We start from the raw sequence: 115343 nt of genomic DNA, 5'->3' as shown, positions 1-115343 counted from the left end.
AGCCGCGAAGCCTCCCGACGGGCGCACCTCCCATCAAGGCACCACGACTCCGGGACCAGACCGGAAAAGCCCTCAACCACGAAAAATGGCTCCGGCCGCTTTGGCGGACACCGGTGAAGGCCGCGGTCGTGGAGAAGGCAGGGTCACAAGAGGACAGCCTTGCGCAGCTCCATCGCGGTCCCCTTCCCGATGCTTGTGGCCCAGCAGCACGGTAGCTGCCTCCGCCCGGTCATCGACAAAACCGCAGGTCAACGCCCGTTTTGGGGCTAAGAAAGACCTGATCAACACTTGACTAAATCTTGAGCGAAAGCATCAAAGGATCTTGATTATGGCCCGGCATCGTTATTCCTGTCAGCCAGAGGGGCTGGAAAAAAACTTACGGCCCGCCCGCTGGGGGCGGGTTTCTCCCGCAAAGGACACGAATTCTCATGGGCATCAGCATGAAGACCACTTCCGGTAAGATCCTCGCTTCCGTCGCCCTGGTCGGCACCGCAGCCGCCGTGGCCGGCATGGGCACCTACGGTGCGTTCACCTCCACGACTTCCGCCAGCCAGGTCGCCACCGCCGGGACGGTCGTTATCGCCCTCGGTGCGCCCGGCGCCGCGAACACGCTCAACGTCCCTGTCACGGGCCTGCTGCCCGGGGACAAGGTCGAAAAGCTCGTCACCCTCTCCAACAGCGGCAACCAGGACCTGAACAACGTCACGCTGACCACCTCGGCCGGCGCCACGGGCTCGCTGCTCACCACGGATCTGACCAACGGCCTGCAGCTGACCATCGAGAACTGCTCCACGGCCTGGGCCGGGAGCGCGGCACCGTACACCTGCCCGACCGGGAGCACCAAGACGACCGTCCTGGCATCCACCCCGATCATCGGCGCCAACGCCAACAAGGTCCTGGCGAACCTGACGTCCCTGACCGCGGGAAAGACCGACAACCTCAAGGTCACCACGAGCTTCCCGTCCGCTGCCCCGAACACCTTCCAGGGCGCCAGCAGCACCATCTCCTTCGACTTCACCGGCACCCAGCGCACCGAAACCACCAAGTAACGCCCCGCCCGGGGTAACCCCCGGCCCCTGGAAACTGCGCCTTCGACCCAAGGAACATCGCCCCGCATGAGCAGCACACTGGAACTTGCCGGCACAGCCGTCCCGGACGCGGACGCCGTCCCGGCCCGGCCGGATACCGTCCGCGGCAAAACCAGGACGACAACGACCAGTCCTGCCCGCCGCGTTGCCCGCCATTGCGTCAAGGGCCTTACGACGGCGCTGATGATTCTGGCCGTGGGAGCGTTCCTGCTGCTCGCAATAGGACCCCGGGTCCTGGGATACCAGACCTCGACCATGCTCACCGGATCGATGTCCCCCCTGATCAACCCCGGCGACGTGGTCGTCACGGTCCCCGTCCCGGTCAAGGACGTGAAGGCAGGCGACATCATCACCTACCACATCCCGGTCGAGGACCACCGGGTCGAAACCCACAGGATCACCGAAATCACCACCACGGCCGATGGCCGCACGGCAGTGCAGACCAAGGGTGACGCCAACAACGGCGTCGACCCTTGGGTTGCCACCCTTCAGGATGCCACCGTGGACCGTCACGTGCTCACCATCCCGTTCGCGGGGACCGCGATCCGGGCTCTGCGGGACCCGGTCGTGATGAAAGTTCTGATGTACGGGGCACCTGGGGTCCTGGTCGTGGGCATGCTGGCCTCGATCTGGCGGAAAAACCCTGAACCCGGCACGGCCAATGCCTGAAACCCACGTCCACCCCGGCCTGGACATGAGCTGGGTCCGATCACTGACCGCAGAACTTGGTACCGCCGAGCCCGCGCTGCGTTTCCTGGCCGAATATCTGGAGATGTTGCCGGCAAGGATTGCAAGGATCCAGGCCACCATGGATGACCGTGATGCCGAGGCCTGCGAAGACGCCGTCCTAAGCCTGAGGGTGACCTCGTCCATGGCCGGGGCCGTGGACGTCGAGGCCGAATGCCTGGCCATCGAGTCCTCCATCCGGGAGGGGGACTTCCACTCCGCCCAAGAGGCCGCCGCTGGAATGCACGCGACCGTCCAGCAGCTCCGGGAAGCAGGACCCGGCCTGCTGGCCCACGCACGCACGGCACTGCCCGCTCCCGCATGATCTTGAGCGGATCTTGATCAGAAGCAGCACGGGCTGCTGAGCAACGGCATAGAGACTGGAAGCCAAGCGAAGGCAGCGACTAGGGACAGGAGGAGAAGCGGCGTGGCGTTCCCCAACGGCCTCTGGCGCGTCCTGACCACGCTCACGGTCCTGTCGCTGGCCATGTCCATGATCCCCACCGCGGCCATTGCCGCGTTCAGCAGCACCCGACAGGCCGCCGCCCAACACTCCGCCGCCACGATCACCGCCCCAGCCGCGGCCGGAACCACGGTCACGATGAGCTGCTACTACGGCATCCGGGCCACCGTCACGGTCGAGGCCTACAGCAAAGCACCGAACGCCAATTACCACGAGATCAAGCTCTACAACCGCAACAAGGCCCTGGAATTCACCGGGGACCTCAGTCAGGCTGAAGGCAGGACCTACACCTCGGGCCTGGAACTCATTGGGACCTGGACATATGAAATCCGCGGCTACTACAAGGTCCCGAACTCAACCAACACCTGGGCCGGAGCGGAACCCCTGAAAGGCACCCTGACCTGCTCATAACCTCCCTCCGGGACCCCGCGCTCCGGGCAACGGTCATCAAACAGCTTGTTCGTAACCGTACGCGCACCAAGCGAACCTGATCAGACCATGCTGCGCTGGGCCGTCATGGCAAAAGAAACGGCCTCGAAGGCGAGCGGAAAAGTTTTTCGACCAGAGAGTGTTATCGAAACCACCACTCGTGGGCGAGCTGTTGGATTCCATCGGCCCGTCCTTCGGATCTCCGCGGCGCACCTTGCTGGTGATCGCCGCCATCACGAACGGCCGCGTACGGATCCGCCCACCTTCAAACCACCCCACCACCGGCAAACGCCTGCTTTCACCCCGCGACGTTCTGGCCTTACGTCTCTGGCCGAGCAATTCACTTTCGGTACAGGAGGTCCCGAATGATGCCAGGAAAGACGTCGCAAGCTGTATGAAGCGCGCCACGGTAGTCCTGTTTGCGGCGGTTGGAGACGGCCATTTGCGTCCCTGACGGCATAGGCGTCTCACGGAAGGCTCAAGGCTGCAGTTGTGCCCTGGCCGGGCACAACGCGATCTGTCGAAGGCTGCCCCGAACGGGACGGACCGGCGACCTGAGTACACCCTCAGACCCGTCCCCGGGGCCGTCGCGGACCCCAACCGACCACGGAACCCCCGGCCAGGCGATAGTCGTCCCCAAACTCGGTGCCGGGCTCGACCCCCCAATGTGGCGGCCTCAGGACCCCTTGGCGGGGAGGAAGCCCTAAGTTTTTCCAAGCTGCGGCTGCCACAGTGGCAGCAGTCCCGGACCGAGGCCTGCCGGCACGGATCGGGACGGATGGCTTGGCCGGCAGCAACCCCTATAGCGCCGGGCCCGGCTACCCACCAACCACAAGGAGGGTGTCTCGGGATGATGCCAGATTCGGACCGGGATCTTCCCGTGCTGGACAACATCGTGCTGGACAGCATCGTGCTGCAGGAACTCAGCGATGATGCCGGGGAAGCTGCCGCGCAGGCGTTCATGGAGGAATACCTGCTGCTATTGCTGGCCAGGGCAGTCAGGATTTTCAAAGCGTTCGCCCGCGAAGACGCAGCGGAGAGCCTCGACGCCGTGCTCAGCCTGCGGGCCAGTTCGCAAATGGCTGGCGCGCTCCGGCTCGCATCCTACACGCACAGCCTTGAACCTGCGCTCAAGCGCGGGGAAATCCCCCAACTGGCGGCGGTCAAGGCAGAGCTGTCCGCCCACATCCGGTGGGGGGTCCTTGGCTCGCTCCGCCGGTCGGAGACGCCCTGACTCCGTTGCATCCGCCGAACCTTAAGGACATGCAACAGAAGCCCCCGCCAGCAGAGACAGCCCCCGCCGTCCAAGATCTTTCCCAGGCTGTGGCCGCGTTAGAGAGTTCCTCCTGCTGCGGGTCCTCCACCGCCCGGGTCGGTTTGGCCAGGCAGGCCTGCTCGCGGTTGCGGCCCAGATTCCGCCTCCGGATTTTGTGGCTTATGTCCGCTTCCGCCCGCATTGCTTCCAGGGCGGCTTGGCGATGAGAACCGGCATGCAAGTCGATCATCCAGGTGCAAGCGGTCCCAACGACCCGAATCTTGAGTTTGGAACCATATACTGTCGCCGTAACACGCCCATTGGCACATCAGGCTCACGACGACGGGGGACAGCGGATGAAAAAACTGGCCGCAGCACTTCTTATGACCGGCATTCTGGCCCTAGCAGGGTTCGCTGCTCCTGCCAACGCCGCACCAAAGGCGAAGGACACCACCACGTCCTCCACTTCAAAGACCGAAACCAACCACGCAACCGTCGGCTGGTGGCCCCACTAAATAACTCCAGCACGAGAGGAAAGGCGCCGCGGACCAACAGGTCCGAGGCGCCTTCAGTTGTGAAAAGCAACCCGTTCCAGCGAATTGGACCGCCGAATCGGCTCCAGCGATCACTTCCGCAGCCGTCACGGCCACTGAGCCCATCGGTCACTCTTCCGACCCTCCAGACATCTCCGACCCGTTCCGGTCAAGCAGCCAGCTGCCCTGGATTCTTGCCCGGCTCCGGGCACCGCGTCGTCCCACTCGGCCCAGGTCCTCACCGGAATCGAGTGTTTCAGCAGCGTTCCGGGCTTGGTGTGGGACCGGCGGCGAGGCTCCAGTCTCGCCCGGTCGGCCTTGAGGCGGCGCTCGATGGGCTCCGGTGAGATCGTCAGCAACTCGGCCGCGGTAGCGGCATCAATGCGGAGCTCCTTAAACCTCGCAGCCGCGGTACCGGGTCCGGCAGCGCTGCCGCGAGGAGCCGGCCACACGGCGTTCCCTGCAGCGGCCTGGGCAGCACAGGCTTCAATACCAGCGCCCGCTGGTAGGGTCGCGGTGCCATCCCGTCGTGCGCACAACTCATCGAGAATCTGCTTCTTCCCGGAGCGGTCCGCCCGGGCGTAGCGGGCGGCGATGACCTTCGGGACAGCCCTGCGTTCACTCATCGAAAGCTACATGGCTGACAATGCGGCGCGGCAAACATCACCCCGGCGGACACGCCGCCACTCGCCATCCATTTTCGAGTCAGTCAATGCGGGTTGTGGACTTTTAGGGCAGGCGGTGCCAGATGCTTAGGCTCGAGGCACCCTACCCACCGGGAGGAGACAGCAACGTAGTCGCCACCAATCACGTAGTGAGCAACGTGATCTCCCAGCATGTTGTCCTCGGCGGATCCGCTACCCGCTCCGAGGTGCTCGACAGCGGAGCGAGGTCGACGACACAGCCATCCGCTCCCTGACCATTCGGCATCCGAGGGATCGGGGCCTCGCCCGCAGTGACGGGTCCGCGGACTTCCTTGGTGCCCCTAGGCAGGTAGCCACCATAGCCGCCCGCGACACCAACATGTTCGGTCGGACGACACGGCTCCTCACCCGTGGAGCGGACGGTTTGGCACGATCAGTCCTAGAGCAACTGGGACGAACAGCGACCTCTGCAGCGCAATCACGGTAACCAAGTCCGGGGCCAACATGCGACCATCGACCTTCACGCGTGCTTGAGCAATAGGTAAGCATAGCGATAGGGCACACCCGAACCTGACAAATTGCGACCCGCGCTGAACCTTTGACGCGTCTGTGAGAAAGCTAGTTCTGCATTTTAGGCTGGTGCGAGGGCCTGAAGAGCCGGGCTGGCACGGCTCGCGCGTCCATCCCGCTATGAACTTCAGGGTTTTCGTTTCGGACGATCAGCCTCATGCTTTTCGTGCATGTCATGCACGAAATGTGCACGAGATGTTCCATCTACCGTCCAGGTCTGCACGAAATGGCCTCTGGGCCGTCTTCTCCGGACCTGGTCGGCCGTAGGATTTCCTGCGAGGGCTGATTTTCCGAGCCTTGGAGAGTCAGAAACGGGGAGTCACTGCGCGTAGCCGGGTCATTTCGAGTGCGGCCTAATGGGTGTTCTGAATTCACGTTCCACCTGCAACAACTGCTGGTTCTTGTCGGCCCTGTGCGGGTGGCACGGCCCGGCTGCGGAGAGCCAGCGAAGCTACGCAGAGTTGTTGGAACCTCACGTCGGCCTCCGGATCCAATTGAAAGAGCGGTATGTCCAGGATCCCAAGGCCCACAGAGAGAAGGAACGGCACAGTGATTACGACCACCGAAACCGGGCGTATTTATCGCGTCACGGGAGACACGCCCCGGTTGGTCGCCGATGACCTGAACGCGGCGGTCGAATTAGCCCAACAACACGCCCTGGGGGAGGGCAAACACGGTGTCCTCGTCACGCGGCATGGGCCCTCGTCCTTCACCGTGGCTGTCAGCGGCGATGTTCCCTATGGAATCACCGAGGAACGCGACCACTCCTGACACATCTCTCGACAGCACTGACCTCCTGATTGCAGAGGATAACGATGGTGCGGAAAGCCGACGAGGTCTGATTTGCCGTCTGGATCGCGGTACCCAGTCAGCCCGATCGTGGGCATGTGCTCGCAGGGAAGTCGAGACTGTGAACCCATGATTGCTGAATCTGAACCGATCCCGGAGGGGAGCAGCGTTCGCCTGCCAGTGATGGGCGAGACATGGGGGCGGCGCCTCCCCATGGTGGGCACCTAAGCTAGGTTCCATATAACGCACAATGACACTTTCTGTTGCAGTGATGCGCCACATTGAATCGCGGTTTTCATACAGCCGGAAGGTCCCGACCCCATGCAAGACCCGCCGCACGCCAGCGTGGACGCCGGCGCCCCGGAGGCGTCACTTGACCGGATCCGACGCTACAGTGTTCCCGCCGGGCTGAACCCCGAGGAAAAATTCGAACACTGGCGCACCTGGTACGGCAGCGCCATCGCCACTCCCGTACGGTTGGAAAAAACCGAAAAGCTAATACGCCCCGGTTTCAATCCAACCGCCCTAAGCCTGGACGGTCCCGGGTTCAGCCTGGTTGATGTCACCAACGAACCGGCCACTTGCTACTGGAAGGGGGATACGTCCTCCGGGCACTGGCTGGTGCATTTCAGGAGTTCGTGCGCCAGATTCAGCTTCTCGGGACGCTCCGAAGAAGTTTCTCCTGGCACAGTCAGATTTCTCGATCTTTCCTCCCCCGGCAACTTCCACGCGCCAACCGGCCTAAGCGCTGTGCGGATCCAACTCGACCGGTCATTGCTGGGTTTAAACGACAAGTCCGTGAAACGGTTGGAGGGATTGGGCGACATCAGCGAGCATTCTCTGGTGCGCGGGTTGATTCTTCCTGTCTTGTCCGGCTGGCAGCGGACGGGCATGGACCAAGAGATGCACCGTCTCCAGCCGGTCGTCCGCTCCATGATGACGGCCCTGGCCAGCTCGCTGCTCGAAGCCCCCGCCGAGGACGGCGACCTGCAACCGGCCCGTATCGCGGCGGTCAAGAAGTTCATACGCAAGAACTTCCGGAACCAGGCCCTTGATGTGGACGAGGTGGTGACCTACTCGTTCCTTTCACGCCGTGCCCTTTACTACCTCTTCCAAGACGAAGAGTTTCAAGTCAGCGGATACATCCGCGCGCTGAGGACCCTGGAGGCCCTCGAGCTCCTCACCGACTCAGGCGGCTGGAAACGGTCCCCGGCAGACATAGCGGACGCCAGCGGGTTCACAAGCCTGCGAGCCATGCGGCGTGCTGTCAGGGACGCAACCGGCTCCTCCCTGAGGGACGTGCAGGAGAACCCGGAAGTACCGCGCATTCGGGCCGCTGAACTAAGAAAACGCATAGGGATCTAGAACGGACGCGTAATAGCCGGCACGGCAAAATGTCCACCGCCCGGGTGCTCTGCTAAGCGCTGTCTTCCGTCCCTTTGTGTCCCGCGCCTGGCACGAACGCCCGGCGGCCACTCATTCAGAGGTCCCTCCACCCTGCCCGGTTCTTCGAATCGCCAGGGCGCTGCCGACGGAGCGCCCTTCTGAGTGGCTTACTGCGTCTTCCGGGGGAATTGCTCGACCTGGTCCCGTGCCTTGGATCGCGCGTTGCATTTGACCGGGCGGGGCCCATTCACGCATCCCTTCTAAATTGGGTGACGGGGGAACCTGCCTGGGCCGAGTGTTGGCTGAGCGGTCGTCTCTGTGCACGGAATGGCTCACAGGTCGTCAAAGACTGCACGAAAGGACACCCGTCACCGGTAGGTCACCCTTAGGATTTTCTGTGAAACAAATCTTTGGAGTCACGAAGCTAGAGACCGAAAGAGTACCTGCAGTTACTTCCGGCTTCATCGGGGATCCGGATGATGAGTCGGGATTTGCGGGCTTTGCCTAAAGCCACTGCCTGTTCCCATCGGGCCAATCTGCGGGGAGCACGGCCTCGGATAAGGAGATGCATCCATGACCTCGCCGACACAGCTACTGGATTCCGCCAGCTGGTGACCGGTCCCCTAATGGGTCTTGGCAACGCCTCGCGGGAGTCCAGGAGAGACGAAATGAGAGCACTGAACCCCGGGGAGGCTCGGCAGGCCTCTGCCCGAAGTCTCCACTCCCCCATCTCGGACTATAAAGTGGTCGTCCTCGGCGTGATGTACCCGAACGTCTTCTCACGTCAGCCCTCCAATCCCGCCATCGAGGAAGCAACCTGCCTCCTTCATGACCCAACCTTCGTTAGGCAGCACACAGCCGTCATCTTTTATCACCCGTTCTCCCCGGACGGAAGCGAAAAGCTAAAACAATATCGCCCGTCAGGAGGAAATGGGAGGGACGAACAGGAACAGAGGTGCCGAAAGGCAGCAAAGGGCAGGCAAGGAAATCGCAGGGAAGCCATACAAGCTGTCGTGAGCGACCTGGCCCGTCTTTCGGCGAGAATCCAGGAACCTAAGCCGGGGGTGGATGTGCAGAACAAACTCCGCGATCTCCGCATCGCAACCGGAATGTCGCAAGGGGAATTCGCCGCCGCCCTTGAGGTCTCGCGACAAACGATCCAAAACATAGAGGTTGGCCGCTACCTCCCCTCACTTCCCTTGGCCATCGCCATAGCTCGCTACTTCCGGCGCCCAGTGGAGGAAATATTTATTCCCTGCGGGGTCCCAGCAGACGCAAGCCCGGCGCGGAAAGAGACAGGTCGTTTCGGGTCCCAGGCTGGCAGTGGCAGCGCCGGATGACGCGTGCGAAGGGGATGCCAATATTGTGCATGGCATTGGACGGGCGGCCCACACCTGGATGATTTATGTGCTCTCACTAAGCGCCTGGCCCCCAACGGCCTGCGCGTGGAGTTCATCAATGAGCAGTTAAATCTTCCCCGGTGGGGACTCCTCCCATGCTGGCATTTAGATTCTTGCCTTGAATTAGCGGCCAGGGTTGTCATCCTCGAACATTAGGATCTACACAGTTCTCTTCTTGCCCTTAGCCCAATTCACCAGTCGCAAAGCCAGCCCAGGCTTCCGTGAAAATAGGGCACACCCCAACCTGACGTCAGGCGGGCCCAGGAAAACCCGTCAGGCTAGGGTCCAAAGATTCTTTCTCTGACGGCGGCCCGTGAAACTCTTAGATCCCAGCCTGACAGATTGAGGCGTCATCGTCCCCCCGGGCAAGGCTCTCCCCGCCGCCTTGGGGCCAAGGCTGACTTGCCTCCGAATCAACGGACCGTAGACTCGGCACATGTCTGAACTTGGGGGAACGAAGACAGCGGGGTGGGCTGCACTGATTGTGGGTCTGTTGCTGGGCGCCGGCCTGAGCGCCTGCACCTATGAGGATGACGCCGATTCGCCGCCGACAGTGGCCGGATCCAGTCGGCGGCCGGCACCTTCGCTCCCTACGAAAGACCCTGAAGTGCTGGCCGCGGAAACAAGCAACTTCGCCGAACTGAAGAAGCGACTCGCCGCAGCACCCGGCTCTGTGCTTCTCGACGATTCCGGACCGGCTGACGGGCCGGGGGTCGGCTTCCAAAAATCGGCGACGGTGAAGACTTCCGGCGCCCACGCTGTCACAGCTTCCTGCGTGGGAACGGACGGCGTGCAGATACACATCGGCCAAGATCCAGGAACCGGGTCCGAGCCAATTTCACTAGTCTTCGATTGCTCGGAGACCGTGTCCCAGGTCGTGGACCTGCAGGCCGGATACGTCTGGGTCAGCCTGACGCGGAATGACCCAACAGGTCCCCGGACAGGTGCAGTGGCGGGAGTGAGAATCACGTCCGGATAGGACGCGGACAAGGGGGGCGTGTCAGGTATCCAGGTCGAAGTCCAGGTCGAGGTTTTCGACGTTGCCGAGTTCCCGCCATGTGGAGCCAATCTTGGCGGCGCCGAGGGTTGCGGCGATCGGCATCTGCTGCAGAAGTTCATCCATGGCCGGACAGTACCAGCAGACGCTGAAGGGGTGCTCAGTCGGTTCAGCGGTCATCCGGCCATCGTATTTGCCCAACAGGACCGCGGTGGGCAGGGCTTCACAGAGATACCACGTCGGCGTAGACGAGTCTCGGGACGCGGGCGAATTCATCGCCGGAGTAGGTGGGATCGCTGTTGAGGAGCTCATGCTCCTCGATCAGCAGTCGCCATGATAGCTCCTCGCCGCCGGGGCGGCGCAGTGTCGGGTAACCGGCTGCGTCCCCTGCTGGCGTTCCGGAGGCCTCGGGCAGCGGAACGGAGCCTGTCCAGGTTGCCCGGTAGCCTCCTGTTTCCTCCAGGTAGCCCGCGACAAGTGTCGTTGACGACAGGCTTTGCCATTCAAGGTCGGTGGCGTCTGCCGGCCGGGTTTGGATTGTTGCGCGAACTGTTCTGCTCTGATGCAGTCGGGCGGCTCTCGTGGCGGCCGCTCCCGTTGGGCTGTCGGCGCTTAGCTGCTCGCCGGTGAGGGAGGGCTCGGATTCCGGATCCCATCGCAGCCAGTTAACCACCCCGGTCAACGTGACTTGGACGTGGGCGCGGTCTGGTCGGCTTACCGTGAGTGTACGGGTTGGCAGTGGCTGTACCCAGTTTGTCAGTGCCACGGGTGAGAGTGAGCAGCCCTCAATTGAGTGCGGCTGGTAGCGGGCGACGGCGAGTCGAACGAATGGCCAAAGGGCCGGGGTCTCTTGCAGGGCGACGTCAACGAACCAGCGTCCGGATGCCTGGTCGTATTCCGGCTGGTACCCGAGCACTCGCACCGATGGGTGTCCTCGGACGTCACGCAGCGGGACCGCGTCGGCGACGGTGGCCGGACTGCCGGGGGCGTCCGGCCAGCCGCGGTCGCGTCCGCCGTAGATCTCCCCGCCCAGGGGCGGGGAGATCCCGGCGCTTTGCGCTGCGCTGCTTTCAACGACGTCGAGAACCAGCTGGTCGAAGGTGAGTAGCGGTGGGACGGTAGGGGTTGAGGTTGTGCCTCCGTGTTGAATGATCGGATCGGCGGCCCAGAGGCTGGTGGCCCCATCGGGGGCTTGCTGCCCTTTGAGCTGACGTTTCCATGAGCCGTCTCCGTCTTGCACCCATTCGTACGGGTCGAAGAGAAGCACGCCGAGCAGCTCACCGTCGCCGGAGGAGAACCAGGGACGCGCCAACCAGATCCGGACGCCGGATCGCCGGACCTTTTGCCAGGCAAATGGCTGGTCCGGGTCGGGCTGTTCCTGCCAGCGCAGCAGTGGCACGGTATCGAGCACCACGGGCGCGGCTGGGCGGGCTGAGGACGGGATGTCCAGCAGTACCTGTTCGCCTGCGGCGGCCTCCTCTGCTATCTGGGACGGTTCGAAGAACTCGGTGAATCTGGACGTGCCGCCTGGCGTGTAGGCCACGCGACGGTAATGCGTGTCCTCGAATGTTTGCAGCATTCGGTGGAACCCGAGATTTTCCAGTGACTGGTAGAGCGGGCCTTCCGGGAGGAAGTCGTACAGGAAGAGCACCCCGGTCCGCTCGCGCTCTCCGACGGGCGAGTGGACGACGACGTCCGATTTGCTCACTTCCTGTGGCCCGTCTGCGGCGACGTCGTCGATCTGTTCTGTCCAGCTGGCCCGGATGATGAGCGTGTCCGTGCTGGGGCCGTGGATATCGACCAGTCCGCTGAAAGCAGCGACCGCCCGTCCCGGGGGACGCAGGAAAAGATTCAGGTCGGACAGCACCGGCGGCCGTGCCGGGGCGGGCAGGGCGTGTACGAGGCGGACATCGATCGAGGGTGTCAGCCACCATGTCCATCCGGACGCTGCGGCGCGGGTGAGAGCGACGGAGGCGACGAGTTCATCGGGGGTGTAACCGTCGGAAGGGTCGACGACGCTGGCCAGGTGTGAACGCCACAGGCCGAACTTGTCCAGTTCGGCTTCCTTGAGGGTGCTGGAGACAGCGAGACGCACTTGCTCACCGGGTGGCACTGTCACCCGGATCTCGTGTCCACTGACCCGCGCGTCGAGGGTCTCCCCTGCTTCCAGGACGAACCGCAACGGCTGCAGGGACGGCCACTGTCCCGGGTACGGCACGGTGACGGCCTGGAGTGCCCGCGGCTGAGGGAGCAGGTGCGGCGCCCCGGCCTCGTAGAACACGAGCGAAACACCGGTGGCGTAGGGGTCTGGCAGGTATGGCAGGCGGAGCGCGTCGGTGTCGTGCACGACGTACTGCCCTTCGCCGATTGGCCGGCCCCGGTCGGCGGTGATGTCCGCCAGCGTCGCACGGTGCGGCGACGCTGTGTCGGCGCCGGGACGGTCCACCAGGGCGATGCCGGGCTGTTCCTCGACCGTGCGCGGATCGTTGAGGCTCGGCACGTATTGGTCCAGCAGTGTGCCGCGTTCGGCCAGCGCGACCGCGTACAGGCGCCGGATTTCAGCGGTGTTGCCGGTGCCAATGGCGGCGTCAAAGCGACCGGCGGCTTCAGCTTCCAGCTGTGTCGCCTTGGGCGGTGCGAGGTGCCGTTCGGCAGTGGACGCGGTGCCGGGGCCGGGTGAGCCGGGGCTGCCGCTGCGCACGACGAGGTGCGCTACCTGCTCACCTGTGCCGAGCTTGTGGCGTGGGACAACTGCCGGTGCCGGGACCGGCTCCCACCGAAGATACGGCCGTGGCGTGGTGACGGTAAAGCGGGTTGGCCGTCGCAGCTCCTCGGGAAGCAGGAGGTCATCGTTGCGGGCGAGCTTGGCCAAGACTGCGGCGTCGACCCGAAGCTGCGGGCGGATCCGTGGAATGTCACGTGACTCTGCGAGGATGCGGGAGGCGATCATGGCCTCGTCGAACTGGTGTTGGGCGGCGGACACGGCCGGCTCCTCGCCGATGGCCCGGGTGATGAGGCCTTGAAGCGTCGCGTCGATCCCTGCGTCACCGGACAGCAGTTCATCAGCCAGAGGGAATACGCCAGCACGCCGGTGGCTGCGCAAATATTCGATGACTGCGTGACGGCCAGCTGCTGCCAGGCTCGCCCTGTCGCGCGCCGCGTACCTTTCCCGCAGCCAGTCCAGATGGGTGTGGGCTGCCTGGAGCGCAGCCTCGTCGGGTTCCGCGGGCTGGGGCCGGTCCTCTGGCGGGATTTGGGGAACGGAGTTCCCCGCAAGGTCGACGGCGAGGACCCGGAAGCTGTAGGAGGTCCCGTACCGCAGTCGCGGCAGTGATTTGGGTTCCACCCGGGTGGTGATGTGGGCACCGTCGAGTGGCTGATCACCCGGGGCGTCGACGACCGTCTCGGTGGTCCCGTCCGGCCCTGGGGGCTCAACGTGGACGATGGTCAGCCCGGGCCGCGGCGCCGACAGGCTCCAGCCGTCCCAGCCGGCAACGACTTCGTGCAGGTAGTACCCATTGGTTGTGTCCCCGGGTGCACGGTTGAGGGCGGAGAGCTGGAGGAAACCGACGTCGGGCGCATCATGAAGGATGCTGAGTCCGCCGGGTTCGCCTGTGACGGTGACTCGGCGCTGGTGCAGGCTGTGCCAGTCCTGGGTGACGTCGTCCCACACCTCAACCCTGATGCCGCGTACCAGGTCATCCAACACCAATTCGCGGGTGCTGTCATCGGCCAGCTGCTCGGCTGCCTGTACGCGTTCGCGTACCTGTCCGGCCCGATCACGTCGGGCCAGAGCGAAGCCTGTGGCACGCAGGGTCCCGGGAGCCGATGTGGCGGGGTCCCCGTTTGCTTCGCTGGCATATTGGCGTGCGAGGTTTCGTGCGTGCTGGTCCAGTTTGAGGCCCGAGGCGTCGGGGTCGGTGTCGAGCACGACCCATTCTTCGTCACCGAGCGGGAGCGCTCCGCCGACCCATGCTTCGCTGGATTGGGCAGCGAACACCGCCCCGTCCACGACGACTGACGTGCGGCGTGGCGGGAGCACTTCGAGGTCAACACCCTGTGAGGCGACGGTCACGCTCACCCATGTGGCACCGCTCAGGGTGGTCCTGGCGGCCGCGGCGTCGATGCCGTCGAGCACGACGTCGACGGCAAGGCCGAGCCGGCGCAGCAGCGCGGGCGTGGAGCCGAATGATGCGACTTTGGTGTGGAAGTCGCGCTCGGGGATCGCCGGACGCGGGGTTGGGGGCGCGTCGGGGTCGGGCAGGGGGCTTGGTTCCTGTTGCGGTTGTTCGGGGCGTTCGTAGTATCGCCGCATTGAATGTGCGTCGACGATCATCCGCAGCTGCGGGTCATGTGCGAGGTCCTGGCCGCTGAGCTCATCCAGCTGTGTGGTGACACGCAGGTCGGCGTCGGGGTCGTCCAGCAGTGTTTGGACGGGTGAAGGTTGGTCCTCGATTGTTGACTGGTAGGGAGGCGGTGGTGGCAGCTCGCCTCCGTGCCACTGCCGCGGATCGGTTTCGTCGGGCTCAGTCAGTGGGCCGATGGTTGTCAGTGCATCCCTGAGTCGCTGCCCAGGGACTTGGAAACGGCGGCGGGCCCGTGCCGGGGCATCGTCAAGCAGCCGGCGCAGCGGGCCGTCCTGGTCCAGGTTTGCGAGGGTTTCCAGCAGCCGGTGGGCTACGGGGTCGGCGGACACGGCGGGCCGGAGCGTCGGCGCGGCGGTGATCGCTGCCAGGTGCAGGTCGACGGCGTGATCACTCATGCGGCTTGCCGGGTTGGTTCGCCAGGTCTCGCCGGACAGCGATGGGGCTGGGAAGGGGGCGACCGGGGTTCCTGGCGGCAGTAGGGCGGACCAGGAGGGGCCGTCGGGGGCCGATACGATCCGCAGCGGCAAAGAGAGGTTGGGCTCGAGTGAGGTCGTTAGGGACAGGGTGCAGGCGCCGAGGGTGCTGACCCAGTTGGTTGCTGCGGGGAAGTCAGAAAGATTTGTGCCGGCTCCTGTGAGTTTGTGGGTGAAGAAGATGGTCAGTTGGAACGGGGCATTATCAGCCAGTGAGTGGGGCAGTGCTGTCGCCAGGACGGTGGTGGGCATGGTGCTCTCCTACGTTATGCCGGTGCGAACGCGTCGCAGTATCGTGCCCAGTCGGGGTTCATGCCGTCCTGGTCAGGCGGCATGATTTGGTACATGGTGGGGTCACCGTTGGATCCGGCGAGTTTGCGTTCGACTGAGATCTCCACGGAGGCTGAGAAAAATAGCACCTCGACTTCCACGACCAGCGAGGCGCGGCCAATGAGCTTGCCGGTCTCGAAATGGTAGGTGAGTGAGAGTTCTAACGTGATGGACGCGCTGATCAGGCCAAGCACGTCGACCTCGCCCCGAATGCGGAAGTACGCAGCGAGCAGGCCTTTGTCCGCCTCGAGCCGCAGGTAGACACCAACGGCGATGGAAACCGATCCCGAGGCGACCCCGAGGTCAACGGAGAGGCACGCACACGCTTCCAGTCCCAGTTCCAGCAATACCAGGCCCTTGGGCGAGGCGCGCAGTCCCAGCCATCCGCCGCCGCCGATGCACATCACCGTGAGCCGGAAGGGCGCATCCTTGGAACAGAAGTGGAACCCTATCGTCAGTGCGTCTCCGAGGAACGGGACTCGGGCGTCGGCCCCCAGGGAGATGTTTTCCAGGCTGAACATCCCGACGGACACGTTGGGAAGTGCGAGATCGAAGCCGGCGGTCACGCCGGCAGGTGCGACGTCGACATAGGGCGGGTCGGAGAAACCGTCGAAGGGGATGAGTTCGCGGAGGCGGTCGACGAACGAGAGCGGACCGAGAAATCCGATGCCGCCGAACACTACGTCCACCTCTGATTTTCCGTCCGACCCGGCGTGGAATCCGATGCGCCGGAACATCAGTCTCATCAGGCCTGCGGAGCCATCTCCGATGAGGTTGAGGTCGAAGTCTACGATCTCAGCGAGAACATCCACGGCCGGAGGGGCAGTCGCCGATGCCCGGACCTCAACGTCGATGTGCAGGGCATGCTCGTCCTTGGGCTTGAAGATGTTGGGCACTCCGGGCAGTCCCCAAGGCTGGATCGCCGGTTTCCAGTGCAGCCGGGCTGTGATCTGCCCTCCGGCCGCGCCCTGAAGCATCTGGGCCAGACCGGCGGCGTCGTCGGCAATGTCGGCGAGCGTCTTCAGCGTCCGTGCCGGCTTCTCCAGCGCCGAGCGCACGGCGGCAGGAAGGCCGGGCACGCCGATGGCGGCCAGAAGCGGCTGCAGGTCAGCGGCAACCGTGGCTGCGGCCGAACTTACCGTCTCCGGGTTGGCGGGGAGCCCCCGAATGGCCGCGACGAGCGCATCGAGGTGGGCCTTCAGTACCTCGGCCTGAGCGTCGACCAGGTCCTTGGCGTGGTGTGCGATGGCCTGCGCACCGCTGTGGGCTGCCTCCGCAACCTCGTGGCTGAGGCGTTCCTGTGCCTCGTCGAGCGCTGTCTTCAAGCGCGTGGCTTCCGTCAGCATTTTGCTCACGGCATCGAGCGCGTCCGAGACGAACGCCGGGGCCTCGTCGAACCCGGCTACCTTGAGGAGCTCCATCAAGCTGAACAGTCCGAACAGCTTGGGCATCGCACCGGAGAGGAATGATGCGGGATCAAACGTTCCGGCTTCGAACGGCGACGGATTGTTGCCATTTTCGCCGATAGCCCCAAGTGCACGGGAGATGCCTTGGACGGAGACGTTGGGTGCGACGAACCCGCCCGCCTTGTCCGAGCCATTACTGAAGTCCACAGCCGCGGGTGGGCTTTTGAGGGCGAGGATGAGTTCCCCTGCGTTGGGCGTGCCGGGGACGGGTTTTGCATCGAGGCCCCGGGGAGGCAACCCGTGAGCGAGATAGGGCTTCGCGAATACAAGGTCAACGGCCGGTGCCTGTGGGGCCAGGTGACGCATCGACGGAACAACCGCCCGCGTTTCGGTGAGGTAGGGCCTGCTGGTGACGTTTTCGACGTCGATCTCCCCGTCGAAGACCAAGTGAGTAACCTCGACCGAGGTATCTCCGTCTTTGACGGGTTTCGCGACTGCCAGGTTCTGCCCGCGCCCCTGAATCTGCCGCACCGAGAAGTAACGCGCCGATGCTTTGTCCGGTTCGTACAGGATGACCTGAGGCCCGTCCTTGCCGGCCTGTACGAACACCAGGGGCGCCGGCCACGACTTTACCGTCCCGGCACGATCGACCGTGGTGAGCGTGAAGGCAAACGGGACGCCGTTACGGGTAGGCACAAACGGTTCGTAGCCCTCCGGTGGCGGGTCGATGTCGGGCGTGACGAGGGGGCTGATGGTGACATGCGTGAACGGGTTGTCGCGGTCCTCCTCGGGGTAGGCCCTGTCGGGCTGGCGGATGAGGATGAACCAGCGCTGCCACAGGTAGGCGACGGGAACATCACGGTGCTTGACCTCACGCTCGGTGACTTTGACGAGAAAGCACCGGTGACCGAAGGGGAACAGGAACCCTGGGTACACTACGCGGACGTAAGCGTCACGGCCCATGTACGCCTGATGCCGGTAGTCGACAATGTCAGCCGGGAACTCCCAGGACTGTCTCCAGTCGAACCATGCGCCCAGGCTGGACAACGACAAATGACTGACCAGCAGCGGACTTCCGGCGTTGCCGGGCTCCCCGCCATGGGTTTGGGCAACGAGGGCATTACGGTCGTACGTGGACAGCGGCTGGTCGAAACCCGGTGGGGGCACATCGTTGTCGCGGTTCCACAGTGCACGGACGATCCGCTGGTCGGGATTGCCATCATCGAATGTCCCATCCTCCAGCCGGACAGTCAGGTGGGTCCGCCAGATCTCAGTACGTTCAGGTGGGCCTTGGGGCGCGGCGGAGTGACGGAAAGCACCCCGCGTGCTTGGTGAGACGATGAGGTGGTAGGGGGCCTCAATGGCGGTTTCCAGGTCCGTCGCGTTCTGGACGCCCCCCTGCTGGGATTCCCCGGCCGGCGTCGCATTCGGCGAGACCCGCAGGGCCAGCCCTTGGAGCGCCCGCAAGAGATGCTCAAGCGTGTAGGGGATGCGCAGGCCCTCAGGGATCGCATAGACAAGCCTTGTCGGACCCGCGGCTATGTGGCCCGAGGGCCGGTCAGGCTTGGCTGGAGGGGCGGGCGGCGATCCTGCCTGCCATACTTCCTCGCCCAGATGCTGCGGCGGGAAGTGCAGGACCAGGACAGCATCCGGTCCGGCGACCAGTTCGCTGCCGCCCTCAGCCCCGGCCGGTTCGATGGTGCAGCCCCAGGCCTCCAAACGAAGGTCAACGAGGTCCTGTGTTCGCAGAAGACGGGCATCCACCCTTGGCTGCTCGTCTCGCGGGATGTCATCGGGCTGGCCCATTCGCCACCGTCCCTGATCGTGGAACCCGGGGGAAGGTTCCTTGCCCTTTAGAAAACCCAGATCATGTGAGAGCGCAATTGCAACCGGTGTCAGGCAAATTGCTGACACGTCACTTCGGAAAGAATGCGCCGGCTACAGGTTTATGAAGTTACTATCGCGGGTAAATTCAAAGCTCTCGACTCGGACCTGGGTGGTTTGGATGTGCCTCAATTCAGTTCGCCCTGCTTTTGTTGCCGAATGCAGGTTTGCGTTCGGATATCAGCATGTGCGCATGTCGCAGTTGCTTGCTAAGAACGCGGCGGGCGTCAAACAACATCGAGGTACTCGAGGCACATAACGTATGGAGATTATGGCCCGGCCCGACGGGAAAGTGAAGAGTGTTTATGGGACTGAAATATACTCGCAGGTAGCTGCGAAAGCGCCGTGGAACATGCCGGCTGGCCGGTATGTCTTCTTGGCCACTTCAGCAACAGAACGTTCCTGCTTGTCCGGGCTGCGGGTGATGGCTCGACGGATGCGTCCCGCAGCGATCCATCCCTCTTGACTCGTTTGGTCATCAGCACGGCACGGTAGCCAATTGAATGCGGGTATTGTCAGTGGGGTTGGGGGGGGAGTATGGTGCGAAGGCATTATTGCTTGTTCTAAGGCAGTGATTATTATGCCCCAAAGCAGTTACGACGTTCCTGTGGTTGAGCAGGGGGCCGAGAACCCGATTTGTTGGGTCGCATCAATGGCGATGGTCGAATCCTATTGGACCCAAAGCAGTGTCGGCGTAGGGAAGTATACGGGCGGTTTCGACCCGTCGATGTCCTGTATCGATAACATGGCCACGGATGTCGTGGACTTTCAGAATAGAATGGCATCTTTCGGATTCTACCCCGCGTATCCGGATGAGCCGTTGAGCCTGAACTCACTTTATGAGGCCTCGGACCGGTTGGGGCCCCTGATCTATTTTCACTATGTGAATGGTTTTCCATATCTCAGCGGTCCCGGCACTGGCGGAGGAGCCCATGCGATCGTGATAACCGGGACTGACACAGACCAAGGCGGCTTCTGGTTCAACAACCCCTGGGGTGACAAAGATACTTGGGCGGACGCGACCAGCGGTTTGGCACCGGCCGCTGATCCAAATTCAAGGTCATACTCCCTGTACTTCGGAAACTTCCCCGTCTAGCTCCACAGCCCCGTCAATTGAAGCAGCAGGCAAAGCCGTATGGAGTAAGTCGACGGGTGCATCCGTGGCCATGGGCAACGCCGAGTTTCATTAGTGCAGAGGGGCCACAGTTCGCATCAACTTCCTTCACGTCGTGCTACCGGCGATGCCTGGCGCCGAACTTCAGCCGTGGCCTCGCCTGTGAGTTGAAGTGAGTCCTGTGAGTTTGTCGTGGGCGGATGCGGGGCGCGTTCGCTGGCCGGCTTATTCTTCCAGGGAACCGGCCCAATCCAAGGCTGCCGTCAGGTGGCTTTCGTCCGGGAGAGCCTGTTGTTCTTCGGCCGGGAGTTTGTCGTAGGTGTAGGCCGCGACAGCCATTGGCGATGTCGAGCGTCCGAGGCTGTATCTGACGCTGCGGTCGTTCTTGGTTCCGCAGATGAGAATCCCAATCGTTTCGTTGTGATGGTCACGGCGGAGCACGTCGTCAACGAGGGCGACATAGAAATTCAGTTTGCCGGCGTATTCCGGCTGGAACTTGCCGGTCTTCAGCTCGATGACCACATAGCGGGTTAACCGCACTAGACGTACGAGGTTGCGAGACAGCCTGGAGCGTAACGCCCGACACCCCTCGTATAAGGAGGAGCTGACGACGTGAACGCTGCTGACCGAACCTGGCAGCAGACGAAGTCGCAGCGCTATGGACGGAACGCCCGAGCCGGTTCGTTACGGTTCTCACAGGGTGGATACTTACTCCACCTGTCGGCGGGAGCTCTTTCGAGGCTGCATTGCCGCTGCGCTCGGAGCATGGCTGAATTGCAAGCCAGAATGGTCGTTAAATGAAATAATCCGAACCGGCGACACAGATTATTTGACCGAATTTTGATATTTCCTGAAGTTTTGGTGCTAGGGTGACGGTAACCCTAGGAGGTCCACAGTGACACCAAGTCCTACGCCGGGCAACACCCGGGATTGGCATTCTGCGTTCTCGTTAGCCGAACTAGACGCTCTGCAGGCAGGCATTCCAGCTGGAATCCAGGCAGCGCAGGCACGTACAGGCCGCGCCCATACGGAATACGCCGATCCCGAGGGCGAGCTGGACGTGTATGGAGTTGGGATGTCCAAGGCTGCCCCAAAGGAAATCCGCGCCCTCCTCCGTGAGCTGCCGAGCTACCGCGAGGTGCCGATCCCGAGGACGTCACGGCGACTCATGTTCGTAGGGCGAGGACTCATCTTTCCCATCCGAGCCGGCGACAAGATGCGGCGAAACAAGAAACAGTTATGGCTCCGATCGTTCTCGCAAACCAGACAGCAGTATTTCGCCGCCAACAGCACCCACCGTCGAGAGCCTTCTGATCCGACGCTTTTCGACTTTGAACCGAGCACGACACCAGCAGGCGAGGGCATGCATGTCGAAGATGCCCTTCGGCACGTCGAGCAGGATGGTGGCCGCTCCGAATTGTTTATCCCCTTCTTTAGCAGCACCCCGCTCGCTGTCGGGCAGATCATGTGGGCACCTGCGCGTCTTGATGGCCGCTACCTCCGGTTTATCGAACCGGAGACGCTCACGTACCGACGCATGCCGAGCCTGGCGGCGACTATAGAAAACAGGCCCCAAGCGGTCGATGGTTTCGCCGATTCGCCTCGACCCCGAACCACCGTTAAACGGCGCCGACAGCCAAACAATCCAACCGAGAAAAATCAGTAATGGCCTCAGTAGAACGTTCCATCACGGCCACCGATGTCGCCCGCGCCTTCGACCCTTCACGGCTTGAACAGGCCCGTCGCTTCCGTGCGCTGACGAAGACCGACTTGCACAAAAAAGTGGGTGTTTCGGCTGCCGCCATCGGGCAATACGAGCGAGGTGAAATCACGCCGAGAGGGGAGACAATCTCAGCGTTAGCTACCGCCCTGAATGTTCCAATTGAGTTCTTCACTCTCGGTCGCCCTTCCGTGCGTGTTGAGGTTTCCGAAGCTTCGTTCCGCCGGCTTCGTTCGACGACCGTCGCTCAACAGCAGCAAGCCACTGCCTATGTCGAGCTGATTTGGGAGCTGAGCCGTTACCTCGAGGAGTTCGTCGAGTTCCCTTCAATCGATCTTCCTGATTGGGCACGCACGGAATCGGAAGATGTTCCCGACCCTGTGACTGCGGCTCGCTTGATGCGCGCCCACTGGGGGCTTGGCACCGAGCCTATTCCTCATCTTGTCTACCAGCTTGAACAGCACGGAATCCTTACCGTCTTGTTCTCAATGCGAGAGAGCGAGCTAGATCCCAAACGCAAGATTGATGCGTTTTCTACTGGATCTCTGCCTCGCCCAGTCATCGTCCTCACCCCGGATAAGGCAGATGACGTGTTGCGGCACCGCTTCTCAGGAGCTCACGAACTCGGTCACCTCGTGCTTCACCACGGCCGTCACGGTTCCGACAGCCAGATGGAGCGCGACGCGGATGCCTTCGCGGCAGAGTTCCTCACCCCCAAGGAAAAAATCCAACACGAACTTCCCCGGAGACTTAATCTCACGAAATTGGAAGAGATCAGCCTGCGTTGGGGTGTCTCAATTCATTCACTCCTATACCGATGCAAGGAACTTGATCTAATCTCGGAGTCGACCTATCGGCGCGCATTTATCACGCTGAATACAGTCAAGCCAGCGACGTACTCAATCCGTGATTTCCCAGGCGAGTGTCCCGAGCTACTGAAGAACGCGCTTGCCCTCCTCGAAGAAGACGGCACGACCCTCGCCGATGTAGCCGACGACCTTCGCGTCAGCGTACCGATCGTACGACGTCTCGCGGATATTGAGGAGCCGCCTCCGCCACGACTCAGCCTCGTTCACGCATTGGACGAGGCGCCGGCTCACCAGCAAGTCGACTCTGAGCTCATCCTCGAAGACCAGGAAGGAGGAATCATGCCGAACCGATCGAGCATCTCTGGCCGATACATCTCCAATGCGGCTGCCGCGCGGCACCCGCGAACCAGCGTCACTGAATCAGGATCAAATCGCACAACTGCGACGCAGCACCGCAGTGCCGTAACCGGACTGTACATTACCCCCGCTGCAGCCGCACGCAATCCGAAAACCAGCATCACTGAGAACAAGAAGTAGCACCAAGCCGTGAGGGCTCGACTCACGTAAAGGTCGAGCCCTCATCAGTCGCACCGGACATCGTTCCGATGAGGGACCGGCTAACGGGCAGTTATGACTTTGCGAGGGACCGTTCAGTGCGAAGATGGGCTTAATATGGGGCGCTGATGAAAGTCGTAGCCTCGGCGCCCTAAGCTCTGAAAATGAATGTTGCCTTTGTCATCGTCCTTATTGTTCTCGGGGGCGTGCTTCCACTTTTGGACTGGACGCGTAGCTCTGCGCGCCCGACACAATCTGTCCAAATCAGCTGAAGTTTCAGCGCCTGAGCAAGTCGAGGAAGGGAGACGGACAGGCCTCTTCTCCGTCGAACCGTTTACTCACGCGGCGCACATGGCGGACATCGCACCAGTTCTCGAGCGGAGCAGGGCACGGTGGGATCTCGGCCTTGTTGGCGGTGGGGTTGCCTGCGGCACGATTGGAAGTACTTGGGCCGTCTTCCTCTAATGGAAGACTTGCCCTCCTGGTGTCAGTTGGTCGTAGTAGCTTTACGGCCATGGAAACGTCATCGCTGCCGCCCAGCGTCATCACCATCATCGAGTACCTCGCTCGAATGGCCCGCGGATACGACAACCATCTCAAGTGGAACGAACAGGCCAAGTTCAAGGCGGACCTCATGAATGTCCGTCATCGTTGGACATATGTGGAAACCACCGCGTTTCGGGAACGTTGTCTCGCCGAGGGCATGCGTGGTGAGGACGTTGATGATCTTGCAGATTGGTTGGGAAAGGCAAAAGCGGGCCGACGCCTGGTCCCACAGCGCAGCTACCGCGGCTTCAGTTTTCCTGCACCAGCTGCATCCGCCGCGCCTTCGCAAATTTGGACCAGCCGTGACTGGTGATCAGCTTCATCCACGATGCCACCAAGTGGCGGGCCGGCGAGACCGCCCTCATTTCGCAGCCCCGAACGGCTTGACACGAACTGCAGGTGCAGAGCCGACGTCATGAGAGAGTGAGCACATGGGGACAGATCACCATCAGGCTACGCAGGGGCTATTCATAGTCGGCGGACTCATTAAGTCCAAGGTCACCATCGACGACCGACATATCCTTCAGGAGCATCTCTCAAATCTGTTGCAAGTACACAACCTCGTAGTCCTTGTTGGCTCCGGAGCCTCCTTTCACCTTGGTTCTCCCCAGACGCGTAACCTTAACAACGAGAAGGTCATGGAGTTGATCGTCGACTCCGGTGACATAGTCGATGACGGCGACGCTGCGTTATTGAACCTGCTCAACCCCGGTGACGACGGCGATCTCGAACGGCTCCTCAACGCCCTACAGCTCGCGGCCGCGCTAGCGGTACACACCCAGGGAGACGGAGTAACCCTCGGCGAGGGGGCGGCAGCCAAGGCGTTCGACGTCGACGCGCTCGAATCACTTCGACACAAGATCGGTTCGGCGCTCGTCGAGGCGTGCAAGCTGCCGCGTCGCCGCGGAGCACCGTGAGGACCCACTGCGCGCTCACCGAACCTTCTTCTCGCGCATGGTGCGCTCCCGCCGCTCCAATCTGCCCCGGCCGCGCATCTTTACTACTAACTACGACCTCGTTATTGAACGCGCTCTCGACGAGCTCGGGTATCCCTATATCGACGGCTTCAGTGGGACTGTCGATCGGCGACTCAACCTATCCTTCTACGGCCTCGACTTCCACCGGATCGACACCAGCACTCAAAAGGTCCTCGCCCGTGCTGACAGCGCCTTGTACATCCATAAGATTCACGGCAGCTTGAACTGGCGTGCCAGGACAGAACGGGATCGCGTCACCGGCGTCGAATCGCTGGAGGTGCATCAGGTGGCCGACGACGCACCGGCCGGAAAAGATAGGTCCTAATTTACCCGACCACTGCCAAGGAAGGCGACACGCTCGCTTTCCCCTACTCTGATCTGATGCGGCAGCTCGGCGACGCGGTGCAGCAAGACGACACAGCAATTATCTCCGTCGGATACGGCTTCGCGGACCCTCATATCAACCGGATTCTGCTGCGCAGCCTTGCAGTCAACCCAGCGTTGAATGTCCTTGTTGTGGACCCATACGCAGTCTTGGATAGTTCGGTGATGACCGAGGTGTTAGCGTCCGACGACGCGATCGGTAGACAGGTCAATGATGGTGGACGCGAGATGAGAGAGACGGCGGTTGCCGCACTTGCCCAGGCTCCAGATGCGAGGATCGCGGTGCTTACCGGAGATGCTGGCCAGTTCACTGAATTTGCTGAGCTGATGCCGGACCCATCACTGGGTCAAGGCGTTACTTCTCCTCGGACGATTTCCGACCTGATCGAATCGTTGGAGTACATCGGCCGGGGATCGACTTCCAGAAATTCCGACCGAAGTGACCTCGATGCCTGAAGTCGGAGTTATCGGACGCGTCACGTCGGTGCAGAGTACGACTATCCGAGTCGCTCTGGACATCGGCGCGAAGGGGTTCACAAAGGTTGGACCGGACGGTCTGCACACCGTCGGTGTCGTGAACTCCTACGTCACAGTTCCGGCGGGGGCGCATCGGGTCGTCGCCATTGTGACCGGCGTATATATCAGCCGCCGGGTGGACCGAGCCGACGTGCCGGTTGTCCGGAGTGAAGATGATCAGAGCGCGTACGAACTGGAGGCCGCCGTTGTTGGCCGATTTGAAAGCGGAGCGTTCAAATCTGGGCTGACGGGGTACCCGCCGCTGCATGCCCCCGTGCATTCCGCAACGCCCAATGAGGTGAAAAGCATCTTCCTTCCTCGTGACGTTCCGGCGCTGCGCCTTGGCACTTCCACTGTCGCAGCCGATCAGGACGTCCATCTGGACGCGAACTTGCTTCTCGGACATCACTGCGCAGTCGTTGGTTCGACGGGATCCGGAAAGTCGTGCACCGTGATGGCGATCATCGATGGTCTTCTCGACCGCCCAATTCCCAACGGCCACATCGTCATCTTCGATGTCAATGGGGAGTACGCGCAGTCGTTTCATCGAGACACAGCGCGCGGTCGGGCCACCCGGACTGTGGTGCTGGGCCCGTCGCTTGGTGCGACTGATGGGCTGTTCCTTCCGCACTGGTTCATGAACAATGAGGAAAACCTCGCACTTTTCCGGGCAGGCGAAGGTGTCCAGGCCCCGGTGCTGCAACGCTCGGTCGCGGACGCACGCGCAACCAAGTCCGAGGGGCGGTCCGACGTTAACCGACTGCTGGCCGTGCGCAGCGTCATCACGATCATCGAAGGGCTGTACTCAGATAAGCAGGCCGAGCTGCGCGTCTGTCAGCAGCTAGCCGCACTGGAAGCGCTATTCGAAGCGCAGGTCGACGACTGCGGTCCGTGCAGTGACCAGTGGGCGGTGATGCTGGAACTCCTGCGTGAAACGGTTAGGGATGCGAAGATCCGGCCCGAGCAATGGACGCCACTGAATGCGCAGCAAATCGTTGCCCTCAACAGCTTGTTCGATGGTCTTCGTGCCCAGATCTCGGAGGCGTTAGGCGCGCTCAGTGTCGGCAGCGCGCAGACGTCGCCGGACTTCGATGCGCCGGTGTACTACTCTCTGCAAGAACTCTGCGACTTCTTCCTGCCTAACCGCGTCACCATGGAGCAGGCTGGCGACAACCGTATCGCCGCATACGTGGCGACACTTCAGATGCGCCTGAGCCGACTACTCGCAGACGGTCGCTACGACTTCATGACGCGGGTGGAGAACCACCACGACCCCTTGGGCTCGTACCTCCGCCTTCTGATGGGCGCGGATCCCACTCAAGACATCGAGGGTTCGCTTTGGCCGGCCGCCAAGCTATACGAGCAGCAAGCAGCAGAGCACACTACCGGACTGTCCGTCACTATCTTCGATCTCAGTCTGGTGGCCAGCGATGTTCTGGAGAACGTCACCGCACTCCTGGGCAGGATCTTGTTTGACTTCGCAGTCCGAAGCGACCCGCGGGCCGAGCATCCTGTCCTGCTGGTGCTCGAAGAAGCCCACCGATTCATTCCTGCCCGAAGCGACTCGTACGGGGCGGGGAATAGATCCACGTCCGTATTCGAGCGGATCGCAAAGGAAGGCCGCAAGTTCGGGTTGTCCCTGCTACTCGCAAGCCAGCGTCCAAGCGAACTAAGCGAAACGGTTGTAGCACAGTGCGGCACCGTAATCGCACACCGTCTGACGCACGAAGCCGACCAAAACTTGCTCCGCCACGCGACATCGCTTAGCTCACGTTCCCTACTCGACCAGCTTCCCGGTCTCGCTCAGCAGCACGCGCTGGTCACCGGAGTCAGCACGGGGGTGCCGGCGGCCGTTCGTATCCGCGACATCAGAGATGCGCCAAAGAGCAACGACCCGGACTTCATGAGTACGTGGGCTGACTCGAAAAAGCTGGACGAGCTACCAGCCCACATCGATCGCGTGGTTCAACGATGGCTCGGCCAACACCAGGGATAAATCTGTGCAACGCAGCACTTTATCCGCACTAACAGGGCCTAGACGTCGTCTAATGGAAGAAGTCAGGCGTCCGCGAGGCGGAGCAGCAGCTCGGCGTCGTGCATCAGAACGTTATCGAGCCCCTCGTCGATGATCTGACGCCGGGATAATTTTGGACCTCCCGGGCCCGTTGCACTTGCGCTGGCATTGTCAGGGTCCTTGCCCCGACGTTGCGGGCACTGATCCGGACCCTCAGGTGCAGGTTCAGGACTCTTCGTGGCCATGCCATATGGTAGTCATCTCCTCTGCCAACCACGAGTATCAGCTAGGCGTAGCCTATGTTGGTGGCCAGCATAGTTACTCGCACCACCGAGTCGCTCACAAACCATTCTGGCAGCACCATTGGGTGCCGGCCGTGAATGCCGCCCGCGCCCACGGTATGACGAAGACGCCACGAATTCACGATCTGCGGCATACCCATGCCTCGTGGCTCATCCAGGACGGCGTGATGTCCCTCTTCGCGATATCTCGCCGTTTGGGTCATGCCTCCATTCGAACTACAGAGCAGGTGTACGGGCACCTAATGCCCCAAGCGCTCCAGGACGGCGCGGATGCCACTGAACGGTCAGTCCGGGGATCTGTCTAATAGCTTTGGGTTTCCGTATTCAGTCATCGGCACCGGAGCCGGACACCGTTCCTTGCTCAAGAGCGGCAGTAATCGCTTCCGGTGATGGCAGTGCCGCCCGTTCCTCCGGGGGAAGGGAGTCGTAGGTGTAGGAGCTAACGGCGACGGGCTGGGAGGAGCCGTCAAGTGCGTACCTAACCGTTGGCTCATGCTTTGAGCCGCAGACGAGTATGCCCACCGTGGGGGCCATCCCGGGGAACCTTACCAAGTCGTTGACGGCCGCCACGTAAAAATTCAACTGTCCCAGATGCTCAGGCCTGAACTTGCCGGACTTAAGCTCCACAACCACAAAGCGGTTGGTCGGCACATGTACCAGGAGTAGGTCAATGTAGAAGTCCTCACCTTCTACATCGAGGTGGAACTGCCGGCCATAAAAAGCGAATCCTCGGCCGAACTCAGCCAAAGTCTGCGCCATCCGCTGTGTCATGGCCTCCTCCATGGCCAGTTCTTCGACCTCCTTGGTCAAGCCCAAGAAGTCGAAGACCAACGGATCCTTGGCTACGCTGCGTGCCAACGCCGCCCCGTCCTCGGACAGACGTTCTTCAAGGTTGTTCGGTGCAGCACCCACCCTGCGATGCAGCCCCGTGGTGATCTGGTGCTCAAGGACTTCAAGCCTCCAGTTGTGCTCGCCTGCTCGTTCCGCGTACCAATTGCGAATCTCTGGGTCTTTCAGTTTGAGCAGTTCGATGATGTGGCCCCAGGGCAGGCCACCAACCCGAGCCTTGTCCTCGGGATGGGACAGGTCCCAGGCTGCTGCGAAGGCCCGCATGTAGAAGAGGTTTGAACGGGAGAATCCACGCATGTGGGGAAACGCTGATTTCAAGTCTGTCGCCAGTCGCTGCAGGATCTTGGTTCCCCAGGGCTGGGCTGCCTGACGTTCGAGGATCGTGGACCCGATTTCCCAGTACATTTGGACCATGGCACTGCTTGCGGCCTGCTGAGCGCGTAACTGCGCCGAGCTGACGAGTTCCTTGAGGGAAACGAGGATGCCGGCATAGCCGTTGGGCAGGTCAGGTTCTATCTGGGGCACGCCCCCACCTTAGTCGTTGGAGCCGACAGGACCCCTCAGCACGGCCTTCGCCTGAATAGTCCAAAGAACTTTGGACAATTCAGAACCCGATCCAGCGTGGCTCCCCGTCCTTGCAACAAATGGTCCAAAGAACTTTGGACAGTTGGCCGGCAGACAGCGGATCAGTCGGCTTTGGCGCGCAGATGGCGGCCCACCATAGGCGCATGTCGGAGTGTCGTACGGCCGGTGGCCTGCCGTTCTGCAAGGCTCTCAACTATGGACTGGACCGATTCCCGTCAGGAGTTCCATTCTCCACGCGTTCTACCGGGAGCGGACTTGCCGAGGATCGGCCGCGTGACCAGGACGGCGGACGGCGCATTGCCGTGGCGCGTCACCGGCCTGACCGCCGATGCCAAGGAGATCGACAACTTCCTGCTCACGCTGGCCACTAATGACTGCAGCCCGCAGACTCTTCGTTCCTACGCATTCGACCTACTGCGCTGGTGGAGGTTCCTGGCCGCCATCGGGATCCGCTGGAGCACCGCGACGCGCGAGGACGTGCGCGACCTGGTCCTCTGGATGAGGCAGCCACAGCACGCAAGCAGGCGCGCGTACAGTCCCACCTCGATCAACCACATGCTCTCGGTACTTTTTGTGTTCTACGAGCATCAGGCCCGGCTAGGGCAAGGGCCGGTTGCAAATCCGGTACCTAGCGCTGCCATGGGAATCCGCCGATACGAACATCACAACCCGCTAGCCCCTTACCGCCCGCAGAAGCGGGCGCCTTACCGACAGCGCGTCATCACAGGGACACCCAGGGCGCTCTCCCACGACCTCGTAGACCGGGTCTTCACGGCCCTGACCTCTACCCGGGACAAAGCATTGGTGGCCATGTACCTGGCCACAGGTGCCCGGGCAAGCGAACTGCTAGGAATAAAGGCCCGGGACGTCGACTGGGGCAATCAGTCAATCGCGGTCGTATCCAAAGGGACTCGCGCGTACCAATGGGTGCCCACGTCCCCGGACTCATTAACCTGGCTGAGGCTCTACCTTGGCGAGATGCCCTTGAACTCGCCTGAGGACGCCCTGTGGCGTACCCTTCGCCGGCCTTACCGCCCGCTGCAATACTCTGCTTTGCGGGCAATGCTGGTGCGAGTAAACAAGGCTCTGGGAACCGGCATTACGCTGCACGATTTCCGCCATACCTGCGCTTCCCGGCTGGCCAATGACCCGTCCATCCCTCTTACCGACGTGCAGGCCGTTCTAAGGCACAAGCACCTCACCACGACGTCCAAATATATCCACACCAACACCCAGGACATGGTCCAACGCGTCCTGCAGCACCACGAGGCGCCCCCGAATTCAACACCAACACCCGCTTGGGGATACGACCCGTCAGACATGGCCGAGCTCTTCGGTACCTTGCCATGACGGTCACAGTGACCGTCCCTGAAACCTGGACCTCTTGGGAGTCGCGCTCCGCCCCTGAGGGCGCCCGGTGGAGCCTGAACGAAATTACTGCCCGCTCCACCGAGCTGCTCCCAGGCACCAAGAAAAGACAGGTGGAACGGGCAAAAGGTTTGGCCTACCTCTTGGAATGGCTTGGCACTTTCCCCGGCGATAACTGGCAGCAGCGTTGGATTGCCGCAGGTTGCGACCAGGCTGGCACGTCATGGGGGCAACAGGATCTCATTCCGCACAGGAAGTCGCTGCAGGGCAGTGCCGTGATCGCTCTCGTCGTTCTTGGCGTCGTCCGGCCTTCCATGCTTTGGCTGCGGACCGCAACCCCGCCGCACATGTTCATCACCTACAGAAGCGTCGTTGACTCCGAAACGTTTGCCCTGTTGGATGAGAAGCTCAGCACTTTCCGCCTGTCGAAAACCTCCAAAATGTTGGCCCTGAACGCGATGACCCTCCTGAGGATCCGTATAGGTGTCCCGTTGCTGAGCGTCACGGCATCACAGTTCCTTGGTGCCGAAGCTGAATGGAAAGCCTTGAGGAGAATTCGGTCGGTCGGCGTGGTCTGGCAAGCCCTCCAAGCTTGCGGGGCTCTATCAGGAGAACCAGACGACTACCGTGCACTGCAGCTGGAGGGACGGCGCACGGTCCCACAACTCGTCGACGCGTACGGGGTAAGCAATTCGAGGATCCGCTCGTTGCTCATCGACTACCTTACGGAGAGAGCTGCCGCTCTCGATTACTCGTCCTTGGCCGGACTGACCCGCATGCTGGTCCGGAACTTCTGGACAGACATTGAACGCCATCATCCAGGGCAGGACGGCATCAGGCTCCCGCACGACACCGCGACAGCTTGGAAGCAGCGTCTTCGGTACCTGCCTGGAGGGCGGGAACGCGGAGACTACTTTGCGCACCTGACCGCCGTGCGGGCGTTCTACACCGACCTTGCCCAGTGGGCGATCACCGAGCCCGAGCGGTGGGCGCTGTGGGCCTGTCCGTCGCCGGTCAGCGCGGCCGAAACCAGCAACTTGGCCAAGCAAAAGCACCAACGGCAGTCGCGCATGCATCAGCGCACCCGAACCCTCGCACCCTGGCTCAATGCCCTCGTCTCAGCAGCGGCGAAGGAGCGCGCCGAAACGGCCGCTCTTCTCCAAGCAGCATCCCAGGCAGCGGAAGGTGAACTCCTGACCGTTCACGGGACGACCTATCGCCGCGTTGTCCGCGGCCACTACCGGGACAACGGGTGGCCATCGGTTGAGAACCTGGAGACCGGTGCTGTCATACGGTTGCGTCGCGCGGAAGAAACGGCGTTCTGGAGCTGGGCGATTCTCGAGGTCCTCCGTCTGACCGGACTGGGTGTTGAGGAACTCGTTGAACTGACCCATACCTCCATCCGGCGTTACGATCCGACTGCTGGAGAAGCGACAGTCCTGCTGCACGTCGCTCCCTCGAAAACCGACAGGGAACGGCTCATCCCAGCCTCTCCGGAACTGGCCTCAGTCCTGGCCACGATTATTCGCAGGGTAAAGGGACCGGATGACACCCTTCCCCTCGTAAGCCGCTTCGACCCGCTGGAACGCAGTTGGGGAGCCAAGCTTCCTCACCTCTTCCAGCTCAGGCTTGGCGGTGTTCCCCGGGTACTTTCCACAGCCGGTGCGCGAAGCCTCCTCGGCGCGTTGGCCGCCAAGGCGGACTGCAAGGACATCGACGGAACACCGCTAACCTTCACCCCTCACGACCTGCGCCGCATCTTCGCAACGGAGACCGTCAACAGCGGTCTGCCCGTCCACATTGCCCAACACCTACTCGGCCACCTGAACCTGAACACGACCCAGGGCTACATCGCCGTCTACCCCGAACAGGTCATCAGAAACTACCGCAGCTTCATCGACAACCGACGAGTCTTCCGCCCCGCACAGGAGTACCGGGATCCCACCTCGGAAGAATGGGCGGAATTCGAGAACCACTTCACCCTCCGGAGGGTTGCCCTCGGAACATGCCACCGCCCCTACGGCACGCCCTGCATTCATGAGCATGCTTGTGTGCGCTGTCCCATGCTCCAAGTCGACCCTGCCCAGCTGCCCAGGCTTCACGAGCTGGAGACGAACGCAGTCACGCGACTTGAAGAGGCCAAGCAAAAGACGTGGCTCGGCGAAGTCGCCGCGCTCGAGGAATCATTGCGCCACATACGGGAGAAACAAGTGCAGGCAACCCAAATCAGCGACCGGGTCAGCAGTGGCGCCGAGCTATACACCGGACAAGTCAGGCAGCTAAAGCGAACTGCTCCCCCAGCCGGCGCAAACCCTTAGTGCAGTTAAAGCGGGATTGCTCGATATGGAAGAAGAGGAGATCGACGTAGAAGTCGTCACCGTCGACGTCGAAGTGAACTTGGCGGCCAACAAAGGAGAATCCCGGTCCCAGTTCACGCAAGGTTTCGGTGATCCTGGTGGTGAGGGCGTTCTCGAGGTCACGTTCGGCTACTTCCCCGGAGAGGCCGAGGAACTCAAAGCTGTACGGATCCTTGGCGATCTGCTGGGTAAGTTCCGTTCCGGGTCCAACAAGCCGTTGGACAAAGTTGGACGGTGCGGCTCCGGTCCGTTCGAGGGTCCTGTTCATGATCATGTTCAGCAGCACGTTTCGGGACCAGCCGTGTTCGACCGCTGCTGCGGCGTATCGCGCCCGGCTCGTCTGGTCTTTGAGCTTGTCCAGAAGAATGGTCACGTGCCCCCACGGCAATTGCGCAACACCCTGTTGCGCAATTGGGCCTTCTGCCCATGCGCCGGCGAAGGTCGTCATGTACTGGATATTGCGGGGAGACAGACCTGTCATGTCCGGAAACTCTGCGCGAAGGTCTTCAGAGAGCCGCTTAATTACCCGGCTGCCCCAACCCTGGGCCTGCTGTTGCGCCCGGACCGCGGCACCGATGGACCAGTAAAGTTCGATGAGCTGGGTGTTGATAATCCGCAGGGCGGTTGTACGCGCTGCCCTGACATCCTGTTTCAGGCCCTCGAGGAGATCGGTATAGCCGGTGGGTAGATCGAGTTGCCGGGGCGAAGTCATGGTTTTCATCCTATGCGGTGCCTCCTTTCGCCTGCCTGAACGCAGCCAAGACGGCGTCTGGGGCCAATCGCGCAACAGGCTGTTGCCCAAATGGGGCTCGCAGCCCGCCGTGGACGATGCCGTCGTTGTCGCGTCGCCCGCCGCGCTGCGGAGGCCCCACCCTACCCCGCCTGTACCTCTGGGGGACAGCAAGCCGCACTGCAGACCCAGGCCGAGAGCACCCGTGGCCTGCGGTTCCGGTTGCGGGAAGGGGTCGCACACCCGCCGTCAGCCGCGGCTTTGGTGAATATGGGTGAATCTTGTGAATTTTGTGAATTTGACCACGGGCAGCCGGGGCCAGGAGCCGGAGCGGGCCACCCCCTCATCCCCCGGTGAGGGAGACCCAGTAGCGGAACAACGGTGACTCAGCTGCCCATGGGGCTCGCCAGTTGCCGCCGCCAGTACGCATTCCACGTGTGGTCACTGATCTCGTGTCGGGACCCTTCTTGGAGATTGTCCAGCCAATGTCTGGACAAATAGCGTCCACGCGGGCATGCCACTCCCCCTCTAGCGGGCGGCCGGCCGCGGAATCTACTGGATAAGCGAGCAATAAAATAAATCTGGCCAGAACTCATTTCGAGTTCTGGCCAAATTGCGTAATAGGCCCCGTTATTTCGCGGCCAGGTACTTCTCGACGATGTCGGCCTGGATGCGGCCACGAGTATTCACTTGGAACCCGTTGTCTATCGCCCACATCCGAACTGCCTTAGCGTCCACACCGGAACCGCTGGTTTTACGAGGAGCCGGGCGGCCGCGTCCGCCGGAAGTCTTACGGGCGACCTTGGTGTATCGGCTCAGAGCGCTGCGGAGTTCACTGGCGTGCTCGGCGTTGAGGTCAATCTCATACTCGGTGCCATCAACGGAGAAATTGAGGGTTTCGCTCGCTTCGGTACCGTCGAGGTCATCTTCAAGAGTTACTACTGTTTTACGGGCCATAAAATAAGCCTACTGCCTATGAGCCCCAGCACCTTGTCACCCATAAATCCATATGATCAGGACAGAATCGTTTCCTAACTCACCCGCAGCGGAGGGCCCCTGCCTGATGATGGGCAGTCGCCCGGTTCTTTCCGTTCTTCCCGTGCTAATACACGCGGCAGATCAGTCCAAAGAAATTTGGGATGTCCCTAGGCCAAAAAGGGCAAGTGAATAGCGGCGTTCTACGGGTCAAGTTACCGCGAACGCGCTGGGTCGGCGCGGTGCCGGCCGGGTCATAGCCGGCCCGTTCTGACGAGCGCCCAGACGGGCTGGACCGGTTCCCGTCGAGGGTTCCATTCGCCCCGCGATTTGACTGGAACCGGCGTGCCGAAGTTCGGCCGCGCCACCGGGATGGCGGCGTCCTTGGCCTTGGCACGCGTTGTCGGCCTGCCGAACACCGGCGATGCCGTGGGTATCGACGGGTTCCTTATCCCGCTGTGGACCAATGACTGCAGCCCCGGCCACCTGCTCGGAACCTGCGCTCCTGCACGGCTTACCGGCTCATGCCCTTTTGCAGGAGCTTCATCTGGCCGTTTGCTCCTCGTGTCCTACGTGCTTTCGGGCTCCGTCCCGGCGCCTTGGTGACGGCGGCGCTCGGTGGCGTGGCCTGGTCCTGGTCTGCGCTGAGTCGCGCCTGGACGGTCTCGTGGTCGGCGACGTTTTCAAGGCTGGCGGCCAGTTGCTGTCGGCGTTCGGCTGAGTCGTATTTAAGAGTTGCCTCTTCCCCGAGTGCCTCGGGGCGCTGGTTCTCTTCGTCGGCGTCCTGCTGGCGGTCCCGGTCTTCCCGGTCCGCCTCGGCCAGCAGCTGCACAGCCTGGGCGTTCTCGTCACGGGCAGCACGGCGCTCCTGCTCCGCCTGTTCCCGGTCCCGTTCAGCCCTTGCCAAGGCCTGGGCCACCGACGCATCATCGGCACCGAAATTGTCCAGGTCCAGACCGTAGCGGCGCTGCACCTGGTCGCGGATGACGTCGGCAGCGTCGCGCGCCGCCGGGTCGTGGTCCTTCCAGGCGGTGGCCACCTCATGGACCCTTTCGATGTCGCGGCCACTGGCGGTGTCCCACCACCCGTTGTCCATGACAGGTGCCAGCTGGGCGCGGGCCGCTGCCCGCTCCGCGTCGAACCGGGCCTGCAGCTCACGGGCCTGTTGTTCCTCGCCTGCCTGGGCGCGGCGCAATTCCTGCTCGCGTGCCCTGGCCAGCTGCTCACCGACCCGGCCTGCGACGCTCAGCCCGACCCGCGAGATTCCCTCGATTGCTTCTTCGATGCCGTCAGATTCGTTCATGGTTCCCCCTCGTTGGTGTTATCTCTCAATGTCCGGTCGGGTCGTTCCGTTTCGGCTGGCAGCAGGGGTGCGTGCCTGCACGTAGGTCGGCGGCAGCACGGAGCCGGCGGACCGGCCGGTGACCTGGCCGGCTGTACTGGCGCGGACGGCTGCGGCCGCTTCGGTAACCGTCGTGGCCTCGGGTGTAGGGACGGGTGGCAGTGCTGCAGCGACCTGGCTCAGCTGGCGCTTCACCATGTGGCTGATCTGCCGTGCCCTGCGCAGGTCATTGGAGGCCTTGTGCATGTCGTGGACCGCCTTGGCGACGTTGAGCAGCTGGCGCAGCATGATTGCCTGCGCCGCGGTTCCCGTCCCGCCCATCACCGCTGCCATAAGCATGAGGGAAGCGCCCCGAGCAGACGGTCCGACGCTGCGGACGGGGCGGACCGGGTAGCGCCGCAGCTGCGCCGTCTTGGACAGCTCATCAGCCGCTGCAGCGAGCGGTCCCGGAGTCGCCTCTGTCGCCGTGGACCAGGCTGCGAAGGCACCGGATGTCTCGCGTGCAACGTGCGCCCAGGTTGCATGGTCATCCAGCGGGACGGAGCGCAGCGATTCCCGGAGCCGGGCAATGTCGTCGCTGTACTGCTCCCACAGTTGCGGGTCCGGTTCTTCGGCTTCGCGGCCGACCGTAACCGGGCGGCGTCCGCGTGCAGCAGCCTGCCATTCGGCGACCGCATCGGCGGCACCTTGAGGGGTGTCGTGCCATGCGCTGCGGAGCTTGGGAAGGGCGAGGTCTTTGGCGAGGTGACCGCCGCCGAACCAGACAGGCCGGCCCCCTCTGGCGGGTCGTTCGGCCACGCTGTAGCCGACCACGACGTCGTCGCGTCCGGACGCGTACCGCGGCCTGACCAGCGCGCCGGTACGGCGGAGCCGTCGAATGAATTCGGCCTCATCCTGCGCCGAGGTGGCGCAGGCGCGGACCTTGCGTTCCAGGGACCGGCGTTCCGGTTCCGGGGCTCCGCGCCGTTCGGACGCTTCGCGTTCACCGGGCCGCAGGCCACGGGTGGAATGCGTGGGTGACAGTTCCTCCAGCCCGTACTTTTTCTCGAGCCCGCGGGCGGCTTGTTGTGCGCGGGGGAAGTCCCGCCAGCTGCTCCACTTCGTGCCGTCTTCGCGGACCATGGACGCGGCGATGTGGATGTGGTCGTTCCCTGCTTTACTGTGGCCGTGACGGATCGCCACCCACTGCGCCGGCGCCCGCCCACTGGCTTCGGTGAAACCAATCTCATCCATGAAGTCCTGCGCGATATCAGCCCACTTCGCATCGGTCAGGTCGCCTTCCTCGGCGCGCAGGGACAGCGAGCAGTGCCAGACATGCCCGCCGGGAATCTCAACGCCCAGGACGCTTCGGGCCCGGTCCAGTTCCTTTGCAATCGCCTGGGCCGCATCAGCGTTCAGCTGGTCGTCGTTGTGCCAGGCCATGATCGACGGGGAGCCCGCGACCAGGTGCGGATCGGTGTGCTCGTTCGCCCGGCCAGGACCGGCAAGGTAGGCGATCAGCCCGTGTATGCGGGTGCCCTTGGTGATGTTGGGAATCATCAGCGCACCATCGAATCCAGCATCGTATTGATCCGGTCCGCCACCGCCCGCACCCGCGTCAAAACGGTGCGGGCTGCTTCCGGGAATTCATCCGTGGCATTCGCGTGCCGGGCGAGCTGGTTGACGTTGTTCGACAGGGCAGCAAGGTAGCGGCGTGCCGCGATGAACTCCACAGCCATCGCACGCCGCTCAGCCAGCGACTCGGAGTTCTCCGCGTACAGGGCAGCGCTGACCAGAATCTCCGACGGGCTGCGCCCGGTCCGTTCCTCCAGGACCTTCAGCTGCGCCCGTTCGAACTCCGACATCGACACCCGCACGTACTGCGTGTCCCCGTCAATGTTCGCGCGGCGGCGGCGGGAAAACCGGCGCGGCGACTTCCGCCCTTCTTCAGTCTCCCCCTGCTCTTGAGTCATCACCGCCCCCTCCCCCATGCCCAGCGCAGCGCCCCGGAATCTCCGGGCCACACTCACGAGTGTGCCCCATCCACGACCGCAGGCCGTGGATCAACACGCGGGTTATGGCACATAACCGACTAGCTTGCTCCGGAAAATCACCTGCGCCTGCTTTTGGGGCTTTGGGTGGCTGCTGGGGACTGCCCTGGACGACGCTGCGCGTCCTTCCTGTTCAAACGACTGCGTCGTTCCGTTTCGGCTGGTTGAGGCTACTGCCCGGTCCTTCCTTGGCAAGTCTGCGCAGCCGGCTTTCGCGGCATATCCTCCGCTTCGCTCCGGTATTCCACGGTCCGGCCACTCCGACTGGCCAATTCCTTCACCGGCCAAGTTTCGGCAAGCGTGCCGAAAGGAACGCGGCATAGGGCAAGCGAAAGGTACAGTCATGGCTCTCATCTCACCGCGCATCGTGGAACAGCAATACGGCATCCCGGCCGACCGGTTGCGCCGCTGGCGTCAACAGGGCATCGGGCCCGAGTTCTTCCAGTTCACACCCCGCACCATCAGCTACTGCGCCGAGTACCTGCACGACTGGATCAGCGACCCCGCCAACGCGCTACTGACCGGCGCCGCCACGGGCGACACCGGCCCCGGCCGCCCGGAAAAATCCGCCACCGAAAGTTAGGGTTGAACCATGGCTAACCTCGACATTGAACAGACACGCAACCAGGCCCGCGCCCTCCTCGACTCGCGCATCAACTCCGTCACAGATCTCGTCACCACCCGCCAACGCATCACCGACCTCAAAGCACAACTCGCCGAGGCCGAAAAAGACGACAAGCGCGCCTACATCCGCGCGACCAGGGACGGCTGGAGCGCCGACGAACTCAAGAAGCTCGGACTCGAACCGGCAGCCGTCGGCCGCCGGCGCAGGAGCGCCGCCAAACCCGCACCGGCCGACGCGCCAGAAGCTTCCGGACTCGAGCCGGCGGCCAGCTAAAGCCCACCGGCGTGTGGCGCCTCCACCCGGCCGGGGATGGCACCAGATGGACGGGCACGGACCTAAAGTTAAGGTGCAGCACCGGAGGCGAAGGGAAGGAGGCGTACGTCCATGACAGATGACGCCGGCAGCGGCCAGCGGATCTTCGTCCGCGACACCGTTCCCTACGCCGTACCAGAGTCACTGGAGGAGCTGCAGGGCCCGGACCACGGGATCATGGAACTGCCGGTGTCAGTCCACTGGGGACCGAAAAGCACGTTCCGGGTGGACTCGCCCGAAGTCCTCGCCCACTACGCCTATGTGCTCAATGCCGGCACCCTCGATGACCTCCGCACGATCCTGAACCGGATGGTGCTGGAGCAGTCCTGGGCTGCGCTGCTGCTGCCGGCGCGGTGCCGGCGACTCTGGGAAGCGAAGTTCCCGCAGCTCGCCGCCTGAGCTGGGGCCATGGAGAAAGCCCGCGAAGACGTAGCCCGGACCGGCCTGGCCGCTGTGAAGGGTTACGGCTTCGCGCTGGCAGGAGCAAGCGCGAAGCGACCTTCACGGTCTAATCAGCCCGCCCAACCCGGGACCTGGACCTGTTCACCAACCTCCTGGACAAACGCCGGTTTGAACAGGCACTCCAGGACCTGTCAGCGGCGTACCGGAGCGAGGGCAGCACTGTCCTGACCGTCCAGCAAAGCGACGTGTTCGCGCGCCTGGAAATCACCACCCCAGCCGGGGCCGTGGTCCCGGTCGATATCGCCGTTGACTGGCGGGCCTACCAGCCGGCGCAGTTCGACGTCGGCCCCGTCCTCGACGAGCGCGATGCCGCAGCCAGCAAGATCGATGCCCTGATGAGCAGGTCACTGCCCCGCGACTTCCTCGATGCCGACTCGATCCGCAACGACGGACGCTTCACCGAGGACAAACTCCTCGAGGTGACCGCCTACAGGTTCGGCTCATCCTTTGACCGCGCCGAACTGGGCTACGCCCTGCGTCAGGTCATGCGGGTGCGCCCCGAGGACGTCGCCGAGTACGGCGTCGATCCCCGCGGCCTCGACCAGATCATGCTTCGCCTGGTCGAATGGGCCGAAACGGTCTCACCACCAGGCCCCGGAGAGATCGACATCACCCCGACCCGCGCGGTCTTCGATGCCAACCGGCCAGGCCCGGCGCAGTGCGCCCTGCCCCAACCAGCCCGGCCGCCGGCGCGCGTCCATACTAGCCGGCACCGGACAACGGCCTGGGTTACAGCCGCTAACACCCCGGTCCAGCGGGCAGAAAAGCCCCCAGCATCTGCCGGTCCGCAGTACGGACGAAGGTGTAGACGAAACCGGATTCTGAGCAGCCATAGCAGGGCCCCGAGGCGTCATGTAGCGCTCCATGCCTGTCCCGTGCCAGTGATATTCCGGGGTTGCTGCCCGCCGCCCACCAGCCGTGCAACACCCGGGGGGTCTTACTCCTGCCCGGTCCGCCATCCCAAGACGGCCGCTGGGCGTTGCCTTGGGTGTTTTCTCTTTTACCCGTCTGCGGCATCCTCATCCGGGGTGATCTGGCCCGCGTCGATCCGTGCCCTGGTCTGCGCGTAGGCGAGGTCGAGGTACCCTGCGAGGTCGTCCTTGCTGACCCTCCACATGCCCCTCTTATCTTGCCTCGGTAACCGGTGTAAGAATTGTTTGTTTTAGGACGCCTCTCCTTCGTTCCTAGCTCTTTTCGCGGTCCCTGTGAGGATGGCGGCACCCACCCTGCCGGTCAGCTGTAGTACGAATCGAACCGGCTAGTGACCAGCCCTGCTCTGGGGAGACCCTGGTGTCCGATTACAGCGGGGGCTTCTGCTGTCCCAGAGACTCGGAATCCGACTTCCCTTCATCTTCGAGGTCGCCGGCGGCAATCCGTTCAGCGGTCCGCCGGTATGCATCGGCGATGTAGTCTTCGACATCCTGGCTCCCGACCCGCCACATGCCGCGGGAGCCAACCTGTAGGGCTCGAAGCTCCCCAGTCTTGATGAGCCCTCGGATGAGGCTGGCCTTCACGTTCAGCTCTTCAGCTGCCTGCTCGATGGTGAGGAAGCGGTGGGGGCGAGGTTCGTCAGTCACCGGGTCATACTACCTGCGGCTCCCGGCCGATACTGATTAGTCCCGCTGTCGGCGGCCGCGCGCTCTGAGGACCGCAGCAGCCCCTGCCAGGGCCAACGGGAACGTCACGACGGCTGCGAGCTGGCGCTTCAGATCATAGGGGTTCTGAAGTGCCGCCCAGCCCACGAGAATCCCTGGCAGCCCTGCGCAGACGGTCACCCAGACGGGGTTGCCCCTGACATGGGACCAGATACCGGACGCTAATGACAGGGCACAGCCGGCGTAAATGTAGCGACTACCGATCCAGACCTCTTCCTGCTCGGCCGGACCTGGCAACCAGATATGCCAGTTGGCGCGCGCGATCCCGTAGCCGATCAGGGTCATCGCGGCGAGGACGAGCAGGACCCAGGCGATGGTTGTAGCCCACCGGCGCCTTGCTTCAAGCGTCGCCTTCACCTGTCGGCTTCTTCCGGGACAACCATCAAGGCCTCAGTTCCCCACGTCAGCCTGATCATGCGCGAGTCTTGCATTCGGCAGTCCTAGTGGTTTCAAGGCCCGTGTCTAGAAGGTGGTGTACTCCATGGATGATGTCGGCCAGAGCTCTGTCGCATCGGTCAGGGCGGTTTCGATGTCTTCGCCCGTGAATGAGAACGTCGTTTCAATGTCCTGATCCGTCCAGGTGAACAGCATCGACAACGCTCCTGCGGCGACGTCGTGATCCGCCCAAAATGAGATGGTCCAGAAGTTGTTGTGCCCCTCATGCGTGACAATTTCAGCAGTGGAGCGCCCGGAGTTTTCTTGATCAACAGTTAGTTGAGGGCTCTCGGCCGGAGAATTCCGCAGATAGGCGCCGACCTGGCGGTTGATTTCCCGCTGCTGCTCGAGTGTCAATGGGCCCATAAACCTGACACTCGTTTGAACCCATAATCCAAAGGGGTAAACCTCAGCGAAATTCAGGCTGCAGCCTGCTCCGCTCAGAAGAACGGAGCCCCTGCCGGCCACAATGCCCGGTTGCCAGTTGTACGGTCTCCTGGGCATGTGAGCTCCTAACAAGTAACCAAACGGGCGGGGCTGTTTGTCGATCCTGTCCTGGTTGTGATGATACGACTTATCAGTAACAGCACCCATCAAACCCGTCGATGGGTGCCGTTCTAGCCGTCCTTGTGGAATCCGTTCTAATTGACATGTTCACAACGTCAAAAAACGCCTAGCAACCAGAAGAAATCACGCCGCAACACTCGCACAACGGCGCTCAACGATACTTACGGACCGTACGAAAACTTCGCGTGGCATTCGACGTTCCTCTCCCGCTATTCCGGGAAGAATCCTCATCAACCTCAACAGGGAGGCAAGATAATTGCGGCCACCCAGCTGCACGGCACGCAACTCGCCCGAGGTCACCTGTCCGGCCATTCTCAGATGTCCTCGTCTCGGTATTGGAGTTCGTCCCGGGTGCGCTGCCCTCGGCGCAGCGCACCGGCGGGAACCGGGTCAAATTTTTTCCCGCCGTTGTATTTGCGCTGGATCCGTTTCACGTCCCTCATGGTGGCACGGACGATGAAGTCCGATGCGCTGGCCACGCCGTCCTCGTGCTCCTTCGCTACCAGGTAGGCGGCCCGGACCTGGTCGGCTTCCTCTTGCGTGAAGTACGGCGTGAACGCGGCAATCCTCGCCGGCTTCCTAGGCATCGGAGTGACCTTCCGTTCCGGCCTCCTGCGGCGCCTCCGGGGTGATGCGCTGCAGCAACGCGTCGTGGGCCTCCTGCAGGGCCCCGGCGCGGGCCTCGGCCGCGGCCGCCTTGGTCGCCGCCGCGGTCGCCATTCCGGCCGCCTCGCGCTCGGCCGCCTTCGCGCGCTCCAACTGCTCAGCCGCGGCGGCGGCCTCGCGTTCGAGGGCAGCGATCCGTGCGGTGAGCTCGGTGACCGCTGCGTCCTTCTCGGCGACCGCCGTGTCCAGGTCAGCGACGAGCTCGGCGACCTCCTGGTTCAGGTCCTTTTTCTCCTGCGCCCAGAGCGCTTCGGCGGCGGCGTGGCGCTCGTTGGCCAGGGCGGACGCTTCGGCCCAGCACGCTCCCGCCAGCCGGGCGGCCTGTTCCAGCAGGGCCGCCGGCGTCGCGGCGACCTGTCCCCCGGCGGCCTGTTTCTCCTCGGTCCATTCCTTCAGGTACCGGGTAGCGTCAGCGTTGCTCACCCCGGCGGCCGCGCGGACCGTGGACACGGTCGGGCGCCGCTCGGCGCTGATCTGCTCGGCGGCAGTAAAAACCCGGTCTTTCACACTCATGGCCACGGCGGAAACCCTTCCAAAAGAAAAAAGTAGTAGGAGTAGTAATTAAACTACTCCTACTACTACGAATCTCAAGCCCTTCCGCCGCGGATGCCCTCGTCGAAGTGCCCGGAGGCCGTGGGGGGCCGGCCCAGCGCCAGTACCCCCGCCGAGGGATCCCCCCGGTTATTCGCTCTCGTAGACGGGCGTCTCGGTGATGACCGGCGGAGCGACGAGACCGCTCGGGTTGGCCCGCAGGCCGAACCAGGCTTCGTCGTCGGCGTACTGGCGGGGGCTGATCGTGAAGCTGTCGGCCGGGTGGGTGCCGTCCGGTTCCGCATCCTTCAGGGTTGGTTCGGTGGTGGATGGCCGGGCGGCGGGCGTGGCGGCCGTGTAGCGCAGGGACAGGCCGATCTCTTCGACCTCGAGTTCCAGGACGGTGCGCTTCTCCCCTGCTTTGGTCTCATAGGTGCGGGGCTTCAGGACTCCGGAGGCGACCACGCGGCTGCCCTTGGCCAGGGACGCGGCGGCGTTCTCGGCCGCCTCGCGCCAGATGGAGCAGTGCATGAAGAGGGTGTCGCCGTCCTTCCATTCCTTGGAGGCCGGGTCAAAGGTCCTGGGCGTGGAGGCGATGGTGACGTTTGCGACCGCTGCCCCGGCTGCGGTGAAGCGTAGCTCGGGATCGCTGGTGAGGTTGCCGATGACGGTGATGCTGGTTTCGCCTGACATTGGTTTCGTATCCTTTTCTGCTGGTTTCGTATGGGCGGTGCGGGGGTCCGGTGGTCCCTGTTTAGGCTTCGCGGGCGCGGCCGGCAGCTGCTTCGATGGCGATGATCTGCTCGATCCTGCCGGGGTTGAGTCCGGACCAGTGGTTTTCGGTGCCGTCTTTGTCGTAGACGACGACGGGGACCTGGGAGTAGCCGAGCTCTTCGGTGATGTACTCGAAAGCGGCCTGGTTGGTAGTGACGTCAACCTCGTGGAAGGGCAGGCCGGCCTCAACGAATTTCTGCTTGGTCTTGGTGCAGCCGAAGCATCCGGAGGGCTTGGTGTAGATGGTGACAGTCATTTCTCAGTCCTTGGTTTCGTATCACTTTGGTTAGGTTCGTCTGTTCTGTACTGCTGCTTTTATTCTAACAATCATTCAACTGAATGAATAGCCATTTCTCCGCCATTTCTAGGGGTTTTTATCGGAATTTCATAGCTCCTCGGACCGCGGGAGGTGGGTCCGTCAGCATTCGGCGAATAGCCACCGGCACCTGGTCCTCGGAACAGAGCCTCAGTAGAAGGCCCCCACGGGTGCCACGGGGAGGGTCGCTGCTGAACGGGCCGGCCGCTTCCTGTCCCGTCCATGGCCGGTTTTTCATTCACCGGTCCCGGCCCCGTCCATGCGGGGACACAGCACTCCCCGGGGGCAATGGCCGCGTTAACCCGGAAGGGAGCCGGCGCGGTGGCCGGCTCCCTTCGGGTTTCCTCTGCAAAAGAAATCTGAGACCACTCTAGCCCGGACCGTCGTTGTTGCCCGGTCTTTGCGTGTGTGGCGGCGCGGCACCCGGGCGGGTCCGCACGCCGTGCGCGGACCGGCGGTCCGCCGCTGGTGATCGATGCTGTGGTTCGCACCGGCGGACCGCCACCGATTCTGGGAGGTGACGTGGCCGTCCTGTCCTGGGTGCTGCTCTGGGTGTCCGTCCTGTGTTGGGGTGGCCGGGCGGCGTTGGGTTCGCCGCCCGGCCCGCTTTAGTCTCGTTACTCCGCGGTGGTGGTTTCTTTGCCGCTGTCGAGGATGATCTGTTCGACAGCGCTGGCAGTGTACCCCCAGGTGACGAGCTGGGTCAGGTAGTCGCGCTGGGTCTGGCCCGGGGACCGCCATGAGTCCTTGGCGATCGTCTTCTCGTACCCTGCGCAGATGAGGGCGATCAGGGCGACTTCGGGCCGTGCCGTGGTCTTCGCGACGTGGTCCCGCAGGGGGTTCCAGCCCCACCGGTCAGTGTCCTCGACCTTCTCCCCGGCCATGTCGGCGGCGACTTTACCGTCGTATCCGCTGGCCGTTTCGGGGTGGTGGGTGATGGCGTGCACGGTGAAGTACTGCCAGCCCTTGGGTGCCTGTTTCCTTGCCAGCAGGGTTTTGACGAAGTCGCGGCGGACTGTCGTGGCTGACTGCATCAGCTTGTTGTTCTCGATCAGGGTCTTCCGCTCCGCTTTCTGTTCCTCGGTCATCGGCCCCTTGGCCGAGGACGGGGCGGCGTAGCCCGTGTAGCGGAGGGTGTACCCGAGGTCTTTCCACCCGGCCACAACGGGGACGGTGGAGTGGTTGCCGTTATAGGCGGTGGTGATGGCCACGGCGTTGGCGTCCTCCTCGGTGGCCGGTTCCCCGTCGGGCCGGTTCAGCGAGGACACCCTGACGTTCTCGCTGTCCCCGTCATACCCTGCCGTGTCGACGACGGTGGTTCCGGCCGCTTCCAGCTCTGCCCTCACGGCGGCGAGGGCGGCGGCCCGGTCGCGGCGGTCGCGCAACTGCTGGGTGACGTGGGCGAGCATGTCGGGTTCGTCCCGGATGACCGATTCGAGTTCTTCGGTCGCGTCCTGGTCGTTCTCGAATTCGGCGAGGATGAGGGCTTCGTCGATGGTGTAGCCCTTGCCCAGTGCGGCGTTGCCGGTGTCGGTGGACTTGGCTTTCAGGGCGGATTCCACGGTGGTCCTGGTCCGGCCGGTTTTCTTCGCGATCGCGGCGGCGGAGACGCCGATCAGGGAGAGCTGGTGGTAGGCCTCGGCCTCGTCCGCTTCGGTCAGCCCGGCGCGCTGGATGTTCTCCACCACCTGGGTCACGATCCGCTCTGCCTCTTCCGGGGACTCGATAATCATCACCGGGATCAGCGGGCGTTCGGCTTCGACGGCGGCGCGGGTGCGGCGCTGGCCCATCAGGACGTGAACCGTGCCGTCGTCCTTGCGGTGGGCGATGACCGGTTCCATCACGCCGTGTTCCCTGATGCTGTCCACGAAGTCGCCGGTCAGGGCGGCGTCCCTGCGGACGTTGACATCCACGGTGAGCGTTGCCGGGTCGAGCATTTCCAGTACGGGTGCTGTGGTTGTTGCGTTCATGGTTTTGGTGTCCTTTGCAGAGGATTGGTGGGTGGGGCGGCCCTTGGTGACCGGCCAGCTCCCCCCTGTCCCTCCCGACGCTTCTATGTCTGTCAAGCGGGTGGAAACGGGTGCGGGCGCGGACCAAGTTGTTGCCGGGGGCGGTTCAGGTGACTGGCCAGCGTCCCCTCTTCCCCTCCGTTGTTTTGGCTGCTGGCGAAGCTTGCGGAGCTGTGGCCGACGGAGGCCTGTCTACCCGCAGGGCAAGGGGCGGGAAATTCCCGGAGGAAATCAGCGACGAAGGAGCGCCGCAGGGACATTTCCTGCTCCGCAGGCCCCGACGAAGGAGGGGCTAGACGAGCCGGAGCGGACACGTACAATCCGAAGGACAGCAGCCAAAACAGAAAAATGCTTTACAGTCCGAGCGGAGCGAGGCCGTTTTCAGCGTTTAAAAGGGCTGCGGCCGGCCCCTTGGGGCCGGCCGCAGTTTTTCCCTCAGCAAAAGGAAACTCAGTGGTGCTGCGTCATCGCTGCAGAAAGTTACAGGTCCAGCGGGGATTTCTCCCAGGAGATGTCCACGATGGGGGCGCCTGGCTGGGGCATGGTCAACATCGAGAGCTCGAGAACGTCCTGGGCATGGGTGGCATCGGCCGGTGCCGCGTCATCGTCGGTCAGGATGTACTCGTGGCTCATGTGCTGTCCCCAGGCTCTTAGTGGATGGTGTTCCTTTCCACTGTAGCCCGGCGTCCGGCCGCTGCCCTCGTGTGGTGCTGCGCCCGCGGCAGCGTGATCGGCGGCCGGAGGAGCGCACGCGGGGGAGGCCGCCGGGCGCACCCAAGGGGCCGGGCCGCTGTCCCGGTCCGGCCCCGTTGCCTTTTAGCGGTGCCGCTTGTAGGCGGTTGCCTCGTTCTTCGCGACCGGGGCGATGGTTCCCCGGCTCACCAGCTGCTCCATCAGTTCCGCGAGCCGGTAGCCCGGTGTATCAGCCAGAGCCAGCTCGAAGTGGTCCGCAGCTACTGACGACTGGCCTTTGAGGTACGCCAGCCATCCGATCAAGGTCAGCAGGGGCGCCCGGTAGCCTTCCGGCGCGGCGTCGATCAGGTCCCGCGCGGTTTCCTGCGCCCGGTCCACACGGTCCCAGTCCGGGGCGATACCCTCCCCCATGAGCAGATTCCCGCTGTCCTCGGCGTCCGGCAGCTCCGGGTCGATCACGTTGCAGAACAGCGTGTCGCGCAGGTCCGGGCGCTGGAAGCACGCCAGCAGCTCCACCGCTGTCTGCGGATCCGTCCATCCGGTTCGGGTCAGGGTCTCTGCCCACAGTTCCCGGCCCGGACGCAGCTCGGCGCCGAGCACTCCCGGAAGCGCGTGGCGGATCTGCTCCTCCCTGTCTGCCGGGCCTGCGAACGGGGCATAGCTGGTGCCGGGCGTCTCTTGGTAGCTGCTGCCACGGAACACAAGTTCCGCGTTCAGTTGCCCGTCCGTGATGGATTCCAGCGATTCGGGCGGGCAGCACCCGGCGTCGCTGTCGCACAGCAGGTTTTGCCAGTGCGACGGGGTGATGAGCCACGCGTCCTGCAGCGGGGTGCCTGCGCTGTCCAGTGCCTCAATGACGGCCTCGACGTGGTCGTGGAAGGGTCGGGGCTGGCCGGGGTTGGGGGTGCTGGCCGTGTAGACGGCCAGCAGCACCGCCGTGGCCTGCGTGTCCAGCGCGATGTAGTCCACCATGGAGCGGGCGAAACCGGCGGGTTCGGCGAACGCGGGGGCGTCAACGCGGAGTGTCGCGCCCAGCGTCTTGCCCCGCATGGTCAGGAACACAAAGGATTCACGCGGTACGAACCCGAGGGAGTGCGGGATGAAACCGAGGATATCGGCGGGGCTGGAGATACGGATTGCGTCGTTCATGTTGAAAGTCCTTTGCTGAGGATTCGGTGGGCGGGGCGGTTCAGGTGACCGGCCAGCGTCCCCTCTCCCCTCCGTTGTTTTGGCTGCTGGCGAAGCTTGCGGAGCTGTGGCCGACGGAGGCCTGTCTACCCGTGAGGGCAAGGGGCGGGAAATTCCCGGAGGAAATCAGCGACGAAGGAGCGCCGCAGGGACATTTCCTGAACCGCAGGCCCCGACGAAGGAGGGGCTAGACCGGCCGGAGCGGACACGTACAATCCGAAGGACAGCAGCCAAAACGTCGTAGACAGGACAGGGCCAGGGGCGGCGGAGCCCTGCGGAGCCGGCACTGGCCCCACAGCCGGCCGCGCCAGCGGACGCCCTTTTCCTGGTGAGCCCTGCGAACCCTCCATCAGCACCCCGGGTCTTCTTTCGGCGTCCCTGACTCCGGTGGGCCGCGCCTCCCGGTCCCCCACAAGCGTCCTGGGCGGTTGGCGGTCCGCCGCCGCCGACCCACCGCGCAGGCCGGGCACGACGGCGGACCGCCCGCGGTGACCGCCCCGGCAACGGGACGGCCACCTGAAGGGACTAGCTGGCGAGGAGTTCGGCCAGTTCGGCCGCGTCGGACACCAGCACCGCCGAACCGTCCTTTAGGAGCCGGTGGCATCCTGCCGAGTTGGCGCTGTGCACGCTCCCGGGGACGGCCGCGACGTGCCGGGCAATGGTTTCGGCGTGGTGGGCGGTGTTCAACGCCCCCGAGCGCCAGCGGGCTTCCACCACACAGGTCACGCCTGCGAGGGCGGCGATGATGCGGTTCCTCTGCAGGAACCTGTACCGCGTCGGGGCGGAACCGGGCGGGAGCTCTGAGAGCGTCAGGCCGTTCCCTCGGATCGCGGCCGCGAGGTCAGCGTTCCCGGACGGGTAGTCCCGGTCCAGGCCCCCGGCCAGTACCGCGAGGGTCGCCGGTCCTTCACCCTGGCTTCCGGCCAACGCGGCCCGGTGCGCGTGTGCATCGATGCCGTAGGCAAGGCCTGAGATCACACAGATTCCACGTTGGGCCAGCCCGTATGCCATGTCTCCTGTCACCGAGGCGCCGTAGCTGGTCGAGTCCCGGGATCCGGTCAGGGCCACACACTTCGAAGGTGCGGGGATGCCGTTGTCGATGTTGCCCCGGTACCAAAGCCCGTATGGGGCGTCGGGCAGGTCGTCCAGGCCTTCCGGCCAGCGCTCATCTCCTGGGATGAGGAACCCGCCGCCCAGGCGTTCGATGGCGGCCAGGTCCTTCTCCGGGTCGACCTCCGGAGCCCGGGGAGCCCACCGCTTCAATGCTTCTGACAGTTCTTCGACCGTAACCTCCGGGAGGGCGTGTACGGGCTGGGCGCCGGTGGCAAGCCGCAACGCGGCGTACGCGCCGAGCCTGCCCACGAGGGCCCGGCCGACACGGTCGCCGGGTTCGAAGAGTCGGGTCAGGGCTGCGCGTGCAATGCGATCGTTCATGGTTTCTCTCGTCCTTTGCTGAGGTGTCCGGTGGGTGGGGCGGCTTTGGTGACCGGCCAGCTTCCCCTCTCCCCCGGGCGTTTTTTGCCTGCTGGCGGAGCAGCGCGTAGCTGTGCCCGACGGAGCCGGGGCAACCCGCAGGGCAAGCAGAGGATGGGTTGTGGGAGGAAATAAGCGAAGCGCCGACACAAGGCATCGGCTGCGTAGCCGTCCGCAGGACGGTTGAGCCGGTGGAGCGGGCACGTACGATCCGCAGGACAGCAGCAAAAAACAGAAAAATGCTTTTACAGCCCGAGCGAAGCGAGGACCGATTCCGGTGCGGCCTACCGCGCCGGCTCACCTCGTAGAAGCAGACGGAAGTTAGAGATGGCGGAGGTACCACTCTGGCGCGCCGAGAAAGGACCGCCAAATTGAGAACAAGTCGAGGTCGGCCCACGACCGACGCCGCAGCCCCCAAGGACCGGCCTCGAGGATCTGGGCGCCGGGAAGTGCGAGGAGGACGGGTGAATGGTGGACATGATGACCTAAGAATGACCATCTTCAATCAAAGCCTTCAGGATCGATAGCAGGCTCAGGCAGCCGGCGAAGGACAATTCGGAAGTTTTTTGAATTCGGTGAAACCTTTTGGGCTTTGCCGGACACTAAGTGGCATGGGGAACAAGGGAGACACCGAAGAGGGGTTGTGGCGCCAGAGCCTTCTGGGACAGGGGGATGCTTTTGGTGCCCTGTACGACCGGCATCGGGACAGAGTCTTTCGCCACGCATACCGGCTCTGCGGAGATCACCATAATGCGGAGGACATCATGGCCGCCTCCTTCCTCGAACTCTGGCGGCGGCGTAAGCAGGTCCGGATTGTGGAAGGATCGATCCTTCCATGGCTACTGGTCACGACCACGAACATGGCACGCAACAGCGCCCGCGCGGCCCGCCGCTACCAGCGCTTCCTGAACTCCCTTCCCCGCGGGCAGGACGCCGCCCATTCGGCCACCGATCCCTACCGCAGATACCAGAACCAGCTCGATCAGGAACTTGCGGCCGCGCTCGGAACACTGAGCACCGAAGACCTGCACCTGGTGAGCCTGATTGTGTTCGAAGACCACACCATCGCAGCGGCCGCCGCAGTATTAGGCCTCACCCCTGCGGCAGCGAAATCACGGATGCACAGGGCCCGCCAGCGCCTGAGAACCGCCCTCGACGGTGATACACCAACCAATCCGCCCACCGCTCCAACCCCGGTTCTGGAAGGAGAACGGCCATGAATCAACGCCACGTCGACGAACTGTTCAATGATGCCCTCCGGGCAGAACTCGTCTCCCAAGTCGCTCAGGAATCACGGGTGGCGAAACGGAGGCGTACGAGGGTGTGGCTTGGTTCCGGGCTGTTGGCCGGGGCAGGACTGTTTGGCGTTGGAGCCGCCGCGGCAGGGCTTTTCGTCATCCCCGGAGGGGAAAAGGTGACACCGCTGGCCTCGCCCGTAACCACAACCTACGCCGGCACAGCAACCGTTGAGCTGGGCTCCCCTCCGGAGGGGGCCACGGGGATTCAAATGGAACTCACGTGCCTGACGCCTGGCTGGTTTGAATTTCCCGACGGGGCGGCCAGCAGCTGCTCCGAGGAGGATGCGGCCAGCGACAGACTGGGCTGGAGCGGCTACACCATTCCCCTCGCCCCGGGCCAGGACAGCGTCACCATCAAGGCCGACCCCGAGGCGCGCTGGCAGTTGACCGCTAAGTATGTGAAGCAGGAACGGACACCTTTGGGGGTCAATGCCAAGGGTGAAACCTACGGCGTCGAAAGCCAGGAGAACGGAACCCCTGACCTGATTGCTGTGATGGCCACCAACGGGCAATCCGGTTACGCCTACTCCAGGGACCTGCACGGCGGCCCCATGCCGACGAGCCCGGAGGATGCCGTCAAGAACTTCAGCACCCCCCGGCCGCAGCGCGAGATCCCCGTCTTCCAAAGCGACGGAGAAACTCAGATAGGCGTCTTCATGGCCGCCGGCTCCGGCGGAGGGATACCCTCCTACCCAACACCAAGCGCCTCGCCAAGATGAAACTATCTCCACTGCTATGCCTGTATTCAGTTACGCTGCAGCCGCGGTTCTTCCTCAGTCCGGTAGAGGTTTTCGATGACTCTCTCGGCGTGGGTTGTTCCGATCTTGGGGTGCATCATTCGCAGCTCCTTAACGGCAGCGGCGTGTCCTTGATTTACGTGAATGGCTCGCAACCAGATGATCTGCATGCCAGTTAGGCGCGGTCCTGTCTTGCCCACCTGATGTTGTTCCAGCACCCGCCAGATGCTTACGCCGGCTTGAGCGAGTGCGGTCGTGATAACCCAGGGCGTCCAAGTACCGACACTTAGTGGGGAAGTTAAGTACAGCACCGAAAACCAGACTGCGATGAGAAGAGTTCCTGTACCGAAGCTCTGGATTCGCACCCAATCCAAGGAGTTCATCGAGCGAAGTGGCGGAATCTTCAAGAGCGAAGCAGTTTTTGCCGGTTTCACTGAAATGGTCGCCGAGGCAACAACCAGGATAAACAACCAAGGGGCGGGACTGGCGGGATCTCTAATTTCCGGGAGAGCCACGACGAAGGGCACGACGACGACCACAGGCAAAATCGCTAACAGGGTATCTGCCGCCTGCGGCCGCATCAGAGCACTGGGTGTCGACCGGCGGTCCCAAAACAGAATGACGAAACCTCGGATAAAGGCCACGGCAGCGAGCATTCCAGTCAACGCTGCGACTCTGCCCGGTTCAGGCTCGTTCAAGAGCACCGCGGTCCGCCACAGGCCAAGGCCACCCGCAATGACTAAGACCCCTCCACCAACGACAGACACCCGCTTCGCATTACGAATCACCCGCACGAACGCCGTTCCTTCCGCCAGGACAGCACCCCCTCATGCTGCCAAGCTGAATCCTAGACCTTAGGTTGTGGTGCTTTCGCGGGCAGCACGGGCTTGCTGGTGGCGGTACAGCGTTGCGCGGCTCCAGCCAACGAGACGGGCGGCGTCTTCGGCGGTTCGCCCCTTGCCGCGGGCGTCCTGGGCGATCGCAAGCTTGTCTGCAATGACGGCGGGATCGGACAGCGGCCGGCCGAAGCGAGTTCCGTTTTGTCTTGCGGCGGCGATCCCGGCGTTGACCCGCTCGACTATGAGCTCGCGCTCATATTGGGCAAGGGTCGCGAGCATGTTCAACATCAGCCTGCCGGTGGAGGTTGCCGGGTCTATGCCATCGGAGATGGATCGGACGGCCGCGTAGCAGAGCCACCGTGTTCAGGACGTCAATCAGCGACCGGCCTAAGCGGTCGACCCGCCACACAACAACAACGTCGCCTGCTTCGGCGTACTCGAGGAGCCTCTTCATTCCCGGTCGCTCTATCGCCGTCTTGCTTCCGGAGGTCACATCGGCAAAGACATCGCGTTTCTGCACGCCCGCGGCAACCAGCGCATCCAGCTGCAGTTGCGCGTCCTGGCTGGAAGTACTGACCCGGGTGTAACCCAGTTGCCTCACAAGGCAATTCTGACTCGAAATGCCCCCGATGTACCCGTGGCGAGACGATTTACTGCGAGACGCCTTTACGAGACGTCGAGTGGCCGACAGTTCCTCCCGTGTGACTGTTCATTCAGATTGGCGGTCTAATCGCAACTTAGAATGGCGGTTCTCCGGCGCCGCCGACCTGCATGGCAGCATACGTTTCGAGTCATCGAGTGGGGGCGTGGACGTCGAGCCTGGTCCCAGGCACGAAGTCTCTGCTGAGGAACGGTAACCAGATCGGTTCCGGCGGACTAGCCCAATCGAGGTCGGTTTTCAGGCTCTACCCCGCGACAGTAAGGCGGCTGGCCAAGATCACCCGGCCACGGTCCAGGATCTCGGTAATAACGCGCTGCTCGTGGTCTTCGAAATACGGGCTGTAGTGCTCACCGGGGGGGTGTGATGCTGGGGAGGTTATTGCCGTAGAAGAGTTTGTCGTAGCACTTGTCCGCCTCCGGTCCTCGGTCATCCAGTGATGCGTTCACGCTGCGTGCAATGTCGCCGAGGAGGTTCCACGCATTCAGCAGCTGCGCGCAGGTGTCATCTGATGCCGGCAACTGGAGAAGTTCCTCGATCCCGTCAAGGTTCTGAGGTTCCGGGTTGCCCGCTTCCAAGACGATGTTGTGTTGCCGGGCCAGCTCCAAAAAGTCCTCTTGAGTGCGGGCCGATACGATCTGGCCCTTAGAGACGAGAACACCGTCAGTATCCCCTTCATCGCCGGCCTCGTCGTCCGTTTGCCACACGAGGCCAAGCGTTTGACCTCGAAATTGGATCCAGTGCGGGTACGACATCCTCATCCGCGCATCTTATCTTTCGGATTCGCTTCTCTGACGGTCGGCTTACCAAGAGCCGAACGACTACCGGGGCTCTTCTTTGGACTTCGCGGGTGCACTGCGTATTTCTGCTTGCTGGCGTCGGGCCGCGGACAGTAATGGCAGGGTTGCCAAAATCAAGGTAAGCAGCGGAACACCGTATGTAACCCAAGGGGACCAGCCCGTGGCTCCGGTAATCAGCGCACCAACGAGCGGGATTGCAAAGACGCCGACTATCCCAATGATCTTGAATTTCCTTAAGAGCGGACCCTCAGATGCACTCACCATGGTGCAAATCTAACCGCGGCTCATGTAGAACGGAACGCCCTGCGCATCGGAGGCCTTCCGACTCACGTTCCTGAGGGAACCCCTATGGGGACGGGCCGGGGCGAGTTAGTCTGTGCCTGCGAAGTGACACCGGGGCTGCCGGTTGAAACGGGCATACAATTGACCCCGCTCGGTTCGCCCCAACACAAGCGGCTACACCACTAGGAGTGACGGATGCTCCACGGACATACTGGCCACGAAGGCAACGGGCAAGAGCGGATGCCACGGTTCATGCGACTGTTGGTGTTTTTTAGCAAATACCCCGAGCTATTGGCCATCTTCTTGGTCGCCATCCTGGCGCTAGCAACCCTTATCTTGATGGCTTTCCTGTAACCCCTTGAGGGTCACGCTGCACGGTGGCTACTTTCACCATCGAGTTGTTGCCTCTAGTCCACCTGACTGTAGATGAACCCGGTAGCAGCCGATGCGAACAGGAATATCCAGAACAGGGCCCAGTTCTTTTTGGTCACTACTTGAGACGACAGTTGTCGAGACCGGACAACCGGAACGAAGAACGCGGCTAGACCTGCAAACAAGAAAAGTGTGCAAAGAACTATAAGCATCCACGCCATGGGAACCTCGTTCTCCTAAAAGACGTCCCGATATTTTCTGAATCCGTCTACGAACCTTTCCGCTCACCATGCAGGATCAGAGGAGTCTGCCACAAGGCCACAAGGGCAACAATGGTCTCGAAAGAGGCCAGTCCGCCTAGCGTCCCGTAAGCCGGTCCCTGTTTGGACACGTGTATCCCGGACATGGGACAACGGCACTTCACAAGAGGCGCCGTCCCGTTGGACCGGACCCATGCACTGTCCGGAAATGGTGGCGCATATGGCAGCACAAACAAGTCCCGACCCCTGAGCCCACGGACCGGCCGAAGAAGCGTCCAAAGCTCCGCACCTATCTGGAGGACAACCGATGACAGGGCAAGGCTTCATCGCCACGAAAGAACACCGCAGATTCGTCGAGTTCGCCGATGCAGTGCGCCGCCAGCACACCATCGGTATTTGCTACGGCCAAGCCGGCATCGGAAAGACCATCTCCGCCAGACGCTACGCCAACTGGCACAAGGCACAGAGGCTCCTGGAAGAGTGGGGACCACGGGAGGATTCCGACCATCAAGGTCTATGCCGCGCTCTCCCGCTCCCGCACCGTTTTCTACACCCCAGCCGTACTCACCACACCCAAACAGATCCACACGGACATCGAGCACACCAGCACTCGCGTATCAATCTGCGTGGACCAACACCTGTCAGACATCGGCAAGGGAACGGGACCCCACACCCGCATCAACAAGCATGTCGAACTGCTCATCATCGACGAATCCGAGCGCCTCAGCGCCACAGCCCTGGAACTGTTACGCGACCGCTACGATCGCGACAACGTAGCCCTGATCCTCATCGGCATGCCCGGCATCGAAAAATGGTTCAGCCGCTACCCACAGCTCTACAGCAGGGTCGGATTCGCCCACGAATACCGTCCCCTCGAACAGGAAGAACTTCACTTCGTCCTGCACCGACGCTGGCACAAACTAGGACAAGACCTGGACCCCGACGACTTCACAGACGCTCAGGCCATCGCCGCCGTCGCCCGCATAACCAGGGGAAACTTCCGCCTCATCGACCGGCTCTTCACCCAGGTCGAACGCGTCATGAAAATCAACGAACTCAACACCATCACCGACGACGTCATCGAAGCCGCACGCTCAACACTCGTCATCGGCATCAGCTAACCGCACCGGAACGAACCCAGACCAACAGTCGATGAGACAAGCAGGACGAAGTGGTAACCATCGGATACGCCAGAGTCAGCACCGCAGAGCAATCTGCAGAGCTCCAAACAGCCGCGCTGCGGAAAGCCGGCTGCGACCGGATCTTCACAGATCAGGATGGGACCGGCAAACTCGCAGACAGACCCGAGCTGAACGCCGTACTTGACCACCTGCGTCCCGGAGACGACCTGGTGATCTGGAGGCTGGACCGCCTAGGTCGCACCACGAAAAAGCTACTCCACTTCATCGAACTACTTGACACGAAAGGCGTGACGTTCAGGTCCCTGACCGAGGGCATCACCACCACCGGCCCAAACGGCAAGGCGATGCTGACCATCCTGACCGCTCTCGCCCGGCTCGAACGTGACACAACAACCGAGCGAACGCAGGCAGGCATGGCCTTCGCAGCAGCCCACGGACGCCGAGGCGGACGACCTGTCATCACAGCAGAAAACGCGGCCGTCAAACGCGCCCACGAACTCAAAGCCGCAGGGCTCAGACCTGTCGACATCGGAAAGATGACCGGACGCAGCCGGGCGACGATATACCGCTACCTGAACATCGGAAGCGACGGACGAACCTGACCCCCGCCGCCGAAGGCACCCCCTCAGCCTGAGCCGCAACCGCCAGCTCGAACTGCGATTTAACCGCCAATTTTCGCTAACAGTCACAGCTAAGGAAGTCTTCACCGCAGCCTGATAGTCCAGCGTCCTTTAACTCGTGTCCCGTTAAGCAAAAGCTTTCCAAGACACCCCTCCGAGGCCGGCTACAGGAATCTTGATCCGCGTCATTCCAGTCCGACCGAGGTCTCGCTAAGTCGTCTCAGCGGGGTACGTCTCAGCCCTGCCTTCAAAGGGCCTTTTCGCAGGGTGAGACACCTTGGCTATACACGGGTCAGCACATCCAGCCAGGACGCGCAGCTGCAGCTCGACGCGTTGGTCGCGGCCGGGGTCCAGAAGCGCGATGTTTTCGCCGATGTCACCTCCGGCAGCCGCACCGCGATCGAGCGACCAGGCATGAAAAGGCTTCTCGAGTACGCCGAGCCCGGTGACACCGTTGTGGTCTGGCGCGTCGACCGACTAGGCCGGTCGCTGATCGATGTCCTGAACACGGTGGCGCTGCTCCGGGACCGGGGTATCAACGTCCGCTCCATTTCAGACGGTATCGACCCCACGACCTCGACCGGTCGGCTCATGCTGAACATGCTGGCCACACTTGCCGAATACGAACGCGAGCTCATCCTCGAACGGATAAATGCCGGGATTGCCGCAGCGAAACAGAACGGCACCCGCTTCGGCCGCCCGGCATCCGATCCTGGCCTCATCGCAGAAAAACTCGCCGTCGCCAGGGATGCCCGGGCCAAAGGACACACTGCGAAAGATGCTGCACGCCTGGTCGGCTGGAGCAGAGCTACGCTCTACCGTCATCAGCAAGCAGCAACTATCCGCCAAAACCCGCCGAAGTGACGCATGGGCCCTGAATCAGGCAGCCAGTGGTGTGGCCACCGGCATCGGCGTATAGAGGGCCCCGTCGCGCAGCATGGCCCACAATACGTTGAGCCGTCGCCGGGCAAGCGAGAGCATTGCCTGGATGTGCGATTTTCCTTCTATCCGTTTTCGGTCGTAGTAGCCACGTGAGGATGGACAGGATTTAAGCGCCGAGAGCCCGGAGAGGAAGAAGACGCGGAGCAGCCGCCGGTCGTATCGTCTTGGCCGGTGGTGGTTGCCGCTGATCCGTCCGGAGTCCCGCGGTGCCGGCGCCAACCCAACAACACCGGCGAACCGGTCCGCAGATTGGAAGACAGCCATGTCCCCGCCGGTGGCACCCAGGAATTCGGCAGCGAGGACAGGCCCGAAGCCGGGCATGCTCAACAGCACCTCGGTGTGCCGGTGTTCGGTGACCTTCTCACTGATCAGCGCATCCAGTTCTTCCAGTTCCTCGTTCAAAACCGCCACCTCCCTGGCGAGGGCGGCGACAATCATCTCCCCCATGCGCTGGGCAGGAACTACGGTCTGCTGGGCCTTCGCGGCTTCCACCGCAGCGGCAGCAACCGCTGCGGAGGAACGAGCACCGTGCTTCTTCAACCAGGCCTGAATTCTCGCCTGGCCTGCACGACGGATCCCATCCGGAGTCCGATACTTGGTCAGCAACAACAGTGCAGCTTTGGACCTGCTGTAATCGAAGGCCCGCTCCAGCCCGGGGAAATACTCCAGAAGCTGAGCCTTCAGGCGATTGATCGCCCTCACCCGATCCGCCGACTTATCAGCCCGCCTAGCGGTCAGAAGTCGCAACCCGACGCTGATCTCATCACCGGCGCGCAAAGGCTGCAGGTCCGTCCGCATCCGCGCTTGGTCGGCGATAACCGCGGCGTCCTTCGCATCTGTCTTGCCGTCACCCCGATAAATCTTTGAGGCGTGGTGCACCGTCCGCCCAGGAATATAGAGAAGGTTCTGCCCATGACCGACAAGCAACGCGATCAGCAGCGCCGGCCCGCCATGATTCAAGTCCATCGCCCACACCAAAGGGCCCCCATCCGACAGCTCCAGGACGGTGGCCAAAAGTTGGATGAGCGCCGCTTCGTCGTTGGGAACCTTCTGTGAGAGCAGCCGGTTCCCCTCGCCATCGATTACAACGCAGTGATGATGGGCTTTGCCGGCATCGATGCCGGCCCATAATTGCACCAAGAACAGCCTCCAGTCTGTTGGATGGGAAGAGCCCAGCAGATAACCGCGCCGTCGTGTCCTTATCCGGCGATCATGTCGCGTCTCTCAATCAGCGGTCGGGTCATCGCGGGGTGGCGGGCGGCCAATCCTACGGAGCCGTCACGTGCAAGCGTGCGGACCACAGCAGCCAAGCCATACCCGCCTCCCCTGGGTAGCCACGACCCTACAATGACCGCGGAACTGAGCCCGGTAACAACATAAGGACAGCAGCCAAGAAACGTCGTAGACAACCAGGTGATGACGGGCAGGAGCTCTGCGCCGGACCGGCAGCACCCAACAGCCGGCCACGGAGCGAAGCGGAGTGGACGCCCGAGGTTGAAGCGCAGCGGAAACCAGTGCGAGCCCCGCGAGCATGCTCCTGACCCGGAACTGCGCGAATGGGCTGGTACGTTGGGGGGCAGTGTCCCGCCTGGTTCCCCCAATCCCAGGCGGGACATTCTTCTTAGACGCAAGGGGCACACTGTGGGACTTCGGGATTTGCTGCGCCGGCGCCGGCGGAAGCCGTCTGTAGTCGGGACCAGCGAAGCCGGAACCACTGCCGCCGCTCGGCGGGCGGCCGTCGAACACGTACCGCTGACGCCCGCGCAGCTGGCAGACCTGGAAGAGGCTCGGGCCGAACTCCGGCGGGCCGCCCAGGAGACCGGAGTGACCTCATTCCGGGATACTCCTGGAGGGGTTGGGCAGTCATGCCCTATTAATAGCCGGCGTTTGCAAATACTTTAGATACGTCCTGCGTGTGGAAGCTGGGCAGGTTCTAAACACCACGAGCGGGCGAGACCGTCTGAATCTCAATGTTGAAGGTGGGGCCACGAATACCCGTCCCAAGTGCCCGGCGAGCCACGGGCGGTGCTGGTTCAAACCCATCACACCGGTCCTGAGTCAAACCACCATAGTCGCCACGGCCCCCGTCCCCCACGGCGGTGAGGATCGGACCTATCGTCAGCCTGTCCAGTGGTTGGTAGTAGAAGGAGTATGACAATGAGTTCAGGAGATGTTCGCGTGGATAGGATGCTCGCGCGGGTAAGGAAGCTTGAGGGTTTGCCCATCGAGAATATTTTGGCGGCGGCCAGGGAAGAAACAGAAGCGATTAAGTTCCCGCTGGGAGAGCAAACTCTAAGGATGTGGGCTCAAGCCGTTCACCATGGTGAGAGATTTTCGTTTCGGGTTCGGTGAAACACGCACGGCGGGAGTAGCCCAGGCTTGGAGCCTTGATTAGTGCTGGTGTTGCCCGGATCTTCCCGGGCAACACCTCACCAAGAACTGGTTTTATCGAGTGCTTTAGAGCGCCTGCCGCGTTGGTTGGCCAAAGTTACCGCCTACCACCCCATCATTGATCGAAATGCCCCCGCTGCGACCATTAGTCCTCCAAGGCCCAAGAGCCCGAACCCAAGGTCTTCGGCATCCTCCACGGCCTTTTTGAATGCCGCTGCTTGATCATTATCTGCTTTGATTTTTTCTCTCTCTGCTTTCCTCGCCGAACGCGACGGCAGCTTTACCAAACCGACGATGGCTGCTGTGAACCATGAGCCACGCGGGGGCTTCAATGCAGAACCTTGTGCTGATTGTGCCGCACGAGCAGCGTTCTGCTGAGCTTGCCGGATCAGGACCATCACCCACCCACCGATTCCTACAAACGTCGCTCCCAGAAAGTTCGCTACAGACGCGGAAGTCAAAGCGGTAAAAATCACGAGCACGAGTATCGGGATCAAAACCAGGACTACGAAACTCTGTCTGTTTCCTTTGGTCCGTTCCGGATTACGAAGTGAAGTCATACCCAGAATCATGCCCTGTTTTGTTCATGACTCCGTCGGAACAGGTTCAAGAGGAATCATTGGACAACCGGGACCAAGGATGCCCTGTTGTGCGCAGGGCGCCCATCCCGGCCCTCCCTCTAGGACTTGGGTCAGTATCTGACTTCGATGTCGAAGTCATCTTTCGGGCGGCCAGTCAGCTTTGCCGCAGCGTCCCTGACAGCATCAGGAATCTCGTCGACCCGCCGGGCGTGTGTCTTCAGTTCCGGCAGTTCCAGGACACGCAGGTTGAGCCTGCCGTCGGCCGCAGTCCCGATTTGGGCGGTGAGCTTCAATTCTTGTCCCCCTTCAGCTTGTGTTCAGCTTACTGTTCGGGCGCGAGGGGGGCATTAGGGGCCGTGTAGATAAGGCCCGTCCGCGGGCAGCTACGGGCGCTCTTCTCTGCCGCTCCCTTCCTAAGTTGTCGGATTCCTACAACGTCCTAACGAGCGCCCACATCCTTGGGCCTGGAACACCCTTGCTGGGCCACTTCCCATCCAATCAAGGCCGGTGGATCTGTCATGGCGGCCAACGACGGTCGTTAACAACTACGGTTCCGCGAGGGGACGGTGTTGAGCGAGCTTGTAGGTCGATTGGGGTCTAGCCGCGGCGGGTTACTCGGCCCAGACAGCCATAGGCAACAATGGCACCTATGGACGTTGAAATGCTAGCCGTTTACGAGATAGGTCACAGGGTCTCTAAATGCCCACATTTGAAAGCATTCATTGATTCAAATGATAAGACTCTATTAACTGACGGACATATCGATGTTCATTCTTCAGAATCGCACAGTAAGGAGACCTTTGAGGGACGTGTAAATGTCCAAGTCAAAGGACGGACAGCGACGGTCAGCACGAAGCCCCCGCGTACATTTGCGATCACTAAGACCGATCTCACCGGCTACCTGAAGAATCATAGCGTGCTCTATTTTATTGTGTTCGTTAACCCTAGGACCGGCAAGGCAATTCCATCATATGTGTTGCTGAATCCATTTAAAATTCAGTTTCTTATTAGGAAAATGGGTCGTAAAAGCCGGATTGGAGTAAACATAAAGCGGTTCCCCTCTGATCCAGCAAAAATCGAAGACATAATCAAACTGGCGCTACAATCGGCTGCTGAAAACCCTGCCGCGCGCATCGATCTAAAGCAACTCAAGGATTTGAGCCGCATCACCCTCTATACCGATGGGAGCCTGAATCTGGATGCCCCGGTAAGACTGACGCGCGATGACTTCGATTTCACCCTCGTATTCGAAACCTCCGGAGGAATGGCCCTGTCCGTTGATGAGGAACTCGTCATCACGCCTCCGGAGTATGTTGGTGAGCCGACGGAGCTATCTGTTGCCAGCGGGGACTTTGAGTTTCGCAACCCAACAAGACGACGAGTAGACCGGGACACTGTTGAGCTTGAACTCAGTGACGGCCTGAAGCTGCGGAGAACGGGAACAGACCAGGCTGCCACAGGCTCTGTATCACTGACGATGCGTGAGACTCTGAGGGAACGCTTCAATGACCTTGGCTTCTACCTCACATGCGTAGACGATCAAGTTTTCAGTATCGACGGGATTGAAAATAGGGTTCAGGTCGCCTCATGCGACGACCAACAAGACCTGCGTGAACACTTCGAATACCTGACGACTCTGATGTCCTTGTGCGACCACTTGGGAGTCAATTCAAGTCTTGTCGAGCTGGAGCCCTTAGAAGGCAAGAGAGGTCGGCAGCTTGTCGGGCTACATGGAGTCATGCTTGGGGGAGAAGAGATTAGTGTCGCGCATCATGAACCTGGCAGAATCTTGCAGCCCATGGGCCGCTGGAGCCTTCAACTGCTTGTTGCACAAGATAGCGCCAAGGGCAAGTGGCTGTGTCGTGATCTTTTCCATCCAGAACTAGGGCAGCAATTCGTCATGAGTTGGGAAGACGAAGCAGGCGAGCTTCAAATTACCAGAGTGACGCCATATGAGATTGTGGATCGCGAACACCTACCGTTCACGCTCAATTTGCACCTCGATAACTTAGTCAACGCATACAACGATATATTTGAATACCCTGGCGCTGCGGACTATGCTAATGCAACCGTGCTCAATTTAATTCGTGCCGCCGATGTTGTTGAAGTCCGAAAGTCGGAGTTCTTGGATGCTGCCTTCAGCCTTAACAACTGGTTGGTATCGAAGCAAGGCGACCTTCCGAATCACCAAATTAACCATTGGCAGATTGCTGTTAGGAAAGGTCAACTTAGACAGGATCAGCGGCTCGAAATCCGCTCATTGAAGGGCCAAGCAAGCAGGCATGAGATTGACAATCCACTCTTTGCAGAGACTGCCTGCGCAATTTTGCTTGGCGACGAGGAAGAAATTGCCTACTGCCTGAGTCGTCTAGATGAAGCTCAACTGGTCCAGTTTCAGGACTGGCCCATTTGGGACCTACATAGTGCTGGCAAAACGTCTAAGGACGGATCACAGCGCGTCGATGAGCCGTCACGAGGGGATCTTGGTCTTACTGGAGGACCAGACTGCCCCCACGAACGGTCCGGTGTCCCATTTCCTTAGAACTGGGATGGTCGGTCCGTGGACACAAAGGTCCAGGGCGAAACCCGGCCTCGAGCGGTTCGATTCACTGCATGCGGATAGCACCCCTGATACTCTCTGGCTTCAGCACGCCCTGCGATGAACGAAATACCCTAGGGATGACTCAGCTCGGGTGAGCAGCAAGGCCAGCGGTTGGCGCCGTTTCACCAGGACGGGGAGCCGATGTCCGCCAAGGCTTTGAGGCGATAGCGCTTACGAACGCGCATTCTTAGGTCGTCGTCTCCATACACTTCGGACGACATTGTGAGGAGTCCGAGGTCTTCGAGCTCCTTCGTGGCCCGCGTCCATGTGTCATTGGACATGCCATATTGGGTCTTTCGGTGCCCTGCCATGACTTCTCCATTCTGGCCCGTTCCGCCCGTGAGCTCGCGGAGTGCAAGGTATACGGCTAAGGAACGGCCATTCAGCTTGAGGATCCATCCGTTCGCCCACAGTTCGATCGGAAGCGTTACATAGCGCCGCTCGAATCTCGCACCCCATTCTTCCCCCGTACCGTCAGGCCTCAGCAGAGTGATGTGAGGAATCTTCCCTGGCTCAAACTCGCGCCGAATCAAGCGCTTTGATTCCAGCCATTTCAGAGCAGCGTTTATTTGCCGGGGACCGGTGTCAGCCGGCAGGTTAAGCATGGCTGCGAGCCCTCTAGCCGTCTTCTGCCGAAGCACGTAAGGATGTCTTGTCGCCTGCATCCTCAGTGTGAGGTAGAGCCGCAGTCTGACCTCGCCTCCGCGGCCGCCGCGCATCAACTGTGAAAGCAGCGGCTCCTCCTCTTCCCTGCGTACGAAGACGATGGGGAATTGAACTGAGGAGCTTCGCTTGGCTCGATCTACAGCGTTCTTCAGCCTCACTAAGGCGTCAACCGGCTCGTCCAAAGCGATCCTCTCAACAAACATTGCACTCTTGGCGGAACGACCTGCAGTCCACGTGATTCGCGGAGTCCTTGGTGTCCTTGTACTTCTTCTTTCTTAACTAGATTCCGCAACAAGCGTAGATGGTCCATGCTGCAAATGCTCAACTAACCCGCCGCGAACGACCTCTCACGGCGCTGCAAGCGCCATCCTGTACCGCTCGAAAGGCGGGGGTCTGTGGCTTGTCGGAGGCTCACCTAGACCCAATGATGGAGGGGAAGCAGATGGTCCCCCCGCCCTGGCCGGCGAGGGGACCATCTCTTAGAGAAAGGAGGTAACCGAGTGAGTCACGGCTTCCGAATAACTGTGCGTCTTACAGTAGCTGGTCTCGAAATTACTATCGAGCCCTTGTAACTGAGGGGAGGGGGTCAAGGCACCCCCTCCCCTCACCTTTGAGCTGCGCGGCGGGGGCCTGCCGAAGCAGCACCCCTGATGATTGTCAGGGGTCACTGACGCACTTCCCGTCAGGGATACCTGACAGGAAGGTTGTGGATCATGGGCTGGAAATCAACCGACAACGAGCACGAGGGCTGGGCAGCGTGCGTCGCACCGGACGGGCGGCTGTCCGCATCCTCAACAGACCAAGAGCTTCTCGCTTTTCGCGTGTCCCACTTCCTTGGACTCAGGACACTAACGGCCGTCTTCGCCTGCGCCGCGTTTGAGAAGGCCTAATCCAGCCCGAGCTCAGGCAGTGATTCGACGATCCGGTTGGTCTCCAGGCTGAGAGCCACGATGCGGCCGATCAGTTCGATGATGTAGCGGGGCTGCTTGTGTTCACGGGACCAATCATTCGGGTCGTTCACGATGCCCGAGGCCTTGTCCGTCTTGACCTGGTAACGCTCCAGGATCCAGTCCACGGCTGAGCGGGAGCCGAGCATGTACTGCTGGGCCTCCTCCGGGATGCCTTCCAAGGTGATGTGCGCGTTGTATACGATGCGCGTCTTGTCCCAGGTCCCGGCTTTGCCCGCGTACTTCATCTTTGTCACGGCAAAACGGGCGTAGTCGTCCTGCTCCACGGCAAGGCCGGTGGCCACCTCTGTAAGCGCGTACGGCTCCAATGACTCGTATCCGATGTGCAGATCCGAGAGTGCCTTGCCAGCGTCCACGAAGGCACGGAAGCGCTCAGTATCGGGCACCTGGGGGATGCGGGGCAGCAGTTTCTTCAGGTCCGCGGCGAACCTGGTCCTGTACTCGGGGGAGTGAAGCAGGCCGTAGACGTAATGGAAAATGTCGTCCTTGCTGACGGCCGGCCCGTAGACAGACCGGTAGCTGGTGAGTGCAGCATCAGTGATGTTGTCGATACGCTGCGGTCCCTGGTCATCATCGCCTATTGCATCAAACAGAGTCCCCTTAGCCGGGATGGCATAGCTGTATCGGGGAAAAAACTGACCGCCGCTACCGGCACCAGTGACATGAAGATCGGGAAGGCTGTCGGTCATGAGAACACTGAAAGGCACTGCAGATCCACTACCGACGTAGTAAATGCCTAAGTTCGAAGTAGCGAGTGAGGGAAAGAAGCGTGGCTGCTGTGACCGCTCATGATTGGCAAGAGGTGCGAAATAGACCTCTTGCTTGCAGAACGGCCGGTAGAGGGCCGTACGGTGAGCTGAGCCTAAATATTCGAGTCGGTCATGTTTGCGTAGGGCACTGCGAAGGCTGCGGGTCCAGCTAATTTGTGCCGGGTCAGTTGAAATGAATGAGTCCACTTCTCCAGGGGAGCCGGCGGCGATGTAGCGATCAACTTCTGCGTTGTAGAAGTCCACCATGCGGCGGACATTCTGGGTAAGTTCCTCGTGCGACGAGTTGTAAACCCACGCATCCCGGCCAGATTCCAGCCCCCTGGAAAAAGCCCCAAAGATGGCTGGTCCAGAGTCCTTGCTGCCGATGGGCGCGTAACTCTCGAAAATGCTGCTGCGCTGATTTATCCAGTCCCCGTCGGCACTAGCCGCGACAAGTTCCCAAGGAACGTCCGCGATGTTGCCGCCGTCGACAATTGAGAGTTTCTGCTTCCGGTCGAGGTAGTCCCCGATGTCGCGGTAGTGAAGTGCGCAGTCATCGACGGGTCCCGGGCGCTTCACGAGCAGGAGGATGGCCACAGTGTTGCGGCTCCCGGAGTCGAAGATTTTGCCGCCCTCGCGACGGCTCTGTTCGCCGGCGGTCCGCTGGTTTCCGCGGAGGTTGTAGACGTAGATGTCGTGGAACTCGGAGACGAGGGTTTTCCGCAGGCCATCCGCGGTGTTGCCGTCGATGTACCCGCCGTTGGAGACGTAGCAGAGGACCCCGCCGTGGGGGGAATTGAGGATCCGGTTGGAGCCCCAGCGGAAAGCACGGATGTAGGAGTCGTAGAGGGAGTTCTTGTTAGTGGCCGAGGAGAGGTCCGCGTAAGTCCGGCGGATCGAGTCATCCAGGGTCGGGTACTTCAGGTTGGCGTTGTTATCGTTGCCGCTGGACTGGCCCACGGAGTAGGGCGGGTTCCCTATGATGACGCGGATGTCGAGGGCGTTCTGCGCCTTCACGCGGTCGTTGTTGGAGGTGAACACGAAGTCGTCCAGGGTGTCGCCGTCTTCGGTCATCTGGAAGGTGTCGGTCAGGACGATGCCGTCGAACGGCAGGTACGGCACTTCGCCAGGGTCCTTGCCGTCGGCCGCCGCCTGTTCTTCCAGGAGTCCGTGGACGGTGGCCTCGATGTTAATCGCGGCGATGTAGTAGGCCATCAGCAGCAGCTCGTTGGCGTGGAGCTCCTGGGTGTACTTGCGCAGCAGGTCTTCCGGCTTGATCCGGCCGGACTGGAGCAGCCGCACGATGAAGGTTCCGGTCCCGGTGAAGGGATCCAGGACGTGGACGCCTTCGTCACTGATGGATGCCCCAAAATCCTTGGCGAGGACGTCGTCGACGGCGCGGATGATGAAGTCGACGACCTCCACCGGTGTGTAGACGATGCCGAGGGATTCCGCGGTGCGGGGGAAGGCCAGTTTGAAGAACTTCTCGTACAGTTCCGTGACGATCTTCTGCTTGCCTTCGGCGTTGGTGATGCCTTCAGCCCGAACCCGGACGGAACGGTAGAAGGATTCCAAGCTGGCGACCTCGGAGTCCAGGTTGTACTTCTCCAGGATGTCGACCATGGAGTCCATGACCTGGGAGACCGGGTTGTTGGCCGCGAACGAGTAGCCCTCAAAGAGCGCCTCGAACACCGGTTTGGTGATCAGGTGCTGAGAGAGCATGTCGATCGCATCCGACTGGGAGATGGAGTCGTTCAGGTTTCCGCGCAGGCCCTGCAGGAAGACGCTGAATTCCTCCCGCGGCCGCTGGTCTTCGCCCTCAAGGATGGTGCGGATCCGCAACACGTGCCGGTCGGCGATCTCCTTGACGTCCTTGGCCCAGGACTCCCAGTAGCGGCGGTCGCCGACTTTCTTGACCATGCGGGCGAAGATCGCGTTGCGCCACTGGTCGGCGCCGGCCATGTGGAACAAGGCCTCGGTGCCAGTCCCGCTGGGCTTGTCGCTCCCACCGCCACCCGGGCCGTCACCGAAGGGGTCGGCCACGGTGATGACGTCGATCTTATTGTTGGCGTTCCGATTCAACTCGAGCTTGTTGATCATCGCGTCGAACCGGTCGTCGTGAGCCCGGAGCGCCTGCAGGACGTCCCAGACGACCTTGTACTTCTTGTTGTCGTTCAGTGCCGTTTCCGGGTCCTGACTGGCCGGGACGGCGATGGGCAGGATGATGTAGCCGTACTCCTTGCCTTCGGCCTTGCGCATGACGCGTCCGACGGACTGGACGACGTCGACTTGGGAGTTGCGGGGGTTCAGAAACAACACCGCGTCCAGGGACGGAACGTCGACGCCTTCAGAGAGGCAGCGGGCGTTGGAGAGGATCCGGCAGGTGTCTTCGCCGTCGGCGGTTGAAGTGTATTCGGCTTTGAGCCAGTCCAGCTTGGAGGAGCGTTCCAGGACGTTGAAGGTGCCGTCCACGTGGTCGGCTTCCAGCTTCAACGCCAGCGCGTCGGACTCGCCCCGGTTGACGAGCAGCTGACGGCCGACGAGTTCGAAGTCGGCGGCCAGCTTCTTGGATTCCTTGATGTTCCGCGCGAAGGCGACAGCCCGGCGCATGGGGGATGTATCGGTGATGTCCAGCCGTTGGCCGTTTACCCCGCGTTTGGAGAGGCCGTTCCAGCAGCCGACGATCCGGGCGGCGTCGTCCAGGTTTAGGTCACCGTTGTCTTCGAACAGGCTCTGGAAGGACTTGCTGACGGTTTCCTCGTCTACCGCGAGGACCAGGACCTTGTAGTCGGCGAGGTGGCCCATCTCCACAGCCTTGCCGAAGCCGAGGTGGTGGAATTCCGGGCCGTAGACGTCCTCGTCGTCCATGGAGTACATCTTGACGTCGTCCTGGCCGGCCTTGGCCTTGGCCTCCTGGACATAGATCCTTGGGGTGGCGGTCATGTAGAGCCGCTTGCCGGACTCGATGTAGGTGTTGTCGTGCACCTTCACGAACGCCGAGTCGTCGTGGCTGGCTTCGGTGATGCCGGTGGTCCGGTGCGCCTCGTCGCAGACGATGAGGTCGAATTCGGACAGGCCATCCTTCTGGGCCTGGTGGATCACATCGATCGACTGGTAGGTGGAAAAGACGACCGTGATGGCTTCCTGGCCGGAGCTGATCTTCGCCCGGTTCAGCAGCTTCGCCGGGTCGGTGGTGGCCGGGAACGCGAGGTCGTGGACGCTGACGTCCTCGTGCTCTTTACGGCCGACCTTGGTGTCGGAGCAGACGGCCAGGGGCCGCAGCGGGACGGAGGCCTGGGCGGTCCATTCATTCAGGGTCTGCTGCAGCAGGGCGATGGAGGGCACCAGAAACAGAACCGAGCCGCCGATGGGAACGATCTCTTCGACCATCTTCAGAGAGGTGTAGGTCTTGCCGGTGCCGCAGGCCATGATGAGCCTGCCGCGGTCGCTGAGGGCGAAGCCCTTCTTCACGTCTTCGATGGCTTCGCGCTGGTACTTGCGGGGTTCCTTGCCGCCCAGCTGCTTCATCTGCTCGGGTGCGTCGATGCTGAACTCGGACCAGTCAATGGTGGAGTCAGCCAGGTCCGCGAATCGCAGCCGGGTCATCGGTTTGGACTGGCCCTCCAGGGCGTCCTCGGCGTGCTTGGACCACTTGTCGGTGGTGGAGACCACCATGCCGTACGAGAAATCGTTCTTGCCGACGGCGGTGAAGAACGAGTCGATCTGCTTCTTGTCCAGGGTCCGGGCCGGGTCGTAGAACTTGCACTGGATGCCTGTCAGTTCGCCCGTGTATCGGTCCCTGGCGACCAGGTCGATGCCCGTGTCAACGTGCCCGTTCCGGTCCGGCCATTCACTCCACAGCCAGACATCGGAGAACTGGTCAGCGTATTTGGGTTCAAGCTCCAGGTAGCGCTTCATAAGGTGCTCGAATTTCGTCCCCTTGTCGTGCTGGTCGGTCGCCGAGAAGTAGAGGCGGTCGAGGACGTCTTCGAAACTTGCTGAACCCATGGGAAGTATCTTGCCCTACCCGGTCCGGCGCCGCGGAATCCCTCGGGAACAGCACCGTCGAAGCACACAGGTGCCGCCGATCACGACAACGGTTGCTGGTTACGGCGCTCTTCGTGGGCTGCTGTTTCGGTGCGTGGGTGGCAGCCCTGGCTGATTGGAAGGCGGACATTAGCCAGGTCAGGTGGCCTATGCGCTAGGCGTACCAATTCCTTGGTACCGGAACGTTGCCCCCTTACTGGCCCTTCCGTTCTCCGCGCCGTGGTAGCGGGGGAAGTTCGCTGCCCAACAGCTCGGGTGTCGCTCTAACCCAGTGAGCCTTGCCGTCCGGAAAAGTTGGTCCCTCTGGCGCATGAGGCTCTTGGCTGCAATGCCCTCGCCCGACGTCTACGCAAAGGTGCTCGCGAGACAGGACGCCTTGACTGATGGGCAATGGCAACCATCCTTCCACGACGTAACTGCGCCAGTTGACGCTGCCATGGTTGAGCGGGGTATCGCCCTGGAGGCTATTGCAGAAGGGACAACAGAATGCCAGGTAAGAGCGGTCCGCCGCTTTACTGAACCTGGTCGCCAAAAACATGGGTGCCGGCAGATCCGCCTGCTTAAGCATGGGCATGACCCTGGCTGCAATAAGCCGCTCAACCCTGTCTGTGAGGAAGTCCCTGGAGTCGTAGTGGTGGATTGCGACCAAACTGCCCGTGTATCCACACCTTGTTTCCACCTGAAGGCTTTCGAGCCTCCATGCCGTGATCCACCGCTTACAGCTCTCTCGCCAGCATTTGATCATCGCCGTTTCCAATGAGTACGCCCGAACGACCGGTTCAATGCGCTGCTTAATTCCGTGGTTCAGCAAGCTGTTGATAGCTTCAGCAGGACCGGTGGTGACAGGAACGATGAACGGGCCAGGCAGGCTGAGAGTCCTTGCTCCCGACTCTCCACCAATCAGTGCCGACGGCACAGCTGCAGCAGCTTCACGATTCACTTCCGGAACTAACCAAAAGCACCGTATGCCCTCTGCTTCGTAGCGTTCCTGCCGTCGCCGAAACTCGGCAGCGTCCTGGCGCGAGAATTGAATTTCGAGAGCCCATTTCTCTGTCCCCCGGGTAGCCATCACATCAGCAATCCATGACCTATCAGGGGCGGCCTGTTCGATGACGGCATCCCAGCCGGCGTCGCGTGCGGCCGCCGCCACCAAGGACTTCATTTCCAGGTGGTCCGCAGATTCCCCACCGGGATGTAAGGAACAGTCAGTCTTTCCATGATGGTAAAAATGCTTCAACCCGTTTTTGGAGATCCGCGGCTTACCCGGCTGGCCGCAAGACATAGTCAGGGTCTCCCCTGTTTTGCACCGCCCGCGCAGATCTTCCCAGTCTGCGTCGTTCACAAACGGCGCCTCAATGCGTTCACCAGCTAGGTAAGCGGCAAGTGGCATCTCTTTCTCCCCCCAAAGTCCATAGAAATTAAGGCCTATTCAAGCTGACAGTCCTCCTAGGAGCACACCACAAACCCCCGACAGAGAGTGTGCCACTTCCTTGGAACCAGAACGCCCCGAAACGGGGACACTCCCTATCCGAAACAGGATCCCGCGTAATCTGCCAAAAATTGGGTTGAGGCGTCTTGTAGCTACTGTGGTGCCATGTCTTCTCGAATGATCGTTCATCTCATGTGGGGAATCGCCGGGCTCACTCTCGGCGCGTGCCTCGCGTTGTTGATCGTGAACAGCTGGACGCCCGATTGGATTGAAGCGACTGGCACTTGGTTTGGTGCTGTAGCAACGGTCCTCACACTTCTCTGGGCCGTCCGAAGTTTCCGGTCGGATCAGGCAGAGCGGGAGAGAACTCGTCAGGCCGAACATGAGAAAGACAGAGCTGGGCAGCTCGCGCGCGAACAGGCCGAGATAAATCAGGCCAAAAGCGTGTCCATTTCTTTGGAGGGTGGTGCTGCCCACGGTTCTGGGCCGGGGCAAATGATGACGAGCATTCATGTCTGGATTAAGAACCGCTCAAAGTACGGTGCCTCCGTGCATGCCATAACCCTCGATGAGCAGCTAAAACCCAAGCGTTCATTGCCTGCTGACTTTCACATTCAGCCGGGATCCGACTTCCGCCAGCTGATCGAGATTGAGGATGTACCTGCGCGGGCAGAGGAACTTAGCGGTAAGCCGATGATCCGTTTCACTGCCGGAATGACCTATCACATTGACGGACAAGATTGGCGTCGTAGTTCCACGAGCAGCCCGGAACGCCTCTAGCTCGGGCTCGCCCACATACCGGGAGCGCAACCGCCTCCCCAGCTCAAGGTGCTTGAGGTTGTGACTCTGGTGGCCCTGCAGGAGTGTCCCGCTTCCTTGGAGCTGAAACGTCTTCGGGTGGGGCGCTCCCCCGGATCGGGATCCGGGGGAACGGGGTAATCTGACTGCTCCGGATGTTGTCCCAAAAGGCTCCGCCACAAACCCTGTCACAAAAGTGACTTTCAGGACGCAGCCGCAGCTAGTTCGCAAGCGCTCGTGACCGCCTCCACCCAGGAGTCTGGATGAGAGTCCTCGCGGTGCTCAGTCCGTGAGACGCCTCGTATCCCATGTTCACCTCTCTTGCAGGGTGCGAACGATTATGCCTGACATAGCCCGTAACGCTGCTAGCATACTTTGGTGCCATCCCGGGCTGACCCCGGCATCAAGGCGTGAATCCCAGTAATTGACGGGTCATAGCGCTGGCGGAAGCCCTGTTAGAAATTTGAGAAAAAGGTCCTATCCATGCTGCCCACTCCGGCGTCGCGCCACGCATTAAAGTCGAAAATCCTTAGGGCACTTGCCGTCGGAGCCCTCGCTGCCGGAACGCCCATTTTGGCCGGTTGTTCCACCACTTCGGTGGGAGAGAGCATGCCTACAACCAGCACGCCGAATCCAGATTTAGTGTCTCTGCAAGACGTTCTTGAGAGTCACTCCTACCTGACTGGTGAGGAATGTGAGAGTCCAGAAGAGAAGCGGGTATCCGAGTCAATGACAGTTGACGTGGTGGTCTGCGATCACGCACCTAGCTTGAAGCTGGTCGCAGTAGTCGGGCATTCCACTACGGGTTTCGCAGACTCTGTCTCAAGATTTAAGGGAGCCTCTCAGGCCATGGGAGAAAATTGGATGGTTTCCGTTACTCCAGGTCTCCTCAGCAAAAGTGACTATCGGATGAGCGGCGGGGTCGACCGTACTGAACTCGAAGCCGAAGGCATCGCGGAGAAACTCGACGGATGGGTCGAAGTTAGTCCGAATATCGAGGATTTTTACCGTTAGGTAGCGCTGGATAGTTCGCTCCATGACCCCGCTGCGACACACAGCGGAAAACAGACGCTGACCACATATCCTCTCTTGAAAAGCTTCACCGGCGGCAAAGCCGGGGCGCAAGGGGGAAACTATGTCCGGGAAAGTCAAGCTGCCGAAACCCATCAAGGTCAATGGCACACCAAAGCGCCGGCTTCCGTTCGTCCTGTCCGGAATCGGTCTGGCCATCATGCTCGCCTTAGCGGGACTCTATTGGTTGGGACAGGCTTTGCCCGCCCAACAGGTTGCTCAGGCGCAGGCGGCAGCAAAGGCGAAAGAGGATGAGGCGGCCGAGAAGAAGAAGGCCGAATCCGACGCATTTTGGGCCAAAGTGGACGCGGACAACAAGGCCCAGCGCGAAAAGGACGCGAAGGCCCTTGCCGACTTCGAAGCAAGCGATGGAGGCGAAGCCGAGAGGACCAAGACCGAAATGGAGAAGCTCGGCTGGAAGCAGTTTTCCGGTGACTTCTACTACCAGTTCGCGGACAAGTCCGACTACAGCTGCAGCTACTCCAAATGCCTCGTCGTGCACGTCACCACCATGGCACCGGCGGGTTGTCCGGGTGGCCTGTACGTGGAGGCTACGGTCGACGCCGGCGGCGCATCTGTCGGCAAAGCCAACAGCATTACCGCTGCGCTTCCCCAGGGCAAAGATGCCATTGTGAAGCTGACGGACACCTCAGGGGCGGGAGAAGCAATGGCGCTGACAGACCTGCATTGTCTCCGCAGCTAGATGCTTCGACACTTTTCGGCCGGCCATGATCCTTTTTGCCAACCGCTAGCGGCTCGCTTGGGCGTGCCAGCACATCGGTTCCGTTGGCCGGACTCCTCTATTCCTTACCTCTGACCCCTGCCACAATGATCGTCAGGAGTGCCTGACACGAGGGGGGTCGAAGGTCATGGGCTGGGTATCAACAGATAACGAGCACGAGGGCTGGGCAGCGTGCGTTGCCCCTGACGGGCGGCTGTCCATAACATCATCAGGCGCAGGAATGCTTTTTCGCGGTTTGACCGGCCGCTACGAGCCTGACAGGATGCGGCCCGACTACGAGGTGGTCCCCGACAGCGAGATCGTCGGGTGGCGGGGACACTGCTCGTGCGGATGGCAAGGCGACAGGTGGGAAAGGGTCGCCTCCCCCACGGCTGCCGACTTCAACCGCCGCCGTGACTACATCTCCGCGGACGATTCCGCTCACGCCTCACTAAGAGTCGAAGACGCCATCCACAACGAGTGGAACGCCCACGTCGCACCCTCTGAAGCGCTTCTCGGCCTGGAAGCAGCCGCGCGCGACTACAACCGGGCAGGCCGCCGACTGGCCAAGACCGTCGCCGCTGCGAAGGCGACCGGGGCGTCTTGGGCAGATATAGGCCGTGCAGTAGGCATCAGCCGCCAGTCCGCCCACGAACGCTGGGCCGACAAGGCTGCGCCGCTTCATGTAGAGGAACCCCAGCGACGACCGCCTGACGGGCACTGAATGCACGACTCCTCCACTCTGGTCTTCAATCTCGTATATGCCGGCACCCTAGGTATTGGGTTCCTGATGTTCCTCTGTCACCTCGGGGCCTTTATCGTTCTGCTCGCCAGCGCCGCTACAGCCAAACTCCTGATGAACGCACTTCGGGCACTATTCGCCGCTTACGGAACCCGGTAGCTCACCGGCAACTCAGAGCTCGCCATTTCTCGCCGATGTCGCCGGCCGCTACTACCTTCGACGATTAAGCCTGACGGGTCACAGCAGACGGTGGTTCAAATACCGACAGGTGAGCCATGGCGGGAACGCTGGCGCCTCACAGGGTACCGTGTGTACCGCCACCCGACATGGAATCTGAGGGACCAAATGAACATTGAGAGAGCTACAGCTGACGAGCTTTACCGCCTGCTGTTGGACGTTCAGGACCAGCTCAACGAACTGATGGCAGATGACCGGCTGTCGTTGGCAAGAGATGCTGAGCAGTCGTACGGGACGGCACGTAATGCCGTCGGCGTCGTGGTGCGTCATCTGGATGCCGCCAGACAAGTGCTGGCCGTGCTGGAAACTACCGACTAGAAGCCCCGGCCAATTGCCCTGCTGCCGGAAAGCCAGCTTCCGTAATCTTGGTATCCAACAACTTATTCCAAAACTAACAGCTCGCTATGCATCTGCAGTTTCGACTTCTGGCACGTCATTCCGGCTCAGAGCCCGAGTCAGTGACGAGACGCTGACGCTAAGTATCTGAGCTGTCTCCTTCAGAGTTTTCCCCTGGACGCGCAGCTGCAGGGCGGCCTCTATCTTAGACGGAGTCATCGTTCGGGGGCGGCCGCCGAGTCGGCCACGTGCTTTCGCCGCCGCCAGGCCAGCCTTTGTCCGTTCAGACAGCCTGGACCGTTCGTACTCTGCAAGGGACGCGAACATGTCGAAGATCAGCTTGCCGTGTGCGCTAGTGGTATCCAGCCACGGTTCAGCGAGGGAACGGAAGCCTATCCCCCGGCGACCCAGTACCGTCACGATGTCAGCCAGGTCAGCGGTACTGCGGCCGAGTCTGGTCAGATCGGCGACAGTCAGCACATTGCCGGGCTGCAGGTAATCCAGGCATTCCTTCCATCGGGTCCTCGCCTGGGTGGCGCCGGAAGCATACTCCTGAAAACACGCGTACGGCCCCGGCAGCGACGAGTGCATCCACCTGGGAATCCAACGACTGCCCCCGGGTGCTGACCCTCGCATACCCAATTACATTCCCAGACACGTCAAAAAGCCTCCTCAGTAGGTTTTGACCAGCTTTCATTTCGAAAACCAGTTTTGACCAACGATATGAGCACATTTGCGACATTTTTAGGAGGCCTGCCGGAGGCAGGTCAGAAACGGTCGATATTGACCATCCCGGCTCAATGTCGGGTAGCTGCACATCGGCGCCTTCAGTCCACTACTCCCCTAATGCGTCCCAGCGCACACGCCACGAACTCACGGGCCGATGTGCTGCCGCGGGATAGCCGGTGGCTCTGCGCCCCGTCTCGTGGCTCACGTCGACCAGCCCGTGACGCAACAGACGCTACGTAGCGGACCGCTGACCAGCGGGGAACGTTCTGGCGGGCCACTAGGTAGCATGAGAGGTCAGGCCGACGGCGCAACTGCATTCTTTGTTGCACCACACCATTTCCCCAACGGCATTTCACGCCATAAGTCGTGCCATAGCTCCTATGGGAGCGTCAAGAATAAGACGCGCTTGAAGAACCGCCGTATCTCCCGCAGCGAAAGCGGCGGGAGATACCGTTTGGATGCGGACCAGTTGCCCCATGGCCAGTTCTACACGGGCTCTTATCGGCAAAACAACAACAGGCCCTATAGCAGGCCCAACCCTCAATCCGGTTGAGGCCCTTACCGACCGGCAGACGAGAAACCACACGTCCCTTCAGGTATGAAACCGAACTGAGACCCAAACGGGACCCCCAACCTAGATTCACATAGGGGTACGCATACGACGTCAAGCCTTTGTATCAACGTGGGGACCGATGAAAAAAATGGTTCAACGTCCTGTCTTGCTTCGCATGCGTGTCACTACCAGCAACTCGGCAAGACTGCACATAGCGTTGACAGCAGAACAACATGCAAACCACCAGGTAGGAGAGTCACCGGCCGATGGCACGATCACTGCAAACCCCTGCACCCCCGAAACCTCAAGCAACACGGGCCATTGACCGGGTCATCTCCTTGGCGAACGGCAAAGGCGGAGTCGGCAAGACGACCACGGCAGCAAACGTTGGCGGGTACGTCGCGCTGGCTGGCTCCCGTGTGCTGCTGATCGACCTTGACCCGCAGGGCGACCTAGCCCGCGACCTTGGATACGACCGACAGACAGGGAGAGAATTCTTCCAGGCCCTGATCGCCGGCACGCCCCCGATGATCCTTCGCGACGTGCGGGAAAACCTTGACGTCATCCCGGGCGGCCAGGACCTTGAAGACATCCAAGGCCTAATGGTGTCCCGCTCCAGTCGCTCCGACGCCGGCGACTTCGGCGATATGCTCTACGCCGTCCTGGCCCCGTTGGCAGACGATTACGACTTGATCCTGATCGACACCCCTCCGGGGGAGCGGATCCTCGTAGAAGGCGCCTTCGCGATCTCCAGTGCAGTCGTCATTCCCACCCGTTCCGACGATGCGAGCATCGATGGCGTCGAACGCATCGCACGCCGCTTCATGGCTGTACGTGACCGGAACCCATCCCTGCAGCTGGCGGGCATCGTCCTGTTCGGTGTCGGCCCGCGCTCCATGCGCCTCGAACGCAGCGTCCGAGACACGTTGGAAGAAATGCTCGGCACCGTCGCACCCGTCTTCGCAACCCGCATCAGGAACCTGGAGAGCGCAAGCGCGGATGCCCGCCGCAAAGGCCTGCTCTTCCACGAGCTTGAAGGTGCCGTAACCGACGCGCAGAAGAAGCGCCTAAAGGCGCTCCGGGCGGGGGAGAAGCCTGCAGACGGCTTCTTTTCGCGCAACGCCGGTGGACTCGCTGAAGAGTACGAGCAGCTGACCGGCGAGATCCTTGCCCGACTGAACGAGATCGAAAGCGCGAACGAAGCATGAGCGGCCGACAGAGCCTTGCCGGGGCATTCGCACCTGTAGCGCCCGCCCGCGGTGCAGCACTGCAAGGGTTGCTGGCTCCGAAGCGGGGGAGGGGCGCGCCTACACCGGAACTCAAACCCGCAGAGTCCGTGGAGGCACCGGCCCGGGAACTTATCCAGGTGCCGCCAACACCAGCACCGGAGCCCGCTGACATGCAGGTACCTACTGAGCAGCCGCAAGCGGATAAGCGACTCACTGAGCAGGGACTTGCTGAGGAGACGCCCCTTGAGGCGGCAGAAGAGCAGCCGGAGCACACGCCTACATCCATCCAGGCACCAAAGGCCGCCGTGCGGCAGAAGCCTGGTTCCAAGAAAGTTGCTACCGCGACCAAAGCCTCGGAGCTGGTTCCCGGGGCGCTGCGCAACGTCGGCGTGTACCTGCCACCGGCGCTCCTGGCGCAAGTGAAAGATGCCATTTACCAGGAGCGGACCACGTATGCGGAACTGCTAATCGACGCCTTCGAAGCCGTCGACGACAAGCAGATCGCCAAGGAGTTCACCACCGAGACCAAACTGACCAGATCCGGAATACCCCGTCGTGCCCCGCGGAAGCGAGGAGAGGCTGGCATTCAGATCCAGCTCCGTCTCGACGGGCTGCAGGTTGCCTGGCTGGATGAGAAGGTCGCCGAATTCGACGCACCGTCACGTAGCGCCCTGGTCTCAGCCGCGTTCAAGCTTTATATCCAGGCGACACAAACTTCGTCAGAGTGATCTTGAATCTTTTTGCGGAGAGCGCGACCCGGATACTAGCAGTACTTATGGCTTGAACTATGGCATGGGTTATGGCACGAAAACGCAGAGCGCCAAGACTTTACTAGGGACTGAGTACGGCGGACGGCCACAACGATCCCCGTCGAGGTGTACAGGCCGGGGGAGCCGGGCTCACAACTACCAAACCTTGGCGCTGGACCTCATCCCGTTCTATTGAAAGCTATGTCGGACAGTGACCATTCGTCGGGTGGCTCCTCGAACATCTCCCACGGATAGTCGTCGTCGGGGGAGAGCAGCTCGGCGACGGTGTTGACGTTCTTGGCTAGCCATTCCCGCCAGATGATCCGATCGTTGCGGTAGCGCTGTATCTGTGCAGCGACAGCTTCCAGGACGCCAAACTGCTCTGCGAGCTGCTTCAGTGAGGTGGCCGCGACGGTGGACCAGGAGCGGGCGGCGCTGCGGGTGATGAGATTCCAGGCAGCCAGGACTTCCAGGGCTTCGTTCACGGCAGACCGGGAGAGCCTGGTTACGCGTACGATTTCTGATGTCAGCATGGCGGGGGAGTGCTCCAAGGCCTCATACACGAACGCTGCCGGCAGCCCCAGTTCACGGAACACCGGGCGAAGGGCGTGGATTCTCCCTTTGTGCCAGCTGGCATCCTCGGCCGCTGTCTTCAGCTCTTCCGGGATGGTGAGCATATAGAGGTCTCCCTTGGTTCCGCGGCCTTCCTCAACCAAGGTGAGCAGCGGATTTTCCTCGGTCCGCAGTTCCCGGAGATGCATCGCTACGGTGGTGTGGTCCAAGCCGCTCGCGATGGCAATAGAACGGACACCGAACTCCACGAACCTGGACGCCGTCATGTGTGCTGCCTCCCCCATGGACCGCAGCACCATCCTCCTCGCCATGCCTGTCCTGGATTGCTGGTAGTTCACCTCCCTGATCCGCAGAGCGTTGCGCCATGTGCGGATGAACCGATGCTCTGCATCGGGATTCGAAATTGGATTTATGCCCTGCAGTGCGGGGGGCTGTGTATTTGGCTGGCTTGTGGGGGATCTGCGGACAGTGTTCTTTCCGTTGCTGGCGGCCTTGTTTTTGCTGAGGTATTTGAGGGCGTTCTGCCAGTCACGCCGCAGGGAAGGGAGCCGGTTCTTTGTGGAGTAGCGCGCGTAGAAGGAGGCCAGGCCCGGCCATGTTCCTTGCAGCATGCGGCGTTCAACATCAATTAGCTGCAACCCGGCGGCCACGGCCGATACGATGACGGCTTGGCGTGCGTCCGAGTCCGAGACGTACCGGTTCGTGTCGTACAGACCGGTCTGGGCGAGCACCTGCATGGGGCGGGACATCCGCCCCCTAGGCTGGTCGATGACGGGCGCTTCGGCGGTGGACCGGCTGAAGGACTCTTCCTGGCGGAGGGCGCGGACAGCTCTTATCTCGGCGGCTAGATCCTTGGTCATGGCGGCCCATACCGAGGTGTTGTTAGGACGTCGGGCAATGTCGTAGGCCATGGACAGACTCATCGCCAGTTCCTGGTGGCCGCCACGCTTGTGCGGTGACCCGGGGGTTCGCATGCAGCCGTGAAGCAGGTTCTGGTGCGGGGTCTTATCCAAGGTCCGGTACCGGGTGCCCAGCGCCTCGACAAGATCACGCGCCTCGGAGAAAGTGACCCGCTGCGCCAGCGGGACGTAAACATGCCGGCCACCGTTCGGTGAGAAGTCCTCAATCCACCGGGCCCCAACCGAATGCAACCATGCCTGAACGGCGCGGACGTCGGCATGGACCCGCTCAGTACCTGCTACCGAGGAGTCGAAGTCGAGGAAGATCGCCGCGCAGGTGCCGTCCTTCCCGAAAATTCGTACTGCAGCAGGCAATGAAGGAAGGGATTCGGAGAGGTTCCGTTCGTGTTTCTGCGGGTAGGTCTTCCCTGCGTCACGAGACAATCGGACACGAGGCTGGCCAGCGAGCAGCGGAGCTAGCGCAGCCCAAACGGTTGCTGGGTCGTCTGGCTGCCATGACACGCCCAAATCTGGGCGCGCTGGAAGCACAGAGACGTGCTGATGTACGATGTGGGTAATCCTTTCGGGGATTGAGGTACGAAAAAGGGCCGATCCTGCCAGATCGGTTTCATAGCAACACAAAGGATGGCCTTTTCAGGCTCTCCACGACTTACAATCTGATCCGCCGGCAAGCAATCCAGAGGGTAAGTCTCAAGCTTCGAAGGCCCGCCTTGTGCGGGCCTTCTTTTTTGTTATGAGGCGATGCGGATCGGCAGCTCCTGCTGGTAGTCATCCTGGTCGAGCGCAGCAAGGTCCTCTTTAAGCTTTGGCTCTACAACGGACAGAACGTATTCGGTGACGGTCAGGCCCCTGTGGGCTGCCACTTTGGCGATACCGTCAGCAGTGTGTTCCGGTGTGCGGAAACCAATGAACTTACGCAGGCCTTTGCTAGGGCGCCCGCCGCCTCGATTTACTGCTACTGCCGTCATGTGCATGTCCTTTGAATTTTGCATCCGCCGTAGCGAACACAGCTTCATCGTTGTATGGCCAGCCGCTAGCACTGACTTCGATGCCGTTGCGACTGCTCCGAAACTACCACCGTGTAATTGCCCTCCGGGGGATTTGTTTTCAGAAAACGGCCGCGTGTCGCATTTGTGACGGATAGCTCGGCGGTTGTTCATTTCAGAAGCCCCCAGCTACGGCTGCTCCGGCGGCGAGCCATGCGCGCTGTGTTGCCTCTTGGAGTGCTTCGTAGCGGATGGGTCCGTTGACCAGGGCGGGGTCGTAGGGGATCCGCACCACGGCGCGTACGTGGGGGGCGAAGCCGTCAGCGATCCGCCGGGCCTCGTCTCTGGCGCGCTTGAGCGCGTCGCCGCTCATGCTTCGCTTGGCGTCGGTGGACTCGGACACGATGACGACGGCATTCCGGGCCAGTTCGGCATCGTGGCCACCGCGGGATTCGAGCGTCTGGAGGGTCAGGCGCGCGGCCTCGGCGCGGTTTTCGATGGCTGTCACTGGGACGACGAGCTGGTTGGTGTGGTGGATCATTCGCCGCCAGTTGGCGGCGCGGGCCGTGTTTCCGGAGTCCATGACGATGAGCCGGTAGTAGCGCGTGAGTACCTGGTGGGCGATATCCACCTCCTCGGCGGTCACTTCATGGTCGCCTTCGTCGTTCTCGTCCGAGCGCAGGACGTCGAACTTGTCGGCTGTTTGGTGGTGAACGAACCGGGCGATCTCGGCTGCCTGCGCGCTGGGGGAGAGCAGGGCCTGGGATGAGTCGATGAGGTCCAGCACGCTGTTGTTGTGGCCGCCCTGTTCGGTGCGCCAGCCCAGCGTCCCTTGTGATTCGTTGTTGTCCCAGGCGACGGTCGCAGCGCCGCTGTAGCGGGCCAGGATCGCGCTGAGCATGACGACGGTGGGCGTCTTGTTCGCCCCGCCCTTGCGGTTGACGACCGCGACGGTGCGGGGGCCGGGCCAGTGTTGGCTCACGGTGCGGATGTCTTCGCGTTCGGCCAGCTCCTCGGGCGAGGGGTCCATGCGGAAGCCCAGGCGGCTGAGAGCGCCGCGCCACCCGCGGGTGGCGGGCTGGAGCACGGGGGTGCTGATGAGGAACGAAGTGTCTTTGAGGCTGGGCCCGGTGGCAGGCTCCGCAGCGGCTGGTGTGGCGGCCGGTGCGGGCTCCTGGGCGGCCGCATCCGAGACAGCTGCACCGAAGGTCACAGGGGCCGCGCCGGCAGGGTGCGCGGCCGTTTCCTCGACCGGAGGGGCAACGGGTGCTGCCGGAGCAGGCGCGGCAGTGACTTTGGCCGGTTCGGGTGAAGGGGTGCCCGTAATTGGCAAGGTGTCCTGCTCCCGCTTGGGGGTCGGCTTGTTGGGAGTGGCCTCGCTGACGACGCCTTCGGGGGAGACGATGATGAGGCCCCGCCCGTCCGGATCGGTGGTGCTGACGCGCACGGGTCGGCCGAGCTGGGCAGCGGTTTCGGTGATGATGCGTAGCGCGTCGGTCAGGACGGCGGCTTCGTCGGCGGCCTCGATCGCGTGCGATGTCCCGTTGATGGTGACTTCGCCGGTTCCGTTGGTGCGGAGAACGGCGTTGATCCTGGGGAAGTCGAGAGCTTGGGTTTCCATCATCTGTCCTTACTTTTTGCCGTTCGGGGGTGTGAAACGGTTGACCTGCCAAGGCTTGCCGGCTGCGCTGCGGAGCAGCTGGACGTCGTAGTCGCCGGCGTCGGTGGGGAACACGACATGGCAGCCGAAGCCGTTGTTCTCATCGATCTTCAGCTGGCCTGTTCCGGTGACCTTGGTGACCGGGATGTTGGCCGGGTCAACGTATTGGTAATCGGCGGTGGCCTGGACGGTCAGGAGCTGGCCGAGGTCCTGGATCCAAACCTTGTCCATGACCGTGGGGCGGGCGTAGAGCGTCATGGCCTTGGTCGCGGTCTCCAGCGCGGCAGTTTTACTTGCCTCGTCCCAGGCAATGCCCAGCGTGGCCGGAGCTGTTCCGCCGGGCGCCTGGGGCTTGCCGCCAGCGCTGAGGGTGGCCGGAGCGGTAGTGGACGCCGTGGTGGAAGTGTTGGGTGACGGTTGTGCGGGCGTTGTGCTGGATGCTGGCGCGCAGGAGGTACAGAGGAGCAGGGCCGTGAGGGCCGTCAGGATGCGTTTCATGGTTCCTCCGGTGAGTCGCTGCCGGGCAGGTAGAGAAAGGCGCTGGGAGTGCCGTTCTGTACGGTGCGGGTGTAGTAGGTGTGGTCGTTGGGGGCGGGGTTGCCGTTGTAGCCCTCTTCGAGGAAGCTGCCGTCACCGTTGACGGCCTTGACGATGGCGACGTGGCCGTAGGTGCCGTCTGCGCCTCCGGTGCCGGGGGAGTACCAGACGACCGCTCCGACACGTGGGGTGGTGCCGGTGGGCCAGCCTTTGGCGTCCCAGCCGTCCTTCCAGGTCAGGGCCGAGCCGAGCAGGGCGCCGTCGGGCCGGAAGGTGCTGTTGAGGATCTTGTAGGGGGCGGTGGTGCTGCCGAGCTGCTGGTTGATCCGCCAGAGGGCGAAGTCGACGCATTCGCGGTTGAACATGCCCAGCGGGGATGGCTCGTAGATCTTGGCCGTGCTCCAGGGCAGGTCATCGTCTTTGCCGGATTGGCCGGGGATGCCGCAGGAGCTGTCCCCGCCGGCGTCGGTGATCTTCACGTCGCCCAGGGCGGCGACGGCCTCGACGGCGGCCACCCAGTAAGGCCTGTAGTGGAACGGGTCCGCGTTGCGCTGCACCCTGTGCGCGGCCGTGGTGGGTTCGAGCTGTTCCCAGCCGTTGATCTTCTTCAGGGCCTTGAAGAAGTTGCTGGCGGAGGCCGTGGGGTTCATCCGGTCCCGGTAGGTGCCCCAGGCGCCGTTGTCGCGCTGCTGGAACAGTCCCCGGGAATCAGGTCCCGGTCCGTCGCCGTGGTCCAGGACGCTCAGCCCGGACTCGCCCATGGCCGTCATGACACCGATCGTCTGCCCCCGGGCAGACAGGCCAAGGGCTTTGCCTGCATTGATGATCAGGGCGGCATTCTTCAGCTGCTCGCCCCCGTAGCCGGCGACAGCCACCTTGGGCAGCTGGCGTGCGTCAACGCTGACGCTGGACCCGGTCGGTGAGCAGACGTCGGCCGCGGCCTGGGAGCCCCCGCCGAACAGGATGATGGACACGACCAAGCCGACGGGCGCAAGGACGGCACCGGCGACCAGCACGGGCGCGCTCGTTGGTGATGGCATGTGTCCCCCTCACATCTGTCCGGCTCAATCTGTCTGGTGGCTTCGCCCTAGGGCTGGTCCTCGTTCGCTTCCGGTGTCTGGCCCTTCCTGAGTGTGTTCCGGTTCTCCCAGACCCAGTCCTTAACTTGATCTCTGGCGATTAACCATGTCTTCTCGACTTGGTAGGCAGGAATCACTCCGGTTTGGAGCCAGCGGTACACGGTGTTCCGGGACAACCCGAAGATCTCTTCGAGGTCCTGAGGCGTAAGACGCTCCGGGTACTTGGCGAAAAGTGCCTCCAGATACTTGGGGTCCACGCTCAGTCCGTCCCACCGCATAGAGCCAGCATAGACCACAAATTTGTACTGTGATGTACTGGGAGTGATTGAAAGGTACTAAAGCTGTTATTGGGAGTCACTTAAGGCCTTTCGTGTCGGATGGTACCGATACGATCTTTGCGGACATTAGTAGGGGATGTGAAATGCCGGTCTCAAAGAATCGCTGGGTGACGCTCGGCGCAGAAACTATCGACGAACCTGTTCCAGCCATCCCGGAAGAGCCGCCGTTCATCCCTACGGGGGCGACGAGGCCGCAGCTCAGTGTTCCGCAGCCGGACCAAGCGGACCGGCTTCCCCGAAAGAACGTTGCGGGGAGGGAACCGGGTTTCTGGTGGCTTGGCGTGCACGGCGGCGCGGGCGAAACGTCGCTGGCACGCCTGGACAAGAACACCAGGGCAGCCGATCATCACTGGCCCTTGACGGCAACCGGATCCGTCGTCGTCCTGGTTGCCCGTTCCAATATCCCCGGCCTGGCCGCGGCCCGGTTGGCCGCACGTGAATGGGCTTCACGGTCGCTAGCCGAAATCCAGGTCGCCGGCCTGGTGGTGATGGCCGACGCTCCCGGACGGCTCCCCAAAGAAATCCGCGACTTCTCCCGCATCGTCGGTGGGGGAGTGCCCCACGTGTGGCACTTTCCCTGGGTGGACGGATGGCGCTACGGCCACGACCTCGCCCCCGAAGAACTTCCCAAAGAAGCCCGCACCATCCTCGAGCAGGTACGCCTCGCAGTAACTGCCACCGCCGCACTCCCGGCCAAGTAGAAAGAAGAAACCCTATGTTGTTCTCCAAGGCCATGGAATGGTCAAGCTTTGCCATCACCGAGATACCGAACCCGGGCACCGGCGAAGCACCTCCCGGCTCCGAAGGTTTGCTGACAATCCTCAAATGGATCGCGTGGATCGTTTTCGGCCTGGCCGTGGCCGGCATCCTGATCACCGCCGGAACGATGATGATCAACAACCGGCGCGGCGAAGGCGGCGAGCACGCCGGCCGCCTGGCATGGGTTCTCGGCGGCTGCATCCTGGCAGCCTCCGCAGGCGGTGTCGTAGGCGCCCTGGTCTAAGGAGCGAAAGCCATGACTGAACCGACAGTGAACGAAGACCAGAACCCGCTGACCAAACCTAAGTTCATCATCTCGGCCGTTGTCGTGGCGATCATAGTCGCGCTCGGGATCATCCTGGCCCTGCTCCCCAAAGGGGGAGGAAACCCTGCAGCCGAGCCAAGCAGCTCCGGATCTGGCCCCGCCAGCATGCGGCCCAGTTCGACAGCTGACGCAAGCGTCTGCGGCCTGCCCTCGGGTGACCAGGCCAAACCCGCCACCGCTCCGGCTGACACCAAATGGGAGTTGGTCGGAAAGGTCGCCGCGCCAACATCACCTACCCAGTTCGGGCCCGGCAAGACAGAAGCCAACGGCCTCCGTTCCTGCTTCGCTCACTCACCAACCGGGGCGCTGTACGCAGCGGCAAGTATGACCGCATTGTCGGCAGCTGGAAAAGCGGACCTCGTTTACGAGCAGTTGGCAGTACCAAGCCCGGAGCGGGACGCCGTGCTGAAATCCTCCCCTACAGCTGCCCCGAACTCCGTCACCGCTCAATTGGCCGGATTCACGTTCCGCTCCTATGAGGCTGACCGAGCCGTCATTGATCTTGCCTTCAAAGGAGCCAACGGAACCTTCGTCTCCATCCCCGTTCCGCTCCAGTGGTACGGCGGCGACTGGAAGTTCGTTGTCCCGGCTACGGGGGACACAGGTGCGAGGCAGATTACAGACCTTGGCGGCTACATCGAATGGTCTGGCGTCTAAATGGCTGAGTGCTCAGGCCTGGATGTCATAAATCCCTTTTGCCAGGCGGGTGCGGCAATCGAGGACGCCGCGAACGACTCAATCAAGAACATGGCTAAAGCGATTGCTGATGCCGTAGGACAGACTGTGAAGACGCTCGGGACGTTCTGGGTGAATGTGGGGACTCCCGACCTAACCTCAGCCCCGGGTGGATCCAGCGCGAGTGATCCGGTGTTGTTCCTGCAGGACAGTCTCTATTTTTGGACTGCGTCGCTGGCTGTGCTGTCCGTCCTTGTGGGGGCGGCAAAGATGGTGATCGAGCGAAGGGGTGCACCCTTGCGTGATCTGGGGCGTTCGCTGGCGACCCTGGTCGTCGTGTCGGGCGCGGGCGTAGCAGCGGTGGGCCTTCTGACGGTCGCCGCGGATAAGTTCTCTGCCTGGATTATCGAGAGCTCCACGGATGGGACGTCGTTTAACGAGAACATCGCGTCCCTGTTGCAACTTTCGGCAACCAGCCCGATCGGGTCGGTCATGATCATCCTCCTGGGGCTGATCGCGATTCTGGCCTCCGTGATGCAGATTGTCCTCATGATCGTCCGCGGTGGGCTGCTCGTCATCCTGACAGGGATTTTCCCTACGGCTGCAGCTTTTACGAATACCGAGGCCGGCAAGGGCTGGTTCCAGAAGTGCACGGCCTGGCTGATCGCTTTCATTCTCTACAAGCCCGCGGCCGCCATCGTCTACGCCACGGCGTTCCAACTGAGCGGCAGCAAGATCTTCGGGAACGCCGGTGACGGCAAGGACTTCGGCTCAGCACTGATGACGACAATTACCGGTTTGGCCCTGATGGTCATTGCTTTGTTCGCTATGCCCGCGCTGATGCGGTTCGTGACTCCGATGGTGGGTGCCGTGGCTGGCGGGGGTGGAGCTTTGGCTGCGGGAACGGTCGGCGCACTGGCTTCCGGTGCTGTCAGCATGGGCAGCGCCGGCCGCGGCGGTGGCAGTGGTGGTTCGGTTGCTTCCGCACCAGCCGGCAGTTCCAGCGGATCAGGGGGCTCCGAGGGTCCATCAGGGTCCGGGGACTCTGGAACGGCCGGTTCGTCAGGGACCCCGGGCGAGACCGGGGGAGAGGGCACTTCGGCGGCCGCCCCGTCCGGAGCCGGTACTGAGGCTGCTGCAACAGAAACCGCCGGCAGCGGTGCCACGGCGGCTGGGGGCAGCGGTGCCGCCTCCGGCGCGGCAGCCGGGGGCACGGGTGCCGCCTCGGGCGCGGCAGCGGCAGGCGGGGCAGCGGCGGCGGGGCCGGCTGCACTTGGTGTGGCCGCGGCCCAGAAGGGCATTGAGGCCGGCCAGGCTGCCGCCGGTGCCGTGAAGACCATGACTGAAGAATCAACGGGGGGTGCCTGAGATGGCAGCGATCGAGAACACCTACAGGGAACCGACCTACGGCAACTGGCGACGTCCGCGTAAGGCCGGGATCGGTACTCTTGGCGGGCTGGCCACGGCAGGACTGTTTGTTGGCCTCATCATCACGGTGATCTGTTTCTTCGTCGGAGGCTGGTTCGCCGGGCTGGTTGCCCTGCTCGTCCTGGGGGTGGCGCTGGCCGTCGTCTCGGTGACCGACAAGCACAACAAGTCTGTGGGGGAGCGGGTCTTCGGCCGTGTGGCGTTCGGCCTGGCACGGCGCAGGAAGGCCAACATCTACCGTTCCGGCCCGTTGGGACTGACGCCCTGGGGCGAGTTCCAGCTGCCGGGGATCGCCGCCGGTTCCAAGCTGTACGAGTTCACGGACTCCTATGGGCGCCCGTTCGCGTTGATCCACCTTCCCTCCACCGCGCACTACACCGTGGTCTTCGGCACACAGCCTGACGGGGCGTCGTTGGTCGATCCCGAACAGATTGATGCCTGGGTGGCTAACTGGGGCGGCTGGCTGGCGTCGTTGTCGAACGAACCTGCCGTCGTGGCTGCCTCCGTCACGGTCGAAACTGCCCCCGATTCCGGGGCCCGGCTGCGCCGGGAAGTTGAGTCGAACATCCACGACGACGCCCCGGACGTCGCCAAGGCCATGCTCCGGGAGGCCCTGAGAACATACCCGCAGGGATCGGCCACCATCCGGGCCTGGGTCGCATTGACGTTCAGCGCCGCCGCGAGGGCCGGCGGCAAGCGACGCACCGCCGACGAGACCGCCAAGGATCTCGCCTCACGGCTCCCCAGCCTCACCGAGCGTCTGGAATCCACCGGCGCCGGTGCGTGCGCACCGTTGAACGCCCAGGAACTGTGTGAGGTCGTGCGGGTCGCGTACGACCCTGCAGCGGCACGGCTCATTGACGAAGCCCATTACCAGGGCACCCCTGTTGACCTGGACTGGAGCGACGTCGGGCCGTCCGCCCACCAGGCCGACTGGGACGGCTACCGCCACGATTCCGGGCACTCGGTGTCCTGGTCCATGACGGGCGCACCCCGCGGCCACATCCTGGCATCAGCTTTGGCCCGCCTGGTCGCACCGCATGGGGAGATTGCGCGCAAACGCGTGACCTTGCTGTACCGGCCGATCGAAGCCGGCCGCGCGGCCGCCATCGTGGAGTCGGACCAGACCAACGCCCTCACCCGGGCGTCCTCGACCAACCGGCCCACAGCCCGCGCCCTGGTCGACGCCCGCGCAGCCCAGGCCACCGCGGCCGAGGAAGCTAAGGGTGCAGGGCTGGTCAACTTCGGCATGGTGGTCACCGCCACGGTGTTGTCCTCCCGTGACCTTGATGACGCCGTGGCCGTGGTGGAGGGCAACCTCGGCCCGTCGGCGCGTCTGCTGCTGCGGCGCGCTTACGGGTCGCAGGATTCTGCCTTTGCCGCGTCCCTGCCGCTGGGACTGGTCCTGCCCAAGCACCTGAAGGTTCCCGAAGAGATCCGCGAGGCCATGTGATGTTCGGCAAGAAAGCCAGACAAGCCCCCGCCACCAAGCCGGCCCCTGACACCAAACGGACCCCAGCGACGAAGCTCGCGGCCGCGGTCGCCCGCCGCCCGGGCCTGCGGGGCTGGCGCGGCCGCGGACAGGGCGAAGCCGTCTACGTCACGGCCGCCGACGAATGGCGCGGCACCTCGGTCCAGGTCTGCGGTCTGTGGCCGTTCGTGGGCGGGTCCGGCACCCCGATTCTGGGCGTGCCAATCGGCGTTCACACCGACACCGGGGCCCCGTTCGGAGCCGATCCGATCAGCTGGTTCATGCACGGCATGATCAACAACCCCTCCATGTTCGTCCTCGGCCTGCCGCACTACGGCAAATCCACCCTGGTCCGGCACATCGTCCTCGGCCTGGCAGGCAGGAGCATCAACCCGTTGATCCTCGGTGACCTGAAGCCGGACTACGTTGACCTCATCGAAGCCCTCGGCGGGCAGGTCATCAGCCTGGGTCCCGGACGCGGCCACTTGAACGTCCTGGACCCTGGTGAAGCCACGGAAGCCGCCGCCAGGCTGCTCGCCTCGGCGGAAGAACACCGGGCCACAGCGAACAGGACTCTCAACGATTCGGGTGGCGACCAGGCCGCGGTAGCGCAGTCGCTGGCGGCGGCGGTAAAGGCGGAGAAGCTGGCCGAGCAGCTGATGGCTGACTCGCACAACCGGCGCCTGAACATGATCACCGCTTTGATCACCATCGTGCGGAACGCCAAGCCCAGCGCCCACGAGGAATCCCTGATTGGCCGGGCCCTGCACATCCTGGACGAGCGCCTGGACCGCGTCCCGCTGATCGGGGATCTGATCGAGGTCATCAAAGACGCCCCCGACGAGCTCCGGGCGATCGCCCTGGACCGTGGCGACATGAGCCGCTACCTTGACGCGACCGACCAGCTGCGCCAGTCGCTGTACTCCCTCGACGGCTCGGGCCGGTTCTCGGACATGTTCTCCCAGCCCACCGACCAACCGATGGACCTGACCAAACCCGTGGTCTTCGACCTCTCAGGGATCTCCGACACCCAGCGCGACATCCAGGCCGCCTGCCTGCTGGCCTGCTGGTCAACCGGGTTCGCCACCGTCCAGGTCGCCCACACCCTGGCCGACGCCGGCCTGGAGCCGCGCCGGAACTACTTCGTCGTCATGGACGAACTGTGGCGGGCGCTGCGCTCCGGTGAAGGCATGGTCGACCGGGTCGACTCCCTGACCCGCCTGAACCGTACCGAGGGCGTCGGGCAGGCCATGATCACGCACACCATGAGCGACCTCGAAGCCCTGCCTACCGAGGCCGAACGGATGAAAGCCCGCGGCTTCGTCGAACGCTCCGGCATGGTCGTCTGCGGCGCGCTCCCCGGAGCCGAAATGGAAAAACTCAACAAAGCCGTCACCCTCTCCCGGGCCGAACAGGCCCGCCTCATCTCCTGGGCCGACCCGGGATCATGGACCGACGTCGGCGGATCCCGCAAACGCGTCCGCCCGGGCCTGGGCAAATTCCTCTTCAAAGTCGGCGGCCGCCCCGGCATCCCCGTCGCCCTCAAACTGACCAGCGTTGAGGAGAAACTGCACGACACCAACAAGCGCTGGCACCACGAGGTCGAAAGTTGAAGCGCCGACCGCGCCCTGCTGTTAGGAGAGGGCGCATCTTCAGAAAGGCGCGCCGTCGAGAAGCAGTCCGCACATCGAAATTAGGGGCTTTATGGGCAAGGTTAGGGGCTTCCTGGGCAAGGGCAATTCACTGGTGGGTCCCCAGCACCCTAAGCACACTGCTGCTTTTGAATGGATTCCTTTGGTTAGGTATCTGGTTCCATGAAACGACAGCCTCGCCGAACGCCCCGTCCGCAGCTGATCAATCAATCTTGATATTCACGGATAGGCCGCACGTGCCGCTCCGTGCGTCAGTAAGTTTCGAGGACTGGAGTACGGGAAGCGGAGAGTTCAACTCCGTGTACATCAATCTTTTCGTCGAGCCAAGCTACGAGGAAGACACCGTCGGCTTCAGTGTGGCGATAAGGGGGGACAACTTCCGACGTCCCGAGCAAGAGTTCGTCCCTAAAATCGGAGACTGCAGCCTCGAGGTCGATTTTCATGGTGACGACGTCGCACCCAGCTGTTCGGATGCCAGGAAACTGCAGGATCCTCCTAAGTACATCCCTCTTGCTCAAGCTCAAGTACTTTCTGGAACTCTGGTTCGGGAGCAAGGCGGCATCCTACACACCACCTTCACTGTCGCTGCGACCAACGGATGGACTTCGGCTGGGGCATCTCGTACCGCGTTCGCCCTGCCAAATGTCGGCACGGGCTATAGGTCACCTGACTGGACACCCACGAAAGAGGTTTTTGACGCAAAGGAATTGTTCGACCCGGATGTGTCGCAGTTAACAGTCGATTACCGCAATCTTCAGTTTGACGAAAAACTCGAAATAGCCGCGCCAGAACCGAGCGGTGGTGACGACGATTTGACCTGGGTACAGACCGGAAGCAATTCCTTCCGTGCCCATGGATCCACAATCGTGCTCGGCATGCAGGAACGCCAAAGCAACATCACCTTTATCATCGGTGTCCTAGCTGGCCTAGTACCCCTCATCGTTGGTTGGATACACACGCGCGTGAAACAGCGAGCACTCCCCAAACATACGAGAAGAAGAACAAAGGAGCAGACGTCCCGTGGGCGCACCTAGCAGCGGCAAACTTTTCCAGTTCGACACCGAAACAATCCTGCTCTGGGTCTTCATCACCGTCGTGGCGCTCGGCGTCGGCTCGGTCACCGGCGCCGTGCACTTGGGATCGTTGCTGTCCGGTGACGGGCAGAAGCTGCCGACCAACCCCTTTGAACTGGTCTTCGGCCTGCTCTCCCACAAGGTCGTTTGGCCTCCGGCCGCCACCTGGGTACTGATCGGCTTCGGCGTTCTCATCATCCTCGTGGCCGTGCTGTTGGCCCGTGCAGTAATGCGCCGGCGGTCCACGCGTTCCCGAGTGGACGCCGCCGCCCAGCACATGGCCAAAGGCCGGGACCTGCGCGCCCTGAACCTGCGCGGTGCCACAGCCACCGCCGAACGTCTCGGAGTGAAAGGCTCACCCGGTGTCCCCGTAGGCAAGGCAGTCTTGGGCGGGCAAATGGTCTACGGCTCCTGGGAAGACATGCACATCGACATCTGGGGACCCCGCACGGGCAAGACCACATCCCGGGCCATCCCTGCAATCCTCGCCGCACCGGGCGCCGCCCTCGTGACCTCGAATAAGCGGGACATCGTCGATGGAACACGCGACGTCCGCGCCGCCGAGGGCCCGGTCTGGGTCTTCGATCCGCAGTCCGTCGCCCTCGAGGAAACCACGTGGTGGTGGAACCCCCTGTCCTACGTCACCGACGAAGTGAAAGCCGCACGCCTGGCCGATCACTTCGCCGCAGGTTCGCGTGGACCGGATGCGAAGACGGACGCGTACTTCGACCCTGCCGGGCAGGATCTCCTCGCCGGCCTCCTGCTCGCTGCGGCCCTCGACGGCCAGCCGATCACACAGGTTCACGCCTGGCTGACCCGTCCCGCTGAGGATGAAGCAGTGGACATCCTCAAGGCCCACGGCTACCTGCAGACCGCCAACGCAGTCGGCGGCGTCATCAACGCCCCCGAGAAACAACGCGGCGGCGTGTACGGCACGGCACTACAAATGGCTTCCTGCCTCACCAACCGCCAGGTCGCACGCTGGGTAACACCCCAGGGCGACAAGGACCAGCGGCCGCAGTTCGACCCGGCAGAATTCGTCCGCTCCAAAGGCACGCTGTACAGCCTGTCCAAGGAAGGCAAAGGCACCGCCGGCCCGCTCGTGACGGCGCTGACCGTTGCCACCGTCGAAGCTGCCGAAGAACTCGCCGTCCACTCACCCGGCGGCCGGCTCGCCACACCCATGATCGGTGTCCTGGACGAAGCAGCAAACGTCTGCCGCTGGCGCGAACTGCCCAACCTCTACAGCCACTACGGCTCCCGCGGCATCGTCCTCATGACCATCCTCCAGTCCTGGTCCCAAGGTGTTGAAGTGTGGGGCCGCGACGGCATGCGCAAGCTGTGGTCCGCGTCCAACATCAAGGTCTACGGCGGCGGCGTCGCCGAAGCCGAATTCCTCAACGAGCTCGCACAGCTCGTCGGCGAATACCGGTACTCCAACGTGACCAGAAGCCGCTCCAAACAAGGCACCTCCTACAGCCACGACAACGACCGCAAAGAACGCACCCTGGACGTCTCGGACCTCGCCGCGTTCCCACGTGGCCGGGCCATCATGTTCGCCTCCGGCGCACCGGCGGCGTTGCTGGAGACGGTGCCTTGGATGAACGGCCCGCACGCCGAGGCAGTCCGGGCCTCCATCACCGCACATGACCCGGCGAACAAGCCCGCAGCCGCGACCGCGGCCGGGAACCGCTGGATCACCGCAGGGGCTTCCCATGAGTGAGGGCCTGGGGGAGTGGGACGACGAGTTGGACGACACTGCAGCAGTCACGGAGCCGGCCGGGGAGGATTCGGACGCCCCTGAGCTGTTCTACCCGAACGTGGCCGAATTCGTCAGCGGCAAGCTGGCCACCACCTACCGCCGGCAGCTCAACGTCCAGGGCGGTGTGACCTGGTGCCCACAATGGTGGAAGCACGCCGAAGCGATCAGCCGGCTGGAAGCCCTCTGGCGGGCCTGGGAATTCCTGCGCCTGGACGGCACCACAGGAATGAGCGTCTGGTGGCGCGACCACGCAGACCACCACATGTCCGTCCTGCTCTCAACCGACGGGCCCTTCAAGGGCTGCACCCCGGACGACGGCCACCGCACCAAACTCGCCCCTCTACCCTGCGAGGAACCCCCCGCAGGGCTGTTCTAAACCGAGCCTTGTGACTTCAACGCTTAAGGTGACCACGCGGGCTGTCCATGGTGGGGGCAATCCGGGTTATCCAGGGCTGAAATCAGGAGCCGTCAGGAAAGCTCCCTCAGCAGGAGTAGCGGTGGATGACCCTTAAGGGATTATCCCCGGCTGTGGAGTATCTGAAGCATGAACGCGAAGGGCTTCCGAGCAACAACGATGAAACATGCAGCCTATGCTTATGCAGTGGACGGGGAGACGATCAGAATCATTGCCACGGCAAGCGGCGGGGTGTGGGCGCAGTCTCCGGTCGGAAGTTTACGTGAGGCGAGGCTGAGCAAGAATAACCGGCGGCAGGGGCTGGGCACCTAGTAGTGGCGAGTCCTTATCCGCAAGATGGGGAGGAGGCTGTCGCTCCCGTTGAGGGCGGCTTCACGAACCAGCCCGGCCTCACTGGCAACGTCCAGAATGTCATCCTCACAGCCCTGCTGGTGTTCAGTATCTCCTTGATCACGTTCGTGACGATATGGGTGAACCACGAGGAGGCACTTCGGAATCCGCCGGCAGCGTCGAGTGCCGGCAAGGACACGTCTGTTACCGACTGGATCAGCGCTGTGGGCGGCGCTGTGGGCGCGGTTGGAACGGCAGGTGCCCTTTGGCTTGGGGCTGTAACCTTCCGACGACAGGTTAAGGACCAGCACCGGAGTCAAGCATCAGCCGTTACCGTGGGATGCGTCAGAACGGTGAACTTTGATGAAATCGGTGACCGCTCTGTCAATTATCGGTATTTCATCCAGAACAACAGCCCGCTGGCCATTTACAACGTGCTCCTTTACGCCGGGCCACACGATCTTAGAACTTCGAGCAGGCAGGAAGTTCTTGTCCCGGGGGGCGAGATCGAGTTCCACCGCAGTACGAGCGACTTCATGGCTTTCGCGAAGTTTGTTGACTCCGCGGGCGTCTGCTGGAAGCGACACGGCGACGGAACCCTAATTGAAATTCAGCCCGTCAATGGCCCCTGGCTCACGGACTAGGAACTCCCAAAACATCACCAAAGGCAGTCAAAAACGGCCACTGGGTCTGGTGCGCCACAGAAAGCCAGTCTTGCCCCTGAAAAGTCCTGCGCCGGAAAAAGGGGAGGGTAGGCCAGCTCGCTGGCCTACCCTCCGGTTGTTCACCCCCAGCCCAGAAAGTGCCGAAGGACGAACAACCCAATAGCGAGTGCTGCTGACCATGCGAGCCGGGTGGCGAGCCACCAACGGTTTCGACAGGGGCAGTTGCACTGCCACTTCCCCGACGACTTCTCAGCCATGTCGGACCACCTTCCGACCCCGGAACGCTGCGGCACCTCTACTCGACGAGAAGAGGGCCTATCCGCTGCGCGCCGACATCGGGGGCTGAGCACGATACTAGCTTGCTGCGCTTTCTTCCGCACTGGATTCTGGTCTTCAAGTGCAGAAGGGGCTTGCGGTCCTAGGCGGGAAGATTAAGTAGACATTCGCATCGAGGCCAAGTGCAGCAGAGGGGAAGAACATGTCACTTGTGCCGCAGGCGTGGCCACTTCCAAGCATGGGCAACCAGGGAGATTCCTAGAGCTGCCCGATGAGGGTGCCCTGGTAGCTCGGGACACAGGGGATATGAGGCACACCAGACGGGGGCGGCCGTCTACAACACGATCCCTTCATCGTGACGTTTCAGCACCGGTTACGGTAGGAGGACTTGGCGTACTTCTTGCACTCGCTCATTGGGTACATAGCCAAAAAGATGTTTATGCAGCAATGCGCTGGCGAGTGCCCTAACCTTCGCAACTTCCTTCTCGTCCACGTCGCGTACGTTGCCGTGCAGCAACCCGCTTCGTTCTCCGTATAGCCGCCCCATCGACTCCTTCAGGTCATCTTCCTTGCAACCGAGCATTGCCGAGAAGGCCATCCGTAGTGGTCGGATGTTCGCATTCTGCCCCAACTCGAGAGCTTCCAACACAAGCCAATACGAAGCGAAACTGAGGCCGAGATCAGACTGGCTCTCGGCCTCCCAGTACCACTGCGCGGCGACCCCAGCGGAAGCACGGCATTGGTCGCTGAGCTCCAGCTGACGATCAACCGCTGCTCGTAGGCCGTCCGACAAAAGGTGACCAGAAATCGTCTTCATGCTCGCCTGTGACTCGAGGGATACAGTGCGGCCGCCAAGACGTCGGTTCCAATGCCAATCATCGAAAAGCTCTCCAACTTCCTCAGTAAGGATTGGACCGAGCAACCGATCTCCATACGCCAGGTCCAGCATGGCAGTAAAAGGAGCGATTCCGGCTCGACCTGCTGACATGGAGGTCTCGTACGTAGAGGAGGCGCCGTCGTTGAGCACATAAAGCACTTCCACATAGTTGCAGGGTGGGTAAGTGTCCTGCGCGGCCTGTACGTGCACGTTGCGGTTGAGGTCATATTCGTACTGCATCCCGTTCCCGCTCTCATCGAGGGTGACTGACCCCCACTCGGGAACGATGAAGTGACCTGGCTTCCTTGAATCAAGGGTGCCGTGAAAAATCGGCTTGCCGATGGTGACCTCCCCGTTGGTGAATTTCACGAGAAGGTTGGGCATTTCTAGCCTCACCTGAGGTACGACGATTGTCCGTAACGTCTTGTAAACGATTCGGTATGCAGGGCGGCCACCCCCTGGCGGGTGCTCGTCGTCCGACATTTGCCAGCCTTCGAATGCCATCGATGATGGCGTCTCGACTTGGGATTCCCAGGCTTCACTAAACTCGTCCAAGCCCTGCACCAAGTTCGCTGCTACCCGTGTTGCCTCGCCCGTCTCGATGTTGTGAAGGGTCACCCTTGGGTCGTACCTTTTATCGGTCTTGTCGTCGATCATTCACTGAAGCTAACCGTAATTAGGCTAACGCTGCTACATCGCCTGCCTGTGGTCAGCCTCGCGGGTAAGAGGGGTCCCACTTGAACGGGACCCTTCTGGCCAACGGCGAAAGACGGTACGCCATGCGAGCGTTACCGGAGACGCTCCCATTTTGTAGATGTGCAAGTGAAGCCGATCAAACTCCTTCTGCACAGACTCCAGAAACTCCACTCGCGCAGCCTTAATCGAGCCGTCTTCAACAATCTTCTGGGCAGATATGAAGTCCCCTGCCTTCACTGCAGACGTGACGGGAGTCATCGCTTCCACCGCTGCCCTAAGCTTTTCCGGCAGCGGTGCGGGAAGATGAAATTCCGCCCGGGCCTGCAAATCGGTAAGGCTATCGGCCAACTCCCTGTCCGGCTTCATTCCCGAGGCCATGCCCTTCACATTCCGATGAAGTTTCAATAGGAGGCCGAAAGCATCCCGACATATTGCCTTGCTCTCGGCATAGTCCTGCATGTTCATCTGGATGACTGCGTTCACCTGATCGCGACGACCAGCAAGATAACCGCCGATTAGGACTCCCAGGAGTCCAATTGCAGCAGGCAGAACAACCGTGAGTGTCATGTCGAAAGTGTAGGTGCATACTGAGCGGCGTCTCACAGCCCTTGAGATACGAGACGTCTCGCTGAGCGAGTATTCACCTTGGGCGGCGTCAGCACAATTCCAGTAGGTCAGAGCGGGTTCGAGACAGGCGGTGATTCTACTAAGAAAACGAAGGTGAGATCCCTGCGGAAATTGGGGTGAGGTTGGGTTCGAATCCGAGCGAAACCATTCGGCGCAGGAGGCGTTTCTTGGCGCGTTCGGGGTTCGTTTTGTCGTAATGATCGACGCCGAGTTCGTCATAGGCGACGCCGTCGTGGAGCATGTTCCAGATGATGACGAGCAGCGTGTGTTGGAGAGCGACTACGGCTCGCAGGGCACCGGCATGGGACTGAATGCGACGGTATTTCACGGCGAGATAGGTCGTTTTTGATCGGTACACGGCCAGCGCCGCGATTCCCAGGGCGGCTTTGAGGTAATGGTCGCCGGGTCGGGTTTGGGTTGATTTGATTCGTCCAGCGGACTCGTTCCGGCCCGGACACACTCCCGCCCACGATGCGAGGTGGCCCGCGGTGTCAAAGACGTTCATGTCGACGCCGGCTTCGGCGATGATGACGTTGGCGACATTCTTCGATATCCCGGGGACGGTCATCAGCAGCTCCCGGGCCAAGGCGAAAGGTTGCATCACCGTGTCGATGCGGGCGTCGAGGGCTTCGAGGGTCGCCTCGATCTGGTCGATGCGGTCCAGGTGCAGCTTAACCATGAATGCATGGTGGTCGGTGAAACGGCCCGTGAGGGCTTCAACCAGCGCCGCGGATTTGCGGCCCATCGAGGCGTGCGCCAGCGAAGCCAAGGTCTGTGGGTCACGTTCCCCGGATATGAGAGCGTCGAGGATATTGCGCGCGGATCGGGTGCTCAACGTGCTGACGACCGAGGACAATTTGATGCTGGAGTCCTCCAGCCCTTTTTCCAGTCGCGAGTATTCGCGGGTGCACTCATGAGTCAGGTTCGACCGCGTCCGGGTCAAATCCCGCTACTGGCGGATCGGCTCGGGCGGCACGAAACTGGCCCGCAGCAGGTTGTGGGCAGCGAGCTCCGCCAGCCACGTCGCGTCTGAAACATCGCTCTTCCGTCCCGGAATATTCCGCGCAGCTTTAGCATTGACCAGTTGCACATTCAGCGATTCCGCCAGCAGGAAGTAGAACGGTTTCCAGTAGTCGCCGGTGGCTTCCATCACGACCACCGTCACCGCGGCGGCCTCCAGATCACGGCGCAGGCGCACGATCTCATTCGTCGTCGCCCCATATGTGGTCACTGTCCTACTGGACGTTCCGGCCCGCGCACCCGGTACCCGGATGCAGACCTTCGCATCACGTTTGGAGATATCCATTCCCGCCGCACGCTCATGCACGATGTCCATCATCTGCTCCTCGGATCCGGTCCAACAACGCCACCGGCTGGTGGTGCCAGGCGCCGCGGGAAGGGCGGGTAAATGATTCAGGAATCTACTAAACGGGCTCATCAAACCCGATGCTGCTGAGCTTGCGGCACCAATCCACGGTTCCCGTGGAAGCCCTTCACACCACGCTCGCAAACAGGCTCTAAGCACTAAGAATCACCGGCGTCGACCGCGACACCGCCATCATGCGTCGCCACCCAGCCCGGCCACAAGGCCGTTTTCTCAAGACCGGGACTGCCCCCGGTTTTCGTTGACTCCTTGACCTAGCGAGCTTGTGCTCGTGGAAGGATGTTGACCATGCCCACGCCGTATGGGGCGGAGTTCCGCCAGGATGTTATTGATGTGGCCCGCAAGGGCGAGGCGCCGCTGGCGCAGATCGCGAAGGATTTCGGGCTCTCGGTCACGACACTGAAGCGCTGGCTCGCCATTGCCGAACGTAAGGAATCCGGGACGGCAGCGACCGTGGGAGCGGAGTCGGCTGAGATGCGGGAGCTGAAGAAACGGAACCGCCTGTTGGAGCAGGAGAATGAGATTCTGCGCCGGGCCGCTGCCTATCTGGCCAGGGACATCAACCCAAAATGACTCTTCTATGGGTTCTGTCAAGCCATGATGGCTTGGAGCTGGCGGAAGATGGAGCGGCAGACGTAGCGTTTGAGGTTGCGGCGGATTTCGCGGTTTGATTTTCCTGTTGCCCTGCTGCGTGCCACGTAGTCCTTGGTTGCGGTGTCGAAGCTCATTCGGGTGCGGACGATGACGTCGAAGGCGCGGTTGAGCTGGCGGTCGCCGGAGCGGTTGAGCCTGTGGCGGGTGGTGTTGCCAGAGGAGGCCGGGCGGGGTGCGACGCCGCCGAGTGCGGCGAAGGCTGACTCTGAACGGATGCGGCCGTGGTGGGAGTAGGCGCACATGATGATCGCTGCTGTCACGGGCCCGACCCCGGCGATGGATTGAAGGCCCGGCGCCAGTTCTTCGGTGAGCTGGGCCAATTCTTTGTGGTTTTCGGCGAGCCGGCCGGTGAGGTCCTTGACGGCCAGGGCGAGGCGTTTGGCCTCGGCGCGGGCAATCCGGATCAGGGGGTCGGTGCTGTTTGAGGTCCGCCATGCTGCGATGGCGGTGATCTGGGCGTCCCGCAGGGATGACCGGGCGTCGATTCCGAGATCTGTGCCGCGGAGCAGGGCGGTGAGGGCGTTGCGGTTCGCGGTGCGTTGGTGATCCAGCAGGGACCGTGAGGCAAGCAGGATCCTGATAGCGGCCCTGGTGCCGGCAGCGCGCGGCTCGATCACCTGATCTCGCCGCCGCCCGAGGACGGAACGGGCCGCAGCTTCGGCGTCGATCGGGTCCGATTTGCCGATGAGCGCCCGGGACGAGCGGGTGGGTGGTCTGACCTCGCCCACCTCGATGTCAGCGGCCAGCAAGGCCTGGGTGAGCCGGGCACCGTAGGAGGACGTGCCCTCGACGGCCGCGAAGACCCTCTCCTCGGCGGTGCGCCGCCGGATCCAGGTAATTGCACGGTCCATCCCCGCGGAGGTGGCCGGGAAAGCGGCGGTATCGACCACTGCACCGGTTGCGGAGTGGACGGCTGTGAAAGTGTGGGTGCGGGCGTGGGTGTCGACTCCGACGACGAACTCAAATTCTTCGGCGATGATCGCCATAGTGCGTTCTCCTTTTTCATTGAACCGGACAGGTGGCAGGAGCCTGCCCTGGGTCGCTTCGGAGACGCATCTGTAACGGGTCACACCCAAGGGTGGACAGTCTTCTGATCAGGTCATCCGCCGCGGGCAGGCCGGTGCCCGGGGAACGAAGCGGACGAGTCATTTTCAAGACACCGCAAACACGGGTCGGATATACCCTGAGTCACGCCCCGCTCTCCGGGACCAGCCTGCCAGCCGGCCTCGGGCCGGCACATGACCATTACAGATCTACCCGCTGGTCACGGATCTTGCCGTCGATGGTGTTCCCGTGGCGGTGACCTGCAGGGTGTTGGGATTCAGTAAGCAAGGCTATTACCGGTGGAAGGCCAACCCGGTGACGGAACGCGACTGGGTCGATGCGCACCTGGTCAACGCCGCACTGGACATCCACGCAGACGACCCGGCTTTCGGATACCGGTTCATCGCTGACGAGCTCCCCGGGAAAGGCATCGTGGCGGGCGAGAACAGGGTCCAGCGCTTATGCAGAGACCACGGCATCTGGTCGGTGTTCTCCAAGAAGCGGGGCCTGAACCGGAAGCCTGGGCCACCGGTCCACGACGACCTGGTCGAGCGGGACTTCACCGCCACGGCACCGAACGAGCTGTGGCTGACGGACATCACCGAGCATCCCACGGCCGAGGGGAAGCTCTATCTCTGCGCTGTGAAGGACGTGTATTCCGGAAGGATCGTCGGGTACTCGATGGACTCGCGGATGAAGTCGTCGCTGGCCGTCGCTGCGTTGGAGAACGCGGTGCGGGCACGCCGCCCGGCGGGAACCGTGGTGCATTCCGACCGTGGGTCCCAATTCCGGTCCCGCCGCTTCGTCGAATCACTCCGGCACCACGGGCTCACAGGCTCGATGGGCCGAGTCGGTGCGTGCGCGGACAACGCCGCCATGGAATCTTTCTTCTCGTTGCTGCAAAAGAACGTTCTGGACCGTCAGCGATGGCAAAACAGGCAGGACCTGCGCCTGGCCATCACAGTCTGGATCGAGCGGACCTATCACCGCCGGCGACGGCAAAGACGGCTGGGGAAGCTCACGCCCATCGAATATGAAACAATCAACCGGGCCGCGCTCACAGCGGCCTAAGACCCCGAGTCAACGAAAGCCGGGGCAGTCCCACCACAACGCCGCGGAGCGGCTCCGCAGCTCGGACTATGTCGCATAAGTTTCTTGTTCAATCGGTGAACTCATCGTTAGTTATGGGACACGTCCACACACGCCTCAGCGGGCAGGGATGCTGGGCGCTACAAGCTTCTACCGTCTTCAGGTGCGCGATCCTCGATGGTCGCAGTTATATCACGTAGCCAAGCAGTCGCCTCGCTCAACCGAGTGAGCGGGACTTCACCAGCCTTTCCATGCACGACGTGATTTCGTAGCTCACGCATTATCGCCAGCTCCTCCTGTTGGACAGGCGAAAGAATGCCGGCAGCGACCAACCGCCGAATCATAACCCCCGGGGGGACCGGCTTCGAGGACTTTGAGAGATTTCTTAGAAGAGCTTCAAACAAGATCCATGCCGCCATGAACTCACCAATTGCAATAGTCTCAGGCGCGGTAGCTTTCACATCGGCGACGGTAAGGCGTCGAGACGAGCCGCGGCGTGCCTCTGCCATAGCTCGCGAGTAGGCCTCGTATCGGTTGGGGTTGCCAGAGAGCATGAGGTCGGCCAACTGGTCGGCAACCGGTCGCTTCTCGAAGTCCTGCTCCAGCAAGCCCACGTAAGGTTCCACGTAAGACGCCGTGGCCTCCCGTTCATCAGTGAGGAACCTAAAGAGCACATCAACTCGACCCAAAGTTGCCTCCGTGAGGTCGATGCCCAGTGCCGACACCTGTGTGCGAAGAAATTCAGCCAGCTCGTAGTGGTCCCGAAATGGGGTCTTAGCGGCGGCAAGCCTTTCGTCGCCAGCCTTCTGAAGTTGTTCAAGCGCAATCTCGCCAGCAAGAACCAGGCCGTTGAGTTGGTCAAGTAGCGCATACTCCGACGGCGACAGCGCACCCTCAAGCGGCTTGTACACCAGATCATGTTCAACCTCGGACCAAGCATGCATAAGAACAGACGCTACTTGGACTTCAATAAGGGCCGAGGCGTATCGCTCCTGGTCCTGATTCAATCTCGATTCGGGAATGTGAACCCGGAAGTGGCGTGCACCGTAACCAGAGAACCGCGGCAAATGCACCGCCACAGATTGCGATGCGGCAACGTCGGAGCCATCGGGATCTGCGCCAGGAACCTTGCCCGCCGGGAACGTCTTGCGGGCGTTCACATGCAGTGTGGATTGAATGATGCGCTCGGCTTCATCCATCTGTCCAGGGAAGTAGAGAGCTACGCGTACTCCGGCAAGGTCGACGATGTCCTCTCGAATCGCCGAAACCGACGCATACGGCGTCCTACGATCACGGACACGCAACTTCTCTACTAATCGGTCAACAGACTTAGCACGACTCGTCACGATGGCACGAAGACCCGAGCTGGCAAGCTCTGTCTCCAAGAGTCCAGAGGCCGTTCGTGCCGCGGCCTCCCAGAAGTCAATCTCTCGTTCATACTCGCTGACGAAGTCTTCAATGACTCCCACGCTTTCCCCTTACATTGGCGGCAACATCTGAATTTTACGATCCGCCGAGGTGTACTTAGCTCCGTCCAGTTTGGGCAAGGAAGGCAAGACCTAAATAGTCAGAGAACGTGTAACAATGCGAAGGCCGCGCATTGCGGCTGATGGGCTGTCGACGGGATCCCAGCGTCCTTCATCGGCCGGCCTTTGCGGGCGAACGAGAGCAGCTCATTGAGCTGGGGGCCGTTTCATGTCCTTGCCCGAGGCCTTGTCGGTGAAGACAGGTCCACTTCCACGCCCTCGAGTTGGCGTTCGGTGCGCTGGTCCAGTCTGCCGACCCTGATGTAACCGATACGCTGCCCGCCCACTGCACCCTCCTGGTGAATAGTGTCCGGTTGAAATCTTAGACCCCGGACCTAAGGTGCCAATATATTCTGCCGATCACCCTATTCTGACGTGCTCTACGAGGCGCGCCTGACGTCAGGTTGGGGTGTCCTCAAACCTGACCCGCGTCCTCCTGGATTGCCCTCGCGAAGGTGCTCAAGGAGGTATTCGCTGACGCTGACTTTGTGATCGAGGCCGTTTTCGAAGAAATCTCGGTCAAGAAGCACGTCTTTGCAGAAATCGAAGCCGTCATAAGAGCAGACTGCATCCTGGCGACCAACACCTCGTCGCTTTCGGTGGCGGAGATGGCTTCGGACCTGACCAATCCCGAGCGCCTAGTGGGCTTTCACTTTTTCAACCCGGTGGCGGCCATGCCGTTGCTGGAGATTATTCAAGCGCCCGAGACCAGCAATGAAGTCCTCGCCACCGCGTTCGCACTGGGGCGGGCACTGCGAAAAACCAGCGTTCTGGTTCAAGACTGCACCGCCTTCGTCGTTAACCGGGTGTTGCTACGGCTTATGGGTGAGGTGCTCCGCGCTTTCGACGACGGAACCCCTGCAGATGTCGCAGACCAAGCACTCAAGCCAATGGGTCTGCCCATGACACCGTTCAACTTGCTGGCCATGATCGGGCTCCCCGTCTGCCTGCACGTCACTCAGTCGCTGAACACAGCCTTCGGTGAACGGTTCCCTGTATCGCCCAACCAACAGAGGCTCATCGAGCATGGCATCACATCCCTCTGGGAACAGAAACCAGAGGGCGACCCCGTCATTCCCGCCCGCACCGTGGGACTGCTGGAAATTGGCTGTAGTCCCAGCACATCGGACGAACTCCTGGCCCGAGTACAGGACGCACTGGCCGAAGAGATCGCCCTGATGCTCGATGAAGGAGTGGTCCCCGATCCCCAGGACATCGATCTCTGCATGATCGCAGGAGCCGGCTGGCCACTGCACCTGGGAGGAATCACGCCGTATCTTGATCAGACGGGAGCATCCGAAAGAGCCGCCGGGCGTCTGTTTCACCCAGCAAACAGATAGGCACAGCAATGGCATACGTCAGCCGCCGGTGGTTACAACAAGGCTCGTCAAGGAAACGCCTCAACTGCTTCGACCACGCACTGTCCAAGACTGTCGCCTCCCACCAGGACAACACGACGCAGATCCACCGGTCACATCATGGATCAGTTGTTGAACCCGCTCAATGACGTTGCAACTAACCGCGCATAACCACAACAGGTTTCACGTTCACGACCCGCCCACCACCGACATGCGGTGGTCGCGCAGAAGGGCTACCCATGGAGGTGTCGGGCAGATTTACGGCGAGGGAAGTGCGATTTTCCCCTCCTTAAGACAGGAATTGCTTGTGACCCGCTCAGATCATCTAGCCGAATCGGTTGCACCGCTGGAGGCAGTCCGGCCACGCACTGCGTTGGCGGTGTCTTTGCTGGGCTTCTTCATGATCACCCTTGACACGCTGATCGTGAACGTAGCTCTCGCGACTATCGGTCGGCAGTCTGGTGGCGGCACCGTTGGCCAACAGTGGATTGTCGATAGCTACACGCTAATGTTTGCGTCGCTGCTGTTGTTTGCCGGCAACCTCGCCGACCGGGTCGGAGCGAAGCGGGCCTTCCGCATCGGGCTGGACATGTTTACCCTAGCCTCCGCCGCCTGCTCCCTTGCGCCCGAACTGATGACGCTCATTCTGGCACGGTTCCTGCAGGGAAGCGCGGCTGCGCTTATGCTGCCGGCGTCCTTAGCGCTGCTCCGCGAAGCGAATCCCGGACGCGCAGCGCCGCGCAAGGGCAATCGGCATCTGGTCCCTCGGCGGTGCCGTCTCGGCAGTCGCGGGACCGGCCTTAGGCGGGGTTCTCACTCCCAACTTCGGTACTCATTGCTGCCAGTAACGTTGTAGCTGGCCGCTTGGCGGCTCGGTTCGGGCCGCACGTTCCGGCCGCAGCAGGGCAGCTGACTATGGCCCTCGGGCTCACAGCCATGCTCATCACCGCACCACTGGGCTCCCTGGTTCTGGTCGGCGCTCTCATGATTCCGGTTGGGGTAGGCGGCGCGCTCACCCTGCCGCCCGTCACTGCCCTCATTCTCGACAACGTGTCTGCCGCCCGTACCCACCGCAATTGCTGTCTTCAACACATTCCGCCAGCTTGGCGCTGCTGTTGGCGTTGCGATATTCGGAGCGCTGCTGGCCAGCACCGATGGCTTCCTAAGTGGCCTCCAGGCAAGTCTGCTCATCGCGGCAGTCTTGGTACTCATGAGCGCTGGCGCAGGTCTCTTGATTCGCCCCACCGCCCCCGGGAGCGGACAGTAGCAAACAGCTTTGGTGGAACAGCTTTAGCATTTACCACCGTCGCGGCAGAGGAGGCTGATCGTCCCCGGCTGAGAACATTGCATAACGCTCAGTCACCTAATGGCGTCGCATATGCCGTCGCGGCAACGACTGCCGCTGAGAGCGCCCACCCGGACACTGCACTTGCGCTCACAATCTGTCCTGCGTACCCGTCGGTAATCCGGCTCTCCGGCCAAGAACGGCACCATCGGTCCGGCCGAAGCGGGCGCCTGGGCTCATGAAGCACATTCCGATTCAACCGGTTATGAGTGTCCCCGGATTGTGGCAGTCAGTTGTCGTCAGCCGGATTGTTCTGGTGTCCATTGACCTCCTTCCTTCCAATGTGGGCAATGGAGCGTGGGCTGCCAGCAGCAAGCCATGGCTGACGTCCTCAACATCACTGCCAATGGTTCATCGTGCATCGGAGACATCGAAATCATCAAAAAAGGCCGGCCCCCGGATAAACGTAGGCCTGGCCTTGAGGACCGACTAGCCGACGTAGGGGTCGGCGATGCCGATGTACTGGGTGGTGGTGTATTCGGCGATGCCTTCGGTACCGCCCTCGCGGCCGAGTCCGGATTGTTTGACGCCGCCGAAGGGTGCCGCGGCGTTGGAGATGACGCCGGCATTGAAGCCCACCATCCCGAACTCGATCTGTTCGGCCACGCGCAGGAGCCGGTTGAAGTCGCGGCTGTAGAGGTAGGAGGCGAGGCCGTACTCGGAAGAGTTGGCCAGGCGGATGGCCTGCTCTTCGGTGGTGAAGGTGACCACGGGGGCGACGGGTCCGAAGATCTCCTGGCCCAGGATGGCCGCGTCGTGGGGGACGTCTGCGAGCACGGTGGGCTGGTAAAAGTATCCGGGCCCGTCGACGGGTGCGCCACCGGTGACAGTCACTGCTCCGGCATCGAGGGCGGCACTCACCAGAGCATGAACGTCGTCGCGGGCGCCGGCGCCGATCAGGGGACCGACCTGGGTTTCGGGTTCGGTGCCCCTGCCGGTGGTGAGGGCGCCCATCGCGGCGGCGAACTTGCGGGTGAACTCCTGGGCGACGGTTTCGTGGACGAGGAACCGGTTGGCGGCGGTGCAGGCTTCGCCCATGTTTCGCATCTTCGCCGCCATCGCACCCTCGACGGCGGCATCGAGGTCGGCGTCTTCGAACACGATGAAGGGCGCGTTCCCGCCGAGCTCCATGGAAGTCCGCAGGACGTTCTGGGCGGCGTCCGCCATGAGGCGCTTGCCCACGGGTGTGGAGCCGGTGAAGGAGACCTTCCGCAGGCGGGCGTCCTTCAGCAGCGGCCCGGAAATCCCTGAAGCGCTGGAGGAGGCCACCACGTTGAGGACTCCGGCCGGGAGGCCGGCGTCGAGCATGGTCTGGGCGAAGTACTGGGCCGTCAAGGGGGTGAGCTTTGCTGGCTTGAGGACCATGGTGCAGCCCGCGGCGACAGCCGGGGCGACCTTGCGGGTGGCCATCGCGAGCGGGAAGTTCCAAGGGGTGATGAGCAGGCACGGGCCGACCGGTTTGTGCTGGACGAGGATCTTGTTCTTGCCCTCGGGGGAAGTGAGGTAGCGGCCGTAGTCGCGGGCGGTTTCCTCGGAGAACCAGCGCAGGAACTCGGCGCCGTAGGTGACTTCGCCACGGGCTTCGGCTAGGGGCTTGCCCATTTCCAGGGTCATCAGCAGCGCGAAGTCCTCGGCGCGTGCGGTGACCAGGCCGAAGGCGCGGCGCAGGATCTCCGCCCGAACCCTTGGGGCAGTGCGGGCCCAGGACGCCTGGGCCGCGTCGGCCGCGTCGAGGGCGGCGAGTGCGTCCTCGCTGGTGGCTGACGCGAGGGTGGCGAGTACCTCGCCCGTGGCGGGGTCGTGCACGTCGAACGTGCCGCCGTCGGACGCGTCCCGCCACTGCCCGTTGATGAGCAGGCCGGTCGGCACCGACGCGAGCAGCTCCGCCTCCCGCTCCGGTGAGATGGCAGGGAATAGTGCAGAAAGAGTCATAAGAATATCCTTGGGAAGTGTCAGTAGCTGTCGTGATCTTGGTTCAACTGCGGCGGTGAGTTGCGGGCAGCGCGGGGGAGCGTTCTTAGTAGGCCTTGACCCTCTGCTCGACCACGAGGTGGATAAGAGCGAACACCTTGTCACTGTCGATGGCCCGGAGCGCCGCCTTGATGGCGGCGGGCACGTCAGCGTCGTGTTCGACTTTAATGCCGAAACCACCAAAGGCTTGGGCCATGAGCGCAAAGTCTGGGTTCTTCAGCTGTGTTCCGGAAACGCGCGCAGGGTAATGGCGTTCCTGGTGCGTACGAATGGTGCCGTATTCCTGGTTGTCCATCACGATCACCAGGGGAGTGGCGCCGTACTGGGTGGCCGTGGCGAGTTCCTGGCCGTTCATGAGGAACTCACCGTCACCGGCAATCGTCACCACCCGCCGGCCCGGATATTCCAGGGACGCCGCGATGGCGGACGGGATGGAATAGCCCATGGAACCATTGCGTGCGCTGATCATGGAGGCGTAGCGCTGAGTGGGAAAGTAGCGGTGGGCCCAGTTGGTGTGTTCTCCCGCGCCGAGGGTGACCATCGCGTCCTTGGGCAAGGTCGGCACGAGGTGGGCCATGAGGGTGTCCATCCGGGCCCGGCCTTCTGATGGCGCGGCCGTAGGGAGGGTGGCAAACGACTCCTGTTCGTAGCGCATCCGTGCGGTCCAGGCCTTCCATTCGTCCTTGACGGGGAGCTCGATCTTTGCGAGGTCGCGAACGAACACGTCCGGCTTGGCAACAATCTGATAGGAGACGGGGCCGGAACGGCCACGGAGGGACGGATCGATGGTGACTAGAAAGTTCTTCTTATTCCAGTCCTGACGGCAGACGAAACCGTCGGTAATAACGTCTCCCGGAACGGTTCCAACGAAGATCAGCAGGTCTGTTTCTTCGAGCAGGTCATAGGTGGGACGGGGGCGTCCGTAGCCGATGGGGCCAACGTATGAGGGCGAGTCGAACGGGACGGTACCTTCGGTGCGCCACTCCGCCGCGGCAGGGATTTTGTGCTTCTCCAGCCATCCGGTCAGCCGGTCGGCGCCTTCCTGGGTCCAGTCGTTGCCGCCAGTAACGAACAGGGGCTTGCGGCATGCGGTGAGGGCCGCGGCCAGGGCTTCCGAGTCCGCGGTGGTCATGCCACCGGTGGCCACAGGGATCGGGGGGTGGAGGTCGGCCGGAATCTGCTGGCGGATGACATCCTCGGGCAAGCCGACGACGACCGGGCCGGGACGTCCGCTCATGGCCGCGAACACGGCCTCGGCGACGATTTCCGAGGCACGCTCGGCGTGATCCAGAACCATGACGCGTTTGGCACCGGTGTCGAACCAGGCCTTAATGTCGAATTCCTGGAAGGCCTCGCGGTCACGGTGAGCGAAGGGGATGAGTCCAACGAACAGCACCATGGGTGTGGAGTCCTGCCAGGAGGTATGCAGGCCAACGTGGGCGTTCGCCGCGCCAGGACCGCGCGTAACCATGGCAATGCCGGGGAGTTGGTTCATCTTCCCGTCGGCCTCGGCCATGTATGTTGCACCACCTTCGTGGCGACATACGATGGTTTCAATCTCAGAGCCGTGCAGTCCGTCAAGAACATCAAGGAAGCTTTCACCCGGCACCACGTGGGCCCGCTTGATCCCATGGGCAACAAGGGTGTCGACGATGACGTGACCGGCTGATTTCATTGTGCGCGCCGGCTTATTCGTTGTCTCGGTGGGTTCGGCCATGGTTTGCGTCATTGCTGGGGTGCCTTTTGTAGTTTTTGTTTCGGTATGTATTTGGGGGTGGATTCAGTTTCACAGTCGAATGAGAACCTGGCCGCAGTGTTTTATAAGGAGTGAACGCCGGCGACGATCTGTCCTGCCGATCGTCGTAGCATCACTGCGCCATAAGCACTTCAGCCTGACGCGTTTGGGGGGGGTTCATCATCCCCGCAGCGACCGGTACCGTGAGCTCGGTCTCGCTTCGGATGCCCTGGGGGAAGGCTGTGGGAACCGCAATTTGGGAAGTTTTCCTAAGAACAGTCGCGGGAAGATAGAGCGGGACGGCAGCGAACCGCTGACTTCGAGACGGCTGCGATGCCCAGGAAGATTCGTTGGTTCTGGGGCACGGCTAATCGGTTTCGGGTCCGGTGCAGAAGGGACAGTCGGTTCTGTTTCCGGTCCCGTCGCAAAACGGCGGTCTGTACGTTTCGGACTGTAAAGAATTGTTCCTAACTATTTGTGTCGGCATTTCCACTTGCCTGTCTTCCCCTCTACTGCTTCTGTCACTCGGATCCGGTTCTGTCACTGGGATCCGGATTATGCTGCTGTTCCTGACTGGATTGCCGGACCGACTGGTTCGAGCACGGTCGGCCCGGCAAGATCGCTCCTCGAGTGAGACCGGGCGAGCAGCCTCTGACTAGGAACTTATGCCACACCAGTGCGTGGGATGTTGCCCTACACCGGTAAGCAGGAGTAGTCCCGGGCTACGTTCTCCAGGCGAGGGTATGAGCCGTATGCTTTGGGAGTCTTCCCCAAGATGAACGAAGACACGGGGTTCCACTCCGTCGGCCGCCAACCAGAAGCCCGACTTGTCTTTCATGACTGCCTCGATAATCCCTCGCCTGGTAACAGCACGGGACATTTGCACTTCGACTTTTTCACCTGCAGCCAGTTTCCAACTGCTGTCGTTGTTGTCGTCTTGCCGATCTTCGGGAATCATCTTTTCCTTCAAATGGTCGGTGCTGTGGGAGTTGATTATCCTTCAGTGCCTCACCAACGTGGCTGGATAAGCGCCTCGTGGTCGGCAACCGTTGCCTCCGTGTCAGCCGGTGCTGTCGAGGTAGAGGCCTGCAGCCCGTGCGCGCTGTGTGGCAAGTTCGATGATCAGGTCAAGGTTTGGGGTTGGGACTTGGGCGAGTTCGGCGAGGTCGAGCGGGACGCGGAACAGCCCGTCGATTTCCATGGGTCGGCCGGCGAGCAGGTCCTGGGCGATGCTTTGCAGGTGATTCGAGGTGGCGAGCTTTGCCAACCCCTTATCCGGATCACCCGGATCACAACCAAGGGCACGGGCGATAGCTACGCCCTCGTCTGCCATTGCCTTGGCGGTGCCGGCTATCGCGGGTTTGTTGAGAACATCCTTCATCGGGGAGGCACTCAGGGTGGCCAGCGACCCCCCGATGAGGTTCATGACCAGTTTGGCCCAAATGGCGTCGCGGATCTTGGTCGTGACGCTGACCTCGAGCCCGGTGGGATTTAGCAGCGACGCCAGCGTACCCAGTCTGGGGTCGGCATTTCCGTCGGGACGGCCGATGATGAGGCGGTTGCGTGCGTTTTCTGCACGTACTACTCCGGGTTCGATGAGGGTGCAGGCGGTGTAGGCGACTGCACCGACCGCACGTTCCGGCCCGATGAGGTCCCATAGCGTTCCCTCGGGATCCAGCCGCCGTAACTGCGTGCCGTCGAGGTCTCCGCCGTGGGCGTGGAAGTACCACCAGGGGATGCCGTTCATGACGAACAGCACGAGGCTGTCATCATGAAGCAGGGATTTGATGCCCTCGGCGATGAATGGCAGTGCAGGTGCCTTGACTGTGACGATGACGATGTCTTGGGGGCCAAGGTCGGCTGGCTGGTCGATGGCAGTCGGGCGGGACAGGAGCGTCCCGTCGCGGGTTTCCACCCGCAGCCCATTTTGCCGGATGGCGGCAAGCTGTTCACCGCGGGCGATTAGCGAGACCTCCGCTTCAGTTCCAGCGAGCCGCCCGGCGATGTGCCCGCCGACGGCTCCTGCCCCGTATATGCAGATTTTCATGTTCCCTGTTCCGTGATGTCGTGACTAGGCGAACTGCTGGCGTTTTTGCTTGGCTGCGGTGCTGAGGAAGGTGATGTCGTTGCCGGTGGATACGTAGCTGGCGCCGAGCTCGAGGTACTGGCGGATCAGGTCTGGCCAGCCGCCAAGGCCACCGATTCCAACCGAAACCCCATTCGACTGGCAGGCTTTGATGACCCGCAGGTAGGCGTCGTGCACTTTGGGGTGGTCCATTTGCCCCGCGATGCCGAGCCCGACGCTGAGGTCGTTCGCTCCGACGAGGATCATGTCGAGCCCGTCCACGGCGGCTATTTCTTCGACGGCGTCGAGTCCTGTCTGGGATTCGATCATCGCCACGACCATGGAGGATTCGTCAAGCACCCGAACGACGTCGGCGGGTGGGTATGTCCGGTAGTTCAGTTGGGGTGCGGCACCGGCAAGGGAGCGTCCGCCAAGGGGTGCGTGTTTGACTGCCCGGACGAGGGCACGGGCCTGATCGGCCGATTCCACATCGGGCACAATGATGCCCATGGCGCCCGAGTCCATGACTCTGGCGATGTAGGCCGGGTCCAGGCCCGGAACACGGACCAGGGGTGTGACGCCGAGGTGGTTGCAGGCCATGCAGATCTGCCCTGCGGCCTCCAGGGAAAAGCTGCTGTGCTCCATGTCGATGTAGACGGAGTCGAATCCTGCCGTGTGGGCGATGGAGGCGATGTCCACGGTTCGCACCAACCTGACGGTCATGGAGTATACGGTTTCGCCTTTGGCCAGCTTGTCCTTGACGTGGTTTCGCAGGACGGGTGCAGCTGTGGTGCTCATTTTTTTGCGTCTCCTGATCGACTCGAATTTTTTTCAGCCGAAGAGAGTCGGCAACGCTTGGGCTTCGTCCTCGAAGCCGTAGACAGACTTGATTTCCAGGTATTCCTCGAGCCCGAACCGGCCCATCGAGCGGCCGATGCCGGACTGCTTGTATCCGCCCATAGGGGTGTAGGAGTCGGTGGCTGCCCCGTTATAGCTCACCCGTCCGGCACGAAGGCCGTTGGCGACGCGGCGGGCGTTTGCCCGGTCTTCGCCGAAGACGTAGCCACCGAGTCCGTAGGGGGAGTCGTTGGCGATGCGAAGGGCTTCTTCCTCATCCTTGTAAGGGATAACTGCGAGGACCGGTCCGAAGATTTCCTCGCGGGCGATGGTCATATCGGGGGTGACTCCGGTGAACACGGTGGGCTGGACGAAGTAGCCCTGGTCCAGGCCTGCCGGCCGGTCCAGTCCGCCGGTGACGAGCTCGGCGCCTTCGTTGATGCCGCTTTGGATCAGGTCCCGGATGGATTTGTACTGGGCGGCGGTGACGACCGGCCCCATGGTCGTGGTGGTGTCGAGCGGATCACCGAGGCGGAACCGTCGTACTTCGTCGACCAGGAACGGGGTAATCTGGTCGATCTGGCTTTCATGGACCAGCATGCGGGTGGGGGCGTGGCAGGACTGGCCGGCGTTGAAGAAGGCGCGTTGAATGTTCCAGCGGGCGGCTTTTTCGAGGTCGGCGTCGGGGAGTACGATGTTGGCTGATTTGCCGCCGAGTTCGAGACTGACACGTTTGACGGTTTCCGCGGCGGCTGCTCCTACCTGCTGGCCTGCGCCGGTGGATCCGGTGAAGGAGATCATGTCAACGCCGGGGTGACGGGACAGAGCATCGCCTACCTCGCGGCCGGTACCGGTGACGAGGTTGAATACACCTGCCGGGACCTTGGCTTCGTGCAGCACCTGGGCAAGGAGCGCACCGCTGGCCGCGGAGTTGATGCTGGGCTTGGCAACGATGGTGCAGCCGGCAGCCAGGGCGTAGATGAGTTTGATGACGCCAGTTTGGATGGGCCAGTTCCAGGGAGAGATCAGGGCGCACACGCCGATGGGCTCGCGGCGGACGATGGCACCGCCGATACGGGTCTCGAACGGGTATTCGCGCAGGATGTCCCGGGCAACGCGCATGTGTTCGGCCGGGCCGACAACCTGAGCCCGATTGTTAACCGGAATGCCCTCTTCGCGGGCGATCAGCTCGGAGAACTCATCGATTCGGGATTCGTAAGCGTCGATGATCCGGTTGATCAGCGCGATGCGTTCTTCCACGGTGGTGGTGGAGAAAGTCTCAAATGCCTTCTGTGCCGCTGCCACCGCACGGTCCACGTCCTCGGCCGTCCCTAAAGTGACTTGTGCGAAGGGCTCCTCACGGGTGGGATCGATAAGCTCCACGACCCGGGAGCCCGCCGGTTCGGTCCATTGGCCATCAATGTAGATGTGCGGGTACTGCTTCATGAGCGGTTCTCCTGTGCTGCCTGTGCTTTTGGGGGTTAGCTGCTGTGGGTGTAGCCGCCGTCGCAGGCGATCGTCTGGCCGGTGATGAAAGCGGACGCGGGCGTGGCGAGGAAGAGCATAATGCCGACCAGGTCGGGCGGGACCATGCCGCGGGGGATGCACTGCAGGGATGCCGCGCGTTCGCGGACCTCCACGGTGGGGTTGACTGTGCGTTCGACCTCGGTGGCTACGCTGCCGGGCCGGATGCAGTTCACGGTGATGCCATGGTGGCCGAGCTCGCGGGCAAGGGAGTTGGTCATGCCAATCACTGCCGACTTGGAGGTCACGTAGTGCAGGTAGTTGACCGTGCCGCGGGTGACCGCGTCGGAGGAAATATTGATGATGCGGCCAAAGCCGGCCTGGCGCATGTGTTCGGCAACAGCCCGGGCGCACAGGTAGGTGCCCGTGATATTCACTTTCAGGACGTTTTCCCACTGCGCCAAAGGGATCTGGTCGAACGGGACCTTATCCAGGGTGGCGAAGATCGAGGCGTTATTGATCAGCACATCAACTCGCCCCCAAGTCTCGATGACGGTCGCGACCATCGCGGTGACGGAGGGTTCGTCGGCCACGTTGACCTTGACGGCCAGACCTGTCCCACCGGCATCATGGATTTCCTTGGCCACCGCTTCGGCCTTCTTAATGTCGAGGTCAGCGATCACGGCAAGGGCTCCAGCTGCAGCGAACTGACGGGCAAGCTCCCGCCCAATGCCCTGTGCCGCGCCGGTGACGATCACGACGCGCCCTTCAACGCTGAAGTCCCGGGCGGACGCGGGAACGCCAGAATCTTGGGGGGTGTGAGTCAGGGGTGTCGTCATAGTCGGTCCTTGTGGCATCGTCGTCATGATTGTGGTGGCAGGCGTGGTGATTGAAGCTGCTTGTTGAGGCACTCAAGCCCCACGCTCCGTCAGTCGAGTCCCTGCGAGAGGCTCGGCGAACTTATTTTTATCAACGATATCCCGTTATCTGGGATTCGGTCAAGAGCGTTGCGTGCACTTTTATTGCCCCTGGACAGAAATTGATCAGCCCAATCTGCAGTAGGGATGTTCCTAATTCTGTGCGGTCGGCCGGCAAGGTATTGCAGCGGCTGGCCGGCCGCCGTCCCCCGCCGTTCGTGCCGGGGTTGAATCGACTTTTGTGAAGGAGCAGCAGATGCGCGTAAGCAAGGCAGCGGAAACGGACATCGAAGCAGTCGGATCCATGCGTGAGGGAAAGCTGGACCAGAAGCACCTGCTGTTCGGTGAAGACGGTTCGCCGAACAACTACGACCTGAACATGGGCCACACCGGTGGCGGCGGGTGGCGCACCCCGCGGCACCGGCACAACTTCGACCAGGTCCGCTACGTCATCCAGGGCCGGCTGCCCTACTCCGAGACCGACTACCTGGAAGAGGGCTGGGTCGGCTACTTCCCGGAAAGCGTTCACTACGGTCCCCAGGAACGCGCCGAGGGGCTACGCACCCTGGTTCTGCAGGCCGGCGGCGCCAGCGGCCAGGGCTACCTCTCCGTCGCCCAGCGCGAAGCGACCAACTCGGAGCTGGAAAAGACCGGCGAGTTCAA

95 protein-coding genes and 8 pseudogenes are annotated in these 115343 nt (G+C 62.1%); 55 read left to right on the top strand and 48 right to left on the bottom strand.

The features are described 5' to 3' along the window. Positions 1–428: 428 nt before the first annotated feature. From DBZ45_RS10845 to DBZ45_RS10800, 12 genes are all read left to right on the top strand, one after another. Complete coding sequence (locus DBZ45_RS10845; protein WP_111903909.1) at positions 429–1049, top strand: TasA family protein; 621 nt, start codon at positions 429–431, stop codon at positions 1047–1049. A gap of 66 nt (positions 1050–1115) precedes the next feature. Continuing rightward, positions 1116–1757 (top strand): signal peptidase I, encoded by a 642-nt coding sequence (locus DBZ45_RS10840; protein ID WP_111903908.1) that lies wholly within the window; start codon positions 1116–1118, stop codon positions 1755–1757. Further along, positions 1750–2139 carry an Hpt domain-containing protein gene (locus tag DBZ45_RS10835; RefSeq protein WP_111903907.1) on the top strand — a complete coding sequence of 130 codons (390 nt, stop codon included), beginning with the start codon at positions 1750–1752 and terminating at the stop codon, positions 2137–2139. Before DBZ45_RS10840 ends, DBZ45_RS10835 begins: the two co-directional genes overlap by 8 nt. Positions 2140–2241: 102 nt before the next feature. After that, positions 2242–2688 carry a hypothetical protein gene (locus DBZ45_RS10830; protein WP_111903906.1) on the top strand — a complete coding sequence of 149 codons (447 nt, stop codon included), beginning with the start codon at positions 2242–2244 and terminating at the stop codon, positions 2686–2688. Positions 2689–2866: 178 nt separating this feature from the next. Next, positions 2867–3160, top strand: a complete 294-nt coding sequence (locus DBZ45_RS22675) for a hypothetical protein (protein WP_146617497.1) — start codon at positions 2867–2869, stop codon at positions 3158–3160. 396 nt (positions 3161–3556) lie between these two features. Then, positions 3557–3940 (top strand): hypothetical protein, encoded by a 384-nt coding sequence (locus DBZ45_RS10825; RefSeq protein WP_111903905.1) that lies wholly within the window; start codon positions 3557–3559, stop codon positions 3938–3940. A gap of 377 nt (positions 3941–4317) precedes the next feature. Beyond that, on the top strand, positions 4318–4476 hold the full coding sequence (locus DBZ45_RS22955) for a hypothetical protein (protein ID WP_190243089.1): 159 nt from the start codon (positions 4318–4320) through the stop codon (positions 4474–4476). A 766-nt stretch (positions 4477–5242) separates the two neighbouring features. Then, entirely contained in the window at positions 5243–5413 is a 171-nt protein-coding gene (locus tag DBZ45_RS10820) for a hypothetical protein (protein ID WP_223257017.1), read from the top strand. Between the two features lie 844 nt (positions 5414–6257). Then, positions 6258–6479 carry a hypothetical protein gene (locus DBZ45_RS10815; RefSeq protein ID WP_223257016.1) on the top strand — a complete coding sequence of 74 codons (222 nt, stop codon included), beginning with the start codon at positions 6258–6260 and terminating at the stop codon, positions 6477–6479. A gap of 339 nt (positions 6480–6818) precedes the next feature. Further along, positions 6819–7862 carry a helix-turn-helix domain-containing protein gene (locus DBZ45_RS10810; protein ID WP_111903904.1) on the top strand — a complete coding sequence of 348 codons (1044 nt, stop codon included), beginning with the start codon at positions 6819–6821 and terminating at the stop codon, positions 7860–7862. 689 nt (positions 7863–8551) lie between these two features. After that, the gene (locus DBZ45_RS23825; protein ID WP_317616956.1) at positions 8552–9223 is read left to right on the top strand and encodes a helix-turn-helix transcriptional regulator; all 672 of its coding nucleotides are present in this window, start codon (positions 8552–8554) and stop codon (positions 9221–9223) included. Positions 9224–9719: 496 nt separating this feature from the next. Then, on the top strand, positions 9720–10262 hold the full coding sequence (locus DBZ45_RS10800; protein WP_111903903.1) for a hypothetical protein: 543 nt from the start codon (positions 9720–9722) through the stop codon (positions 10260–10262). 21 nt (positions 10263–10283) lie between these two features. On the opposite strand, the gene DBZ45_RS22945 is transcribed toward DBZ45_RS10800, so the two are convergent. The 3 genes from DBZ45_RS22945 to DBZ45_RS10785 are packed head-to-tail and all read right to left on the bottom strand — an operon-like array spanning position 10284 to position 18662. Then, entirely contained in the window at positions 10284–10460 is a 177-nt protein-coding gene (locus tag DBZ45_RS22945; RefSeq protein ID WP_190243088.1) for a hypothetical protein, read from the bottom strand. 43 nt (positions 10461–10503) lie between these two features. Further along, the gene (locus DBZ45_RS10790) at positions 10504–15372 is read right to left on the bottom strand and encodes a hypothetical protein (RefSeq protein ID WP_111903901.1); all 4869 of its coding nucleotides are present in this window, start codon (positions 15370–15372) and stop codon (positions 10504–10506) included. 14 nt (positions 15373–15386) lie between these two features. Then, positions 15387–18662, bottom strand: a complete 3276-nt coding sequence (locus tag DBZ45_RS10785; RefSeq protein ID WP_146617496.1) for a hypothetical protein — start codon at positions 18660–18662, stop codon at positions 15387–15389. Positions 18663–19320: 658 nt separating this feature from the next. On the opposite strand from DBZ45_RS10785, the gene DBZ45_RS23645 reads away from it, so the two are divergent. Then, the gene (locus DBZ45_RS23645) at positions 19321–19836 is read left to right on the top strand and encodes a papain-like cysteine protease family protein (protein ID WP_111903899.1); all 516 of its coding nucleotides are present in this window, start codon (positions 19321–19323) and stop codon (positions 19834–19836) included. 243 nt (positions 19837–20079) lie between these two features. On the opposite strand, the gene DBZ45_RS10775 is transcribed toward DBZ45_RS23645, so the two are convergent. Then, complete coding sequence (locus DBZ45_RS10775) at positions 20080–20394, bottom strand: PDDEXK nuclease domain-containing protein (protein ID WP_111903898.1); 315 nt, start codon at positions 20392–20394, stop codon at positions 20080–20082. A 535-nt stretch (positions 20395–20929) separates the two neighbouring features. On the opposite strand from DBZ45_RS10775, the gene DBZ45_RS10770 reads away from it, so the two are divergent. From DBZ45_RS10770 to DBZ45_RS10740, 8 genes are all read left to right on the top strand, one after another. Beyond that, positions 20930–21520, top strand: a complete 591-nt coding sequence (locus DBZ45_RS10770) for a hypothetical protein (protein ID WP_111903897.1) — start codon at positions 20930–20932, stop codon at positions 21518–21520. Further along, on the top strand, positions 21520–22920 hold the full coding sequence (locus DBZ45_RS10765) for an XRE family transcriptional regulator (RefSeq protein ID WP_111903896.1): 1401 nt from the start codon (positions 21520–21522) through the stop codon (positions 22918–22920). The genes DBZ45_RS10770 and DBZ45_RS10765 overlap by 1 nt, the downstream gene beginning before the upstream one ends. A gap of 532 nt (positions 22921–23452) precedes the next feature. Beyond that, positions 23453–23797, top strand: a complete 345-nt coding sequence (locus DBZ45_RS22670; RefSeq protein ID WP_146617494.1) for a hypothetical protein — start codon at positions 23453–23455, stop codon at positions 23795–23797. A gap of 118 nt (positions 23798–23915) precedes the next feature. Next, positions 23916–24401 carry a hypothetical protein gene (locus tag DBZ45_RS10760; protein ID WP_111903895.1) on the top strand — a complete coding sequence of 162 codons (486 nt, stop codon included), beginning with the start codon at positions 23916–23918 and terminating at the stop codon, positions 24399–24401. Between the two features lie 37 nt (positions 24402–24438). Continuing rightward, a complete protein-coding gene (locus DBZ45_RS10755; protein WP_111903894.1) occupies positions 24439–24786 on the top strand; it encodes an SIR2 family protein in 348 nt (115 codons plus the stop codon). Positions 24787–24842: 56 nt separating this feature from the next. Continuing rightward, a complete protein-coding gene (locus tag DBZ45_RS23210; RefSeq protein ID WP_223257015.1) occupies positions 24843–25301 on the top strand; it encodes a hypothetical protein in 459 nt (152 codons plus the stop codon). A 118-nt stretch (positions 25302–25419) separates the two neighbouring features. Continuing rightward, positions 25420–27357 carry an ATP-binding protein gene (locus DBZ45_RS10745; RefSeq protein ID WP_190243087.1) on the top strand — a complete coding sequence of 646 codons (1938 nt, stop codon included), beginning with the start codon at positions 25420–25422 and terminating at the stop codon, positions 27355–27357. Positions 27358–27625: 268 nt separating this feature from the next. Beyond that, entirely contained in the window at positions 27626–27982 is a 357-nt protein-coding gene (locus tag DBZ45_RS10740) for a tyrosine-type recombinase/integrase (RefSeq protein WP_223257014.1), read from the top strand. Between the two features lie 19 nt (positions 27983–28001). Here DBZ45_RS10740 and DBZ45_RS10735 read toward each other — a convergent pair whose 3' ends face one another. Beyond that, complete coding sequence (locus tag DBZ45_RS10735; protein WP_111903892.1) at positions 28002–29051, bottom strand: PDDEXK nuclease domain-containing protein; 1050 nt, start codon at positions 29049–29051, stop codon at positions 28002–28004. A 255-nt stretch (positions 29052–29306) separates the two neighbouring features. Between DBZ45_RS10735 and DBZ45_RS10730 the strand changes: the two genes are divergently transcribed. Both DBZ45_RS10730 and DBZ45_RS10725 read left to right on the top strand, forming a co-directional pair. Continuing rightward, entirely contained in the window at positions 29307–30461 is a 1155-nt protein-coding gene (locus tag DBZ45_RS10730; RefSeq protein WP_111903891.1) for a tyrosine-type recombinase/integrase, read from the top strand. Between the two features lie 131 nt (positions 30462–30592). Beyond that, on the top strand, positions 30593–32797 hold the full coding sequence (locus DBZ45_RS10725) for a tyrosine-type recombinase/integrase (protein WP_190243086.1): 2205 nt from the start codon (positions 30593–30595) through the stop codon (positions 32795–32797). On the opposite strand, the gene DBZ45_RS10720 is transcribed toward DBZ45_RS10725, so the two are convergent. From DBZ45_RS10720 to mobC, 5 genes are all read right to left on the bottom strand, one after another. Beyond that, positions 32751–33557, bottom strand: a complete 807-nt coding sequence (locus DBZ45_RS10720; RefSeq protein ID WP_317616955.1) for a PDDEXK nuclease domain-containing protein — start codon at positions 33555–33557, stop codon at positions 32751–32753. The genes DBZ45_RS10725 and DBZ45_RS10720 overlap by 47 nt on opposite strands. A 639-nt stretch (positions 33558–34196) precedes the next feature. Then, positions 34197–34523: a histone-like nucleoid-structuring protein Lsr2 gene (locus DBZ45_RS10715; RefSeq protein ID WP_111903889.1), complete on the bottom strand. Its 327-nt coding sequence runs from the start codon at positions 34521–34523 to the stop codon at positions 34197–34199. A gap of 532 nt (positions 34524–35055) precedes the next feature. Then, complete coding sequence (locus tag DBZ45_RS10710) at positions 35056–35844, bottom strand: hypothetical protein (RefSeq protein WP_111903888.1); 789 nt, start codon at positions 35842–35844, stop codon at positions 35056–35058. Between the two features lie 18 nt (positions 35845–35862). Beyond that, positions 35863–37422 (bottom strand): relaxase/mobilization nuclease domain-containing protein, encoded by a 1560-nt coding sequence (locus DBZ45_RS10705; RefSeq protein WP_111903887.1) that lies wholly within the window; start codon positions 37420–37422, stop codon positions 35863–35865. Further along, on the bottom strand, positions 37422–37835 hold the full coding sequence (mobC, locus tag DBZ45_RS10700) for a plasmid mobilization relaxosome protein MobC (RefSeq protein ID WP_223257013.1): 414 nt from the start codon (positions 37833–37835) through the stop codon (positions 37422–37424). Before mobC ends, DBZ45_RS10705 begins: the two co-directional genes overlap by 1 nt. 421 nt (positions 37836–38256) lie before the next feature. Between mobC and DBZ45_RS10695 the strand changes: the two genes are divergently transcribed. The 4 genes from DBZ45_RS10695 (at position 38257) to DBZ45_RS10680 (ending at position 40382) form a co-directional block, all read left to right on the top strand. After that, positions 38257–38496 (top strand): hypothetical protein, encoded by a 240-nt coding sequence (locus DBZ45_RS10695; protein WP_111903886.1) that lies wholly within the window; start codon positions 38257–38259, stop codon positions 38494–38496. A 9-nt stretch (positions 38497–38505) separates the two neighbouring features. After that, on the top strand, positions 38506–38811 hold the full coding sequence (locus DBZ45_RS10690) for a hypothetical protein (RefSeq protein WP_111903885.1): 306 nt from the start codon (positions 38506–38508) through the stop codon (positions 38809–38811). 111 nt (positions 38812–38922) lie between these two features. Next, the gene (locus DBZ45_RS10685; RefSeq protein WP_111903884.1) at positions 38923–39249 is read left to right on the top strand and encodes a hypothetical protein; all 327 of its coding nucleotides are present in this window, start codon (positions 38923–38925) and stop codon (positions 39247–39249) included. A 248-nt stretch (positions 39250–39497) separates the two neighbouring features. Next, positions 39498–40382: a hypothetical protein gene (locus DBZ45_RS10680; protein ID WP_111903883.1), complete on the top strand. Its 885-nt coding sequence runs from the start codon at positions 39498–39500 to the stop codon at positions 40380–40382. Between the two features lie 228 nt (positions 40383–40610). Here the strand turns inward: DBZ45_RS10680 and DBZ45_RS10675 are convergent, their stop codons facing one another. The 11 genes from DBZ45_RS10675 to dprA form a co-directional block, all read right to left on the bottom strand. Beyond that, positions 40611–40889 (bottom strand): helix-turn-helix domain-containing protein, encoded by a 279-nt coding sequence (locus DBZ45_RS10675; protein WP_111903882.1) that lies wholly within the window; start codon positions 40887–40889, stop codon positions 40611–40613. A gap of 36 nt (positions 40890–40925) precedes the next feature. Next, complete coding sequence (locus tag DBZ45_RS10670) at positions 40926–41324, bottom strand: hypothetical protein (RefSeq protein ID WP_223257012.1); 399 nt, start codon at positions 41322–41324, stop codon at positions 40926–40928. 105 nt (positions 41325–41429) lie between these two features. Then, the gene (locus DBZ45_RS10665) at positions 41430–41759 is read right to left on the bottom strand and encodes a hypothetical protein (protein ID WP_146617492.1); all 330 of its coding nucleotides are present in this window, start codon (positions 41757–41759) and stop codon (positions 41430–41432) included. A 524-nt stretch (positions 41760–42283) separates the two neighbouring features. Beyond that, positions 42284–42556 (bottom strand): ParB family protein, encoded by a 273-nt coding sequence (locus tag DBZ45_RS10660; RefSeq protein ID WP_111903880.1) that lies wholly within the window; start codon positions 42554–42556, stop codon positions 42284–42286. Continuing rightward, the gene (locus tag DBZ45_RS10655; RefSeq protein WP_111903977.1) at positions 42549–43148 is read right to left on the bottom strand and encodes a DNA-binding protein; all 600 of its coding nucleotides are present in this window, start codon (positions 43146–43148) and stop codon (positions 42549–42551) included. Before DBZ45_RS10655 ends, DBZ45_RS10660 begins: the two co-directional genes overlap by 8 nt. 168 nt (positions 43149–43316) lie before the next feature. Further along, positions 43317–43859 carry a single-stranded DNA-binding protein gene (ssb, locus tag DBZ45_RS10650; RefSeq protein WP_111903879.1) on the bottom strand — a complete coding sequence of 181 codons (543 nt, stop codon included), beginning with the start codon at positions 43857–43859 and terminating at the stop codon, positions 43317–43319. Between the two features lie 61 nt (positions 43860–43920). Continuing rightward, on the bottom strand, positions 43921–44196 hold the full coding sequence (locus DBZ45_RS10645; protein WP_111903878.1) for a glutaredoxin family protein: 276 nt from the start codon (positions 44194–44196) through the stop codon (positions 43921–43923). Between the two features lie 677 nt (positions 44197–44873). Beyond that, a complete protein-coding gene (locus DBZ45_RS10640) occupies positions 44874–46226 on the bottom strand; it encodes a ParB/RepB/Spo0J family partition protein (protein WP_111903877.1) in 1353 nt (450 codons plus the stop codon). Positions 46227–46745: 519 nt separating this feature from the next. Next, the gene (locus tag DBZ45_RS22940; RefSeq protein ID WP_174182301.1) at positions 46746–46898 is read right to left on the bottom strand and encodes a hypothetical protein; all 153 of its coding nucleotides are present in this window, start codon (positions 46896–46898) and stop codon (positions 46746–46748) included. A gap of 183 nt (positions 46899–47081) precedes the next feature. Next, positions 47082–48107 carry a DUF4192 domain-containing protein gene (locus tag DBZ45_RS10635; protein ID WP_111903876.1) on the bottom strand — a complete coding sequence of 342 codons (1026 nt, stop codon included), beginning with the start codon at positions 48105–48107 and terminating at the stop codon, positions 47082–47084. Between the two features lie 564 nt (positions 48108–48671). Continuing rightward, positions 48672–49580 carry a DNA-processing protein DprA gene (gene dprA / locus DBZ45_RS10630; protein WP_111903875.1) on the bottom strand — a complete coding sequence of 303 codons (909 nt, stop codon included), beginning with the start codon at positions 49578–49580 and terminating at the stop codon, positions 48672–48674. 650 nt (positions 49581–50230) lie between these two features. On the opposite strand from dprA, the gene DBZ45_RS10625 reads away from it, so the two are divergent. After that, entirely contained in the window at positions 50231–50839 is a 609-nt protein-coding gene (locus DBZ45_RS10625; protein WP_111903874.1) for an RNA polymerase sigma factor, read from the top strand. Continuing rightward, the gene (locus tag DBZ45_RS10620) at positions 50836–51636 is read left to right on the top strand and encodes a peptidase M56 family protein (protein WP_111903873.1); all 801 of its coding nucleotides are present in this window, start codon (positions 50836–50838) and stop codon (positions 51634–51636) included. The genes DBZ45_RS10625 and DBZ45_RS10620 overlap by 4 nt, the downstream gene beginning before the upstream one ends. Before the next feature lie 26 nt (positions 51637–51662). Here the strand turns inward: DBZ45_RS10620 and DBZ45_RS10615 are convergent, their stop codons facing one another. The 3 genes and pseudogenes from DBZ45_RS10615 to DBZ45_RS10605 form a co-directional block, all read right to left on the bottom strand. After that, positions 51663–52319, bottom strand: a complete 657-nt coding sequence (locus DBZ45_RS10615) for a hypothetical protein (RefSeq protein WP_146617491.1) — start codon at positions 52317–52319, stop codon at positions 51663–51665. A gap of 189 nt (positions 52320–52508) precedes the next feature. Beyond that, a pseudogene (locus DBZ45_RS10610) lies at positions 52509–53094 on the bottom strand (recombinase family protein). 407 nt (positions 53095–53501) lie between these two features. Beyond that, positions 53502–53912 (bottom strand): hypothetical protein, encoded by a 411-nt coding sequence (locus tag DBZ45_RS10605; protein ID WP_111903871.1) that lies wholly within the window; start codon positions 53910–53912, stop codon positions 53502–53504. Between the two features lie 1260 nt (positions 53913–55172). On the opposite strand from DBZ45_RS10605, the pseudogene DBZ45_RS10595 reads away from it, so the two are divergent. The 3 genes and pseudogenes from DBZ45_RS10595 to DBZ45_RS10585 all read left to right on the top strand — a co-directional run bounded on the left by DBZ45_RS10595 (position 55173) and on the right by DBZ45_RS10585 (position 57491). Continuing rightward, positions 55173–55986, top strand: a pseudogene (locus DBZ45_RS10595) (AAA family ATPase). A gap of 50 nt (positions 55987–56036) precedes the next feature. Continuing rightward, entirely contained in the window at positions 56037–56609 is a 573-nt protein-coding gene (locus DBZ45_RS10590; RefSeq protein ID WP_111903869.1) for a recombinase family protein, read from the top strand. Between the two features lie 285 nt (positions 56610–56894). Beyond that, positions 56895–57491, top strand: coding sequence for a recombinase family protein (locus DBZ45_RS10585; RefSeq protein ID WP_111903868.1), 597 nt, complete (start codon positions 56895–56897; stop codon positions 57489–57491). A gap of 15 nt (positions 57492–57506) precedes the next feature. Here the strand turns inward: DBZ45_RS10585 and DBZ45_RS10580 are convergent, their stop codons facing one another. The 3 genes from DBZ45_RS10580 to DBZ45_RS10565 all read right to left on the bottom strand — a co-directional run bounded on the left by DBZ45_RS10580 (position 57507) and on the right by DBZ45_RS10565 (position 60834). Next, on the bottom strand, positions 57507–58709 hold the full coding sequence (locus DBZ45_RS10580) for an IS110 family transposase (RefSeq protein WP_190243085.1): 1203 nt from the start codon (positions 58707–58709) through the stop codon (positions 57507–57509). 1355 nt (positions 58710–60064) lie between these two features. After that, complete coding sequence (locus DBZ45_RS22665; RefSeq protein WP_146617489.1) at positions 60065–60532, bottom strand: hypothetical protein; 468 nt, start codon at positions 60530–60532, stop codon at positions 60065–60067. Positions 60533–60651: 119 nt separating this feature from the next. Next, positions 60652–60834: a transcriptional regulator gene (locus DBZ45_RS10565; protein ID WP_111903865.1), complete on the bottom strand. Its 183-nt coding sequence runs from the start codon at positions 60832–60834 to the stop codon at positions 60652–60654. 356 nt (positions 60835–61190) lie between these two features. Between DBZ45_RS10565 and DBZ45_RS10560 the strand changes: the two genes are divergently transcribed. After that, on the top strand, positions 61191–63083 hold the full coding sequence (locus tag DBZ45_RS10560; RefSeq protein WP_146617488.1) for a hypothetical protein: 1893 nt from the start codon (positions 61191–61193) through the stop codon (positions 63081–63083). A 182-nt stretch (positions 63084–63265) separates the two neighbouring features. Here the strand turns inward: DBZ45_RS10560 and DBZ45_RS10555 are convergent, their stop codons facing one another. The 3 genes from DBZ45_RS10555 to DBZ45_RS10545 form a co-directional block, all read right to left on the bottom strand. Continuing rightward, on the bottom strand, positions 63266–64012 hold the full coding sequence (locus tag DBZ45_RS10555) for a hypothetical protein (protein ID WP_111903863.1): 747 nt from the start codon (positions 64010–64012) through the stop codon (positions 63266–63268). A gap of 683 nt (positions 64013–64695) precedes the next feature. Continuing rightward, positions 64696–69534 carry a DEAD/DEAH box helicase gene (locus DBZ45_RS10550; RefSeq protein ID WP_111903862.1) on the bottom strand — a complete coding sequence of 1613 codons (4839 nt, stop codon included), beginning with the start codon at positions 69532–69534 and terminating at the stop codon, positions 64696–64698. A 232-nt stretch (positions 69535–69766) separates the two neighbouring features. Then, positions 69767–70963, bottom strand: coding sequence for a competence protein CoiA (locus DBZ45_RS10545; RefSeq protein ID WP_111903861.1), 1197 nt, complete (start codon positions 70961–70963; stop codon positions 69767–69769). A gap of 204 nt (positions 70964–71167) precedes the next feature. On the opposite strand from DBZ45_RS10545, the gene DBZ45_RS10540 reads away from it, so the two are divergent. The 5 genes from DBZ45_RS10540 (at position 71168) to DBZ45_RS10525 (ending at position 74889) form a co-directional block, all read left to right on the top strand. Then, on the top strand, positions 71168–71782 hold the full coding sequence (locus DBZ45_RS10540; RefSeq protein ID WP_146617487.1) for a hypothetical protein: 615 nt from the start codon (positions 71168–71170) through the stop codon (positions 71780–71782). A 627-nt stretch (positions 71783–72409) separates the two neighbouring features. Further along, the gene (locus DBZ45_RS22660) at positions 72410–72814 is read left to right on the top strand and encodes a hypothetical protein (protein WP_146617486.1); all 405 of its coding nucleotides are present in this window, start codon (positions 72410–72412) and stop codon (positions 72812–72814) included. Between the two features lie 121 nt (positions 72815–72935). Further along, positions 72936–73574 carry a hypothetical protein gene (locus tag DBZ45_RS10535; protein WP_111903859.1) on the top strand — a complete coding sequence of 213 codons (639 nt, stop codon included), beginning with the start codon at positions 72936–72938 and terminating at the stop codon, positions 73572–73574. Positions 73575–73833: 259 nt separating this feature from the next. After that, positions 73834–74316: an AsnC family protein gene (locus DBZ45_RS10530; protein WP_111903858.1), complete on the top strand. Its 483-nt coding sequence runs from the start codon at positions 73834–73836 to the stop codon at positions 74314–74316. Between the two features lie 363 nt (positions 74317–74679). After that, positions 74680–74889 carry a hypothetical protein gene (locus DBZ45_RS10525; protein ID WP_111903857.1) on the top strand — a complete coding sequence of 70 codons (210 nt, stop codon included), beginning with the start codon at positions 74680–74682 and terminating at the stop codon, positions 74887–74889. A gap of 84 nt (positions 74890–74973) precedes the next feature. On the opposite strand, the pseudogene DBZ45_RS10520 reads toward DBZ45_RS10525, so the two are convergent. Then, positions 74974–75565 (bottom strand): annotated as a pseudogene (locus tag DBZ45_RS10520) (recombinase family protein). Positions 75566–76455: 890 nt separating this feature from the next. On the opposite strand from DBZ45_RS10520, the gene DBZ45_RS10515 reads away from it, so the two are divergent. Both DBZ45_RS10515 and DBZ45_RS10510 read left to right on the top strand, forming a co-directional pair. Continuing rightward, entirely contained in the window at positions 76456–77397 is a 942-nt protein-coding gene (locus tag DBZ45_RS10515) for a ParA family protein (protein ID WP_111903856.1), read from the top strand. A gap of 191 nt (positions 77398–77588) precedes the next feature. Then, positions 77589–78146: a hypothetical protein gene (locus DBZ45_RS10510; RefSeq protein ID WP_223257011.1), complete on the top strand. Its 558-nt coding sequence runs from the start codon at positions 77589–77591 to the stop codon at positions 78144–78146. Positions 78147–78346: 200 nt separating this feature from the next. Here the strand turns inward: DBZ45_RS10510 and DBZ45_RS10505 are convergent, their stop codons facing one another. The 6 genes from DBZ45_RS10505 to DBZ45_RS10480 all read right to left on the bottom strand — a co-directional run bounded on the left by DBZ45_RS10505 (position 78347) and on the right by DBZ45_RS10480 (position 84200). Beyond that, positions 78347–80188 carry a helix-turn-helix domain-containing protein gene (locus DBZ45_RS10505; protein WP_223257010.1) on the bottom strand — a complete coding sequence of 614 codons (1842 nt, stop codon included), beginning with the start codon at positions 80186–80188 and terminating at the stop codon, positions 78347–78349. A gap of 203 nt (positions 80189–80391) precedes the next feature. Next, positions 80392–80628, bottom strand: a complete 237-nt coding sequence (locus DBZ45_RS10500) for a hypothetical protein (protein ID WP_087874225.1) — start codon at positions 80626–80628, stop codon at positions 80392–80394. Positions 80629–80821: 193 nt separating this feature from the next. Continuing rightward, on the bottom strand, positions 80822–82270 hold the full coding sequence (locus DBZ45_RS10495) for a MinD/ParA family ATP-binding protein (RefSeq protein WP_111903853.1): 1449 nt from the start codon (positions 82268–82270) through the stop codon (positions 80822–80824). A 6-nt stretch (positions 82271–82276) separates the two neighbouring features. Further along, positions 82277–82804, bottom strand: a complete 528-nt coding sequence (locus DBZ45_RS10490) for a hypothetical protein (RefSeq protein WP_111903852.1) — start codon at positions 82802–82804, stop codon at positions 82277–82279. Beyond that, positions 82801–83883, bottom strand: coding sequence for a CHAP domain-containing protein (locus DBZ45_RS10485; protein ID WP_111903851.1), 1083 nt, complete (start codon positions 83881–83883; stop codon positions 82801–82803). Before DBZ45_RS10485 ends, DBZ45_RS10490 begins: the two co-directional genes overlap by 4 nt. A gap of 47 nt (positions 83884–83930) precedes the next feature. After that, entirely contained in the window at positions 83931–84200 is a 270-nt protein-coding gene (locus DBZ45_RS10480; protein WP_111903850.1) for a helix-turn-helix domain-containing protein, read from the bottom strand. 167 nt (positions 84201–84367) lie between these two features. On the opposite strand from DBZ45_RS10480, the gene DBZ45_RS10475 reads away from it, so the two are divergent. The 10 genes from DBZ45_RS10475 to DBZ45_RS10430 all read left to right on the top strand — a co-directional run bounded on the left by DBZ45_RS10475 (position 84368) and on the right by DBZ45_RS10430 (position 94794). After that, a complete protein-coding gene (locus DBZ45_RS10475; protein ID WP_223257009.1) occupies positions 84368–84961 on the top strand; it encodes a DUF6668 family protein in 594 nt (197 codons plus the stop codon). Positions 84962–84975: 14 nt separating this feature from the next. Beyond that, the gene (locus DBZ45_RS10470; RefSeq protein WP_111903848.1) at positions 84976–85263 is read left to right on the top strand and encodes a hypothetical protein; all 288 of its coding nucleotides are present in this window, start codon (positions 84976–84978) and stop codon (positions 85261–85263) included. Positions 85264–85275: 12 nt separating this feature from the next. Next, positions 85276–86001 (top strand): hypothetical protein, encoded by a 726-nt coding sequence (locus DBZ45_RS10465; protein ID WP_111903847.1) that lies wholly within the window; start codon positions 85276–85278, stop codon positions 85999–86001. After that, positions 86002–87387 (top strand): hypothetical protein, encoded by a 1386-nt coding sequence (locus DBZ45_RS10460; protein WP_111903846.1) that lies wholly within the window; start codon positions 86002–86004, stop codon positions 87385–87387. Position 87388: 1 nt separating this feature from the next. Continuing rightward, a complete protein-coding gene (locus DBZ45_RS10455) occupies positions 87389–88900 on the top strand; it encodes an SCO6880 family protein (RefSeq protein ID WP_111903845.1) in 1512 nt (503 codons plus the stop codon). Further along, complete coding sequence (locus tag DBZ45_RS10450; RefSeq protein WP_111903844.1) at positions 88900–90531, top strand: ATP/GTP-binding protein; 1632 nt, start codon at positions 88900–88902, stop codon at positions 90529–90531. The genes DBZ45_RS10455 and DBZ45_RS10450 overlap by 1 nt, the downstream gene beginning before the upstream one ends. 338 nt (positions 90532–90869) lie before the next feature. After that, positions 90870–91604 (top strand): hypothetical protein, encoded by a 735-nt coding sequence (locus tag DBZ45_RS22655; protein WP_146617485.1) that lies wholly within the window; start codon positions 90870–90872, stop codon positions 91602–91604. Continuing rightward, positions 91591–93366 carry a type IV secretory system conjugative DNA transfer family protein gene (locus DBZ45_RS10440; protein ID WP_111903842.1) on the top strand — a complete coding sequence of 592 codons (1776 nt, stop codon included), beginning with the start codon at positions 91591–91593 and terminating at the stop codon, positions 93364–93366. The genes DBZ45_RS22655 and DBZ45_RS10440 overlap by 14 nt, the downstream gene beginning before the upstream one ends. Beyond that, entirely contained in the window at positions 93359–93781 is a 423-nt protein-coding gene (locus tag DBZ45_RS10435; RefSeq protein WP_111903841.1) for a DUF4913 domain-containing protein, read from the top strand. The genes DBZ45_RS10440 and DBZ45_RS10435 overlap by 8 nt, the downstream gene beginning before the upstream one ends. 353 nt (positions 93782–94134) lie before the next feature. Beyond that, on the top strand, positions 94135–94794 hold the full coding sequence (locus DBZ45_RS10430) for a hypothetical protein (RefSeq protein WP_111903840.1): 660 nt from the start codon (positions 94135–94137) through the stop codon (positions 94792–94794). 670 nt (positions 94795–95464) lie between these two features. Here the strand turns inward: DBZ45_RS10430 and DBZ45_RS10425 are convergent. The 3 genes and pseudogenes from DBZ45_RS10425 to DBZ45_RS10415 form a co-directional block, all read right to left on the bottom strand. Next, positions 95465–96625 carry a hypothetical protein gene (locus DBZ45_RS10425; RefSeq protein ID WP_111903839.1) on the bottom strand — a complete coding sequence of 387 codons (1161 nt, stop codon included), beginning with the start codon at positions 96623–96625 and terminating at the stop codon, positions 95465–95467. Between the two features lie 33 nt (positions 96626–96658). Continuing rightward, entirely contained in the window at positions 96659–97231 is a 573-nt protein-coding gene (locus DBZ45_RS10420) for a hypothetical protein (RefSeq protein ID WP_146617484.1), read from the bottom strand. A gap of 139 nt (positions 97232–97370) precedes the next feature. Continuing rightward, positions 97371–98627 (bottom strand): annotated as a pseudogene (locus tag DBZ45_RS10415) (IS110 family transposase). 336 nt (positions 98628–98963) lie between these two features. Between DBZ45_RS10415 and DBZ45_RS10410 the strand changes: the two are divergent. Then, positions 98964–99245, top strand: a pseudogene (locus DBZ45_RS10410) (transposase); the annotation flags it as partial. 20 nt (positions 99246–99265) lie between these two features. Here the strand turns inward: DBZ45_RS10410 and DBZ45_RS10405 are convergent. Then, positions 99266–100315, bottom strand: a complete 1050-nt coding sequence (locus DBZ45_RS10405; protein WP_111903837.1) for an IS110 family transposase — start codon at positions 100313–100315, stop codon at positions 99266–99268. Between the two features lie 256 nt (positions 100316–100571). Between DBZ45_RS10405 and DBZ45_RS10400 the strand changes: the two are divergent. Next, positions 100572–101444: pseudogene (locus tag DBZ45_RS10400) on the top strand (IS3 family transposase); the annotation flags it as partial. Positions 101445–101602: 158 nt separating this feature from the next. Here DBZ45_RS10400 and DBZ45_RS10395 read toward each other — a convergent pair. After that, positions 101603–102931, bottom strand: a complete 1329-nt coding sequence (locus DBZ45_RS10395) for a GTP pyrophosphokinase (protein ID WP_111903836.1) — start codon at positions 102929–102931, stop codon at positions 101603–101605. A 512-nt stretch (positions 102932–103443) separates the two neighbouring features. Between DBZ45_RS10395 and DBZ45_RS10385 the strand changes: the two are divergent. Both DBZ45_RS10385 and DBZ45_RS23205 read left to right on the top strand, forming a co-directional pair. Next, positions 103444–104328, top strand: a pseudogene (locus DBZ45_RS10385) (3-hydroxyacyl-CoA dehydrogenase family protein); the annotation flags it as partial. Between the two features lie 325 nt (positions 104329–104653). Beyond that, positions 104654–105202 carry an MFS transporter gene (locus tag DBZ45_RS23205; protein WP_223257007.1) on the top strand — a complete coding sequence of 183 codons (549 nt, stop codon included), beginning with the start codon at positions 104654–104656 and terminating at the stop codon, positions 105200–105202. Between the two features lie 918 nt (positions 105203–106120). Here DBZ45_RS23205 and DBZ45_RS10375 read toward each other — a convergent pair. The 6 genes from DBZ45_RS10375 to DBZ45_RS10350 all read right to left on the bottom strand — a co-directional run bounded on the left by DBZ45_RS10375 (position 106121) and on the right by DBZ45_RS10350 (position 114602). Further along, a complete protein-coding gene (locus DBZ45_RS10375; protein ID WP_111903834.1) occupies positions 106121–107623 on the bottom strand; it encodes an NAD-dependent succinate-semialdehyde dehydrogenase in 1503 nt (500 codons plus the stop codon). Positions 107624–107708: 85 nt separating this feature from the next. After that, positions 107709–109391 carry a thiamine pyrophosphate-dependent enzyme gene (locus DBZ45_RS10370; protein WP_111903833.1) on the bottom strand — a complete coding sequence of 561 codons (1683 nt, stop codon included), beginning with the start codon at positions 109389–109391 and terminating at the stop codon, positions 107709–107711. 1066 nt (positions 109392–110457) lie between these two features. Continuing rightward, complete coding sequence (locus tag DBZ45_RS10365; RefSeq protein WP_111903832.1) at positions 110458–111444, bottom strand: ketopantoate reductase family protein; 987 nt, start codon at positions 111442–111444, stop codon at positions 110458–110460. Positions 111445–111468: 24 nt separating this feature from the next. Further along, positions 111469–112260, bottom strand: a complete 792-nt coding sequence (locus tag DBZ45_RS10360) for an HpcH/HpaI aldolase family protein (protein ID WP_111903831.1) — start codon at positions 112258–112260, stop codon at positions 111469–111471. Between the two features lie 33 nt (positions 112261–112293). Continuing rightward, positions 112294–113745, bottom strand: coding sequence for an aldehyde dehydrogenase family protein (locus DBZ45_RS10355; RefSeq protein WP_111903830.1), 1452 nt, complete (start codon positions 113743–113745; stop codon positions 112294–112296). Positions 113746–113780: 35 nt separating this feature from the next. Beyond that, entirely contained in the window at positions 113781–114602 is an 822-nt protein-coding gene (locus DBZ45_RS10350) for an SDR family NAD(P)-dependent oxidoreductase (protein WP_111903829.1), read from the bottom strand. A gap of 334 nt (positions 114603–114936) precedes the next feature. On the opposite strand from DBZ45_RS10350, the pseudogene DBZ45_RS10345 reads away from it, so the two are divergent. Next, positions 114937–115343: pseudogene (locus DBZ45_RS10345) on the top strand (hypothetical protein); the annotation flags it as partial.

The organism is Arthrobacter globiformis, from assembly GCF_003261175.1.
GTDB classification, from domain to species: domain Bacteria; phylum Actinomycetota; class Actinomycetes; order Actinomycetales; family Micrococcaceae; genus Arthrobacter; species Arthrobacter globiformis_A.
The sequence above is the reverse complement of the archived record's forward strand: the minus strand, read 5'-3'. Positions and strand labels throughout refer to the sequence as shown.

Excerpts from the sequence above, each read along its gene's own strand:
- DBZ45_RS10455 (WP_111903845.1), top strand. The coding sequence starts at position 87,389 with ATGGCAGCGATCGAGAACACCTACAGGGAACCGACCTACGGCAACTGG.
- DBZ45_RS10495 (WP_111903853.1), bottom strand. The coding sequence starts at position 82,270 with ATGATGGAAACCCAAGCTCTCGACTTCCCCAGGATCAACGCCGTTCTC.
- DBZ45_RS10450 (WP_111903844.1), top strand. The coding sequence starts at position 88,900 with ATGTTCGGCAAGAAAGCCAGACAAGCCCCCGCCACCAAGCCGGCCCCT.
- DBZ45_RS10685 (WP_111903884.1), top strand. The coding sequence starts at position 38,923 with ATGACAGATGACGCCGGCAGCGGCCAGCGGATCTTCGTCCGCGACACC.
- DBZ45_RS10755 (WP_111903894.1), top strand. The coding sequence starts at position 24,439 with ATGGTGCGCTCCCGCCGCTCCAATCTGCCCCGGCCGCGCATCTTTACT.
- ssb (WP_111903879.1), bottom strand. The coding sequence starts at position 43,859 with ATGTCAGGCGAAACCAGCATCACCGTCATCGGCAACCTCACCAGCGAT.
- DBZ45_RS10695 (WP_111903886.1), top strand. The coding sequence starts at position 38,257 with ATGGCTCTCATCTCACCGCGCATCGTGGAACAGCAATACGGCATCCCG.
- mobC (WP_223257013.1), bottom strand. The coding sequence starts at position 37,835 with ATGACTCAAGAGCAGGGGGAGACTGAAGAAGGGCGGAAGTCGCCGCGC.
- DBZ45_RS10460 (WP_111903846.1), top strand. The coding sequence starts at position 86,002 with ATGGCTGAGTGCTCAGGCCTGGATGTCATAAATCCCTTTTGCCAGGCG.
- DBZ45_RS10480 (WP_111903850.1), bottom strand. The coding sequence starts at position 84,200 with ATGCGGTGGGACGGACTGAGCGTGGACCCCAAGTATCTGGAGGCACTT.
- DBZ45_RS10525 (WP_111903857.1), top strand. The coding sequence starts at position 74,680 with ATGAACATTGAGAGAGCTACAGCTGACGAGCTTTACCGCCTGCTGTTG.
- DBZ45_RS10770 (WP_111903897.1), top strand. The coding sequence starts at position 20,930 with ATGTCCAAGGCTGCCCCAAAGGAAATCCGCGCCCTCCTCCGTGAGCTG.
- DBZ45_RS10435 (WP_111903841.1), top strand. The coding sequence starts at position 93,359 with ATGAGTGAGGGCCTGGGGGAGTGGGACGACGAGTTGGACGACACTGCA.
- DBZ45_RS22665 (WP_146617489.1), bottom strand. The coding sequence starts at position 60,532 with ATGATTCTGGGTATGACTTCACTTCGTAATCCGGAACGGACCAAAGGA.
- DBZ45_RS10350 (WP_111903829.1), bottom strand. The coding sequence starts at position 114,602 with ATGACGACACCCCTGACTCACACCCCCCAAGATTCTGGCGTTCCCGCG.
- DBZ45_RS10655 (WP_111903977.1), bottom strand. The coding sequence starts at position 43,148 with ATGAGTGTGAAAGACCGGGTTTTTACTGCCGCCGAGCAGATCAGCGCC.
- DBZ45_RS10420 (WP_146617484.1), bottom strand. The coding sequence starts at position 97,231 with ATGACACTCACGGTTGTTCTGCCTGCTGCAATTGGACTCCTGGGAGTC.
- DBZ45_RS10840 (WP_111903908.1), top strand. The coding sequence starts at position 1,116 with ATGAGCAGCACACTGGAACTTGCCGGCACAGCCGTCCCGGACGCGGAC.
- DBZ45_RS10490 (WP_111903852.1), bottom strand. The coding sequence starts at position 82,804 with ATGAAACGCATCCTGACGGCCCTCACGGCCCTGCTCCTCTGTACCTCC.
- DBZ45_RS10485 (WP_111903851.1), bottom strand. The coding sequence starts at position 83,883 with ATGCCATCACCAACGAGCGCGCCCGTGCTGGTCGCCGGTGCCGTCCTT.
- DBZ45_RS10625 (WP_111903874.1), top strand. The coding sequence starts at position 50,231 with ATGGGGAACAAGGGAGACACCGAAGAGGGGTTGTGGCGCCAGAGCCTT.
- DBZ45_RS10845 (WP_111903909.1), top strand. The coding sequence starts at position 429 with ATGGGCATCAGCATGAAGACCACTTCCGGTAAGATCCTCGCTTCCGTC.
- DBZ45_RS10645 (WP_111903878.1), bottom strand. The coding sequence starts at position 44,196 with ATGACTGTCACCATCTACACCAAGCCCTCCGGATGCTTCGGCTGCACC.
- DBZ45_RS10635 (WP_111903876.1), bottom strand. The coding sequence starts at position 48,107 with ATGAACGACGCAATCCGTATCTCCAGCCCCGCCGATATCCTCGGTTTC.
- DBZ45_RS22940 (WP_174182301.1), bottom strand. The coding sequence starts at position 46,898 with ATGAGCCACGAGTACATCCTGACCGACGATGACGCGGCACCGGCCGAT.
- DBZ45_RS10555 (WP_111903863.1), bottom strand. The coding sequence starts at position 64,012 with ATGTTTGTTGAGAGGATCGCTTTGGACGAGCCGGTTGACGCCTTAGTG.
- DBZ45_RS10825 (WP_111903905.1), top strand. The coding sequence starts at position 3,557 with ATGATGCCAGATTCGGACCGGGATCTTCCCGTGCTGGACAACATCGTG.
- DBZ45_RS10740 (WP_223257014.1), top strand. The coding sequence starts at position 27,626 with ATGGTAGTCATCTCCTCTGCCAACCACGAGTATCAGCTAGGCGTAGCC.
- DBZ45_RS22945 (WP_190243088.1), bottom strand. The coding sequence starts at position 10,460 with ATGACCGCTGAACCGACTGAGCACCCCTTCAGCGTCTGCTGGTACTGT.
- DBZ45_RS10660 (WP_111903880.1), bottom strand. The coding sequence starts at position 42,556 with ATGCCTAGGAAGCCGGCGAGGATTGCCGCGTTCACGCCGTACTTCACG.
- DBZ45_RS10465 (WP_111903847.1), top strand. The coding sequence starts at position 85,276 with ATGACTGAACCGACAGTGAACGAAGACCAGAACCCGCTGACCAAACCT.
- DBZ45_RS10470 (WP_111903848.1), top strand. The coding sequence starts at position 84,976 with ATGTTGTTCTCCAAGGCCATGGAATGGTCAAGCTTTGCCATCACCGAG.
- DBZ45_RS10370 (WP_111903833.1), bottom strand. The coding sequence starts at position 109,391 with ATGACGCAAACCATGGCCGAACCCACCGAGACAACGAATAAGCCGGCG.
- DBZ45_RS10365 (WP_111903832.1), bottom strand. The coding sequence starts at position 111,444 with ATGAAAATCTGCATATACGGGGCAGGAGCCGTCGGCGGGCACATCGCC.
- DBZ45_RS10705 (WP_111903887.1), bottom strand. The coding sequence starts at position 37,422 with ATGATTCCCAACATCACCAAGGGCACCCGCATACACGGGCTGATCGCC.
- DBZ45_RS10535 (WP_111903859.1), top strand. The coding sequence starts at position 72,936 with ATGTCCGGGAAAGTCAAGCTGCCGAAACCCATCAAGGTCAATGGCACA.
- DBZ45_RS10785 (WP_146617496.1), bottom strand. The coding sequence starts at position 18,662 with ATGGGCCAGCCCGATGACATCCCGCGAGACGAGCAGCCAAGGGTGGAT.
- DBZ45_RS22670 (WP_146617494.1), top strand. The coding sequence starts at position 23,453 with ATGGAAACGTCATCGCTGCCGCCCAGCGTCATCACCATCATCGAGTAC.
- DBZ45_RS10375 (WP_111903834.1), bottom strand. The coding sequence starts at position 107,623 with ATGACTCTTTCTGCACTATTCCCTGCCATCTCACCGGAGCGGGAGGCG.
- DBZ45_RS10530 (WP_111903858.1), top strand. The coding sequence starts at position 73,834 with ATGCTTTTTCGCGGTTTGACCGGCCGCTACGAGCCTGACAGGATGCGG.
- DBZ45_RS10425 (WP_111903839.1), bottom strand. The coding sequence starts at position 96,625 with ATGATCGACGACAAGACCGATAAAAGGTACGACCCAAGGGTGACCCTT.
- DBZ45_RS10790 (WP_111903901.1), bottom strand. The coding sequence starts at position 15,372 with ATGCCCACCACCGTCCTGGCGACAGCACTGCCCCACTCACTGGCTGAT.
- DBZ45_RS10540 (WP_146617487.1), top strand. The coding sequence starts at position 71,168 with ATGTCTTCTCGAATGATCGTTCATCTCATGTGGGGAATCGCCGGGCTC.
- DBZ45_RS10710 (WP_111903888.1), bottom strand. The coding sequence starts at position 35,844 with ATGAACGAATCTGACGGCATCGAAGAAGCAATCGAGGGAATCTCGCGG.
- DBZ45_RS10515 (WP_111903856.1), top strand. The coding sequence starts at position 76,456 with ATGGCACGATCACTGCAAACCCCTGCACCCCCGAAACCTCAAGCAACA.
- DBZ45_RS10545 (WP_111903861.1), bottom strand. The coding sequence starts at position 70,963 with ATGCCACTTGCCGCTTACCTAGCTGGTGAACGCATTGAGGCGCCGTTT.
- DBZ45_RS10510 (WP_223257011.1), top strand. The coding sequence starts at position 77,589 with ATGCAGGTACCTACTGAGCAGCCGCAAGCGGATAAGCGACTCACTGAG.
- DBZ45_RS10810 (WP_111903904.1), top strand. The coding sequence starts at position 6,819 with ATGCAAGACCCGCCGCACGCCAGCGTGGACGCCGGCGCCCCGGAGGCG.
- DBZ45_RS10835 (WP_111903907.1), top strand. The coding sequence starts at position 1,750 with ATGCCTGAAACCCACGTCCACCCCGGCCTGGACATGAGCTGGGTCCGA.
- DBZ45_RS10730 (WP_111903891.1), top strand. The coding sequence starts at position 29,307 with ATGGACTGGACCGATTCCCGTCAGGAGTTCCATTCTCCACGCGTTCTA.
- DBZ45_RS10355 (WP_111903830.1), bottom strand. The coding sequence starts at position 113,745 with ATGAAGCAGTACCCGCACATCTACATTGATGGCCAATGGACCGAACCG.
- DBZ45_RS10360 (WP_111903831.1), bottom strand. The coding sequence starts at position 112,260 with ATGAGCACCACAGCTGCACCCGTCCTGCGAAACCACGTCAAGGACAAG.
- DBZ45_RS10820 (WP_223257017.1), top strand. The coding sequence starts at position 5,243 with ATGCTTAGGCTCGAGGCACCCTACCCACCGGGAGGAGACAGCAACGTA.
- DBZ45_RS10765 (WP_111903896.1), top strand. The coding sequence starts at position 21,520 with ATGGCCTCAGTAGAACGTTCCATCACGGCCACCGATGTCGCCCGCGCC.
- DBZ45_RS10500 (WP_087874225.1), bottom strand. The coding sequence starts at position 80,628 with ATGACGGCAGTAGCAGTAAATCGAGGCGGCGGGCGCCCTAGCAAAGGC.
- DBZ45_RS10715 (WP_111903889.1), bottom strand. The coding sequence starts at position 34,523 with ATGGCCCGTAAAACAGTAGTAACTCTTGAAGATGACCTCGACGGTACC.
- DBZ45_RS10620 (WP_111903873.1), top strand. The coding sequence starts at position 50,836 with ATGAATCAACGCCACGTCGACGAACTGTTCAATGATGCCCTCCGGGCA.
- DBZ45_RS22955 (WP_190243089.1), top strand. The coding sequence starts at position 4,318 with ATGAAAAAACTGGCCGCAGCACTTCTTATGACCGGCATTCTGGCCCTA.
- DBZ45_RS10690 (WP_111903885.1), top strand. The coding sequence starts at position 38,506 with ATGGCTAACCTCGACATTGAACAGACACGCAACCAGGCCCGCGCCCTC.
- DBZ45_RS23825 (WP_317616956.1), top strand. The coding sequence starts at position 8,552 with ATGAGAGCACTGAACCCCGGGGAGGCTCGGCAGGCCTCTGCCCGAAGT.
- DBZ45_RS10605 (WP_111903871.1), bottom strand. The coding sequence starts at position 53,912 with ATGAGGATGTCGTACCCGCACTGGATCCAATTTCGAGGTCAAACGCTT.
- DBZ45_RS23645 (WP_111903899.1), top strand. The coding sequence starts at position 19,321 with ATGCCCCAAAGCAGTTACGACGTTCCTGTGGTTGAGCAGGGGGCCGAG.
- DBZ45_RS10760 (WP_111903895.1), top strand. The coding sequence starts at position 23,916 with ATGGGGACAGATCACCATCAGGCTACGCAGGGGCTATTCATAGTCGGC.
- DBZ45_RS10720 (WP_317616955.1), bottom strand. The coding sequence starts at position 33,557 with ATGAAAACCATGACTTCGCCCCGGCAACTCGATCTACCCACCGGCTAT.
- DBZ45_RS22660 (WP_146617486.1), top strand. The coding sequence starts at position 72,410 with ATGCCTACAACCAGCACGCCGAATCCAGATTTAGTGTCTCTGCAAGAC.
- DBZ45_RS10640 (WP_111903877.1), bottom strand. The coding sequence starts at position 46,226 with ATGAACGCAACAACCACAGCACCCGTACTGGAAATGCTCGACCCGGCA.
- DBZ45_RS10405 (WP_111903837.1), bottom strand. The coding sequence starts at position 100,315 with ATGGCGATCATCGCCGAAGAATTTGAGTTCGTCGTCGGAGTCGACACC.
- DBZ45_RS10800 (WP_111903903.1), top strand. The coding sequence starts at position 9,720 with ATGTCTGAACTTGGGGGAACGAAGACAGCGGGGTGGGCTGCACTGATT.
- DBZ45_RS10550 (WP_111903862.1), bottom strand. The coding sequence starts at position 69,534 with ATGGGTTCAGCAAGTTTCGAAGACGTCCTCGACCGCCTCTACTTCTCG.
- dprA (WP_111903875.1), bottom strand. The coding sequence starts at position 49,580 with ATGAACGATCGCATTGCACGCGCAGCCCTGACCCGACTCTTCGAACCC.
- DBZ45_RS23210 (WP_223257015.1), top strand. The coding sequence starts at position 24,843 with ATGCGGCAGCTCGGCGACGCGGTGCAGCAAGACGACACAGCAATTATC.
- DBZ45_RS10560 (WP_146617488.1), top strand. The coding sequence starts at position 61,191 with ATGGACGTTGAAATGCTAGCCGTTTACGAGATAGGTCACAGGGTCTCT.